Origin of the sequence: Rathayibacter sp. VKM Ac-2928, assembly GCF_022815545.1 — a bacterium.
Classification (GTDB): domain Bacteria; phylum Actinomycetota; class Actinomycetes; order Actinomycetales; family Microbacteriaceae; genus Rathayibacter; species Rathayibacter festucae.
The window spans coordinates 1-113142 of sequence record NZ_JALGRU010000003.1; the positions used below are offsets into that span (position 1 = coordinate 1).

Here is a 113142-nt window from a genome sequence, read left to right on the forward strand (position 1 = left end):
CGAGATGCCCCTTGTGCACGCGACACGCCGTGAAAGGCGTGCACAAGTGGCATCTCGCGGAGGGGGCTAGGCCGGGACGTCCACCCAGGCGCCCGCCGCCGAGGCGTCGAGGACGGCGTCGGTGATGCGGGCGGCGCGCAGGCCGTCCGCGAAGGTCGGCAGACCCTCGACCTCGGCACCCGCGACGGCGGCGTAGGTGTCCCGGGCGAACGCGGTGAACGCGTCCTGGTAGCCCATCGGATGCCCGCTCGGCACGATCGAGAGCCGCGCCGCATCCGGGCGCAGGATCGACCCGTCGCGCGGAACGAGCGTCGCGCTGTCGCGCCGCCCGACCCACAGCGTCTCGGGCAGCTCCTGCTCGAACCGCAGCGACTCCTCGAGCCCCGAGACCTCGAGCACCAGCTCGTTCCGGTGCCCGGCGGTCACCTGCGAGACGAGCAGCGTGCCGACGGCGCCGCCCGCAAGGCGGACGATCACCCCGGCGGCGTCCTCCGTCTCGACCCGACGACCGCCTCGCTCCGCGTGCACCGTGCTCGTGAGCGACGCGAGCGACGCGATCCGCTCGCCGGTCACGAACTCGAGCAGATCGACCAGGTGCGAGCCGATGTCGGCGAAGGCGCGCGAGCGCCCGCCCGCCGCCGGATCGACGCGCCAGTTGTCGTCGGAGGCGCCGAGCAGCCAGTCCTGCAGATAGCTCCCGCGCACCGTCACGAGCCGCCCGGTCTCACCGGCCGCGACCCGCGCCCGCGCCTCGCGCACCATCGGGTGGAACCGGTAGGCGAACGGCACCGTGGCGACCACTCCGGCGGCCGACGCGGCGTCGACGAGCGCAATCGCCTCCGCGGTCGTCGCCGCGAGCGGCTTCTCGCAGACCACGTGCTTGCCCGCCGCGATCGCCGCCAGGGCGAGCTCGGCGTGCGTCCCGTTCGGCGTGCAGACGTGCACCACGTCGATCGAGTCGTCCTCGATCAGCGCGCGCGCATCGTCGTGGGCGACCTCGAAGCCGAGCTCGCCGGCCGCCCGCTCGCCCTTCGCCGGGCTGGAGGAGGCGATGCCCGCGAGCACCGCGCCCGCACTGCGGGCCGCCCGGCTGTGCACGGCGGCCATGAAGCCGCCGCCGAGCACGCCGACCCGCAGGGGTCCGCCCATCAGACGAGCGTCGCTTCGCTCGGGTCCCAGTCCTCGGGCAGAGCGGGGCGCGGCGCGACGGTGCTCTCGACGAGCACCTTCTCGCCGGTCTCGGCGGCCTCGAGCAGCGACAGCATCACGTCGGTCACGTGGTAGGCCAGATCGCCCGAGGCCGCCTCGGGACGGTCGGCGCGGATCGCCCGCGCGAGCTCGAGCACGCCGGTGCCGCGCGAGGCGGTCGAGCCGGTCGCCTGGACGACCTCCGGCTCGGACCCGCCGCGCCGGTACAGCGTCAGCTCGCCGTCGTGCATGTTCGGGTCGGGGAGCACGAGGGTGCCCTCGGAGCCGTTGATCTCGACGAAGCCCATCCGCGGCAGGCTCGACTCGAAGCTCCAGACGCCCTGCGCCGAGGCGCCGGACTCGAAGCGCAGGAGCCCGCCGATGTGCGTCGGGATCGTCACGGGGAACTCGGTGCCCTCGCGTGGGCCGGAGCCGACCGTCCGGGTGGCCCGGGCCTGCGAGGAGACCGCGGTCACGCTCTCGACCGGGCCGAGGTTCTGCACGAGGGTCGTGATGTAGTACGGCCCCATGTCCAGCAGCGGTCCGCCGCCGGTGGTGAAGAAGAACTCGGGGTTCGGGTGCCAGCCCTCGGGGCCGGGGCCCTGGAAGAGCGTGATCGCCGAGAGCGGTGTGCCGATGGCTCCGCCCTCGATGAGGCGCTGCGCGGTTTGCAGGCCGGCGCCGAGGAAGGTGTCGGGCGCCGTCGCGACGCGCAGCCCCTTCTCCTTCGCGAGCGCGAGCAGCTCGACGCCGCTGTCGCGGTCGAGCGAGAACGGCTTCTCGGTCCAGACGTGCTTGCCCGCCTCGACGGCCTGGCGCGCCACCTCGACGTGCGCGGCCGGGATCGTGAGGTTCACCACGATCTCGATGCCGGGGTGCGCGAGCAGCTCGTCCACCGTGCCCGAGGCCGGCACGCCGAACGCCTCCGCCTGCGCCCTCGCGCGGTCGAGGTCGATGTCGGCGACGAAGAGGACCTCGAGGTCGGGGAAGACGGTGAGGTTGGTCAGGTACTGCGTGCTGATGTTGCCGGCGCCGATGACGCCGACGCCGACGCGCCCCGCGCCGCTCATGCGGCGAGCTCCGAGACGTAGCGGAGGCCGGAGGCGAGGCCCTCGAAGACGTCGCCCGCGTAGGCGTCGAACTCGAGGACGGCCAGGGCCTGCGGGGCCGCGGCGAGGATCGCCGGAACGTCCATCGCCCCCTCGCCCGCGGGCAGCTGCTCGGACGTCTCCTTCGAGATCGGCCCGTCCTTCACGTGCAGGAACTGCACACGGTCACCGAGGCGGCCGAGCACCTCGACCGGGTCGTCACCGCCGACCGCGGCCCAGTAGGTGTCCAGCTCGAGGACGATGCGCGGGTCGAGCAGGCCGGCAAGGTGCTGGAAGGCGCTGCGGCCGTCGACGCGGTTCTCGAACTCGAAGGCGTGGTTGTGGTAGCCGAGCACCAGCCCGCGCGAGGCGGCGGAGTCGACGAGCGCGTTGAGCTCGTCGGCGATGGTCTTCACGCCGTCGGCGCTGGTCCAGCGCTCCGGGTCGACCATCGGGTCGATCACGGTCTGCACCCCGAGCGAGGCGGCGATGTCGAGGATCTCCTCGACCGGCGCCCCGGTCTCGAGCAGCCGGGCGTGCGCGCTCGGCGCGGTGAGGCCGGCGGCCGGGAGGGCGGAGCGGTACGCGTCGGCGCGGTTCACCAGGTCGAACAGCTCGACCTTCGCGAAGCCGAGTCCGGCGAGCCGGTCCAGGGCGGCCGGCAGGTCCTCCGCGAGCGCGTCGCGGACCGAGTAGAGCTGGACGGAGAGGTCTGAGGGTGTGGCCACCGGGGGGTGCTCCTGATCGACGTCTAACATTGGTCCCCCGACCCTACGCGGACTTTTGCTTCCCGCCAAGCAAAACCCCGGGCCGCGGCGCGGGAAAGCGTGCTCCCGACGCGCAGAAGCCGAGCCCCCTGTGGTTGACTCCAGCCATGTCCCCGCGCCGCCGCTCCTCGATCAGCGCGGTGGGCGAGCTGCTGCTCCTCCTCGCCGACGGAGCGCCGCGCACCCGGGCCGACGTCGTCGCCGAGACCGGCCTGCCCCGCGCCGCCGTCTCCGCGCAGCTCGACGCGCTGATCGCGACGGGTCTCGTCGCCCGCCGCGACGACGCTCCCTCCTCCGGCGGGCGCCCGGCCGGCCGCGTCGCCTTCGACGCCCGCGCGCGCAGCCTCCTCGTCATCGACTTCGGTGCCGCGCACGCCACCGTCGCCCTGACGGACCTCGACGGCCGCGTCCTGGCCGAGCGACGCGAGGCGATCGCGATCGCCGATGGCCCGCAGGTCGTCCTCGGCCACGCCCTCGACGTCGCCGACGCGCTGCTCGCGCAGACCCCCGGCGCCGGTCCGCTCGCGGGCGTCGGCGTCGGCGTCCCCGGCCCGGTCGAGCACGCGACCGGCCGCCCGGTGAAGCCGCCGATCATGCCCGGCTGGGACCGCTTCGACATCCCCGCCGCGGTCGGCCGCCGCCTCGCCGTCCCCGTCCTCGTCGACAACGACGTGAACCTGCTCGCGCTCGGCGAGCACGCCGCCCACTACGCCGACGTCGACGACCTCCTCTACGTGAAGGTCTCCACCGGCATCGGCGCCGGCATCGTCAGCGGCGGCGCCCTCCAGCGCGGCGCCCTCGGCGCGGCGGGCGATCTCGGCCACGTGCAGGTGCCCGGCGACCGCGGCGAGGCCGACCTCGAGGCGATCGCGAGCGGCTCGGCCATCGCCCGCCGCCTCACCGCCGCAGGCCTGCACACCGCTGCCGGCCTCCCGGTCGCCCGGACCTCCGACGTCGTCGCCCTGCTCACCGCCGGCGAGCCGACCACCGTCGAGCTGACCCGCGCCGCCGGCCGCGACCTCGGCGAGGTGCTCGCGACCTGCGTCAACCTGCTCAACCCCTCCGTCATCGTCATCGGCGGCAGCATCGCGGAGGCGAGCCACGAGGTCCTCGCCGGCGTCCGCGAGGTGGTCTACCGCCGCTCCCTCCCCCTGGCGACCCGCGCCCTCGACATCGTGCAGGCCTCCGGCGACACCGGCGGCGGCGTCCGCGGCGCCGCCCTGATGGTCCGCCGCCACCTGCTCTCCCCCGCCGAGGTCGACGCCTTCCTCAGCGCCTGACCCGGCCTGGGCCCGGGCCGACCTCCCCCCGCCGACGGCGTGCCGGTTGGGCAGGACGGCCCGGGAGGCAGAGAATGAATCGGTGCCCGATCTGCAGCTCTCGTTCCCCTGGGAGACGCAACCCGTCTTCGTGGACGCGAAGCCGCCGCACCTCCGCCGGGTCGTCGCCGACTCCTCCGACCGCGCCGCCTGGCTGCGCGCCCGCTCGCGGGGCATCACCGCGACCGACGTCGCGCGCCTCTCCTCCCCCGCGGCCATCGATCGCGCCGCGCTCGACAAGCTCTACGGCTCGAGCTTCAGCGGCAACGCCTTCACCGACCACGGCCGCGCCCGCGAGCCGGAGATCGCCGCCTGGGTGCTCCGCGAGCACGCGATCGAGCCGAGCAGCACCCTCTTCCACGCGAGTCAGGAGCGCCGCCACCTGGCCACTCCCGACGGCATCGGCCTCCGCGAGGACGGCCGCCTCGAGCTCTGCGAGATCAAGACGACCTCGAAGCAGTGGCGCAGCATCCCGCGCCACTACCTGCGCCAGGTCTTCTGGCAGCAGTACGTCCTCGGCGCCGAGCGCACTCTCGTCGTCTGGGAGCAGCACCGCGACTTCGTCCCGATCGACGCCGTCCCCGAGTTCCGCTGGGTCGACCGCGACGAGGACGAGATCCACGTGCTGGTCCGCCTCGCCGGCATGCTGATGGCCGAGCTGCACGAGAGAACGCGCGCGGGCCGGCGGTGACCGCCCTGCTCCTGCACGGCCTGGGCGGCGACCGCTCCCAGCCGCTCGGCCTCCTGCGCGCGGCGCTGCCGGCCGGCACCGAGGTCATCGCGCCGGACGTCCGCGCCCACGGCGCCTCCGAGCTGATCGGCGGCGCGGCCGACTTCTCGCTCGACGCCCTGGCGGACGAGGTGACCGAGCACGTGATCCGGGCCGGAGCCGCGCACAAGCCGCTCACCGTCCTCGGCATCTCGATGGGCGCCGCGATCGCCCTGCGGCTCGCCAGCCGGAAGGTCCTGCCGATCGACCGCGCCGTGTTCGTGCGCCCCGCCTTCACCGCGGAGCCGCTGCCGGACAACCTCACGGTCTTCCCTGTCATCGCGCAGCTGCTGCACGACCACGGCGCCAAGCGCGGCGAGCGGCTCTTCCGCGCCTCCGGCCTCTTCGAGCGCGCGGCCCAGGTGTCGCCCGCGTCGGCGGAGGCGCTCTGCCTGCAGTTCCGCTCGCCGCAGGCCCAGGAGCGGGCCGTCCGCCTGGCCGAGATCCCACGGAACGCCGCCTACCGCGACTCCGGCGAGCTCGGCGAGGTCATCGCGCGCACGCTCGTGATCGCGGCCGACCGCGACCCGGTGCACCCCGTCGCGGTCGCCGAGCAGTGGGCTAGGGCTCTTCCGGACGCAGACCTCGAGCAGGTCCCGTCGCGGGACGCCGGTCTGGCGCAGCAGCAGGAGCGGATCCGCGGTCACGTCCGGGAGTGGCTCGGCCGCTGAGCTCCTCGTCCGCGCGGCGCCGCTCGCTCGCACGCGCACCCGTGAACTCCTCGCCCGCCAGCCCACCCTTGAACTCCTCGCCAGCGAGGACGAGCCCGACGACGGCCAGCCAGAGCACGGCGATCGCCGTCGCGACGAACTCGAGGGTGCCGCCGACTCCCAGCCACAGCCGCAGCAGCGAGAAGATCGCGCCGGTCCCGGCGACCAGGGCCACCGCGACGCCCGCGACCAGCGAGAGTCGGGCGACGCCGGGCCGCTCCCGCGCCGTGGCGAGCTGCAGCATCGCCAGGCAGGCCGCGGAGAAGCCGAGCACCGCGGCGGAGGTGTGGATCAGGTCCTGCCAGCTGAACCGCGGTCCGACCGGGAGCGGGCAGCCCGCCGAGCAGGTCACCTGCGAGGCGAGCGCGAAGCACAGAGCGGCGAGGAGGATCGCCAGCGCGGGCCGGAAGCCGGGCAGCAGCCGCGTTCGCACCGCTCGCGCCCCGATCGCGATAGCGACGCCGCCCGCCGCGACGAGCAGCAGGGCGATGCGGAACGTCCCGGCGGTCGGCAGGTCCGGCGCGCCCATCTCGCTGACGTAGACCCAGCGGCTGGTGCCGATGCTGAAGCGGGCCGCGAGCAGCAGGGCGAGTCCCGCGAGGACCAGGAGCGCCCCCGCCACGAGAAGGGGGCCGTTCGCTCGTCGTCGCACCCCTTCATGGTGCCAGACGGCACAGGGAGCGCCACCCGGGGACCGGGTCGCCGCCCTCCCCTCCCGTACGGGGGACAGGAAGGCTTTCTTCTCCGAGGGGTGACACCGCCGAAACAGCCCGGACTCATTACCGGGCTTGACTGAACGCGGCGCGCGGAAGCGGGGTCGGTCGGGGCGGACAGCCGCCTCCCGCCTGCTCGAAGGACCACCGGCGCCGGATCAGGAAAGGGCGATGATGCACAACAGCGCGCTCGGCCACGGCCTCGCGATCGGCGACATCCCGGAGGAGGTGGTGCTCCCCGAGACGATGACGGCGGCGGTCATCGACGCCCCGGGCGACTGCTCGGTCCTCCACCTGGCGACGGTGCCCACGCCGACCGCGATCAACGCCGAGTTCGCCGTCAAGGTGATCGCGGCGGGAGTGAACCCGCTCGACGTGAAGACGCGAGCGGGCAAGGGAGTCGCCGCGCAGATCCCCTCCTACCCGGCGGTGCTCGGCCACGACTTCTCCGGCATCGTCGTCTCGAGCCCCTATCCGGCGCACCCGCTGCGCCCCGGTGACGAGGTCTACGGCTTCGTGATGGTGCCGCGCTACTCCGGCTCCTACGCCGAGTACGTCAGCGTCCCGAGCGTCTCCCTGGCCCGCAAGCCGTCGACGCTCTCGCACGTCGAGGCGGCGGGGGTGCCGCTCGCCGCGCTGACCGCCTGGGGCATGGTCGTCGAGCTGGCGAAGGCGCACGAGGGCCAGCGGATCCTGATCCACGCCGGATCGGGCGGCGTCGGGCACTTCGCCGTGCAGTTCGCCGCCTACTTCGGCGCGTCGGTGATCGCGACCGGCTCGACCCGCAACCTGCAGTGGCTGCGCGAGCTCGGCGCCGACCAAGTCATCGACCACACCACCGAGCGCTTCGACGAGCTGCTGTCCCGCGTCGACGTGGTGATCGACCTCGTCGGCAACGTGCACGACAGCACGGGCTCCCGCTCACTGTCGGTGCTGCGCCCCGGTGGGCTGATCGTCAACGCGCCGACCGGCAGCTGGCCGGAGTTCTTCGAGGAGGCGGCGGCCGCGGGAGTCCGCGCCTCCACCTTCCGCGTCGCCCCCGACGGCGCCACGCTCGGCGTCGTCTCCCGCCTGCTGGAGTCCGGCGACGTCCGCGTCTTCATCGACGGCGTCTTCCCGCTCTCCGCAGCCGGCGCCGCGCACGCGCAGCTCGAGACCGGCCACACCCGCGGCAAGCTCGTCCTCACCGTCGCCGAGGGCTGACCCCCCTCCCCTCCCGCGAGATGCCACTTGTGCACGCGACACGCCGTGTCGGGCGTGCACAAGTGGCATCTCGCGAAGGGAAGCAGGACGTCAGGGCAGGGGGCGCTCGAGGACGAAGTCCTCCTCGAGACGGCCGCCGACGAGGAAGTGCCGGATGCCGACGACCTCGAAGCCGTGCTTCGCGTAGAAGCGGCGCGCGCGCTCGTTCTCCTGGTTCACGCCGAGCCAGACGCTGAGGGCGCCGATCGCGCGCGCCTCGTCGAGGGTCGCGGCCATCAGCCGGGCCGCGATCCCCGAGCCGTGCCGGTCGGGCAGCGCGTAGCACTTGCTCAGCTCGATCGTCGGCCGGACCGTGACCGCGACCGCCGCCTCGGGGTCGGACGGCTCGCCCCGCACGAGCATCGTGTAGCCCAGCGCGCCGGAGTCGTCCTCCGCCAGGAACAGCACGCGGCCCGAGTCGGCGAGGTAGCCGCGGAAGCGCTCGACCGACAGCACGGTCCGGATGAAGTCCGCCTTCGCCTCCTCGGTGACGTGCGGCGGGCAGGCGAGCGGGAAGGTCGCGGCGGCGACGGCGGCGAGCTCCTCGGCGTCAGCGGCAGAGGCGCGGCGGACGGTCACGGGGTCGATGCTCGGGGGGAGGGAGTCGGACACGCCGTTCAGTATGCCCGGCGCACGCGGCGCCCCCGGAACGACGAAGGAGGGGACCCGCCGAAGCGGATCCCCTCCCGTCACTGCCTGCGCAGCTCAGTGCTGTGCCGAGGCTCAGGCCAGGACGTTGACGTCCAGCGGGATGCCGGGGCCGAAGGTCGTCGAGACGGCGGCCTTCTGGATGTAGCGGCCCTTCGAGGAGGACGGCTTCAGGCGGACGATCTCGTCGAGAGCCGTCTTGAAGTTCTCCTGGAGCTGCTCCTCCGTGAAGGCGGCCTTGCCGACGACGAGGTGCACGTTGGCGTGCTTGTCGACGCGGAACTCGATCTTTCCGCCCTTGATCTCGGTCACGGCGCGAGCCACGTCCGGGGTCACGGTGCCGGTCTTCGGGTTGGGCATGAGGCCGCGGGGGCCGAGCACCTTTCCGAGACGGCCGACCTGGCCCATGAGCTCCGGGGTCGAGACCGCGGAGTCGAACGAGGTGTAGCCGCCGGCGACCTTCTCGATGAGCTCGGCGCCGCCGACCTCGTCGGCGCCCGCGGCGATCGCGGCCTCAGCGGCCGGACCGGTCGCGAACACGATGACGCGAGCGGTCTTGCCCGTGCCGTGCGGCAGGATGACCGTGCCGCGGACCATCTGGTCGGCCTTGCGCGGGTCGACCCCGAGCTTGAGCGCGACCTCGACGGTGCTGTTGAACTTCGCGGAGCCGGTCTCGCGCGCGAGCGCGACGGCCTCGTCGGCGGTGTAGAACTTGCCCTCTTCGAGCTTGGCGGCGGCGGCCCGGTAGGCCTTCGACTTCTGTGCCATGTTGTTTCTCCTTGAAACGAGAATGTGGTTCTAGAGCCTGGCGGGCTCTCCCACGGTGTGAGTTCTGGAAAGGCGGAGGGACTAGCCCTCGACCGTGATGCCCATCGAGCGAGCCGTGCCGGCGATGATCTTCGAGGCGGCCTCGATGTCGTTCGCGTTGAGGTCGGCCTGCTTCGCCTCGGCGATCTCGCGGACCTGCGCCATGGTGAGCTTCGCGACCTTCACGGTGTGCGGGGTCGACGAGCCCTTGGCGACGCCGGCGGCCTTCTTGATGAGCTCCGCCGCGGGCGGGGTCTTCAGGATGAAGGTGAACGAGCGGTCCTCGTAGACGGTGATCTCGACGGGGATGACGTTGCCGCGCTGCGACTCGGTCTGCGCGTTGTACGCCTTGCAGAACTCCATGATGTTGACGCCGTGCTGACCGAGCGCCGGACCGATCGGGGGGGCCGGGTTCGCGGCGCCCGCCTTGATCTGGAGCTTGATCAGGCCGGTGACCTTCTTCTTGGGGGCCATTCAGGATTCCTTTTCTCAGGGTTCGAGCGGTCGGGGGCTCCCGGCCGCTCTCCCGCGCATCCGACGGAGCCGGATCGCGGTGGAGGAGGGTCGGTCGGCGCGCACGCGGTCGGGCGCCGACACGAAAACCCGTACGAGCTTACACGGCCGACGCCCTCCCCGACAGTGCGGGAAGGGCCTCGGCCGGACGGGGGCCCGTCGTCAGAGCTTGGTGACCTGGTCGAACGACAGCTCGACCGGGGTCTCGCGCTCGAAGAGCGAGACGAGGACCGTGAGCTTGCCGCTCTCGGGCTTGATCTCGCTGATCGAGCCGGGAAGACCCGCGAACGAGCCCTCCTTGATCGTGATGGTCTCGCCGATCTCGAAGTCGACCTCGGCGGGCAGCACGCGCTGCGCCTGCTTCTGTCCCTTGACGCCGGCCGTCTTGGACGGCGCGACCTCCTTGATCTCGACCAGGCTCTTCAGCATCGTGAAGGCCTCCTCGAAGCGCAGCGGCGTCGGGTTGTGGGCGTTGCCCACGAAGCCGGTGACGCCCGGAGTGTGGCGGACGACCGACCACGAGTCCTCGTTGAGGTCCATCCGCACCAGCACGTAGCCGGGGATGCGCACGCGGGTGACCATCTTGCGCTGGCCGTTCTTGATCTCGACCACGTCCTCCATCGGGACCTGGACCTCGAAGATGTAGTCCTCGGCCTCGAGGGAGACCTTGCGGTTCTCGATGTTCGACTTCACGCGCTTCTCGAAGCCCGCGTAGGAGTGGATGACGTACCACTTGCCCATCTTGCCGCGCAGCTCGGCGCGGAACGCCTCGTACGGGTCGATGTCGGCGAGGTCCTCGCCCTCGGCCTCCGCGTCCTCCGCGGCGACCTCGGCCTCGTCCTCGACGGCCTCGAGGGCCGCTTCGGCCTCCTCGACGGTGTCGATGTGCGCGGCCTCGTCGACGGCCGAGTCGGCCTCGGGGTCGTCCACGGAGCCGATCGCGTCGAGCGCGGCCTCGAGGTCCGACGCGAGGTCGTCCTCGGACTCGTTCTCGTCGATGACGCTCAGGGCGCCCTCCTCGGCGGGCTCGACGGCGTCCTCAGCCTGGATCTGGGTGTCGCCCTCCTGAACCTCGTCGACCTCGGACGACTGCTCGGCGGCGGTGGCCCAGTCGACGTCGTCGCGGTTTCTGTCAGACACTCGTAACTCTCTCTCGATCGATCGGCCGCGTCCCGTCGGGATTCGCGTGCCGCTGCCGTCGGCGTCCCCCGCTCGTGCGGACGGGACGCTCCCGGGTCGGGTGGCGGGGGTCAGGACGCCGGTGTGCCGAACACGTAGGTCACGGCGAGCGCGAACACCCAGTCCAGCAGCGACACCAGCGCCATCATGATCACGACGAAGATCAGGACCACGACGACGTAGTTGCCGAGCTCCTTGCGCGTCGGCGTGACGACCTTCTTCAGCTCGGCGATGACCTGCCGGATGAAGAGGGCGATGCGCGCGAACGGACTGCGCCGCGCCTCGCGCTGCTGATTGGCGATCGCGACGACGTCCTCGCTCGGCTCGTCGACTGCTTTCCCGGCCACCTGCACGCACCTTTCCCGCACCGGAACCTCCGGTGTGGCCGACCGCCCGTGGGCGGTCCTGGACCGATGACCGCTGCATCGCGGGGACCGCGAGCGACGGGCATCGATGTGCAGGGCGGACAGGGCTCGAACCTGCAACCTGCGGTTTTGGAGACCGCTGCTCTACCAATTGAGCCACCGCCCTATGGATGCCGTTGCGAGCATCCGAGGAGGAGTCGAACGTCTTCGGGAGCCTCAGCAACCGCCTCGGGCGCTGTGAATCCTGGCAGCGTTCGACTACCGCAGACGAGTGTACGTGGACCCGCTGGACGTGTCCAGCCGGGCGCGACCCGTCGCCTGGAGGCCCCCGCGCGCGCGCGATACGCTGGCCGTCGTGTCCTCCACCACGCGCATCTCCGCCCGCATCGCTGCCATCGCCGAGTCCGCGACCCTCAAGGTCGACGCGAAGGCGAAGGCCCTCCAGGCCCAGGGGCGGCCGGTGATCTCCTACGCCGCGGGCGAGCCCGACTTCACCACGCCGCAGCACATCGTCGAGGCCGCGTCGGCCGCGGTGCTCGACCCGAGGAACTACCGGTACACGCCGGCGGCCGGTCTGCCCGACCTCCGCGAGGCCATCGCCGAGAAGACCGCGCGCGACTCCGGCTGGGCCGTCGAGGCATCGCAGGTCGTCGTCACCAACGGCGGCAAGCAGGCCGTCTACCAGGCGTTCCAGACCCTGCTCGACGACGGCGACGAGGTGCTCGTGCCGACCCCCTACTGGACCACCTACCCCGAGGCGATCAAGCTGGCCGGCGGCGTCCAGGTCGACGTCTTCGCCGGCGCGGACCAGGGCTACCTCGTCACCGTCGAGCAGCTCGAGGCGGCGCGCACCGAGCGCACCAAGGTCCTCCTCTTCGTCTCCCCCTCGAACCCCACCGGCGCGGTCTACTCCGCCGAGCAGACCCGCGAGATCGGCGAGTGGGCCGAGGAGCACGGCCTCTGGGTGATCGCCGACGAGATCTACCAGAACCTGGTCTACGCGGCCGAGGGCCAGGACGACGCGAGCCCGCTCACCCGCGCCACCTCGATCGTCGAGGCCGTCCCCGCCCTTCGCGACCGCACGATCCTCGTCAACGGAGTCGCCAAGACCTACGCGATGACCGGCTGGCGCGTGGGCTGGATGGTCGGCCCCGCCGACGCGATCAAGGGCGCCTCGAACCTGCAGTCCCACCTCTCGAGCAACGTCTCCAACATCTCGCAGCGCGCCGCGATCGCCGCCCTCACCGGCCCGCAGGAGCCGGCCGAGGAGATGCGCCTCGCCTTCGACCGCCGCCGCCGCACCATCGTCGACGCGCTGAACGCCATCGACGGTGTCGACTGCCCGACGCCCGGTGGCGCGTTCTACGTGTACCCGGACGTCCGCGGACTGCTGAACCGCGAGTGGGACGGCGTCACGCCGACCACCTCGCTGGAGCTGGCCGACCTGATCCTCGAGAAGGCCGAGGTCGCGACGGTCCCCGGCGAGGCCTTCGGACCCAGCGGCTACCTCCGCCTCTCCTACGCGCTCGGCGACGACGCCTTGCTTGAAGGCGCGAAGCGCCTTCAAGCGCTGTTCGGTTCCACTAGCTGATCTCCTCCTTCGTCGTCGATCAGCCACGGTCAGGCTTCCTGAGACGGGTGCGTTCCGCAGAGCGTCCTGCGTCCGCGCACGACGATTCGCTGGCACGCGAATCGCCGGTTGCGCTCGACCCTGCTGCCCAGGAGCCTGAATCCGGGGTCGCGAGATGCCAGTTGGGGGCGTGACACGCCGGGTGGGGTGGGCGCAAGTGGCATCTCGTGGGGACGGATGACTGTGCTCGGGAGGTGGGACAGGGCACGCTGGGGGGATGACGCCTGACGACGCCGTTCGTGTCCGTGATCTGCGGAAGGACTACGGCGGTGCTCCCGCCCTCACCGGGGTGTCGTTCGAGATCGCGCGAGGCGAGACGTTCGCACTGCTCGGGCCCAACGGGGCGGGCAAGTCGACGACGATCGAGATCCTCGAGGGCTACCGCGACCGCTCGGGCGGCGAGGCGTCGGTGCTCGGCGTCGACCCGCGGCACGGCGACCTCGCCTGGAAGTCGCGGCTCGGGATCGTGCTGCAGTCCAGCGGCGAATCGGGAAACGCCACGGTCCGCGAGCAGATCGCCCACTTCGCGAGCCTCTACCCGAGCCCGCGCGACGTCGACGAGACGATCGAGGCGGTCGGCCTCACGGCGAAGGCGCGCTCGCGGATCGGCAAGCTCTCCGGCGGGCAGCGCCGCCGCGTCGACGTGGCGCTGGGCATCGTGGGCCGTCCGGAGCTGGTGTTCCTCGACGAGCCGACGACGGGCTTCGACCCGGAGGCGCGGCACGCGTTCTGGGACCTGGTCGCGCTGCTCAAGAGCGAGGGCACGACCATCCTGCTCACCACGCACTACCTCGACGAGGCCGCGCACCTCGCCGACCGGGCCGCGGTCATCGCGGGCGGCCGCCTCCTCGCGATCGGGCGGATGGACGAGATCGGCGGCGAGGAGGCCCGCGTGCCGATCGTCCAGTGGCAGGAGGACGGCGCGCGGCGTCGCCTCCGCACCACGGAGCCGGCCCGCGTGGTCGCCGAGCTGAGCGCTCGCCTCGGCGAGCCGACGGCCCTCGAGGTCCTCCGGCCCAGCCTCGAGGACATCTATCTGGACCTGATCCGCGACGACCGCGCCGGAGACACCGCCCTCGATGTGATCGGAGAGCCGGCATGAGCGCCGTCGCCGCCCCCCGCCCCGCGCTGCGCACCGGTGTCGCCCGCACCCTCCGGCTCGGCGCCGCCCGCGCCCGCTACGAGGTGCGCTCGTACTTCCGCGCGCCGGACCAGGTGTTCTTCACCTTCCTCTTCCCGGTCCTGCTGCTCGCGATCTTCTCGGTCGCGTTCGGGGACGGCGCGGTGATGCAGGCGAACCCGCAGGACCCGGGCATCAGCATGGCCGAGTACTACGTGCCGGGACTCGCGGCGGCGGGCATCCTGCTCTCCGGGGTGCAGAACCTCGGCGTCGACATCGCCATCGAGCGCGGCGACGGCACGCTCAAGCGACTCGCCGGAGCACCGCTGCCCGTCCTGAGCTACTTCCTCGGCAAGTTCGGCCAGGTGCTCGTGACGAGCGTCGCGCAGACGGCGCTGCTGCTCGCTGTCGCCGCGACCGTCTTCTCGGTGCCGCTGCCGGCCGACGGCGGCCGCTGGGCGACCTTCGCCTGGATCTATCTGGCCGGAGTGGCGACCTCGGCGATCCTGGGCATCGCGGTCTCCGCCCTCCCCCGCACCGGGAAGAGCGCGACGGCCGTCATCGTCCCGCCCCTGCTCGTGCTGCAGTTCGTCTCGGGGTCGTACCTCTCCTTCACGACCCTGCCGGACTGGCTGCAGACGATCGCGAGCGTCTTCCCGCTCAAGTGGATCGCGCAGGGCATGCGGGCGGTCTTCCTGCCGGCAAACTTCGAGCAGGCCGAGGTCAACGGCGACTGGGACCTGACCGGGGTCGCGATCGCCCTCGGCATCTGGCTGGTGCTGGGCCTGATCGCGAGCCGCCTCACCTTCCGCTGGATCCGCCGCGACGCCTGACGCCCACATGCTGGTCGAGTAGCCCCGCAGGGGCGTATCGAGACCCGGCGGTGCCAGCAGGGCGGGTCTGCAGACCATCGTCCTGACGCCGGTGGATCTCGATACGCCCACTTCGCGGGCTGCTCGATCAGCATGCAGGAGCCCGCTCCGCCGGCTACTCGATCAGCATGCAGGGGCCCGCTTCGCGGGCTGCTCGATCAGCATGCTCCCCGCGCCGCGCCGCGCGGTCCGTGGCGCGGGGAGTCAGACGGTGGTGCCGACCACCACGGGCTCGGGGTGCAGCAGGATGCCGAACTCGGCGAGCACGCGGCCCTGCACGTAGCGGGCGAGCTCGGCGATCTGCTCGGCGGTCGCTCCGCCGCGGTTCGTGAGCGCGAGGGTGTGCTTGCTCGACACCGCGGCGCGCGAGCCCGGGAGCGAGAAGCCGCGGGCGATCCCGGCGTGCTCGATGAGCCAGGCGGCGCTGAGCTTGACCAGCGCGTCGGGCGAGGTCGGGGCGGGCAGCCGGATCGGCGCCCCCGCCTCGACGTCGGCGAGGGCGGTCACCAGCGGGGCCTCGCTCGCCGGCGTCTCCGGCCAGCGCGGCGCGGTCGGCGGAAGTCCGCTCGCGGCCGCGACGGTGACGATCGGGTTGGTGAAGAAGGAGCCGGCGCTGGCGGTGTCCGGATCCTCCGGATCGAGCACCATCCCCTTCGCGCCGCGCAGCCGCAGCACGCTCGCGCGCACTTCCGCGAGCGGCACGCGGTCGCCCAGCTCGACGCCGAGCGCACTGGCCAGCTGGCCGTAGGCGACGGGAGCACCGAGACCCGCTCCGCCGACGTCCTCGAGGGCGAATTCGACGGCGAGGACGGCGCCGCGTCGACCCTGCTTGACGGCGGAGGTCCGGTAGCCCAACTCGAGCTCGGCGGCGGTCAGTCGCACGGGCTCCTGTGCGCCCTCGTCGAGGAAGTCGACCGCGACGAGGGTGTCGGAGAGCTCCTGGCCGTAGGCGCCGATGTTCTGCACCGGCGACGCGCCGACCGTTCCGGGGATGCCGCTGAGCGCCTCGAGTCCCGCCCAGCCGCGCTCGACGGTCGCGGCGACCAGGCCGTCCCACGACTCGCCCGCCTGCACGCGGAGGTGGACAGCGCCGGGCCGGTCCGTCTCGAGCCGCTCGATCCCGGTCGTGCGCACGCGCACCACGGTCCCCTCGACTCCGTCGTCGCCGACGAGGAGGTTGGAGCCGCCGCCGAGCAGCAGCCAGGGCTCGTCGTCGGCCCACACCTCGCGGAGGGCGGCGACCAGCTCGGCCTCGGTGGCCGGCTCGAGCAGGCGCTCGGGGACTCCCCCGACGCGCAGCGTGGTGAGGGTGGAGAGGGCGGGTGTCGTCATCGGTGCGGGATCAGGCCAGCGAGACGCGCGCCTGCGCCTTGCCGAGCACCGCCTGGCCGCCGTACGTCACGGCGAGGTCGATGCGCGCGATCCCGGCCTCGGCGTCGAGCGCCCCGATCTTCGCGACGACGTCGAGCTCGGCGCCCTCCTTCGGGTCGACGACGACGGGCCGCGTGAAGCGGACCTGGTAGTCGACCACGCGGCCGGGATCGCCGACCCAGTCGACGACGACCTGCACGGCGGTGCCCATCGTCAGCATGCCGTGGGCGAGCACGCCGGGCAGCCCGACCTCGGCCGCGACGTCGTCGCGGTAGTGGATCGGGTTGAAGTCGCCCGACGCACCCGCGTAGCGCACGAGCGAGCCGCGCTCGAGGTGGAAGCTCCGCTCGCCGACGACGTCGCCGACGGTGAGCTCGGACAGGACGGGGCGCTCGGCGCTCATTCGTCTCCCCTGACGACGAGGGTGGACAAGGCGGTCACGACGTGGGCACCGTCTGCGTCGACCATGGTCGACTGCGTGGTGATCATCGAGTGCGCGCCGAGCTGCTTGATGCTCGCGACCGAGAGGGTCGCGGTCAGCTCGTCGCCCGCGACGATGGGGCGCGAGTAGCTGAAGCGCTGGTCGCCGTGGACGACCCGGCTGAAGTCGATGCCGGCGTCCGGAGCGGCGAGCAGCTGGGCGAGTGTGAACTCCTGCACCACCACGGCGAAGGTCGGCGGGGCGACGACGTCGCGGTAGCCGGCGCTGCGCGCGGCCGCGGGGTCGAGGTGGAGAGGGGACTCGGCGGAGACGGCGCGCGCGAACTCGCGCACCTTCTCGCGGCCCACTTGGTAGGGCTCCGTCGGCGCGAACACGCGCTCGGTGAGGTCGGGGTTCACTGGCACCCGGCCATCTTAGGCGCTGGCCTCGGAAGCCTCCGGGGCCCCTGGCGCCCTCCGAGGTCCCTCCCCCTCGACGAGGGTCATGCACGTATGACCATCGACAATTACCCACGCGCGTATGGGTGACCGCGGACGATTCTTCTCCGAAGCTGGCGAGCATGTCCACACCTGACCCCGAACGCGACTGGATGACCTACGCCCGCGAGCTCGGCACGAACCTCCACCGCGCCCGGATGGCCAAGGGCGAGAGCCAGGAGCGCATCGCCCACGCCGCCGGACTGGCGGGCTACACCTACCAGAAGTTCGAGAAGGGCGAGTCGAAGCCGGGCTCGCCCGCGAACCCGCAGCTGAAGACGCTCTTCGCCCTCTGCGAGGCCCTCGACATCGAGCTCTCCGACCTGCTGCCGCCGAACCCGCCCCGCTCATCCGGCTCCGCCGGGACCGAGTAGCCGCAGCGTCGCCTCGACGCCGCGCGCCAGCCGCGCCGCCGCGCTGAGATCGAGGTCCACCGCGCCGAGCCCGTCGGATTCGAGGCGCAGCCGCTCCTCGCCCCGGCCGCCGGGCCGGCACAGCGAGACGTGCACGACGGCGGCGACGGGCTCGCCCGCCGCACCCTCCCCGCACCAGAGCACGAGCGGGAGCGACTGCGCCCGGGAGCGGTGCAGCCGCTCCTCGGGGCACTCGATCTCGTCGTGCTCCCCTGCGCACCAGCGGGGGCACTCGTCGTCGTCTCGCCTGTTCTGTCGTCCGTCCATGTTCCGCACCAATCGTTCGAGGCGCACAGCACACCAGGCGGCACCGACATCGCGGCGGGCCCGCCGACCGGATCCCCCGGGGATGTGGACAGGCACCCGGCACCTCCCCCCTGTGGAGGAATGCTGTCACTGTGCCATACCGGGATGGTGGCCCCGCGGGCCGCGTCAGCGGTGGACGATCAGCCAGGTCGCGACGGCCGTCGTGGCGCCGCGGTTGATCATCCGGTGGCCGCGCTCGCAGGGGAACGTGATCGCGTCCCCCGCTGCGAGGACGACCGTCTCGTCCTCGAACTCGACGGTGAGCTCGCCGAGCGTGACGGTCCCGATCTCGATCCCGTCGTGGCGCAGGAACCGGCGCTGCGCGGTCGAGGTCGCCCCCGGCGGATAGGTCGATTCGAAGAAGTCGACCGCGTCGACGGGCTGCGGCGCCAGCCGGCGGAAGAGCACACCGCCCTCGAGGAGGACGGGAGCGACCTCGCCCGCGCGGACGACGGCCGTCGTCAGCCCCGCGCCCTCTCCGCCGCTCGGCCCGCCCGGCTCACCGACCGCCGCGCCGCCGGCGGCGGTCTCGTCGAAGACGACGGAGAGCGGGACGCCGAGGGCGCCGACCATCGCGATGAGGCGCCCGACCGACGGCTGCATGGCCCCCCGCTCGATCTGCGAGACGGCGCTGGCCGAGATGCCGAGCTCGCGGGCGAGTGCGCGCAGCGACATCCCTGACGCGAGACGCAGCTCGCGCAGGCGCGCGCCGACGCCTTCGCGGACCGCCCCGGGGAGCGCGGCGGCGACGTCCGGAGCCGCGGAGACCGCGGAATCCCGGGCGGTCTCGTCGGTGGGCATGCGGGACGCCGTCCTCTCCTCGGTGATCGTCACACAGCTGTAACGGGGGCGAAACGAACGCGGCCCGGCGGAGCCCTAGGTTCTCCCGTGTGAAGTCATCACTTCACACGATCCGAACGCCCACCGCTCGCGCGGAGGCGGCCGATCGCCACGGCCGACCGCCTCGACCACCCTGACACATCCGCTCCGCGCGCCGACCCGCGCACCCGCCCGAGAGGTGGATCCACCATGACCGACCGCGCCACTGCACCCCGCATCGACCCGTCGACCGCGCCGCCTGCCGAGGGCGCCGGGCTCGCCGGCCCCTCGCTCGTCAAGCCGGGCTACGACGACCGCCTCGCCAACGAGGACCTCGCCCCGCTCGTCAAGCAACGCTGGTCGAGCTACAACATCTTCGCGTTCTGGATGTCGGACGTGCACAGCGTCGGCGGCTACGTCACCGCCGGCTCGCTCTTCGCACTCGGCCTCGCCGGCTGGCAGGTGCTGGTCGCCCTCGTGGTCGGCATCGTGATCGTGCAGATCTTCTGCAACCTCGTCGCGAAGCCCAGCCAGGTCACCGGCGTGCCCTACCCGGTGATCAACCGGGCGATCTTCGGCGTCCGCGGGGCGAACATCCCCGCGATCATCCGCGGGCTGATCGCCATCGCCTGGTACGGCGTGCAGACCTACCTCGCCGCGCAGTCGCTCAACATCGTGTTCCTCAAGTTCTTCCCGGCGATGGCCTCCTGGAACACCCCCGAGGCCTCCTTCCTCGGCCTCTCCGCCCTGGGCTACCTCTCCTACGCGATCCTCTGGGTCGCCCAGGCCGCTCTCTTCTGGCGGGGCATGGAGTCGATCCGCCGCTTCATCGACTGGGCCGGCCCCGCCGTCTACGTGGTGATGCTCGTGCTCGCGATCTACCTCGTCTCGCAGGCCGGCTGGGAGAACATCTCGCTGAACCTCGGCTCGGGCGAGCCCCTCGACCTCGGCGCCTCGATCCCCGTGATGATCTCGGCGGTCGCCCTGGTCGTCTCCTACTTCTCCGGCCCGATGCTGAACTTCGGTGACTTCTCCCGCTACGCCCGCAGCTACCGAGCGGTGAAGAAGGGCAACCTCCTCGGCCTGCCGATCAACTTCCTCTTCTTCTCCCTGCTCACCGTGATCACCGCCTCCGCGACGGTCCCCGTCTTCGGCGAGCTGATCACCGACCCGATCGAGACCGTCGAGCGGATCGACACCTGGTTCGCCGTCCTGCTCGGCGGGCTCACCTTCGTCATCGCGACGATCGGCATCAACATCGTCGCCAACTTCATCTCGCCCGCGTTCGACTTCTCCAACGTCAACCCGAAGAAGATCAGCTGGCGGATGGGCGGCATGATCGCCGCCGTCGGCTCGGTGCTGCTCACCCCGTGGAACTGGTACTCCAACGACACCGCGATCCACTACACGCTCGGCATCCTCGGCGCCCTGATCGGCCCGCTGTTCGGCGTCCTGATCGCCGGCTACTACCTGGTCAGCCGTCAGCGCGTCTGGGTCGACGACCTCTACACGATGAGCGAGAAGGGCCGCTACTGGTTCTCCCGCGGCTTCAACCCCAACGCCGTCTGGGCCACCGTGATCGGCGGCCTCCCCTCCGTCCTCTCCGTACTCGTCCCGCGCTGGATCGAGGAGGCGGGTGGCCCGTCCTTCACCTGGCTCGGCGACTACAGCTGGTTCCTCGGCTGCGGCCTCGGCTTCGTCGCGATGGCCGTCCTCGAGCGCCGCTCCCCGCGGATCGGCCGCCTCGAGGAGGACCTCGCGAACGTCAGCGACGGCAGCACGGTCTGACCCGAGCCCTCCCCCACCCGCCCCTGACCCGGCCTCGCCGTCCACTCCATCCTCCAGAAGTTGCGGTAGTCGCGCATGACTACCGCAACTTTCGAGGACTGGCCGGTGGTGTGGTGGCCGTTCCACCCCCGCAGCATCCCGAGGAGCGCCCGTGCGCATCACCGTCGTCAACCCGAACACCAGCGAGCGCATGACGGAGGCGATCGGCCGCGCCGCGCGGTCCGTCGCCTCGGTCGGCACCGAGATCGTCGCCGTCACCCCGCCGATGGGGCCGGCCTCCATCGAGAGCCACTACGACGAGGCGCTGGCCGTCCCGGGGCTGCTGCACGAGATCGTCCGCGGCGACGCGGCGGGCAGCGACGGCTACGTCGTCGCGTGCTTCGGCGACCCGGGGATCGACGCGGCCCGCGAGCTCGCCCGCGGACCGGTGATCGGCATCGCCGAGGCCGCGATGCACATGGCGTCCCTGGTCGGCCGGCGGTTCAGCGTCGTCACCACGCTCTCGCGCACGAGCGGACGGGCGTGGGACATCGCGCACCGCGCCGGGTTCGACCGGGCCTGCGCGGGAGTGCACGCCTGCGACATCCCGGTGCTCGAGCTCGACGACCCGCACTCCGACGCGCGCCGGGTGATCCTCGAGGAGTGCGCCGCCGCCCTCGCGACGGACGGCTCCGACGTGATCGTGCTCGGCTGCGCCGGGATGGCGGACCTCTGCCGCGACCTCTCCCGCGAGCTCGGGGTCCCGGTGATCGACGGGGTCGCCGCCGCGGTCCGGCTGGTCGAGGGCCTGGTCGCGATGGGAGTCACGACCTCGCGCCGCGACGAGTTCGCGGCACCGCGCCCGAAGGAGATGACGGGGCTGCTCGCCCCGTTCGCGCTGACCTGAGGCGAGCGCACGACGCGGGACGCACGAGAGGGCCCGGGAGCAGATGCTCCCGGGCCCTTCGTGTGCAGCGGCTAGGACTGCTGCGCGCTCCGGCGACGGCGCGTCACGACGAGCGACGCGAGACCGAGCGCCAGCAGCGCGGCCGCACCGGACGCGAGGCCCGCGGTCTCGACGCCGGTCTCGGCGAGCGCCGAGCCACCGCGGGTGCTGCCGCCCGTGGTGGAGACGGTGGTCGTCGTGCCCTCACCGGGCTGCGGGACGTGAGCGCGGTACTGCAGGTACTCGAGACCGCCCTCGAGGACGCCCAGGGTGCCGACGATCGTGACCATGGCGTCGACGTGGCCGGGGGTCACCGGGTAGCTGTAGGTGCCGCCGGCGTAGGAGGAGGAGTCGAGCACGATCTCGTCGAGCTTCACCACGACGAAGGGGTGGTCCTCGGTCGGGCGGTCGTAGTCGGCCGCCCAGATGACGAAGGTGATGCTGTCGAGGCAGTCGACGGTCTCGACCGACGGCAGGACGACGGTCATGACGCCGTTCGTCGTGCTCGCGGTGACGTCGCCGCTCTTGCTCTTCACGATGCGTCCGTCGTTCGGGGCGAGGCACGCGTGGTAGGCGGCCGCGTCGGCCTCGTACTGCTCGGCCGAGACGTCGGGGACGTCGAGGTGGATCTGCTCGCCGATGGTCTCGCGGGTGCTGCCCTGGACGTCGCCGTCGAATCCGTAGATCGCCACGAGGATGTCCTGATCGCCGGCGGGCAGGTCGCCGAGCCCGAGGGTGACGCCGCGGAAGTCGCGGCCCTCGATCGGGATCGTCGTCAGCAGCTCGAGCGAGTAGCCCAGGTCGGTCGGGCGCTCGTAATCGAGGTTCCAGACGCGCAGCTCCGCGCGCTCCCAGCAGGACGTGGTGCGGATCGGCGGGATCGTCACGCTGACCGCGGCGCCGGACAGGGTGGCCGACACGTCGCCCATGACCTCCTCCGCGACCGGCCCGCCGCCGGGGACGTCGCAGATCGGGTCGATGCCGGGGGCCGGCGTCGCGGTGGGGGTCGCAGTGGCCGACGGCTCCGGCGACGGAATCGGCGATGTCGTCGGGACGGCGGTGGGGGTCGCCGTCGGCGTCGCCGTGGGGGTCGGGGTCGCTGTCGGCTCCGTCGTCGCGGTCGGAGTCGCGGTCGGAACAGCCGTCGGCGTCGGGGTGGTCGGAGTCGCGGTCGGGACAGCGGTCGGAGTCGACGTCGCGACGACGGTCGCGGTCGGCTCCGGAGTGCTGGTCGACGCGGCGGCGGCCGGGGCGATCAGGCCGCCGGCGAGGCCGACGACGAGGGTGAGGCACGCGACACGCGAGCGCGAGCGGAGAGAGGTCCCCCGGAGAGACATGGATGTATTCCTTCTCGAGAATGTGGAAGCGGGATCGGCGCCGAAGCTGCCCCCGTGGCGCCTGGCTGATGTCTATCAGCGGCCTGAACATCCGCACATCCCCCGCGAGGTCGCGTTCTGCATCGATCGCGTAACGGCGCTTCCGGCAGGTCTGGACACACCTCTCGGGCGGCTCGACCGACCGACGACCGGACCCTCCCGCGGGCACGCCGAAGGCCTGGAAGCGACGACTCCCGGGCCCCGGCGGTGAAGCGCGCCGGCACCGACAGTGCGATGGTCCCGGGGCCGGTGGCGACCGAGATCTCGCCGTCGAAGGTCACGGTTCCGGGCGCGGCCGTCGGCTCCGGAGTGGGTTCCGGGGACGTCGTCGGGACGGCCGTGGGGGTCGCAGCCGGCGTCGGCGTTGCGGTGCCGGTCGGCTCGGGAGTCGCGGCCGAAGTCGCGGTCGGGACAGCCGTACCTCGCGCCGCGACGAGTTCGCAGCGCCGCGCCCGAAGGAGATGACGGGGCTGCTCGCCCCGTTCGCGCTGACCTGAGGCGAGCGCACGAGACGAGACGCACGAAGGGCCCGGGAGCAGTCGCTCCCGGGCCCTCTCGTGTGCAGCGGCTAGGACTGCTGCGCGCTCCGGCGACGGCGCGTCACGACGAGCGACACGAGGCCGAGCGCCAGCAGCGCGGCCGCACCGGAGGCGAGGCCCGCGGTCTCGACACCGGTCTCGGCGAGCGCCGAGCCACCCGAGGTCGTGGTCACGGCGCCGGACGCGACGGTCAGGTGGATCTGATCGCCGACGTACTCGCGTCCGGTCTCACCGCCGTCCACGAATCCGACGATGGTGACGCGGACGTCGTTGTGACCGGGAGTGGTCGCAAAGGTCCGCGTCGCGCCGGGGAAGTAGCCGCCGTCGAAGGGGATCGTGCCGAGGAGGACTGGCGTGAAGTCATCGAGCTCGTTCGGCCGCTCGTAGTCGAAGGAGAAGATGCGGATCTCGCCGCGCGGGACGCAGGCGATGGTGCCGATCTCGGGCACGGTCACGGTCACGGAGCGGACACCGGCGGTCGCGGTCACCGGGCCCGAGAGCGACTCGACGACGTAGTTGCGGTTCGCGCCGAGGCAGGCTTCGAGGTCGGTGGCGTAGAGCGTCGCGACCTGCGTGTAGGGCTCGAGGATCCACGTCGGGGACCCGTCCACCGACTGGATGACGGTGACGGTGACGGTGTACTCGCGGCTGGTGCGGACCGGGACGGTCAGGGTCCCGCCGGCGTAGCCCTCGTCTCCGACGACGACCTCGGCGCTGGCGATGTCCTCCGTGGTCTCGGTGAGGGTCGGCATGATCGCGAGGATGATCGTCGACCCATCGGTGCAGTCCGCCAGCTCGGAGGGCGGCACGGTCGCCGTCACGGTCCCCGGCTGGGTCAGGTCGACGGTGAGAGCCGCGGCGTCGAAGGGGAGAGCCGGCGGCACGAACGGGTCGCAGCCGGGCGCGGCGGGCTGCGGCTCGGCAGGCGTCGGCTCGGGAGTCGCGGTCGGGGTCGTCGTCGGCTCGGGGGTCGCGGACGGGGTCGTCGTGGGCACGACCGTGGGAGTCACGGTCGGCGTCGCCGACGGCATCGCGGTTCCGGTCGGCTGCGGAGTCGCGGTCGGGACAGCCGTCGGAGTGGGGGTAGCGGTGGGAGTCGACGTCGCGACGGCGGTCGCGGTCGGCTCCGGAGTGCTGGTCGACGCGGCGGCGGCCGGGGCGATCAGGCCGCCGGCGAGGCCGACGACGAGGGTGAGGCACGCGAGACGCGAGCGCGAGCGGAGAGAGGTCCCCCGGAGAGACATGGATGTATTCCTTCTCGAGAATGTGGAAGCGGGATCGGCGCCGAAGCTGCCCCCGTGGCGCCTGGCTGATGTCTATCAGCGGCCTGAACATCCGCACATCCCCCGCGAGGCCGCGCTTTGCATCGATCGCGTAACGGCGCTTCTGGGAGGATCGAGCCATGGCGATCCTCCGCGACCTGGCCCTCGGCGCACGGCTCTTCGGCAGGGGGTTCGGCACCTGGGTCCGCTCGCCCCGGGCGATGCTCCTCGGCGCGATCCCGCCCCTGATCGTCGGCCTCGTCTTCGTCGGCGTCCTGGTGCTCGTGGTCACCCGGATCGACGCCGTAGTGCGCGCGCTGACGCCGTTCGTGGACGGCTGGGACGACGCCTCGGCCGGCACCGTCCGCCTCCTGCTCTCGATCGCCGCGGTCGGGGCGATCGTCGCACTCGGCGTCGTCCTCTTCGCCGCGGTCACCCTGCTCGTCGGCGACCCCTTCTACGAGCGGATCTGGCGCGGCGTCGAGAACGAGCTCGGCGGTGTGCCCGACGAGCACGAGACGGGCTTCTGGCGCGGACTCGGCCGCACACTGCGCGACTCCTCGGTGCTGGTCGGCACCTCGCTGGCGATCGGCGTCGTGCTGGTGCTGCTCGGGATCATCCCGGTCGTCGGGCAGGTGGTCGGGCTGATCGCCGGCGCGCTCGTCGGCGGCCGGGCGCTCGCCCTCGAGCTGACCGGGTTCGCCGGCGATGCCCGCGGACTCGCACTGCGCGATCGCCGCCGGCTCCTCGGCGAGCGCCGCGCGGTGTCGCTCGGCTTCGGCATCGCGGTGTACCTGGCCTTCCTGATCCCGGGCGGCGCGGTGATCGCGACACCCGCGGCGACGGCCGGGGCGACCCTCCTGCTCCGCACTCTCCGCGGCGAGTCGACCGAGCGGATCGACCCGGCGCCCGACGCCGCGACCGCCTGATCGGGTGGCCGCCCGAGCGGCGCCTCCCCTAGACTTCCCCCGTGCTCACGTCGACCCTCCGCCCCTGGTGGCCCGCCTCCTAGGCAGGCCGACGCGCAGACTCCTCTCGCACACGACCGCCTCGACCGGGCGGTCGTTCTGCATGTCGGGGCCCGGGTGAGGGACACCCCGACCCAAGGACCACGATGACCTCGCTCCTCTCCCGCATCCTCGCCTCCGACGGATCGCTGCCGTTCGCGGTCGTCCTCCGGCAGGGCCGGACGGACGTCGACGTCTTCACCGGCGACGTCGTCGACGTCGAGGGCCTCGCCGACATCCCGCTCGACGGCGCCGACGTGCTGACCCTCGTGCCCTACCGCCAGGTGCGCGAGCGCGGCTTCGCGGCGAAGGACGACGGCGCCCCGCTGCGGAACCTCGTCGTCCGGGAGCGCGAGAGCGTGCCGCTCGCCGAGGTGCTGCGGCTGCTGCCCGAGCGCGAGATCCCGGTGGAGGAGCGCGGCTTCGACGTGCCCGACGAGGAGTACGCGGAGATCGTGCGCCGGGTGATCGACGACGAGATCGGCCGCGGCGAGGGCGCGAACTTCGTCATCAACCGCGCCTTCGTGGCTCACACCGACGCCCCCGCGGTCGAGGCGGTGCTGGCCTGGTTCCGGCGGCTGCTGACCGACGAATCGGGCGCCTACTGGACCTTCGCGATGCACACGCCCGGCGCCGACGGCTCGCCGGCCGTCACCGCGGTCGGCGCGACGCCCGAGCGCCACGTCTCCGTGCGCGACGGCGTAGCGATGATGAACCCGATCAGCGGCACCTTCCGCCACCCCGCGGCCGGCCCGACCGGCGCCGAGGTGCTGGCGTTCCTCGCCGACGTCAAGGAGAGCGAGGAGCTCTTCATGGTGGTCGACGAGGAGATGAAGATGATGAGCGCGGTCTGCCCGAACGGCGGCCGGATCCTCGGGCCGTTCCTCAAGCAGATGTCGCGCCTCAGCCACACGGAGTACCTGCTCGAGGGGCGCACCGACCTCGACGTCCGCGAGGTGCTGCGGCTCACAATGTTCGCGCCGACCGTCACCGGCTCGCCGATGGAGAACGCCTGCGCCGTGATCGCGGAGTACGAGAAGGAGCCGCGCGGCTACTACTCCGGTGTCCTCGCCCTGTTCGAGCCGGAGGAGCACGGCTACACGGTCGACGCGCCGATCCTGATCCGCACCGCGTACCTCCGCGAGGACGGCCGGCTCACCGTGCCGGCCGGTGCGACGCTCGTGCGGCACTCGACACCGGAGGGCGAGGTCGCCGAGACCCGCGCGAAGGCGTCCGGGGTGCTCTCCGCACTGGGGCTGCTCCCCCACCGCGACATGCCGCCGGCGATCGACCTCAACGCGCAGCCCGGCGTGCAGGAGGCGCTCGAGGCGCGCAACGAGCGGCTCGCGTCGTTCTGGCTGCGGCCACAGGCGCCGGAGCACATCGAGGGGCTCGCCGGGCACACCGCGCTCATCGTCGACAACGAGGACCAGTTCACGACGATGCTCGCGCACCAGCTGCGCCATCTCGGCATGGACGCCCGGGTCGAGCGCTGGTCGAGCGTCGAGGACGTGCTGAGCGACGACCTCGTGGTGTTCGGCCCCGGCCCCGGCGACCCGCGCGACGACTCCGAGCCGCGGATCGCGCGCCTGCGGGCCCTGATGACGGAGCGGCTCGCCTCGGAGCGGCCGATGCTCGCCGTCTGCCTCAGTCACCAGATGCTCTCGCTGCTCGCGGGGCTGCCGGTCGAGCCGCTGCCCGCGCCCCGGCAGGGCGTGCGGCTCGCGGTCGACGTGTTCGGTGAGGACGCGGCGATCGGCTTCTACAACACCTTCTCCTCGGTCGCCGGCGTGGACGTGTCGAGCACCCCGCTGCTCGACCTCGAGATCTCGCGCGACCCCGCCACCGGGATCGTGGACGCGCTGCGCGGGGAGGGGATCGCCTCCGTGCAGGGGCATCTCGAGTCGGTGCTGTCGTCCGACGGCCTGCGCACGCTCGAGCGACTGGTCCGCACCGCGACCTCGCAGCCGGCGCGCGCGTGAGCGACGTCCGGCTGATCGCGTCGCCGTCCTACTCCGCCGAGCTGCGGGAGGCGGTGGCCGCGAGCGTCCGGGCGGCGGCGGAGGCGGCGCGCGGCTGGTACGGCCGCGGCGACAAGCTCGCCGCCGACGCGGCCTCGGTCGCGGCGATGCGCGCGGTGCTGGCCGAGGCGCCGTTCGCCGGCGTGGTCGTGATAGGCGAGGGCGAGAAGGACGACGCGCCGATGCTCGCGAACGGCGAGCGGCTCGGCCGGGCGGACTCCCCCTCCTGCGACGTCGCGGTCGACCCGCTCGACGGCACGCGGCTGGCGGCGGAGGGGATCCCCGGCTCGGTCTGCGTCATCGCGCTCGCCCCGCGCGGCACGATGCTCGATCCGCGCGACGTCTTCTACATGGACAAGCTGGTCTGCTCCGGCGCGGGGGCAGGGGTCGTCGGGCTGGACCTCCCGCCCGTCGAGAACGCGCGGCGGCTGGCCGACGCCCTTCGCAAGCCGGTCTCCGAGCTGGTGGTCGCCGTGCTGGACAAGCCGCGGCACGCCGGACTGATCGCCGCCCTCCGGGAGGCCGGTGTCGCGCTGTCGCTGCGCGGCGAGGGCGACGTCTCGGTCGCGATCGAGGCGGCGGATCCCTCCGGCAGCGTCGACCTCGTGCTCGGCATCGGCGGCACCCCCGAGGGCGTCGTCGCCGCCTGCGCCGTCCGCGCCCTCGGCGGCGTGATGGAGGGCCGCCTCGCCCCGCAGACCGCCCTCGAGCGCGCGAACGCCCTGGCCGCCGGCCACGACCTGACCCGCCTGCTGACCCTCGACGACCTCGTCTCCTCCCCCGACGTCCTCTTCGCCGGCTGCGAGGTCTGACGCTTCTCCGCGAGATGCCACTTGTGCACGCCTTTCACGGCGTGTCGCTTGCACAAGTGGCATCTCGCGGAGGCGGTGGTCAGGGGGCGGCGACGCCGTGGCGCCAGTAGCCGATGAAGGTGATGGCGCGCTTGTCGACGGCGCGGTCGGCGACGAGGTGGCGGCGGGCGCCGGTGGCGAGGGAGGACTCGCCGACGGCGAAGACGGAGGGGCGGCCCGCAGGCAGGGTCGCGTCGCGGAGGACGGCGAGCGCGTGCTCGCCGGGACGGGCGTGCGCGTCGGCGCGCGGCAGCCAGTGCAGAGTGACGGCGTCGGACGCGACGACGGGCTGGCGGTCCGCCTCGGAGGGCAGCTCGAGGAAGACGTGCGCGGCGCGGTCCTCGGGCAGCGAGGCGAGGATGCCCGCGACCGCCGGCAGACCCGTCTCGTCGGCGACGAGCAGGCACCAGTCGGAGCCGTCGGCCCGGCGGTAGCCGAGCCCCTGGTCGAGGATGCCGACCCGGTCGCCGACCGCGGCGGTGAGGGCGAAGGTCACGGCGGGCCCCGACTCCCCCGGCTCGCCGTGCACGACGAAGTCGACGTCGATCTCGGGTCCGCCGTCGGCGCCCTCGGTCCGGTAGCGGCGGACGGTGTAGTTGCGGACCACCGGCCGCTGCGCCTTCGGCATCGCGAGGTACTGCGCGTACCAGAGCGCGCTCGAGCGAGTCGGCAGCCGCAGCGCCTCCTGCCCGGGCCGCGGCAGGAAGAGGCGGAACCACTGGTCGTGGCCGAGCGGGTGCAGCAGCGCGACCCCGGGCCCGCCGAAGGTGACGCGCTGCATCCCCGGCGTCACGCGCGCGGTGCGGACGACCTCGACGGTGACGACCTGCGGATCGGTGGGGCGGGTCGGGGCGGACGAGCGGGCCATGCGGAGCCTCCGTACTGCGGGCGGACGCACCGCCGGGTTTGGTGAGGCTTACCTTACCCAGCCGCTCCTCGCCTATTGGGGAGCGCGCCGACGATGAGCTCCGCGAGATGCCACTTGTGCACGCCTTTCACGGCGTGTCGCGTGCACAAGTGGCATCTCGCGGGAGGGGGGCAGCGGGGACGACGAAGGCCCCGGCTCGACGTGCGAATCGGGGCCTTCTCGATGTAGCGGGAGCGGGACTTGAACCCGCGACACCACGATTATGAGCCGTGTGCTCTAACCACCTGAGCTACCCCGCCGCACGTTTCCGGAGGCTGGCCTGCCGGGAACGGAGCCCCCTGTGGGAATCGGACCCACTACCTCTTCCTTACCAAGGAAGTGCTCTACCAATGAGCTAAGGGGGCGCACCTGCGGGTCTGACTGCCCCTCTCGGGGCGTGCCCGCGATTTGGCACCGTTAGACGATAGCACCTCCACGGGGCCGTGTTGACCGCGGGGTGGAGGGGGTGGTCCGGGTGGGGTGGATCTCGATACGCCCGCTTCGCGGGCTACTCGATCAACATGAAGGCGCGGGCGGAGCAGCCGCGCAGCGGGGTCTCATGCCGGTCGAGCAGCCGCGTAGCGGCGTATCGAGACCCGCCTACGAGCGGCTCGCCGTGTCGAGCGCGGCCAGCTCCTCCACCGTCAGCTCGAGCGTCGCGGAGGCGAGGAGGGCGGGCAGCTGCTCCATGACGCGGGCGCTCGCGATCGGGGCGGCGACGCCGTCCTGCGAGCGCAGCCAGGCGAGGGCGACGGTCGCGACCTCGGCGTCGTGGGCGGCCGCTGCCGCGTCGAGGGCGGCCAGCACGCGGCGCCCGCGGGCGTCGAGGTACTGCGCGGCGCCCGAGGCGCGCGGGCTGTCCGGCGTCGAGCCGTCGCGGTACTTGCCCGTCAGGAAGCCGGACGCGAGTGCGTAGTACGGGACGACGGCGAGCCCGGCCTCGCGGGCGAGCGGCAGGACGTCCGCCTCGATGCCGCGCTCGACGAGGTTGTAGTGCGGCTGCAGGGCGACCGGCGCGTGCAGGCCCTCCTCCTTCGCGAGGCGCAGCCACTCCGCGATGCGGTCGGCGCTGAAGTTCGAGACTCCGATCGCGCGGACGAGGCCCTCGTCGACGAGCTCGGAGAAGACCCGGACGATGTCCTCGAGCGGGACGGCGTCGTCGTCGAAGTGCGCGTAGTAGAGATCGATCCGGTCGGTGCGCAGGCGCTGGAGCGATGCGCGGGCGGCCCGACGGACGTTGTCGGGCGCGAGGCCGAGGAACTCGGGGTGCCGGCTCACCTTGGTCGCGATCACGACGTCGTCGCGCGAGCCCGAGCGGCGCGAGAGCCACTCGCCGATGATCGTCTCGGACTCGCCGCCGTGGTTGCCGGGGACCCAGGCCGAGTAGGAGTCGGCGGTGTCGATGAAGTCGCCGCCCGCGGCGACGTAGCCGTCGAGGACGTCGAAGGAGGTCTGCTTCCCGGCGGTCCAGCCGAAGACGTTGCCGCCGAGGGAGAGCGGGAAGACCTCGATGCCGGAGTCGCCCAGGGGCGTGCGGGTGAGGGAGTCGTGGGACGGAGCTGCGCTGTCGATCGTCATCCCCCGATTCAACTCGCCGCGGGCCGCGCTGCCGATCCCCCGCCGCGCATGCGGAGCAAGCACTCAGCCACGGAACGGGGGGCGGGCGTCAGCCGCCGAGCGGGTAGTCGGCGTAGGCGAAGCGCGCCCCGTCCGGCGACCAGCCCGCGACGTTGATCGTGCCCTGGCCGCCGAACAGCGACTGCACCACCCGGCCCGGAGAGGTGTCGCCGGCCGGGCGCCCCTCGAGCGCGAGCAGCCGCAGCTCGACCGGCAGGTTCTCCGGGTGCCCGGCCGTCCCAGCGGGGTAGGCGAGGTACAGCAGGTGCGCGCCGTCCGGCGACTCGTGCGGGAACCAGTCGACCGTGTCCGACTCCACGGTCCGCTCGACCCCGGAGCCGTCGGGCCGCATCCGGAACAGCTGGGCGACGCCGCCCTCGCGCTCGGAGTTGAAGTGCAGCCACTCGCCGTCGGCGGAGAAGTCGACGCCGTCGTCCGGGTGCTCGTCGTCGGTCAGCGCGGTGAGCGGGCCGCCCTCGGCCGGCATCGTGTAGACGTTGGTGACCCAGCGGCCGGTGGCGTCCTCGCCGCCGCCGATCAGCGCGAGCAGCCGGCCGTCGGGCGAGACGCCGTGCAGGTAGTGCTTGAAGCGCGGACCGGGCCCGGCGGAGGTGACCCGCCGGGCGGGCGCCGAGCCGTCCAGGGCCACCGCGTAGAGGTGACCGTCGCGCGCGGAGACGTACGCCGTCCCGCCCTCGGGAGCGAGCATGTGGTCGTTGTTCAGCTCGTCCGGCACCCCGTCGAGCGGGATCGCCTGGAGCCCGGCGGGACCGACCGGCGCGTCCCCGAGCGGCAGCCGGAACAGCCCGCCGTCCCCGTTGACCACCAGGAACGACCCGTCCGGCGACCAGTTCGGTGCCTCCACGAGGAGCGAGTCGGAGGAGAACACCGTGGTGACCTCGCCGCTCGCGACGTCGAGCACGCGGATCCGGCAGGTCTGGGCGGGGAGCAGTGAGCGGGCCATGCGCACCACGGTAAGGGAACGGGGGTCGTCAAGCCCGTCCGCACTCAGGTTCCCGCCGCCTGCCCTCCCTTATCCTTGTCTGGACAACTGTGCTGAGTGGAACCGGGGAGGACTGTGTGATGCTCCTCACCCTCGCGATCACGTTCGCCCTCGCGGTGATCACGCCGTGGATCGTCGACCGCTTCGGTCCGAAGGTCTTCTACGCCCTCGCCCTCGTGCCGGCCGCGACCTTCGTCTCGACCGCCGCCTCGCTGCCGACGATCCTCGCCGGCGGAGAGCTGCGCGAGGAGGTCCCGTGGATCCCCTCCCTCGACATCTCGCTCTCGTTCCGGCTGGACGCGCTCTCGATCGTCCTCGCGCTCGTCGTCAGCGGCGTCGGCGCCCTCGTCCTCGCCTACTGCGGCAGCTACTTCAAGCGCGACGAGCCGTCGCTCGGCCGGTTCGCCGCCCTGCTCTTCGCCTTCGCCGGCGTGATGTACGGGCTGGTCACCGCCGACGACGTGATCATCCTCTTCGTCTTCTGGGAGGCGACGAGCGTCCTCTCCTACCTGCTGATCGGGCACTACAGCGGTCGCAAGGAGAGCCGCGGAGCCGGCCTCCAGGCCCTGCTGGTCACCACCCTCGGCGGCCTGGCGATGCTCGTCGGCGTGATCATCCTGATCGTCGAGTCGGGCACCTCGAGCCTCGCGGGCATCGTCGCCGCGGCCCCCTCCGGCCCGATCGTCTCCGTCGCGCTCGTCCTCGTGCTGCTCGGTGCCTTCTCCAAGTCGGCGCTGGTCCCCTTCCACTTCTGGCTGCCGGCCGCCATGGCCGCGCCCACCCCGGTCAGCGCCTACCTGCACGCCGCCGCGATGGTGAAGGCCGGCATCTACCTGGTCGCCCGCCTCGCGCCGGGCTTCGCCGACGACGCCGTGTGGCTCCCCGTGATCGTCAGCGTCGGCGTCTGGACGATGCTCGTCGGCGGCTGGCGCTCGCTCCGCCAGTACGACCTCAAGCTCGTCCTCGCCTACGGCACCGTCAGCCAGCTCGGCTTCCTCACGGTCGCGGTCGGCTTCGGCTCGCGCGACGCGGCCCTCGCCGGCCTCACCCTGCTGATCGGGCACGCGCTGTTCAAGGCGCTGCTGTTCCTCGCCGTCGGCATCGTCGACCACCGGGCCGGCACCCGCGACCTGCGCAAGCTCAGCGGCCTCGGCCGGCAGGCCCCGGTGCTCGCCGGCGCCGCGCTGCTCGGCGTGCTCTCGATGGCGGGCATCCCGCCGCTGCTCGGCTTCGTCGCGAAGGAGGCGGTCTTCACCAGTCTGCTGTCCGCGATCGAGCAGGGCTCGTTCTGGGCCTGGGTCGCACTGATCGGCCTCGTCCTCGGCTCGATCCTCACCGTCGCCTACTCGGCCCGCTTCTTCTGGGGCGCGTTCGCCCGCAAGAAGGGCCTCGAGGACACCCACCTCCACGCGGAGCCGTGGACCTTCACCGCGCCCACCGTCGTCCTGGCGGTCGTGAGCCTCGTCGGCGGCATCGGCGCCTCGCTGCTCGACCCGCTCGTCGCGGTCTACGCCGACACGCTCCCCTACGGCGCCCCCGACGCCGACCCGCAGCTCGCCGCGGCGGCTGAGGAGTCCGACCACGGCGGCTACCACCTCGCGCTCTGGCACGGTTTCGAGCCCGCCCTCGCGCTCAGCGCGATCGTCATCGCGATCGGCCTGCTGCTCTTCGCCAAGCGGATCGCGGTCGCGCGGATCCAGTCCAGGGTCCCGAACACCATCGACTCCGCCGAGGGCTACTGGGCCACCGTCCGCTGGCTCGACCGCGTCGCGAGCACCGTCACCGAGTTCGTCCAGCGCGGCTCGCTCCCCCGCTACCTCACGGTGATCTTCGCGGTCTTCGTGCTGGGAGTCGGCGGCGCCGCCGCGCTCAACCGCACCTGGCCCGGCGACCTCGTCTTCTGGGACTCGCCCGGCCAGCTCGCCGTCGCGGCCGTGATGATCCTCGCCGCGATCCTCTGCGCCGTCGCGCGCAACCGCGTCGCCGCCGTGCTGCTCGCCGGCGCGACCGGCTACGGGATGGTCGCCCTCTTCGCCATCCAGGGCGCCCCGGACCTCGCGCTCACCCAGGCGCTGATCGAGACGATCACCCTGGTCGTCTTCGTCCTCGTGCTGCGCCGCCTCCCCACCCGGATCGCGCAGAAGCACCAGCCGATGCGCAAGCGCCTGCGCGCCGTCATCGGCATCGCGGTCGGCGCCGTGATGGCCCTCGCGGCGACGATCGCCCTCGGCGCCCGCACCGCGACCCCGATCTCCGTCGACCTCCCCCGCCTGGCCTACGAGGAGGGCAAGGGGCGCAACATCGTCAACGTCCTCCTCGTCGACATCCGCGCCTGGGACACCATGGGCGAGATCTCCGTGCTGGTCGTCGTGGCGACCGGTGTCGCGAGCCTGATCTTCCTCTCCAGCCGGGCCGGCGGCGCTCCGCGCCTCGAGCACCAGAGCGCGGCCGACCGCGAGGAGCGCGCGACCGACCTCACCGCCCCCTCGGCCGACGCGGAGAAGACCGGCGACCGCGGCTCCTGGCTGGTCGCCGGCCGCACGCTCCGCCCCGAGAACCGCTCCATCGTCCTCGAGGTGCTGGTGCGCCTGCTCTTCCACCCCGCGATGATCGTCTCCGTCTACCTGCTCTTCACCGGTCACAACACCCCGGGCGGAGGCTTCGCGGGCGGCCTGCTCGCCGGTCTCGCCCTCGTCGCGCGCTACCTGGCCGGCGGCCGGTTCGAGCTCGGCGAGGCCGCGCCGATCGACGCGGGCAAGGTCCTCGGCCTCGGGCTGCTCTTCGCGGTCGGCACGGCCGTCTCCTCGCTCGCCTTCGGCCTCGAGGTGCTCGAGTCCAGCTGGCTCGACCTCTACCTGCCGGTGCTCGGCGAGCTGCACCTCGGCACCTCCACCCTCTTCGACATCGGCGTGTACCTGATCGTGATCGGCCTGACCCTCGACATCCTCCGCAGCCTCGGCGGCGAGGTCGACCGCCACGGCGAGGAGGCCGAGCAGGGCGACCCCTCCGGCGACGGCGTCACCCACTCGACCGACAGCACCCCCGGCCCCGGCGCCGGCACCGTCGACGGCCTCGAGACGAAGCTGCCGACCGGCTCCACCGTCGTCGGCGGACCGGGCAGGGGGGACGACGCATGAGCATCACCCTCGTCCTCGTCGTCGTGATGGCGGTGCTGTACGCCGCGGGCGTCTACCAGATGCTCGAGCGCAGCCTCACCCGGATCCTGATCGGCTTCCTCCTGGTCGGCAACGCGACGAACATCCTGATCCTGCTGATGGCGGGCCGCTCCGGCGTCGCGCCGTTCGTCACCGACGACGGCCGCTCCTACGAGCAGATCGCCGAGGAGATGGCCGACCCGCTGCCGCAGGCGCTGATCCTGACGGCGATCGTGATCACCTTCGGGGTGTCCGCCTTCCTCCTCGCGATGATCTACCGGCGCTGGCGCCTCGCCAACGCCGACCAGGTCGAGGACGACGAGACCGACGCCTCCGTCCGCGCGGACGCGGCGGGCATCTCGGCGCAGACCACCGCGGACGACCGGGCCCTGGACGTCCTGCTCGAATCGAGCGACGAGGGCACCGCTGCGAAGCACGGCGAGAGCGCCATGACCGACGACAGGAAGGAGGACCGATGAACGTGCTGATCCCCCTCGTCGTGACCCTCCCCCTGCTGGGAGCCGCCGTCGCCCTCGTGCTCGGCCGGCACCGCCGCGCGCAGATCACGGTCAACATCGTCACGCTGTCCGCTGTCCTGGTGATCTCCTCCGTGCTGCTCGTCCTGGTCCTCACCGGCCAGGAGGGCGGCAGCGCGGTCTACGTCGGCGGCTGGGAGCCGCCGTGGGGCATCGTGCTGGTCGTCGATCCGCTCGCCGCCCTGATGCTGGTGATCACCTCGGTCACGCTGCTCGGCGTCCTGCTGTTCTCGGTCGGCCAGGGCCTGGTCGACGGCAACCGCGAGACGCCGGTCACGATCTTCCACCCGACCTACCTGATCCTCTCGGCCGGCATCCTCAACGCCTTCGTCGCGGGCGACCTCTTCAACCTCTACGTCGGCTTCGAGATCCTGCTCGCGGCGAGCTACGTGCTGATCACCCTCGGCGGCACGGCGCCGCGGATCCGGGCGGGCACGACCTACGTGGTCGTCAGCCTGGTCTCGAGCGTGTTCTTCCTCTCCGCGATCGGCCTGCTCTACGGCGCCACCGGCACCGTCAACATGGCGCAGCTGTCGATCCGCATCGCGGAGCTGCCCGCCGACGTCCAGCTCGTGCTGCACGTGGTGCTGCTGCTCGGCTTCGGGATCAAGGCCGCGGTCTTCCCGCTGTCGTTCTGGTTGCCGGACTCCTACCCCACCGCTCCGGCGCCGGTCACGGCCGTCTTCGCCGGCCTGCTCACCAAGGTCGGCGTCTACGCGTTGATCCGCACCGAGACGCTGCTCTTCCCGGGCGGCAGGCTCACGGAAGTGCTGATGGTGGTCGCGCTGCTGACGCTGGTGGTCGGCATCCTCGGCGCCGTCGCGCAGGCGGACATCAAGCGGATGCTCTCCTTCACCCTGGTGTCGCACATCGGCTACATGGTCTTCGGCATCGCGATCGGCACGGAGGCGGGCTACGCCGCGACGATCTTCTACGTGATCCACCACATCACCGTGCAGACCACGCTGTTCCTCGCGACCGGGCTGATCGAGCGCGTCGGCGGCACCACCTCGATCCTCCGCCTCGGCGGTCTGCTGAAGGCCTCGCCGCTGCTCGCGCTGCTCTACTTCATCCCCGCGATGAACCTCGGCGGCATCCCGCCCTTCACCGGCTTTCTCGGCAAGGTCGGCCTCTTCGTCGCCGGCACCGAGTCCGCCGCGGAGCAGCCGTCCTGGCTGATCTGGGCGGTCATCGCCGCGGGCGCGGTCACCTCGCTGCTCACCCTCTACGCGGTCGCCCGCGTCTGGAACATGGCGTTCTGGCGCCGCCAGGAGGAGGTGCCCGGCTACGAGTCGCCGCTGATCGACCAGCTGCAGGAGGACCCGCACGACACCGGCACCGTCCGCACCCGGCACTCCCCGCCGATGATGGTCCTCGCGACCGCCGGCATGGTCGTCTTCGGCGTGGGCCTCACGATCGCCGCCGGCCCGCTCTACGACGCCAGCGAGCAGGCCGCCGCCGCGGTCGCCGACCCGTCCACCTACATCGCCACGGTCTACCGCGACTCGTCCTTCGGAGAGGAGGGCCCCCGATGAGCCCCCGCCGCCGCGTCGACTTCTGGAACCGGTTCGCGATGTTCGTGACGCTCGTCGGCATCTGGGTGCTGCTCTGGGACGACGTCTCGGTGCTCTCGATCGTCTCGGGCTTCCTGGTCGCGCTGATCATCACCCGCGTCTTCTACCTGCCGCCGGTGGAGTTCTCCAACCGGGTGAACCTCTGGCACCTGCTGGTCTTCCTGCTGCGCCTCGCGCTGGACATCGCGGTCGCATCCGTCCGCGTCTCGTACCAGATCCTCACCCTGCCGGTCCCGGTGCACAACGCGATCGTGGCCGTGCACCTGCGCAGCCGCTCCGAGGGGATGCTGGTCTGGACGACCGAGGCCGTCTCGCTCGTCCCCGGCTCGCTCGTGATCGACGTCGACCCCCAGTTGAACGTCCTCTACCTGCACGTGCTCGGGGTCACCCACGACGAGGGCCATCGGATCGACGAGGTCCGCCGCACGGTCCTGCGCACCGAGGCGCGCATCGTCCGCGCGATCGGCTCGCGCGAGGACGTCGCCCGGGTCAGCGAGCCGCTGGGCGAGAACGCGGGGGTGCTCCGATGATCGAGTGGCTCGTCTGGATCCTGGTGCCGATCTTCGGAGCGGCCGCCCTGCTCTCGCTCGTGCGCATCCTGATCGGCCCGTCGGTCCTGGACCGCGTGGTCGCCGCCGATGTGCTGGTGGCGACGATCCTCTGCGGCCTCGGCGCCGAGATGGCGATCAACCACCACGCGACGACGCTCCCGGTCGCGCTCGGACTCGCGCTGTTCGCGGTGTTCGGCTCGATCAGCGTCGCCAAGTTCATGGCCAACCGCGAGGAGGACTGACATGGACGTGCTCCTCGACGTCGTCACCGCCGTGCTCGTCACCGTCGGCGCCCTGCTCTCGCTGGTCGCCGCGATCGGCCTGCTCCGCTTCGGCGACCTGCTCTCCCGGATGCACGCGGGCACCAAGCCCCAGGTGCTCGGCATCGTCTGCGTGATGCTCGCCGTCGCGATCCGGAACCCCGGCTTCGCCGCCGCGGGCACCGTCGTCCTGGTGATCGGCTTCCAGCTGCTGACCGTGCCGATCTCGGCGCACATGGTCGGCCGCGCCGCCTACCGGGCCGAGGCCGTCTCCACCGGGTTCCTCGTCTCGGACGAGCTCGCCGACGCCGTGCAGCGCGCGGACGACGCCTCGCGGGCGACCGGTCCGGAGACGGCGCACGCGTCCGAGGAGGCCGCCGAGCGCTCGAGCGCCCCGCAGCCCGAGGACGAGGACGGCCCGGCCGCGACCGCCTAGCCGCCGGTCATCGTCCGCAGCGCGTAGCCGCCGACGGCGAGCGTCACCGCGAACAGCCCGCCGATCAGCAGCACGAGCAGCGGCACCACCCAGAGCAGGGCCCTCCGGCGTCGGGCGCGGGCGGCCACCGGGGTCTCTTCGCTCACCCATCGACCCTAGGCCAGGCGGCGCCTGCGCCGGGCCGGGCGCTTCCGGGGCGCCCGCTACCCTTGATGCCATGACCCTGGACTCCGCTCTCTCCGGCGCGCCCGAGAACTCCCCTGCTCCCGGGAGCTCCCCCGTCTCGTTCCCGGAGGCGGCCGGCCGGCCCGGTGCGGAGTGGTGGCGCACCGCGGTCATCTACCAGATCTACCCGCGCTCGTTCGCGGACGCCGACGGCGACGGCATCGGCGACCTCCCCGGCATCACCTCGCGCCTGGACAGCCTGGCCGAGCTCGGCATCGACGCGATCTGGCTCTCGCCGTTCATGACCTCGCCGCAGAAGGACGCCGGCTACGACGTCGCCGACTACTGCGACGTCGACCCGCTCTTCGGCACGCTGGCCGACTTCGACGCGATGCTCGCCCGCGCCCACGCGCTCGGGATCCGGGTGATCGTCGACCTCGTCCCCAACCACTCCTCGAGCGCGCACCGCTGGTTCCAGGCCGCCCTGGCCGCTCCCGCCGGCAGCGACGAGCGCGGGCGCTACCTCTTCCGCGACGGCCGCGGCCCCTCCGGCGAGCTGCCGCCGAACAACTGGGAGTCGGTCTTCGGCGGACCCGCCTGGACCCGGGTCACCGAGCCCGACGGCACCCCCGGCCAGTGGTACCTGCACCTCTTCGACACCTCGCAGCCCGACTTCGACTGGACGGACGAGTGGGTGCGCGAGCGCTTCCGCGAGGTCCTGCGCTTCTGGCTGGACCGCGGCGTCGACGGCTTCCGCGTCGACGTGGCGCACGGGATGATCAAGGCCGAGGGCCTGCCCGACTACACCCCGCCCGCCGACAGCGGCTCGATGGGAGGCGTGGCGCCGGGCGACGACGCCGAGCCCGTCACCGCTCCCTACTGGGCGCAGGACGGCGTGCACGAGATCTACCGCGACTGGCACGCGCTGCTCGCCGAGTACCCGGCCGACCGCGTGCTCTGCGCGGAGGCGTGGGTGCAGCCGCTCTCGAAGCTCGCCCGCTGGGTGCGTCCCGACGAGATGCACCAGGCCTTCAACTTCGCCTACCTCGAGACGCCGTGGAGCGGACCCGCGCTGCGCGACATCATCGACTCCTCGCTGAGCTCGTTCGCCGCGGTCGGCGCACCCTCGACCTGGGTCCTCTCGAACCACGACGTCGTGCGCCACGCCAGCCGCCTCGCCCTCACCTCCGACAACCCGCAGGGCTACGGCATCGGCCCGCGCACCCCGGGCCTGCCCGACCCGGTGCTCGGCCTCCGCCGCGCGCGGGCCGCGACCGCGCTGATGCTGGCGCTGCCCGGCTCCGCCTACGTCTACCAGGGTGAGGAGCTCGGCCTGCCCGAGGCGATCGACCTGCCCGACGCTGCACGTCAGGACCCGACCTGGTTCCGCACGAACGGCGAGCGCTACGGCCGCGACGGCTGCCGCGTGCCCCTGCCCTGGGAGGCCGACGCGCCCGCCTACGGCTTCAACGACTCCGGCGACTCCTGGCTCCCCCAGCCCGGCGACTGGGCGCCGTTCGCGCGCGACCGCCAGACCGGCGTCGAGGGGTCGACCCTCGAGCTCTACCGGGAGCTCCTCGCGGTGCGCCGCGCGGAGGACCTCGGCTCGGGCACGATCGAGTGGCTCGAGGGCTACCCGGAGGACGTCGTGGCGTTCCGCAACGGCGGCGTCACCGTGATCGCGAACACCGGCTCGTCGCTGGTGGAGCTGCCGGTCGGCACGGTCGTGCTCTCCTCCGAGGAGCTGCACGAGCCGGCGCTGCCGGGTGACACGACGGTCTGGCTACGCCAAGACTGACGTCCCAGAGTTCGATCTGCAGGTGATCCGCCGCCGCGGGCTGCGCTGCCGCGGCGGAACGGGCGCTGCGACGCGGATCGCCTGCAGATCGAACGGGAGCGGGCGGGCCCGCGGCGGCTCAGCGCCCGGCGTTCGCCTTGAGCCAGAGGTAGGAGTCGACCTTGGTCACGCCGTCGAGGCGGATCTCGAAGTGCAGGTGCGGCCCGGTCGACATGCCGGTCGTGCCGACGAGGCCGAGCAGCTGGCCGACCTTGACCGGGTCGCCCTCGTTGACCGCCGCGCTGCCGTGCTGCATGTGCGCGTAGACGCTCGAGACGAGCTGGCCGTCGATCTCGTGGTCGACGATGACGTGCACGCCGAGCGAGCCTTCGCCGTCGATCACGGTGCGGACCACGCCGTCGGCGATCGCCTGGATCGGCGAGCCGTTGCCCGGGTTGAAGTCGGTGCCGCCGTGATTGACCGAGCAGCCCGCGCAGTTGCGGTAGCCGAAGCGGTCGCCCACCGGCACGCCGACCGCGAAGGGCCACTGGATCGAGGCGTTGGGGTCGTTGGTGAAGCCGGCGTCGGAGGTGCGGCCGATGGCGGCGACGTCCGTCTGCGTCTTGCGCTCCTGCACGCCGAAGCCGTCGCGGGCGACGGTCTCGGCGCTGACCTCGCCGGTGGTGAACGACTGCGCTCCGCGGTCGACGGTGCCGCCGGGCGCGACGACGAGGTTCTGCGCCTGCACCTCCTCGGCCGTGAGGAGCGACGTGGCCGGCAGCGAGGTCGCCGCGACCATCGCGGCGACGAACGAGAGCGCGACGAGACCGCCGATCCGGCGGCTGGAGCGCACGGGCCGGAGCGGTGCGACGCGAGGTGCGGAGACGGGCGCCGGTGGCGCGGAGCGGACGGAGGCGACCCGCAGCTCGGCGTCGCGGAGCTCGGCCGGGGCGACCGGCACTCCCTCGTCCTGCGCGTCGGCGGCCAGTGCCTGGGCGCGCTCGCGCTCGCGCAGCTCGCGACGGGTGAGGGGTGGGACGGATTCGCCGGGGGTCGATGCGGAGGCAGCGGGCAAGGGCGAATCGGGGCTCACGAAATCCGGATCTTCCGTCGGGGGCAGGGGACGAGCGGCGCTCCGCCAGGGAGTCGAAGCGCTTCTCGGGGGTCCGCGACCGCATCCTGTGCGAATGTCACGAATTCATAAAGGATAACCACGGACTCCCGATCCGGCCAGAGCGGGTCGCGCAGAGGCCGGATCCTCGTCGCCGGATCCGCGCTCGGCGCTCGGATCCTGCGCGATCATGCGCGCGCATGCACCGACTCCGCGCGGAACCGGTCCCCGATCAGACCTCGTCGGCGCGCAGCCGCCGCAGCAGAGCCTCGAGCTCGCTGAAGACCGGCTCCGGGGCCGCGATCAGCAGCCCGTTGCCCGCCGGGCGGCCGTCGAAGCCGGCGACGATCGCTCCGGCCTCCTCCGCCACGAGGGCGCCCGCCGCGAGGTCCCACGGGTTCAGACCGCGCTCGTAGTACGCGTTCAGCGACCCGGAGGCGACCGCGCAGAGGTCGAGCGCTGCCGAGCCGATGCGGCGGATGTCGCGCACCGAGCCGAGCAGCTCCTGCACGACCGCGCCCTGGCGCATCCGGCGCCCGGCGTCGTAGCCGAAGCCCGTGCCGACCAGCGCCAGCGAGAGCGAGGCGGGCGGAGTGACGTGCAGCGCGACCCCGTCGCGCTCGGCCCCGCCGCCCCGGCTCGCGGTGTAGACCTCGCCGGTCGCGCCGTTCACGACCGCCCCGGCGAGCGCCATCCAGGTCTCCGGCTCCGGCTCGCCCTCGACCACGGCGATGCTGACCGCGTAGGAGGGGATGCCGTAGAGGTAGTTGACCGTGCCGTCGATCGGATCGACGACCCAGGTGAGTCCGCTCGTCCCGCCGCCCGCGCCGGACTCCTCGCCGAGGAAGCCGTCGTCCGGCCGCGCCTCGGCGAGCCGACGGCGGATCAGCTGCTCGACCTCGCGGTCGGCGGCCGTGACCACGTCCTCCGGCGACGACTTCGAGGCGGCGATCTCGACCCCGTCCTGGCGGCGCTGCCGGGCGAGGTGCGCCGCCTCGACGGCGATCGAGCGGGCGATGGCGAGGAGGGAGGCGTGGGCGCTCATGCGTCCAGCCTAGGGACCGGCCGGTCCGGCGGGGACGGACGCAGGCGGGGCAGACGGCGACCGGGCCCGCGGAGGATCATGGGGGCATGAGCGCCGCCGTGACCCCTCAGCCCCCGATCGCCGTGACCGGAGCCACCGGGGCGGTGGGCGGCCGCGTCGCGCGCCTGCTCGCCGACGCCGGCCTCCCCCTCCGCCTCCTCGCCCGCGACCCCTCGCGTGCGCCCGAGCTGCCGGGGGCGACGGCCGTCCGCTCGTCCTTCACCGATCCGGGCGATGCGCTCGACGGCGTCCGGCTCCTGCTGATGGTGTCCGCGGCCGAGAACGAGGACCGGCTCGCCGAGCACCTCTCGATGGTCGCGGCCGCCGCCGCCGCGGGCGTCGAGCACGTCGTCTACACGTCCTTCGCCGGCGCCTCCCCCACCGCCACCTTCACGCTCGCGCGCGACCACGCCGCGACGGAGGAGGCGATCCGCGCCTCCGGGATGTCGTGGACCTTCCTCCGCGACAACCTCTATCTGGACTTCGTGCCCGCGATGCTCGGCGACGACGGCGCGATCCGCGGCCCGGCCGGCACCGGCCGCGCGGCGATCGTCGCCCGCGAGGACGTCGCCCGCGCCGCCGCCGCGATCCTGCGCGCCCCCGAGGAGCACCGCGGCGCGACCTACGAGCTGACCGGCCCCGAGGCCCTCACCTTCGACGAGATCGCGGCCGTCCTCACCGCCGCCGGCCACCCCGCGGTCTTCGTCGACGAGACCCTCGAGGAGGCGCGCGCCTCCCGCCGCCGCTGGAACGCCCCCGACTGGCAGCTCGACGCCTGGATCAGCACCTACACCGCCGTCGCCGCCGGCGAGATGCAGCACGTCTCCGGCGACGTCGAGCGCCTGACGGGCCGCGCCCCGCTCTCCCTCGAGCAGTTCCTCGCGGCGACTCGATCGGCAGCCGGGCAGGGCGCTGCATCGGTCGAGCAGTGATCGGCCGCGCGGCGGACGGTCCTCCCCCTGCTGGTCGAGCAGCGCCACAGGCGCGTATCGAGACCCGCCGTCATGAGCAGGGCGGGTCTGCAGACTCATCCTGCTGACGTGGGTGGATCTCGATACGCCCGCTGCGCGGGCTACTCGATCAGCATGAGCGCACGGCGCCGCGGCGGACGAGCAGCAGTCGACCGCGCGGCGGACGGCCCTCCTCGTGCTGGTCGAGCAGCGCCGCAGGCGCGTATCGAGACCCACGCGCGCGAAGGACCGGGAGACGGAGGAAGCCCCGCTCGCCGCCTCGGGAGGCTGGTGCGGGGCTTCGATCGTGCAGTCGTTCGGTCTCGATGCTGTGGCGAGTGAGGGATTCGAACCCCCGAAGGCTACGCCGTCTGATTTACAGTCAGATCCCTTTGGCCGCTAGGGTAACTCGCCGTCGCGCACCCGACCGGGAGTCAAGCTCTCGACCGAAGGCGCTGGACAAGGATACCCACGTGCTCCCCGGATCGGAAATCGGCCTCAGCCCGCCGCCGCGGCATAGCGTGACGCCGCCTCGGCGACCTTGCCCGCGTAGCTCGTCGCCGGGTTGTACGCCGCGATCGCGTCGCGCCAGCCCGACTGCGTGGTCAGGTCGCCGCCCGCCTGGCAGAGGTAGCGCGCGGCGGTCACCGCCTGCTGATCGACGTTCTGCGGATCCCAGCCGCTCGAGGCCCAGCGCATCCAGGTGGCGGGGATGATCTGCAGCGGGCCCATCGCGCGGTCCGTCTCGGGGTCGCCGTCCAGCGCTCCGCCGTCGTTGTCCTCGACGCGGTCGAACCGCGTGCCGTCCAGCGAGGGCCCGTAGATCGGCTCGGTCGGGCGCCCGTCCTCGCCGAGCTCGCCGCTGAAGATCGTGCCGTGGCGGCTCTCGACGTAGCCGATGCCGGCGAGCGTCGCCCAGTCGAGCCCGCAGCCGGGGTCGACGGAGGAGGTCAGCAGCGCCGCGCCCGCGTAGGCGGTGAGCGCCCGCACCGGGATCCCGCTGCCCTCGGCGGTTCCGGCGAGCCAGTCGCCGCTCGTGAGCTGCCGGACGGGCGTCGCCGCCGTCTCGTCCGGATCCTCGAGCAGTGCCGGGTCGGCTGCGGCGGGCGCGGCGGCGGCCGGCGGCACGGTCACCAGTCCGTCCTCGTACTCCATCGCGGGCTCCGCGGGACGGGTGCAGCCGACGAGCACGAGGCCGAGGAGCGGCAGGATCAGCAGGGCGGGGAGGCGGCGCACGGTCCCTTCGTACCAGGCGCGCCTCCGGATCCGCCCCGCCGGGGCGCGAAAGCTAAGCTCGAAGGCATGGCAGATTCAACGTTCGACGTCGTCAGCAAGGTCGACAAGATGGAGGCGGACAACGCCCTCAACCAGGCCCACAAGGAGGTCGAGCAGCGCTACGACTTCAAGAACGTCGGCGCCTCGATCGCGTGGAGCGGCGAGAAGATCCTGATCAAGGCGAACACCGAGGAGCGGGCGAACGCCATCCTCGACGTCTTCCAGACCAAGCTGATCAAGCGCGGCATCAGCCTCAAGAGCCTCGACTCCGGCGAGCCCTTCGCCTCGGGCAAGGAGTACCGGATCGAGTCGACGCTCAAGGACGGCATCGACCAGGAGCAGGCGAAGAAGATCAACAAGCTGATCCGCGACGAGGCGCCCAAGTCGGTCAAGTCGCAGATCCAGGGCGACGAGCTGCGCGTCTCGTCGAAGAGCCGCGACGACCTCCAGGCGACGATGGCGCTGCTGCGCGGGGCCGACCTCGACCTCGACCTCCAGTTCGTCAACTTCCGCTGAGGGATGTCGCACTCCGAGAGCACGCCGACCCGCCCCGGCATCGACGCCCCCGACGCGCGGGGCCGCACCGGCCTCGACCGCGAGGGCCACGACCTCACCGGCAACCCCGACGTGGTCGTCAAGTCGGTGACCCTCCTCTCCAGCCACTGGTACGTCCTGCGCACCACCGAGTTCGAGTACCGGCACCGCGACGGCCGCTGGACCACCGAGCACCGCGAGACCTACGACCGCGGCAACGGCGCGGCCGTGCTGCTCTACGACCTCGAGGCGCGCTCCGTCGTGCTGGTGCGGCAGTTCCGCTACCCCACCTACGTCAACGGCAACCTCGACGGCATGCTGCTCGAGGTGCCGGCGGGTCTGCTCGACGAGGACGGTCCGGAGGAGGGCGCGCGCCGCGAGGCGTCGGAGGAGACCGGCCTCGAGGTCGGCCGGCTCGAGCACGTCTTCGACGCGTTCATGAGCCCCGGCTCGATCACCGAGACGCTGCACTTCTACGCCGGCCCCTACCGCGCCGGCTCGAGCGACGGCGTCTACGCCGGGCTCGCGGACGAGGGCGAGGACACCGAGCTCGTCGAGCTGTCCTTCGACGAGGCCCTCGCGCAGATCGGCGTCCAGATCATCGACGCGAAGACGATCATGCTGCTGCAGTGGGCGGCCCTGAGCGGCCCCTTCTCGCGCTGACCGAGCAGCCCTCGACGAGCGCGGGTCTCGATACGCCGCTCCGCGGCTACTCGACCACCCTGCGTTTCATGCTGGTCGAGTAGCCCCGCAGGGGCGTATCGAGACCCGCCGTCCTCAGCACGGCAGGTCTGCAGCCTCCTGCTCTGACGCTGGTCGATCTCGAGACGCCCGCTTCGCGGGCTGCTCGATCAGCACAGACGTCCCCTCGCCTCTGGACTACCGTTTCGCGGTCAGGCCGTGTACGCCCGCAGCGCGTCGGCGGTGCGGGTCTGCGCACCGGCGACGAGGTCGGCCGGCGTCCCCTCGAAGACGATCGACCCGCCGTCGTGCCCCGCCCCGGGGCCGACGTCGATGATCCAGTCGGCGTGCGCCATCAGCGCCTGGTGGTGCTCGATCACGATCACCGAGGAGCCGGAGTCGACGAGGCGGTCGAGCAGGCCGAGCAGGTTGTCGACGTCGGCCAGGTGCAGGCCGGTCGTCGGCTCGTCGAGGATGTAGACCGAGCCCTTCGAGGCCATGTTGATCGCGAGCTTCAGCCGCTGCCGCTCGCCGCCGGACAGCGTGTTCAGCGGCTGCCCGAGGGTGAGGTAGCCGAGCCCCACGTCCACGAGCCGGGCCAGGATCGTGTGCGCCGGCCCGGATCCGAAGAACTCGGCCGCCTCGACGATGGGCATCGAGAGCACCTCGTGGATGTTCTTCCCGCGCAGCCGGTAGTCGAGCACCTCCGCGGTGAACCGCTTGCCCTCGCACTCCTCGCAGATCGACGAGACGGTCGCGGCCGGGCCGAGCTCCGTGAAGATCAGCCCCGCGCCCTTGCAGACCGGGCAGGCGCCCGCGGAGTTCGCACTGAACAGGGCCGCCTTGACGCCGTTCTCCTTCGCGAAGGCGGTGCGGATCGCATCGAGCACGCCGGTGTAGGTGGCGGGGTTGCTGCGCCGCGAGCCGCGGATCGGCGACTGGTCGGCGACGATCACCCCCGGCCGCTTCGCCAGAGAGCCGTGGATCAGCGAGGACTTGCCCGACCCGGCGACGCCGGTGACGACGGTGAGCACCCCGAGCGGCACGTCGACGTCGACGCCGCGCAGGTTGTGCGTGGACGCGCCGCGGATCTCGGCGACGCCCGTGGGCCGCCGCACCTCGCTCTTGAGCGGCACCCGGTGGTCGAGGTGGCGCCCGGTGAGGGTGTCGGAGTCGCGCAGCGCCTCGACCGAGCCCTCGAAGCGGATCTCGCCGCCGTGCGAGCCGGCTCGCGGCCCGAGGTCGATGACGTGGTCGGCCACGGCGATGATCTCCGGCTTGTGCTCGACGACGAGCACCGTGTTGCCCTTGTCGCGGAGCCGCCGCAGCAGCTCGATCACCCGCGAGACGTCGTGCGGGTGCAGTCCGGCGGTGGGCTCGTCGAAGACGTAGGTGATGTCGGTGAGGCTCGACCCCAGGTGCCGCACCATCTTCACCCGCTGCGCCTCGCCGCCGGAGAGCGTCCCGGACTCGCGGTCGAGCGAGAGGTAGCCGAGCCCGACCTGCACCAGCGCGTCCAGCGTGCCCAGCAGCGCCTCGACGATCGGGGCGACGGAGGGGTCGCGCACCCCGCGCAGCCACTCCGCGAGATCGGTCGCCTGCATCGACGAGCACTCGGCGATGTTCCGGCCCGCGATCAGCGAACCCAGGGCCGCGCGGGTGAGCCGCGCTCCCCCGCACTCCGAGCAGGGGCCGAAGGCGGCCACCCGCTCGGCGAAGGCCCGGATGTGCGGCTGAGCCGCCTCCTTCGCGAGGTACAGGCGGGTCACCTTGACCACGAGACCCTCGTAGGTCATGTTGATGCCGGCGATCGGCATCTTGACGGCCGGCTTGTACAGGAAGTCGTCGAGCTGCTGAGGAGTGAAATCGGCGATCGGCACGTCGGCGGGATAGAGCCCCGATTCGGCGAGGCTCTTCCAGTACCAGCCGCCGACGACGAAGTTCGGGATCGCGTCGAGCGCTCCGCCCTCGAGCGACTTCGAGCGGTCGAGCAGCGCGTCGAGGTCGATGTCGGAGACGCGGCCAGTGCCCTCGCAGCGCGGGCACATGCCCTCGGGCAGGTTGAACGAGAACGCCCCGCTGGTGCCGACGTGCGGATCGCCGATCCGGCTGAAGAGGATGCGGAGCATCGTGTAGGCGTCGGTCGCGGTGCCGACGGTGGAGCGGCCGTTCGCGCCCATCCGCTCCTGATCGACGACGATCGTCGCCGACAGCCCGTCGAGAGACTCGACGTCCGGCCGGGCCGGCGAGCCCATGAACTGCTGCAGGAACGCCGAGTAGGTCTCGTTGATCAGCCGCTGCGACTCGGCCGCGATCGTCCCGAAGACCAGCGAGGACTTGCCGGAGCCCGAGACGCCGGTGAACACCGTGATCCGGCGCTTCGGGATGTCGACGTCGACGCCGCGCAGGTTGTTCTGCCGGGCGCCGCGCACCCGGATGACGTCGTGCGGACCCGCGTCGCGCGGCCCCGCCTCTCCGAGGGTCGAGGGGGTCATGCGGTCTCCGTCCGTCAGCGGTGCCCGAATCCTAGGGGAGCCCTCCGACATCCGGGAGACGCCGAAGGGCCCCCGGATCGCTCCGAGGGCCCTTCCGACGGACGCGCCTCAGCTCGAGACGGTCTCGCCGCGCGAGATCGAGATCATGTCCTCGCGCGGGACGACCTTCACGCGGACGCGGCCCTGCGGAGCGCCGAGCGCCTGCTCGTGCTCGTCGAGGCGGTGCCAGCCGTCGAGGTCGGTGTAGGCGACGCCGCGCTCCTCGAGCAGGGTGACGACCGCCGACTCCTCGGGGTGCGCCGGGGTCCACCAGGACGCCTGATCGTTGAGCACGTGCCCGACGGTCTCCATCGCGTCCGACTTGGTGTGCCCGATCAGGCCGACCGGTCCGCGCTTGATCCAGCCGGTGGCGTACACGCCGTGCACCGGCTCGTCGTCGTCGTCCAGCACCTGGCCCTCGCGGTTCGGAATGACGCCGCGCATCTCGTCGAACGGCAGGCCGTCCAGCGGGGAGCCGAAGTAGCCGACGGCGCGGTAGACGGCCTGGACCGCGATCTCGCGGATCTCGCCGGTGCCGCGCGTGCCGCCCTCGCCGTCGGGCTCGGTGCGCTCGTAGCGGATGGCCGAGACGCGGCCGGTGCCGTCGTCGACGAGCTCGAGCGGCTTGGCCCAGAAGTGCAGGTGCAGGCGGCGCGAGGCGGAGCCGACCTCACGGGTGCGCCACTGGTTCAGCACCCGGTTGATCACCATGACCTGCTTGTTCGTCTCGATGGCGGCCTGCGAGGCGGCGTCGAGCACGAAGTCCTCGTCGGCGACGACCATGTCGACGTCGCGCAGCTCGCCGAGCTCGCGCAGCTCGAGCGGGGTGAACTTGACCTGCGCCGGTCCGCGGCGGCCGAAGACGTGCACGTCGGTGACGGGCGAGGCGGCCAGCGCGTCGTAGACGTTCGGCGGCACCTCGGTGGGCAGGAGGTCCTCGGCGTGCTTCGCGAGCATCCGCGAGACGTCGAGCGCGACGTTGCCGTTGCCGATCACGGCGACGGACGAGGCCTCGAGCGGCCAGGTGCGCGGCACGTCGGGGTGCCCGTCGAACCAGCTGACGAAGTCGGCGGCGCCGTAGGAGCCCTCCAGCTCGACGCCGGGGACGTCGAGCGGAGCGTCGCGGATCGCGCCGGTCGAGAAGATGACGGCGTTGTAGTGCCGCTTGAGGTCCTCGAGCGTGATGTCGGTGCCGAAGTGCACGTTGCCGAAGATGCGGATGTCGCCGCGGTCGAGCACCTCGCGGAGCGCCGTGATGATGCCCTTGATCCGCGGGTGGTCGGGGGCGACGCCGTAGCGGACGAGTCCGTAGGGCGCCGGCAGGTGCTCGAACAGATCGATCGAGACGTCGTACTTCTTCTCGGCCTTGATCATGAGGTCGGCGGCGTAGATGCCCGCGGGACCCGCGCCGACGATGGCCAGCCTGAGCTTGGTCATTGCATTCCTCCTGCCGGGGCGCCGAGGCGCGTCTCCGGACTCATTCCTGCGGCGCTCGAATGCGCGCCGCGACGATTCGGTCAGCCGTTGCGGTCGACGACCGTGTCGGCGAAGCGCGTGAGCGCCTTGCGGACCGGCCCGTCGGGCAGCGGGGCGAGGGCGTCGACGGCCTCATCGGCCCAGGCGTGGGCCTCGGCGAGGGTCTGCGCCGTCACGGGGTGGTCGCGCAGCTGCGCGATGGCGTCGGAGATGTCGGCGCTCTGCTCGTCGGTGTGCGCGATCGCGTCGTTCGTGCGGCTGACGTAGCTCTCGATCCGGGCGAGCAGCACGGCCGCGTCGCGGTCGGTCGCGGCGCGCTCCCGCAGGCGCAGGATCGGCAGCGTCGAGACGCCGGCGCGGATGTCGGTGCCCGGGTTCTTGCCGGTCTCCTCCGGCTGCGGCGAGAGGTCGATCACGTCGTCGACGATCTGGAAGGCGACGCCGATCTTCTCGCCGAAGACGCGCACCGCCTCCTCGAAGGGCGCGGGCGCCTCCGAGAAGACGACGCCGGTGCGGGCGGCGGCGGCGATCAGCGAGCCGGTCTTGTCGGCCAGGACGCCGAGGTAGTGCTCGACCGGGTCCTCGCCGGCGCTCGGGCCGACGGTCTCGTGCAGCTGGCCGAGCACGAGGCGCTCGAAGGTGTCGGTCTGCAGCCGGATCGCGCGCTCACCGAGCTCGGTCATCAGCTGGTTCGCCCGGGCGAAGAGCAGGTCGCCGGTGAGGATGGCGACGTTGTTGCCCCAGACGGTCTGCGCCGAAGGAACGCCTCGGCGCTTCTCCGCCTCGTCCATGACGTCGTCGTGGTAGAGCGAGCCGAGGTGCGTGATCTCGATGGCCTGCGCGGCGCTGAGCACCTCGGGGGTGTTGCCCCGGCCGAGCTGCGCGGTGAGCAGGGTGAGCATCGGCCGCACCCGTTTGCCGCCGGCCTCGAGCAGGTAGCGCGTCGAGACGTCGGCGACCGCGTCCGCGAAGGACAGCTGCTGGACCATGCCGGCCTCGACCCGCTCGAGCCCGTCGTCGATCGCGCGCGCGAGAGCGCGGTCCGGAGCGGTCGAGAAGATGCGCTCGGAGAGGCCGAGCTGCGCCGTCAGAGACGGACTGCGGCGGGCGACGGGCGCACTGGCGTTCACACTCAAACCCTAACGTCTCGGCCCGGCAGGCCCCTGGGCGCGCATCAGGTCACCGCGATCGGCTTGATCCCGCGGTGCAGGGCCACGATCCCGGCGGTGAGGTCGCGGTAGGCGACGCGCTCGAAGCCGGCGGCACGGAGCCAGCCCGCGACGACCTTCTGCTCGGGCCAGGCGCGGATGGAGTCGCCGAGGTAGTCGTAGGCCGGGTCGTTGGAGGAGGCGAGGCCGACGATCACGGGCATGACCTTCGTCAGGTAGAAGTCGTAGGCGACGGCGAGCGGCTTGAGCGGCGGGGTCGAGAACTCGCAGATCACAACGCGGCCGCCGGGCTTGACGACGCGGAAGAACTCGGCGAGCGCCGTCCGCGGCTCGGAGACGTTGCGCAGGCCGAAGGAGATGGTGACGGCGTCGAAGGAGTCGTCCTCGAAGGGGAGCTTCATCGCGTCGGCGAGGACGAACTCGATGAGCTCGTTCTCGGCGTGCCGGCGGCGGCCGACCGAGATCATCCCGCGGGAGAAGTCCGCGGCGACGACCTGCGCTCCGGAGCGCGCCAGCGAGGCGCTCGAGGTGCCGGTGCCGGCCGCGACGTCGAGGATCCGCTCGCCCGGTGCCGGGTTGACGGCGCGGGTCGTGGCGATCCGCCAGAGGTGGTCGTTGCCGACGGACAGGACGGTGTTCGTCAGGTCGTAGGCGGGCGCCACCGTGTCGAACATGGCAGCGACCTCGTCGGGCCGCTTGGTGAGGTCTGCCTTTGTCACGATCAACGAGTCTAGGGCGAGGAGCGGAGTGGCGGCTGTGCATCCACTGCCCTTGCACATCCGCTCAGGCGACCGGCGCCGGACCGGCGGAGCCGCGCGGAGGGAGCGGGACGGGGCGGAGGTGCCGGGGCCGCCTTGCTCCGCCTAGCTGCGGCGGCCCCGGACGAGGAAACCGTAGCAGCGGACCCCCGGGCGAGGGTGGTCCCGGCGCACAACGTCTCGCTTTCCGACGCGGGCGTACTGTGGAGCAGTGACATCGACCGGGGCCGGAGCTCCTCCCCTCCACGCCGAGACGACACCGCTCGACGGTCCGCACGAGCTGATCACCCGCGTCGATCCGCGGCAGCCGCTGCTCTGGCAGCGCGGCGGCGCAGGACTGGCCGGGCTCGGCGAGGCGCTGCGGCTGGAGTTCTCCGGCCCGGATCGCATCCGCGAGGCCTCCGCCGCGTGGCGCGAACTGTCGGCTGCGGCCGTCGTCGCGAATCCGCTCGGCGCCCCGGGCACGGGACTGGTGGCCTTCGGGGCCTTCGCCTTCTCCAGCCGGTCGAGCGCGACGAGCGTCCTGATCGTCCCTCGCGTGGTCATCGGCTCGCGGGGCGGGCGGTCGTGGGTGACCCGCATCCGGACGGCCGACGAGACGGCCGGCTCGACGGCGGTCCGCGCTCCGCTGCCCTTCGGCGACGAGTTCCGCCTCCCCCTCCTCCCCGGCGCGATGACGCCGGACGCGTATCGAGCCGCGGTCGCGTCGGCCGTCGGCTCGATCCGCTCGGGCGCCCTCGAGAAGGTCGTCCTCGCCCGGGACCTGCAGGGACGGCTCCCCCGGGACGCCGACCGCCGTCGGCTGCTCCGCGATCTCGCGAACGGCTACCCGGACTGCTGGACCTTCGCGGTCGACGGCTTCCTCGGCGCGAGTCCCGAGACGCTCGTGGGGGTCGACCAGGGCGCGGTCACCGCGCGCGTCCTCGCCGGCACCAGCGCGCGCGGCGGCGACGCGGAGGAGGACGCCGCGATCGTGCGCGCCCTCCTCGCGAGCCCGAAGGACCGCTCCGAGCACGCGTTCGCCATCGCCAGCCTGCTGCGCGAGCTCCGGCCGCACACCGGTGCGCTCACGACCACTCCGGAGCCCTTCGCTCTGAAGCTGCCGAACCTGTGGCACCTCGCGACCGACGTCCGCGGGACGCTCGACGACGCCTCGACCGCGCTCGACCTCGTCGACGCCCTGCACCCGACCGCCGCCGTCGCCGGCACGCCGACCGACCGGGCGCTCGCCCTGCTGGAGGAGCTCGAGCCGTTCGACCGCGGCCGCTACGCCGGTCCGGTGGGCTGGATCGACGGCAACGGCGACGGCGAGTGGGCCGTGGGGCTGCGCAGCGCGCAGGTCACCCCCGACGGCGCGGTCACCGCGTGGGCCGGTGCGGGCATCGTCGCGGACAGCGACCCCGCCACCGAGCTCGCGGAGACGGGCATGAAGTTCCGGCCGATCCTCGACGCCCTGAGCTGACGGCCGCGGCCGCCGGGGCGGGAGATCAGCGCTCGAGCACGATCTCGACGATGCCCGGTCCCTCGCCCGGCGAGGTGAGCGCCTGCTCCAGCTCGCCGCGGGTGGCGACGAGGCGGTGCGACCAGCCGTAGGCCGTCGCCAGGGACGCGATGTCGACGGTCTGCGGCGTGAACTGCACGCGGTCGAAGGCGTCGGGCGCCGAGCTGGTGGCGACCTCGAGGCCGTCGAATATGGTGCCGCCGCCGTCGTTCACCACGACCAGCTGCACCCGGGGCCGGCGCTCGCCCGGGGCGAGCAGCAGTCCGCCCGCCTCGTGCAGGAGCGTGAGGTCGCCGAGGACGACGCGGGTGGCGCCGCCCGAGCCCGCATCGGCGGACTGCGAGGCGACGGCGATGCCGAGAGCGGTCGAGACCGTGCCGTCGATGCCGGCGAGCCCGCGGTTGGAGTGCACGGTGATCCGCTTGCCGGGCAGCGAGCCGTCCGCGACGCGGATGAGGCGGGAGGCACCGAAGAGCAGGCGGTCGTGCGGCCAGGTGACGCGCCAGACCGCGGCGACGACGAACTCGCGGGTGAGCGGCGCGCGGATCGCTGTCAGGGCGTTCCGAGCGTAGCCCCGGCGGTCCTCGATCGACATCGAGCCGCCGTCGGGCGCCTCGGGGATCGCGTCGGGGTCGGCGTCGGCCACGAGCGCGCGGCTCGCCGACACCCAGGAGCCGGCCCAGGCGCGCTCCGACCGCTCGGGCCGCGGCGAGTCCTCGGGACGGACGACGGCGAGGGCGCGGACGCTGCGCGCACGGCGGCCGGGGTTGTAGAACTCGCGGCGACCGCGGTCCACGACGATCACCTCGACGTCCTCGCGGCGCAGCAGCTCCGGGACCTCGCGGGAGAGGGTCGGGTGGCCGAGGACGATCGCCCGGCGGACGCGGCCGCCGAACCCGGGCTCGGCGAGGAGGCGTCGCCAGGCGACGACGAGCTGCGGACCGAAGCGGGCCCCGGAGGAGACCTCGGCGAGCAGCGGCCAGTCGCCGGCGCGGGCGAGCGCCTCGGCCTCGGCCCCGGCCTTGTCGCCGGCGATGACGACGGTGAGGGGCTCGAGCGGGCCGGCGGCGATCGTCTCCGGGGCGACCGCGGCCTCGTCCGGGGCCGGTGCGGCGGATCCGGGCTCGGGCACGTCGAAGGCGGGCAGGCGGGAGGACAGCGGGTCGCGGAAGGCCAGGTTGAGGTGCACGGGGCCGCCCGGGCGGGATGCCGCGGCGTGCGCGCGGTCGGCGAGGGCGCAGGCCGACTCCGCCGGCGTCTGCGCGTCGGGGGCCGCGACGTCCTCGAAGAGGCGGACGGCGCGGCCGAACAGCTCGACCTGGTCGGTGGTCTGATTGGAGCGGATGCCGCGCAGCTCGCCGGGGCGGTCGGCCGTGAGCACGATCAACGGCACGTCCGACGCGTCGGCCTCGAGCACGGCGGGGTGCAGGTTGGCGGTCGCGGTACCGGAGGTCGTGATCAGGACGGCGGGCGAACCGGTCTCGAGTGCGAGGCCGAGGGCGAGGAATCCGGCGGAGCGCTCGTCGATCCGGACGTGCAGCCGGATGCGGCCGCGGGTCTCGAGCTCGGCCGCGACGAGCGCGAGTGCCTGGGAGCGGGAGCCGGGTGAGACGACGACGTCGCGGACGCCGAGCGCGACGAAGCGGGTGAGGAGGTCGACCGCGAAACGGGTGGAGGGGGCGACCGGAGCCGCGTCAGGCATCCCGACGGCCGGTGCCGTCCGACTCGCCGGAGTCGTCGAGATCGGCGAGGTCGCGCTCGAGCTGGGCGATGCGCTCGGCCTGCTCGCGCTCCTTCTCCGGATCGCGCTCGCGGCGGAGGGTGCCGAGGAAGTCGGGGTCGTCGTCCGGAGCCGTGAAACGGCGGCCCTCGGAGCGCTGCTTGCGAGGGCGGCCGATCCAGAACCAGAGGCCCGCGCCGATGATCGGCAGCAGGAGGACCACGAGGACCCACGACCACTTGGGGATCGCGCGCACCGAGTGGCGATTGCTCAGGGCGACGTCGATCACGGTGTAGACCGTGAAGACGGCGAGGGCCACGAGCAGGCCGATGAACAGGCGGATCATGCTGTCCAGTGTACGTCCGGGGTCCTCGAAGGATCCGGGCGCACGGATGCTGGACAGGGAGCTCCCGGGGTGCTCACGGACGCGCATGCAGGGGCCGACGTACACTTGCCCGGTGAAACTGAGCCGCGCGGTCGTCGTCTACTCGCTCCTGCGTCTGGCCATGTTCGCCGGCGTCTTCGTGCTGGTGTACCTGCCGGCGCGCTCCTTCGTCGACTCCGAGCTGACGGCGGCGGTGACCGCCGGCTTCGTCGCCGCCATCGCGAGCATGTCGCTCTCCTACATCGTGCTGCGCAAGCCCCGCGAGCGGATCGCCGAGGCCATCTACGAGCGCCGCAAGGACGTCCCGCGCACGCCCACCGACGACGACATCGAGGACGCCGCGGTCGACGCGGCCCGCGACGGCCGCCCGGGCGCCTGACCCCGCCGCGAGATCGGCCTGCTCGCCCCGCCGCTCGGTGACGGTGGGTCTCGATACGCCCCTGCGGGGCTACTCGACCAGCAAGGAAGAGGCGTCCCTCGCGCAGCGGGCGCACCCCACATGCTGATCGAGTAGCGCGCGCGGCGCGCGTATCGAGATCCACCACCGTCGGCACGGTGGTCTGCAGACTCAGCGTCTCGGTGACGGAGGGTCTCGATACGCCCCTGCGGGGCTACTCGACCAGCATGAGGCGCGCGGGACGCGCACCACGCGGTCAGAAGGCGAGGGCCGCGCCGAGGATCGCGGCGTAGGCGAGGCCGCTCAGGCTGGTCAGCTGCAGGGCGAGGATGAGCTCCTTCGCCGTGCGCGCGGTCAGGGTGATGAGGATGGCCGGCAGGACCGCCAGCAGGACGAAGAGCGTCAGCCAGGCGAGCGGGTAGAACAGCGCCAGCACGACCGCGATCCCGAACGGCACCAGCACGAAGGCGCTGTACATCGCCCGCGCGATGGTCGGGCCGACGACGACCGCGAGGGTCCGCTTGCCGGAGAGCCGGTCCGTCGGGATGTCGCGGATGTTGTTGACCATCAGCACGGCGCAGGCGAACAGGCCCGCGGCGACGGCACCGAGCCAGGACTCCTGGTTCGCGCGGCCGATCTGCACGAACGTCGTGCCGACGGTGGCGACGAGTCCGAAGAAGACGAAGACGAAGAGCTCGCCGAGGCCGAGGTAGCCGTAGGGGCGCCGGCCGCCGGTGTAGAACCAGGCAGCGGCGATCGCGGCGGCGCCGATGATCAGGAACCACCAGAAGCCGGACAGGAAGGTCAGCACGAGGCCTGCGACGCCCGCGATCCCGAAGAAGACCAGCGCGACCGTGAGCACCGCGCGCGGCTTGGCGGCACCCGACCCGGTGAGCCGCGAGGGGCCGACGCGGTTCGCGTCCGTGCCGCGGATGCCGTCGGAGTAGTCGTTGGCGTAGTTCACGCCGATCTGCAGGGCGAGCGAGACGACGAGGCAGAGCAGGGCGCGCACCCAGTGCCAGCCCTCGTCCGTGACCTGCGTCGCTCCGGTGCCGATCAGGACGGGGGCGATCGCGAGCGGGAGGGTCCGCAGCCGGGCTCCGGCGATCCACTCGCGCGGGCCGGCGGGCTGCACGACGACGCGGCGGGGGTCGCCGCCGGGGCGACCGCTCCGGGGCTTCGCCGACGGCTTCTTCTTGCGACTCGAACTCGACACGGAGGGAATCCTACCGAGTGGTCCCTGCCCGTCCCGGGCCGTCGGCCGCCGGGCGACGCGTCGTTCTCCGCCCCCGTCCGGGCCTGTCCTCAGACCGCTCCCTCCGCCGCGAGGCTCTCGAGGGTGCGGCGGTCGGGCTTCCCCGAGGCGAGCAGCGGGATCTCCGCGAGGGCCAGGACCGCCGCCGGGCCGGCCGCACGGCCGAGCCGCTCGACCACCTCGGAGCGCACCCGCGCCAGGTCGGCGTCCGACGCGGTCGTCGCGACGACCGGCACCTCGCCCCACTGCGCGTCCGAGCGGCGCACCACGACCGCGTCGGGCAGGAGCCCGTCGCGCAGCACTCGCTCGACCGCGTCCAGCGAGACCTTCTCCCCGCCCGAGACGATCACCCGGTCGAGGCGGCCGGTGACGCTCAGGCGGCCGTCCTCGACGACGCCGGCGTCGCCGGTGCGGTACCAGCGCTCGCCGTCGAGCGAGACGAAGGCGGCGGCGCTGCGCTCCGCGTCGAGGCCGCCGTCCGCGTCCAGGTAGCCCTCCGCGAGGGTCGGGCCGCCGAGGAGGACCTGGCCGTCGACCACGCGCATCCGGACGTCGCGCAGCGGGACGCCGTCGTAGACGCAGCCGCCGGCGGTCTCGCTCGAGCCGTAGGTGAGCCGGATGCGCACGCCGAGCGCGGCGGCCCGGTCGCGCAGCGTCTGCGGGGTCGACTGGCCGCCGATCAGCAGCGCGTCGAAGGAGGCGAGGACCGCGGCCTCGGCGGGCACGCTCTCCGCGAGGTCGAGCAGCCGGGCGAGCTGCACGGGGACCAGCGACGAGTAGCGCCGCTCCCCCGCGGGCATCGTCCGGGCGAGGGCGAGGAAGGCGGCGGCGTCGAAGCCGCCGGCCGGCAGCACGACCGGGTCGGCGTCGGCGGTCAGCGAGCGGACCAGCACCTGCACTCCCGCCACGTAGTGCGTCGGCAGGCAGAGCAGCCAGCGGCCGGGACCGCCGAGCTCGGCGAGGGTGGCGGAGGCGCTGGTCAGCAGCGCCGAGGTGGCGAGCGCGACGCGCTTGGGCGGGCCGGACGAGCCGGAGGTCTCGACGACCACGGCGACGCGCTGCGGGACGGACGCGTCCGCCTCCGGGTCCGACTCCACTCCCGGAGCGGCGATCCGCACCGCGGGACCGCTGCCGTCGAGCGCCGCGCGGAGGGCGATGAGCACCTTCTCCGGCGCCGCGTCGACGGAGGCGAGCGGGCGGGTCATCGCCGCTCCGCCCCGGAACGCGATGACCCGGTCCCAGCCGCCACCGTCAGAACTGCCACGGGAAGGGCGACCAGTCGGGCGCCCGCTTCTCGAGGAAGGAGTCGCGCCCCTCGACGGCCTCATCGGTGCCGTAGGCGAGGCGGGTGGTCTCGCCGGCGAAGAGCTGCTGGCCGACGAGGCCGTCGTCGACCGCGTTGAAGGCGTACTTCAGCATCCGGATCGCGGTGGGCGACTTGGTCAGGATCGTCTCGGCCCACTCGAGGGCGGTCGCCTCGAGCTCGGCGTGCGGGACGACCGCGTTCACGGCACCCATCTCGTAGGCGCGCTGCGCAGAGTACTCGCGGGCGAGGAAGAACACCTCGCGGGCGTTCTTCTGGCCGATCTGGCGGGCGAAGTAGGCGGAGCCGTAGCCGGCGTCGAACGAGCCGACGTCGGCGTCGGTCTGCTTGAAGCGACCGTGCTCCTCGGAGGCGATCGTCAGGTCGCAGACCACGTGCAGCGAGTGCCCGCCGCCGGCCGCCCAGCCGGGGACGGCGGCGATGACGACCTTGGGCATGAAGCGGATCAGCCGCTGCACCTCGAGGATGTGCAGGCGGCCGTTGCGCGCCGAGTCGATGCCCTCGGCGGTCTCGCCGTCCGAGTAGCGGTAGCCGTCGCGGCCGCGGATGCGCTGGTCGCCGCCCGAGCAGAACGCCCAGCCGCCGTCGCGCGGGCTGGGGCCGTTGCCGGTGAGGATGACGACGCCGATGCGCGGGTTCGTCCGCGCGTCCTCGAGTGCGCGGAACAGCTCGTCGACCGTGCGCGGGCGGAAGGCGTTGCGCACCTCCGGCCGGTCGAACGCGACCCGGGCGATGCGGCCGGACCGGTCGTGGTGGTAGGTGATGTCCTCGAGACCGTCGAACCCGTCGACCGGCGCCCAGCGGCGCGCGTCGAACAGCTCGGAAACCTGCGTGCTCATGGCCTCGACCCTACTGTCGGGGGCTGGGGGCGGGATCGGGGCCGCTGCACCGCGCCGGTCGAGGTGCCCGCGGGGTGTATCGAGACCCCCGGAACCAGCACTGCGGACGACGGGTATCTCCCAGGAGAGATCACCTTGTCCGTACCGGGAAAACCATGCTGATCGAGTAGCCCGCGCAACGGGCGTATCGAGATCCACCAGCGCAAGAAGGACGAGTCTGCAGACCGGCCCTGCTGATGACAGCCGGTCTCGATACGCCCCTGCGGGGCTACTCGACCACCATGACGCGGCGCAGCCGGGTCCTTTCCCTCATCAGGGAGACGCGAGGCGGCTTCACCGTTCGAGACGCCCGCTCCGCGGACTGCTCGATCAGCAGGCGATCGATGCGCCCTGCGCGCGGGCTGCTCGATCAGGTCCGCTCCGCGAACGGACCCGCAATGGGCCTCGTGCGCCGAGCAGGGCCCTGCCCGAGACCACTCGACAGCACGGATCTCGACGAATGGACCCGAACCGGGCTGCGTCCGTCCACCAGACCCCGTTGCGCGTCCACTCGCTCGCCTCTGCATGCTGGTCGAGCAGCCCGGAGGGCGTATCGAGACCCATGGCACCAGCACTGCGGATGACGGGGATCCCGACGCGCATGGGGAGGGGAGCCCTGTTCGCGCCGCAGGCGCTGGGAGAACAGGCGGCGCGGCGGAGCCGAGTCGACCACAGGCGACGCCGGCGCAGGCGGCTCGTGGTATGCGAAGAGGGACCCCGCGGTGGCGGGGTCCCTCGACGGGTGGTGCGGTGGTGCTACTTCGCGGCGGAGGTGGTGCGGTTCTCGGCCGACACCATCCAGGCGTACTGCTCGAGGCTCTGGATGATCGCGTGCAGGAGGTCGGCGCTCGTCGGGTCCTCGTCGTCCACCTGGTCGTGCACCTCGCGCATGGTGGCGGCGGTGTTCTCGAGGCGGACGGTGATGAGGTCGACGGTCTCGGCGGTGTCGATCTCGCCGTGCGGGTACTCCGGGAGCGTCGTGGTCGCCGCGACGGTGTCGCTGCGGCCGTCCGGGATGCCGTGCAGGGCGCGCATGCGCTCGGCGATGTCGTCGCTGAACTCGCGCGCGGCCTCGATGATCTCGTCGAGCTGGAGGTGGAGGTCGCGGAAGTTCTTGCCGACGACGTTCCAGTGCGCCTGCTTGCCCTGGACGTGCAGCTCGATCAGGTCGACGAGGACGATCTGGAGGCTGTCGAGCAGCTCCTTGGAGGCCTTGAAGCCCTTCTCGGCGTTCTGGCGGCGGCTGGTCTTCGCTCCGGAGCCCGCGGGGGCTTCGACGTGGCGTTCGAGGGTGGTGGTCATGGACCGTTCCTTTCTCTGACAGTGCCGGGATGCGGAAAACCCGACTTCGATTGTGACTCTTTCGGCTGGACGTCGCCCGGACGCGCGGGGTGCGCGACCTGGACGGCGCCGGGACTGCGGGGGCCGGGGGCCCGGGGCTAGATCGTCGCGACCGAGCCCGAGTCGACCCGGTAGTTCGAGCCGTTCACGAACGAGGCGCGCTCCGAGCAGAGGAACGCGATGACCGCGGCGACCTCCTCGGGCCGGCCCCGTCGCTTCAGCTCCATGTAGGGCCGCTCCTCGTCGAGGAAGGACGAGATCGCCTCCTCCTTCGAGGTGCCGTTCTCGTCGGCGCGCTTGTCCATCATCGCGTCGGTCATCGGCGTGTGGATGAAGGCCGGCGACACCGCGTTCACGAGCAGGCCCTCGAGGGCGTAGGAGCGGGAGAGCCCCTTGGCGAGCGCCAGCACGCCCGCCTTCGCCGCGCAGTAGGGCAGCTCGTCGTCGTAGGGCTGCACCGCGTCCTCGGAGGCGGTGAGCACGAGGCGGCCCCAGCCTCCGGAGCGCAGGTCGGGCAGGAACTCGCGGACGAGGCGGACGGGGCCGAGCAGGTCGGTCTCGAGCGTGCTGGTCCAGCCCTCGTCGTCGATCTCGTGGAAGAGGCCCTGGGCGCCGGTGACGCCCGCGCACTGCACGAGGATGTCGATCTCGCCGACGGCCTCGGCCGTCCGCTCGTGCAGGGCGGCGAGCTCGGAGACGCTGGTGACGTCGGCGGCGAAGGCGTGCAGCGTCCCGTCCGCCGCGCCGAGGCGGGCGGCCGCCTCGTCGAGCTTCCCCTGGTCCTTGTCGCTCAGGACGACGGTGACGCCCTCCGCGAGCAGGAGCTGGGCGGTGTGCCAGCCGATGCCGGAGTCGCCGCCGGTGACGAGGGCGGTGCGCCCGGAGATGCCGAGGTCCATCTGGTCTTCCTTCCTGCCGCTCCCGGGCACGCCGCGCAGGGCGGTCCGGGGTGATGAGTCCGGTCTACGCGCCGCGGCGGGAGCCCCTCAACCGGGTTGCGCGAACCCGTCGCCGGGTCTAGCGGTGCGCCGCGTCGATCGTCGGCGGCTCGAATGCCGCCGTCAGCGCTCGCCGATCTTCTCCGGCGCCAGCTCCTCGATCGTGATGGCGGCGTTGATCAGCGCGAGATGACTGAGGCCCTGCGGCAGGTTGCCCCAGAAGGCGAGGTCGTCGACGGCCACCATCTCGGACATGATGCCGACGTCGTTCGGCACCGTCTCGACCAGCTCGTCCATCAGCGCGATCGCCTCGTCGTGCCGGCCGACGCAGGCGAGCGCGCCGGCGAGCCAGAACGAGCAGGCGACGAACGGGTGCTCCTCCGCCTCCATGCCGGAGTAGCGGAACAGCAGGGCGCCGCGGCCCAGCTCCTTCACCAGCGCGTCGATCGTCGAGACCATCCGCTCGCCGCGCTCGTAGCCGCTCGGTGCGTGCAGCAGGACGGAGGCGTCCAGCTCCTCGGTGCCCGGGTACATCACGTAGGAGCCGAGCTCCTCGGACCAGCAGTTCTCCTCGATCCAGTCGCGGATGCGATCGCGCTCGAAGCGCCAGCGGTCCGGGCTGCCCGCCACCTGCCCGAGCTCGGCGAGGTGCACGGCGGCGTCGAGCGCCTGCCAGCAGCCCATCTTCGAGGAGGTGTAGTGCTGCTCCTCCTCGAGCTCCCACATCCCGGCGTCGCGGTTGCGCCAGAGGTCGCAGGTGGTGTCCGCGATCCGCGCGAGCAGCCGGCCGGTCTCGATGTCGAGGACGTTGCCCTCGTCGACGTAGATGCGGCAGATGTCGAAGAGGTCGCCGAAGACGCCGAGCTGCAGCTGGCTCTGCGCGCCGTTGCCGGCGAGGACCGGGCCGATGCCCGCGTAGCCGGGGACGTCGTACTCGGTCTGCTCGGTCGGCAGCGAGCCGTCGAGGCCGTAGAAGATGTGCAGATCGGGGCCGTGCTCCTTGATCGTGCGCAGGAGCCAGGAGAGCGCCGCATGCGTCTCCTCGCGCAGGCCGAAGCGCACCAGCGCGTGCGCCGTGTACGCGGCGTCGCGCACCCAGGCGAAGCGGTAGTCCCAGTTCTTGCCGCCGTTGGGCGACTCCGGGAGCGAGGTGGTCGCGGCGGCCGCTATCGCGCCGGTGGGCGAGTAGATCAGCAGCTTCAGCGCGAGCGCGCTGCGCTGCACCGCTCCGGCCCAGGGCCCGTCGTAGGAGAACTCGTCGGACCAGGACTGCCAGCTGGCGAGCGTGCGGTCGATCCCGCGGTCGACGTTCACCGCGACCGGGAAGTGCAGGGGCTCGTCGTGCGTCGCCGAGACGACCAGGACGTGCCGCTCGCCGCCCGCGGTCGCGACGAAGCCGCCGGCGAGCTCGTCGCCCGCGCCGGAGGGCGCCGACTCGTCGACCGGTCCGTGGTCCTTCCCGGTGACGCCGATGGTGATGTCGCCGGCCCGGATCAGCGAGCGGCCGTCCGCGTTCTGGATCCACGGGGAGAAGGTCCCGAGGCCGGTCCCGGGGCGGACGACCCAGCGCATCCGGACCTCGCCGTCGGTGCACTCGACCCGGCGCGCCAGCTCGGCCCACGGCAGGCGCCCGGCGATGCCCGTCACCAGCGCGTCGGTCACCGTCACGGTGCCGGACTCGGTGGTGAAGGTGGTCTCGAGCACGTTCGTGTCGCCCAGGTAGCGGCGGGTCGTCTCCGCGGGCTCCTCCGGGGAGAGCTCGATGCAGCCGCCGGTCTTGGCGTCGATCAGCGCGGCGAACGCGGGGGTCGACCCGAGGTCGGGGACGGGCAGCCAGTCGACGCTCCCGTCGCTCGCGATCAGCGCGACGGTGCGACCGTCGCCGATCGCGGCGTAGTCGCGCAGTGGTCTGGTCGCTCGGGGTTGGGCCATGCCCTCACGCTAGGCGGCACGCGGGTCGTCGGCTCGGGCTTGCGAGGTCACCCGGTTGCCGGTACCGGAGGCTCAGGTGGCGGCGACTCCGCCGTAGGCCTGCATCCGCTCGGTGAACTCGGCGCGGTCGCCCTCCTCGAGGATCGCGTTGGCGTAGCCGGCGAGGAACGCGCCGCTGTCCGGCGGCGTCAGCCCGACGTCGTCGAGCATCCGCTCGACGTCTCCCGTGCTGTCGGCGCCGAGATCGACGAGGCCGATCTCGATCGCGGGCACGTCCTCCACCGTGGAGTACGCGGTGACGACCCAGAGCGCGGCGCCCGCCTCCTCGTCGCTCAGATCGCCCTCGTACTCGTAGCCGACCTCGGACCACTCGGCCGGGGTGTCGGCGACGTCGACGGCGTCGAAGCCGAGCGGCGCGACCGCGGCGGTGAACACGTCGACGACCGCCTGCTTGGCGGCGTCGGAGCCGAGGTCGGCGTCGGCGTAGCTCGTGGCCGAGATGTAGTCGTAGAGGAGCGACGGGCCGCCGTAGCCGTTCTCCGAGCGCTCGTAGTACTCGTCGTCGGCCGAGGTCCAGCCGTCGAGGACGGTCGACTCGATCGCCGCGACGGCCGCCTCGGACTGCGCGATCGCGGCCTCGGCCGACGGCTGCGCGAGCACGAAGGCGGCGTCGCCGTCCTGGTAGCCGGGGTAGTCGTAGAGCGGGTCGGCCGGGTCGCCGGCGTCCGGGCCCTCGGTCGCCTCGCCGAACGGCTCGTCGGTGAAGCCGGGCGCCGCGGTCGGCAGGGCGTCGGCGGTCGCGTCGATGGCGGTGCCGATGCCGAGAGCGAGCAGCGTGCCGAGCACGCCGGTGTAGACGACGCCGACGACGATGCTCGCGCCCAGGGCGATCCAGCCGCCGGTGCCGAGCGGCCGGTGCGCTCCGGGGAGGCCGGGCGGGGTGGCGGGGGGCATCGGGGGCGGGCTCACGGGTACCTGGCTCATCGCGTCCCTCCGGGGTCGAGCGTCGTCGACGCCAGTCTCGCACGGGCGCGGTGGCCCGCCCGCGCTCCGAGACCCCCTGGGCAGGCGGCGCTCGGTGTGCCACTCTGGCCCCGCGCGCCGGAGACGACCGACCGCGGTGGGAGGCGTCGTGAACCGGATCGAAGCGGGCTTCGGAGTGGTGGTCGGCGTGATCGCCGTGGGAGCGATGACGGCGCTGGCGTCGGTCGCGGGAGCGGGAGGCGCTCGGGAGGCGGAGGCCACGGTGCAGACGGTCGCCGTCGAGGAGACGACTCCGCAGGCGGGCGCCGCGACCGGGTCAGGTCCGAGTGCCGAGACGTCCGCGGGAGTGCCGATCGCCGAGGGGGTCGAGATCTGGAGCACGCCGGCCGCCGACGCACTGCCCGCTCCGGCGGGCACGCCGATCGACTCCGCGGAGGCCGCCATCGCCGTGGTGCGCCCGCTCGAGGGTCCCGGCGTCGACGCGGGCAGCGAGCGCGCCGTCCGCGTCAGCGCCGACTCCGTCTACGGCGAGAGCGGCTCGCTGCAGGCGTCCGGCCAGCAGGTCGCCGCACCTCCCGGCCTCTCCCCCGACGACGAGCTCTGGCTCGTCGGCTACACCGGCGAGATCCCGGCGCCCTTCGGCGTGATCGAGCTGACGCTCGACCACCTCGTGCTGACCATCGACGCCGCGACCGGCCACGTGCTCAGCAGCGCGGGCGGCGAGGGCGGACTGCCCGCGGTCTTCGACGACGCGGGCTGAGCGCCGCCCGTCCCGGCCCGCTCCCCCGGCGGAGGATGATGGCGGGATGGACGATGTCGTGCCCGCCCCCCTCCCTCTCGCCTCCCTTCCCACCCTCGAGGAGGTCGACGCCGGACTCCGCGTCGTCGCGCTGCCGTTGCGAACGCGCTTCCGCGGAGTCGACCACCGCGAGATCGCCCTGGTCCGCGGCCCGGAGGGCTGGACCGAGTTCTCGCCGTTCCTCGAGTACGGGCCCGCGGAGTCGGCCGCCTGGCTGCGCGCCGCCCTCGACTACGGCTGGAACGAGCAGCCCGCGCCGCTGCGCGACCGCATCCCGGTGAACGCGACCGTGCCCGCGGTGGACGCCGGCGAGGTCGCCGCGATCCTCGCGAGCTACCACGGCTGCCGCACCGCCAAGGTGAAGGTCGCGGAGCGCGGGCAGACCCTGGCCGACGACGTGGCGCGGGTCGCCGAGGTGCGCCGGGTGCTCGGTCCGGAGGGGCGCATTCGCGTGGATGCGAACGGCGGCTGGAACGTCGACGAGGCGGAGCACGCGGTGCACGCGCTCGCCTCCGCCGACCTCGAGTACGTCGAGCAGCCGTGCGCGAGCGTCGACGAGCTCGCCGATCTGCGCCGCCGGGTGAAGTGGATGGGCATCCCCGTCGCCGCCGACGAGAGCGTGCGCAAGGCCGCGGATCCGCTCGCCGTCGCGCGCGCCGGTGCCGCCGACCTGCTCGTGGTCAAGGCCCAGCCGCTCGGCGGGGTACGGCGGGCTCTCGACATCGTCGCCGAGGCGGGGCTGCCCGCGGTGGTCTCCAGCGCCCTCGACAGCTCGGTCGGGCTGGCGATGGGAGCGGCGCTCGCCGCGGCGCTGCCCGAGCTGCCCTACGACTGCGGGCTCGGCACGGCCTCGCTGCTCGCCGCCGACGTGACCGAGCGGCCGCTGCGGCCCGTCGACGGCGCGATCCCGGTCGAGCGGGTCGAGGTGTCGGAGGCGCTGCTGCTGCGCCACGCGGTCTCGCCGGAGCGGCTGGCCTGGTGGCGCGACCGCCTCCGCGAGACGTGGGCGCTGCTCTGAGCCGCTGAGGCTGAGGCGCTCCGGGCCCGATCAGGCGGGCGGCGCGAGCACCGAGATGATCGCCGAGTCGTCCGCCGCCGCGAGTCCCTGAGCCGCACCGAGCAGGAAGAGCTGCTCGGCCGCCGCGGCGACCGGGGTGGCGAGACCCGCGCCGCGCGCGGCCGTGGTGACGATGCCGAGGTCCTTGACGAAGATGTCGAGCCGGCTCAGCACCTCGGCCCCGCCCTCGTCGCCGGCCTGCAGCATCCGCGGCCCGCGGTTGCCGAGCATGAACGAGCCGGCGGCCCCGGCGGAGAGCGTCTTGAGCGTGGCCGCCGGGTCGAGGCCGAGCTTCGCGGCCAGCGCGAGCGCCTCCGCCCCGGCGGCGATGTGCACGCCGCAGAGCAGCTGGTTGACGGTCTTGAAGGCCTGGCCGTCCCCCGGGCGGTCGCCGATGACGCTGAGGGTCGAGGCGAGCAGATCCAGCACGGGGCGCGCCTGCTCGCGCGCGGCAGGGGTCGCGCCGACGACGATCAGGAGGTCGCCCTCCCCCGCGCGCACCGGTCCGCCGCTGAGCGGGGCGTCGACCAGGTCGACCCCGTGCTCGGCGAGTGCTGTCGCGACCTCGGTCACCTCGGTGATGCCGACCGTGCTGGTCATGATCACGACGGAGCCGGCGCGCAGCGCGGTCGCGATCCCCTCGGAGTCGGCGCCGCCGAAGAGCACCTCGCGCAGCTGGGCGCCGTTGCGGACGGCGAGCAGCGTCGCGTCGGCGCCGGCCACCGCCTCGCGGGCCGAGCCGAAGGGGGTGATGCCGGCCTCGCGGGCCAGCGCGAGGCGCGGCTCGGCGACGTCGAAGCCGTGCACGGTCAGCGAGCCGGCCAGGCGGGTCGCCATCGGCAGGCCCATGGCGCCGAGGCCGAGGACGGCGACGGTGTAGTCCGAGGCGGAGGCGGGTGTGGTGTCGGGCGTGGTCACGGGGTCCTCCAGGGGATCGGGCGGATGAGGGTGCGCGGTCAGAGCGCGGGAGCGCGGAGCGTCGCGGCGACCTGCGCCAGCGACTCGTCGTCGCCGACGTTGCCGGCGAAGACGATGTAGGGGATGCCTGCGGCCGGCCCCTCGACCGGCTCCCAGAGCGAGACCAGGCCGGGCAGCATCGGGCCCCGCACGATCGCGCGGCGGATGCCGAGGCCCTTCGAGGCGACGTCGCTCGAGGTGATGCCGCCCTTCGCGATGACGAAGCGCGGGCGGACGCGGGCGAGGACGCCCTGCACCACGGCGACGACCGCGGCCGAGACACGCCGGGAGAGGTCGAGGCTCTCCTGCGGGTCGTCGGTGCGGCGGAGCGAGCGGCTGGTGTGCACGGCGACGTCGCCGTCCGCGAGGGCGGCGACCGCCTGCTCGACGAGCTCGGCGAGGTGCGCGGGCGCCCGCTCGGGGTCGACGGCGCGGTCGACGTCGAGCTCGAGGGTCGCGCGGAGCGATCCGGTCGCCGCGAGACGCTCGAGCTGCCGCGAGGTGAGGCCGACGTGCGAGCCGACGACGACGAGGCCGCCGCGCGTCCGGTCGACCGCGGCGGATCCGCTCGGGAAGACCTCGCCTGCGGTGAGGGGTGGGCGCACCGCCTGGCCGATGCGCGCCCGGACGAACGGCGGGCCGACCCGGTAGAGCACGCGGAGGCCCGACTCCTCCGCCTGCGCGAGCCCGAGGGCCAGCAGCCGCAGGTCGTCCTCGGTGACGGCGTCGACGACCACCGGCACGCCGCCGCGGAGCGGAGCGAGCACGGCCGCGATCGCGTCGGCGCCCGCGCGGATCGTGTCGAGGCCGAGCGCGACGACCCGGTCGGCCGGCCAGCGGCCCTCCGTCTTCTCCGCCACCCACTCGCGCAGGTCGGAGTGCGCGTAGCCGAAGGTCGAGTCGCGGGCGAACTCGGTCTCGGCGACCGGCTGGAGCCCGTCCGTGCCGCGCATGTAGTGGACGCCGCCGATCGTCACCCTGCCGGCATCCGGGAAGGCGGGGACCAGGAGGACGGCGTCGACCGCGCCGTCGAGGGCGTCGGTGATGGTGTCGGTCTCGAGCGGGAAGTGGCCGCGCAGCGTGGAGTCACCGCGACTGACGAAGGCGACCGGGACCTCGAGGGCTCGAGCGGCGGCGAGCGCGCTCGCGACGATCTCCCGGTTGCGCTCGGCGGCGTCCTCGGGCGCGAGGCTCCGGGTGTTGCTGAGGACGTAGACGGCCGGTGCGCCGGTGGCGAGCGCCCAGCGGAGGTCCTCCTCCGCCCAGCTGGTCAGCACCGGCAGATCGGCGACGGACTGCGTGCCGGTCGGGTCGTCGTCCAGCACGACCAGCACCGGCGTGCGCGCCGTCCGCGTGGCGGCGACGGCGGCGGCCTCGACCGGCACCTGCGCGGGGTACTGCTGAAGCAGCGTCGTCTCCGAGATCACCGGTACTCCTTCGTCCTGGGGTATCAGATATCTTACAAGTAGTCCGGCCTGCGGTGGAAGGGGCCGCCCTCCTCCGGAGAAGCCATCCCTCCCTTGCTGATCGAGTAGCCCGCGCAGCGGGCGTGTCGAGATCCACCACCGCCAACAGGCCGGTCCGAAGACCCGCCTCTCAGCGACGACTGGTCTCGATACGCCCCTCCGGGGCTACTCGACCAGCATGATCGGGCGCAGTCTCGCGCTTCGAGCGGCACCGTCTTCGCGGATCGAGCTGCGCGCCCAGCTCCCCCCGCATGCTGATCGAGTAGCCCGCGCAGCGGGCGTATCGAGATCCACCACCGCCAACAGGCCGGTCCGAAGACCCGCCTCTCAGCGACGACTGGTCTCGATACGCCCCTCCGGGGCTACTCGACCAGCATGATCGCCGTGCAGTGGGCGTGCCTGCGCGAGTAGCCTCCGGGCATGACGAGCCCCCTCACCACCCGGCGGCAGCTGCTCGAGGACCTCATCGAGCACGCCGCGCTCGACGACGTCGACCTCGCGACGATGTTCGGCTCCCCCGCGATCCGGCACCGCGGGCGGATCGTCTGCTTCCTCGGCGCGGACGACCGGCTGATCGTGAAGCTGACGCGGCCGGACACGTTCGAGCTGGTCGAGCGCGGCGATGCCGACCCGGTCGTGATGGGCAGGCGGACCCTGCGCGAGTGGGTGAGCGTGCCGCGCGAGTCTCCCGACACCGCGGCGCTGGAGCGCTGGCGGCCGCTCGTCGTCGCCGCACTCGGCTACGCGCGGGCCGCCCTCGCGGAGTCGGCGTCGGGACCGGAGGAGTCGTCGCCGGAGAGCACGTAGCGCCGAAGATCCTCGGCCGTCTGCGCGATGTGGTCGGCCATCGCCGCGCGGGAGGCGTCAGCATCGCCGGCCCGGATCGCCTCGAGCACCGCGCGGTGCCTGACCAGGGCGTTCCGCTGGATCTGCACCAGCGCGGAGGTCTGCTCGCGCTTCGCCCGCATCACCTTGGCGAGCGGCGCGAAGACGGCGGCGACGAAGACGTTGCCGGTCGCGGCGAGGATCACGTCGTGGAAGGCGATGTCGGCGGCGACGAAGCCCGCGAGGTCGCCGCTCTCGTGCGCGGCGGTCATCCGCGCGAGCTCCTCCTCCAGCCGTGCGAGGTCGGCGTCGGAGCGGCGGACCGCGGCGAGCGCCGAGGCGCCGGTCTCGATCATCTCGCGCACCTCGATCAGGTGCAGCGACGCCGCGGCGGAGTCCACGCCCGAGGCGGTCGCCCGCAGGATCGGCTCCAGGTCGCTCCAGCGCGCGACCGGGTTCACCGTGCCGCGCTTGCCCCGGCGCGCGTCGATAACGTTGAGGCCCTGGAGGCGGCCGAGCGCCTCGCGCATGGTCGCCCGGCTCACGTCGTGCGCGAGGGCCAGCTCGCCCTCACTCGGCAGCTCGGAGCCGATCGGGATGCGGCCGGCGACGATCTCGTCGAGCAGCGCGTCGGCGACGGTCGCGACGAGGGACGGACGCGGCACGGGCCCCTCCTCGTCTCGGGCACCGGCCGGACGGCGGGCACCGGTTCAGGCTACCCGCGGTCGGGGCGGCGCCGCCGGAGGGCCAGAATGGATCTGCTCCGGCCGCCGATGCCCGCCGCACCCCTCCCCCTTCGAGCATCGGAGTCCCGTGACCGCACCCACCGTCCCCGTCTTCCTCGACTGCGACACCGGCATCGACGACTCGCTCGCCCTGGCCTACCTGCTGCGCTCGCCGCTCGCCGAGCTGGTCGGCATCAGCACCGTCAGCGGCAACACCGACGCCCGCCAGGCCGCCGTGAACAGCCTCGGCCTGCTCGCCCTCGCCGGCCGGACCGACGTCCCGGTCGCGATCGGCGCGCACGACTTCCTCGAGGAGCCCTACTCCGGCGGGTCCCCGCACGTGCACGGCGAGAACGGCATCGGCGGCGTGCTGCTGCCCGTCGGCGCGGAGCCGGTCGACGAGGACCCCGCGGACCTGCTGCTCCGCCTCGCCCGCGAGCACGGGGGCGAGCTGCGGCTGGTCGCGATCGGCCCGCTGACGAACCTGGCGCTCGCACTGCGCAAGCACCCGGAGCTGCTGTCGCTGCTGCACTCGGTCACCGTGATGGGCGGCGCCGGCCTCGCGCCGGGCAACGTGACCGCCGTCGCCGAGGCGAACATCTGGCACGACCCGGCCGCGGCCGCCGAGGTCGTCGCCGCGGACTGGGACCTCACGCTCGTCCCGCTGGACGTGACGATGAAGCACCTGCTCGACGAGGAGCAGCGCGACGTCCTGATCCGCTCCGCGGATCCGCTGGCGTCCGCGATCGGGCACGCGCTGGACTACTACTTCGACTTCTACGTCGGCCACTTCGGCGACCGGACCGCCGCGCTGCACGACCCGATGGCCGCGGCGATCGCCGTCGGCGCCCTGGAGCTCACCTCCGCTCCGCGCGTCCCCGTCGAGGTCGACACCTCCTTCGGTCCCGGCCGCGGCCAGACCCTCCCGGACCTCCGCGGCCTCTACCGCGACGTCCACCCCGAGGGCGCCCGCACCCGCTTCGTTCTCGCGCTGGCGGAGCCGTTCGCCCCCCACCTCATCGACGTGATCACGGGCGCCTGACCGCCTGCGCACCCCATGCTGATCGAGTAGCGCGCACCGCGCGCGTCTCGAGATCCACCACTGCCAGGACGCGAGTCTGCAGACCCAGCCTCCTGGCAACAGCGGGTCTCGATACGCCCCTGCGGGGCTACTCGACCAGCAAAAGGGTGAGGCCGCCCCGCGATCTTCAAAAGGGTGAGGCCGCCCCGCGGCCCTGCGGACCGCGCCCCTCATGCTGATCGAGTAGCCCGCGCAGCGGGCGTATCGAGATCCACCGACGCCAGCACGCGAGTCGGCAGACCACCCTGCTGAGAACGGTGGGTCTCGATACGCCCCTGCGGGGCTACTCGACCAGCATGATTGCGCCGACCGTTCTGCGAACGGCGCTGCCGTCCCCAGGAGGAGCTCGTCGCGCAGCGACGGCTGTGCTCAGAAGGCTCGTCGCGCAGCGACGGCCGTGCTCGTGGGGCTCGTCGCGCAGCGACGGCCGTGTTCCCAAAGGCTCGTCGCAAAGCGACGGCTGTGCTCCTGTTCAGACGGATCTGCGGGTGCTGGTGGGTGTGATCGCAAGGCGGAGGAGGGGTGCGTAGCGGGAGCTACGGACCCCGACGACAACGCCGCGAGCGCGCCCACCAGCGCCCGCAGATCACATGCCGGTGTCGAGGCCGGAGTAGGCGTGGAGCCCCTTGAAGAAGACGTTGACGACGCCGAAGTTGAACATGACGGCGGAGAAGCCGATGATCGCGAGCCAGGCGGAGGGGGTGCCGCGCCAGCCGCGGGTGGCGCGGGCGTGGATGTAGCCGGCGTAGATGGTCCAGATGATGAAGGTCCAGACCTCCTTGGTGTCCCAGCCCCAGTAGCGGCCCCACGCCTTCTCGGCCCAGACGGCGCCGGCGATGAGGGTGAAGGTCCAGAGGATGAAGCCGATGATCGTGACGCGGTAGGCGAGGTTCTCGAGCGTCAGCGAGCTGGGCAGGGTGCGCAGGAAGCGGAGGACGGAGGGGGCGCTCTCGCCGCTGGTCTCCCTCCGCGACTGGAGCAGCTGGGTGACGGAGAGCGCGAAGCCGAGCGCGAAGAAGGCGGTGCCGAGGATCGCGACGAGCACGTGGATGACGAGCCAGTAGGACTGCAGTGCCGGCGGCAGCGGGACGACGTCGACGTAGTAGTTGACGGTCGCGACGCCGAGGAGGACCAGCACGAGGCCGGTGATGAACGCCCCGAGGAAGCGGAGGTCCCAGCGCAGCTGGACGGCGAGGAAGACGCCGATGATGAGGACGGTCCCGGTGATCGAGAACTCGTACATGTTGGCCCACGGCACCCGGCCGGCGGCGATCCCGCGGAGGACGGTGGCGCCGAGGTGCAGGACGAAGGCGAGGAGCGTGAGCGAGAAGCCGATCCGCATCGCCTTCGAGCGGGACGGCGCGTTGTAGACCTCGTCCTCGACGCGGCTGCCGAGGCGGGAGAGCGTCGCGGTGCGTCCGTTGCCGCCGGCGGAGGCTGCTCCGGTGGCGACGGTGGCCTTGCCGCTCGCCGCGCGGTCGGCGGCGGCGCTGGAGGCGACCCGCTCGGCCTCGCGGACGACCTCGATCGAGTCGCCGTCGGCGACCGACGAGCGCCGGGCCAGGTCGATGGCGAAGAAGATGAAGGCCAGGGCGTAGATGCCCATGGCGGAGTAGAGGCACAGCACGGAGTACTGCGAGAGGGTCTCGATCACCCCTCCAGGGTAAGCGACGGCGCCGTGAGGCGCCCCTGCACACATGCACAGGTTGGATCACTTGACCGCGACCCCTGAGGAGTCCGGTGCCGGCCGCCGTCAGGGCCGGCCGGCGTCGGAGCAGATCGACGTCGGGCCGGCCGTCGTCAGGGCTGGTCGAGCGGAGCGTGCCGGTCCGCGATCGTCCGTACGGCGCGCGTCAGCTGCGGGTCCTCGCCGCGGGCGAGCCCGGCGTACTCGAGCGTCAGCCCGCCGTCCGCCCCGCTCGTCGCCTTCACCCACACCCGGCGCCGCGGCACGAACAGCGAGGTGAGCAGTCCCGCGAGCACGAGGATCGCGAAGAGCAGCACCCAGCCCTGGGTCGCGTCGTGGTGGATGTCGAACGAGGCGAAGCGCTTGACGCTGTCCGTCCCGACGACGGAGGTGTCCGCTCCGACGTTGTCGAAGGTCACCGTGCCGAGGCCGTTCGGCAGCTCGGCGGAGTCGCCCGGCTTGAGCGTGATCGACGGCACGCCGGTCTGCCCGCCGGTGAGGCGGGTGAGCGAGTCGGTGTTCAGCACGTAGACCGAGGTCGGGACGCCGCCGTCGAGGCCGAGGTCGCCCTCGAAGACGTTGAGCGAGAGCACCGGGTACTGCAGGTCCGGGAAGATCGAGGTCGATGCTCCCGAGGGCAGCTCGTCCTGCGTCGGGTAGAAGAAGCCGGTGAGCCCCACCTGCTCGGCGAGACCGTCCGTCACCTTCACGACGCCGACCGAGGTGAGGTTCGCGTCCTGCGGCAGGAACGGCACGGAGTCGGTGAAGATCGCCGTCCCCGAGGGGTCGCGCACCGTGATCGTCGGCGCGTAGCCGTTGCCGAGCAGGTAGACGTTGGTGCCGCCGATCGCGAGCGGGTCGTTGACCTTGATCGTCTCGTCGGAGGAGTCGCCGCCGCGCTCGGTGGTCGTCACGTGCGCGGTGAAGTCGACCGGCTGCCCGAGGGCCTGCTGGTTCCGCTCCTCGTACTGCACGTCGAGCGAGTCGAGGGTCAGCTGGTACGGATCGAGCTGGCCGCTGTCGAAGAAGCGCCCCGGGTTGAACGAGTCGTAGCCGGCCAGGTTGTTCGCGAAGCCCTGCGAGCCCTCGACCAGCACGCGCTGGCCGCTGTAGCCGAAGCCGCCGCCGATGCCCACGGCGACGAGGATGCCGACCAGGGCGGAGTGGAAGACGAGGTTGCCGGTCTCGCGGAGGTAGCCGCGCTCGGCGGAGACACTCGACCAGCGGCCGCGCGGGTCGTCGTGGCGCTCGGTGCGGTAGCCCGCCCGGCGCAGGACGGCCTGCGCGGAGGCGACGGCCTCCTCCTCGCTCGCGCCCTCGACCTCGCGGACGGTGTAGCCGGCCAGGCGCTGCAGGCGGGCGGGGGTGCGCGGCGGCCTCGAGCGCATCGCCTCGAAGTGGTGCTTCGTCCGCGGGATGATGCAGCCGATCAGCGAGACGAACAGCAGCAGGTAGATGCTCGAGAACCACGCCGAGGTGTAGGTGTCGAAGGCCTGGACCTTGTCGAGCAGCGGCGCGAGGTCCGGGTTGTCGACGAAGTACTGGGTGACGCCGTTGGGGTCGGAGGAGCGCTGCGGCACGAGCGAGCCCGGCACCGCCGCGATCGCGAGCAGCAGCAGCAGGAACAGCGCGGTGCGCATGCTGGTGAGCTGGCGCCACATCCAGCGGACCCAGCCGGTGAAGCCGAGGGTCGGCTGCGTGATCGAGCCGTCGGAGTCGAAGTGGTCGGCGGGGCGGAAGGACGCGTCCGCCTTCTGCTGGGTCGCGTCGGCGCCTGCCGAGGCGTCGGTGCCCGAGTCGGACTCGGTGCTCGAGTCGGACTCAGAGCGCGGGCTGGAAGCCATTGATCACCTCGAAGAGTGCTCCGTAGACGAGGGTGTTCCACAGGCCCGTGACCATCAGGACTCCGATCAGGACGAGGGCGACGCCGCCGGCGATGTTGATGACGCGGATGTGACGCTTCACGAACGCGAGGGTGGTGGTCACCCAGCTGAAGCCGAACGCCACCAGGAGGAAGGGGATGCCGAGGCCGAGGCAGTAGACGACCGTCAGCAGCGCGCCGCGCCAGGGCGAGCCGGCGCCGTAGCTCAGGGCGAGGATCGAGGTCAGCGTCGGGCCGAGGCAGGGGGTCCAGCCGACGCCGAAGACGATGCCGAGCAGCGGGGCCCCGATCAGCCCGGTCGCCGGGCGGAAGCCGGGCCGGACGGTGCGCTGCAGGAAGGAGAGCTGGCCGATGAAGACCAGCCCCATCGCGATGACGAAGACGCCGAGCACGCGGGTGATGACGTCGGCGTAGGCGCGCAGCCAGAAGCCGATCGAGCCTGCGGCGACGCCGAAGAGCACGAAGACCAGTGAGAAGCCGAGCACGAACAGCAGCACGCCGAGCACGACCCGGCGGCGGCCCCGGGCGGCGCGCTCGCCGGCGTCGGTGAAGCCGCCGACGTAGGCGAGGTACCCCGGCACGAGCGGGAGCACGCAGGGCGACGCGAAAGAGACCAGCCCGGCCAGCAGCGCGATCGGCACCGCGAGGAGGAGCTGGCCGCTGATGACGACCTCGCTCACCGCGCTACTCCGACTCCGCGAGCGTGTCGCCCACGAGCGTCGAGAGGATCGACGCCTCCTGCAGCTGGCCGAGGATGCGCGAGGCGACCCGGCCCTCCTTGTCGAGGACGATCGTGGTGGGCACCGCGTTCGGCGGCACCTCGCCGGTGAAGGCGAGCTGCACCGAGGAGTCGGTGTCGACGATCGAGGGGTAGGTGAGTCCGTAGTTCGCGGAGAACGCGGCAGCCGTCGGCGCCTGGTCGCGCACGTTCACGCCGACGAACGAGACGTCCTGGTCGGCGAACTCGGTGTTGACCGTCTCGAGATCGGCCGCCTCGGCACGGCAGGGAGCGCAGCTGGCGTACCAGAAGTTGACCACCACGACGCGGCCGGCGAGATCGGCGGAGTCGATGGTCGCGCCGTCCTCGTCGGTGCCGGTGAACTCGATCGCCTCGCCCCGCTGGTCGACGGGGACCTCCTTGATCGTGCCGTCGCCCGAGATGAAGCCGTTGTTCGTGCCCTGCCGGTAGTCCTCGGCGAGCTTGTCGCGGGTGCAGCCGCTCAGCGCGAGGGCGCCGACGAGCACGAGCACGCCGAGCGCGCGGGTGCGGCGCATCAGACGGCTCCGACGTCGGTCGCGAGGCCCTGGAGGCCGGCCGCCGGGTCGGAGTAGCCGACCTCGACGAAGCGGTCGCCCCGGCGCTCGAAGGTGGTGATGCTCGACAGCGCGCAGCGGCGCTTGCGCGGATCGTGGAAGAGCTTCTCCCCCGCGATCGCGCGGTGGGTGGTCCAGATCGGCAGCTGATGGCTGACGAGCGCGGCGTCGCCGGAGGCCGTGCCCTGCCAGGCGGACTCGAGCGCCGCATACATCCGCGCCGAGATGGAGAGGTAGGGCTCGCCCCAGCTGGGCTCGAAGGGGTTGCGGAGCAGCGGCCAGCTGCGCGGGTCCTTGAGCGCCGAGTTGCGGGCGGCGACGCGCTTGCCCTCGAAGCGGTTGGTCGGCTCGATCAGGCGCTCGTCGGTGACGATCTCGAGCTCGAAGGCCTGCGAGATCGGCTGGGCCGACTCCTGCGTGCGCTGCAGCGGCGAGGCGAAGAGCGCCGTGACGGGGCGGCGGCGCTCGAGCAGGTCGTCGGCGGCGGCGCGCGCCATCCGGTTGCCCAGGTCCGAGAGCCGGAAGTGCGGGAGTCGCCCGTAGAGGACCCGGTCGGGGTTGAAGACCTCGCCGTGCCGCACGAGATGGATCTGATCGGCAACCACGAGCGTCAAGTGTACGGAACGCCGCGTGGAGGAACGCCGGGAATAGGGACGGCCGATCCGCACCTCTGCCGTGCCCGGCTGCGGCGGGCGGTCAGCGCCGCGCGCTCACCGCCGCGGAGAGCCGGCGGACCAGGGAGCCGGGCAGGTGGCGCACCACGCTGATCGGCACGCCGAACCGCCAGGAGGGGATCGAGACGACCGAGCCGCGCGCCACGTCGCGCAGGAACTCCTCGACCACCGCGTCCGCGTCCAGCCAGAGGAAGGAGGGGATCGAGGCGGTGTCCATCGCCGCGCGCTCGTGGAACTCGGTGCGCACCCAGCCCGGGCAGAGCGCCGCGGCCCGCACGCCCGTACCGCGCAGCTCCACCGCCAGCGACTGGGTGAAGGCCGTCGCCCAGGCCTTGATCGCCGAGTACGGCCCGAGGTGCACGAAGCCGGCGACGCTCGACACGGTGAGGATCGCCCCGCGCCCCCGGCCGACCATCGCCTGCGCGGCGGCGCCCGAGAGCACGGACACGGAGCGGACCATCACCTCGAACGCCTCGTCCTGCGCCGCGACGTCGGGCTCGGCGAAGCTGCCGTCGATCCCGAAGCCGGCGTTGTTGACCAGCACCCGGACGGGCCGCTCGGGGTCGACGAGCCGGACGCGCACCCGCTCGACGTCGTCGCGGTCGGAGAGGTCGGCGGGCAGCACCTCGACGCGCGGGGCGCCGAGCGCGCGGAAGGCGGCGGCCGCCTCCTCGAGCCGGCCCCGGTCGCGCGCGACGAGGACGAGGTCGAAGCCCCGGCGGGCGAAGGCGCGCGCGAACGCGGCGCCGATGCCCGTGGACGCTCCGGTGATCAGTGCGGTGCTCATGCGGGCGACGCTACCGCGCCGCGGACCGCCGACCGGCCGGCACCGCGACGCTCGGCTCGCCGGCCGACAGCCGGCCGTCCCGCATCGTCGCCACGCGGTCGAGCCGCGGGAGGTGCGCCTCCTCGTGCGTCACCAGGAGCGTCGCCGTGCCGCGCTCCCGGGTGAGGCGGACGATCAAGTCGATGATCGCCGCGCCGCGCTCGGTGTCCAGCGCGCTCGTCGGCTCGTCGACCAGCAGGACCGACGGCGCGTTCATCAGCGCGCGGGCGATGTTCACCCGCTGCCGCTGACCGCCCGAGAGCTGCGCCGGGCGGGCGTGGGCGCGGTCCGCGAGGCCGACCACCGCGAGCAGCTCGTCCGCCCGCGCCGACGCCGAGGAGCGCCGCCGGTCGCCGAGCCGGTCCATCACCAGCAGCTGCTCGCGGGCCGTCAGCGCGGGCAGCAGGTTGGCCTGCTGGAAGACGATGCCGATCCGGGAGCGGCGCAGCCGCGCCGCCCCCGCCCGGGACAGGCGCGACACGTCGTCACCGTCGATCAGCACGCGGCCGGAGTCCGGGCGGATCAGCGTCGCCGCCAGGGCGAGCAGGCTGGACTTGCCGGAGCCGCTCGGGCCGGTCAGCCCGGTCGTGGTCCCGGGCCGGCAGTCGAGGCTCGCCCGGTCGACGGCGGTGAGGCGCGAGCCGCCGTCGTCGAAGGTGAGGGTGGCGTCGTGCAGTTCGATCATCGTGCGCTCCCGAGTGCGGTGAGGGGGTCGGTGGAGACGACGGCGCGCAGGGCCGCGGCGGCGCCGAGCAGTCCCAGCGCGATCATCAGCGCGGCCGGGGCCAGCGTGGTCACGGGACTGAGCAGGAAGGGCAGGGCGGAGCCGGCCAGGCTCCCGAGCCCGACCACGGCGAGCAGCCCCGCCCCCGTCCCGGCGACCAGCACGACGAGGGCCTGGCCGAGGGCGTCCCGGAGCAGCGAGCGCGTCGACGCCCCGAGGGCCTTCAGCACGGCGATGTCGCCGGAGCGCTGCATCGTCCAGACCGTGAAGAACGCGCCGACGACCAGCGCGGCGATCCCGAAGAGCATCGCGACCATCAGCAGCAGCGAGCCGATCTCGGACCGGAACGACCCGATCGCGGTGAGCGCGGCGAGCGGAGCGCGCGAGACCGTGCCGATCGCCGCCTCCCCCGCTGCCCAGTCCGGCGAGCCGCGCACCGCGAGGACGGTCGCGTCGGCCGGTGTGCCGAGCGAGGCCGCGAGCGCCTGCCAGGCGGCCAGCGGGAGGCGGACGACGGGGGTGTGGCTGTACCAGTCGTCGCCGCCGATCGAGGAGACGACGGCGGAGGCGCCCGCGAGGCTCACGGTGTCGCCGACTCCGACGCCGAGCGCTCTCGCCGCCGGGGCCGAGAGGGCGATGCCGCCCGGGTCGGCGGGAGCCCCGAGCGCCGCGTCGACGCCGAGGACAGCGACCGCGACGCGCGCTCCGCCCGCCTCCGCCCGGGCCTGCAGCACGCCGAGCGGCTCGACGGACGCGACGCCCGGCAGCGCCGCCCACTCCGCCTCCTGCTGCGCGGTGACCGAGGAGTCGGCGAACGAGGGTGCGTCGTCGCCGGCCGAGAAGACGAGGCGGTCGGCGGGGACGCCGAGCACCGCCGAGACGTTCTGCAGGGCCAGACCGCCGGTCAGGCCGGAGAGGAACCCGACCAGGAGGGTGAGCAGCGCGACCACTGCGCCGATGAGCAGGAATCGGCCGCGTGCGGAACGCAGCTCGCGCCAGGCGACGAACACGGGGACCTCCAGGGAGTCGATGCCGCGGGGATCGGCGGCCCCTCCAGCCTGGAAGCGGCGCGGATCCAGCGCATCGTGCGGTCGACCTGGGGCGCCGCCCGCTCTTCGAGGGACGGCCGCCTCCTCCTTTCGCACGATGACAGGCAGCCCCGCGGTGCGTAGCGTTCCCCCGTGCCGCACACTCCGCTCGCCCCCGTCCTGACGGGACTGCGCGCGGGACTGCACCTCCTGGTCGGCGGCCTGCTCGCCCTCGTCGCCGTGCGCACGCTCGTCGAGCCCGGCCCGCGCACTCCGGCGGTGCTCCTGCTCTGCCTCCTCCTGCTCGGCGCGTACCTCGCCGGGCCGCGCTGGACGGCCCGCTCGCGGCGCCGCGGGATGCTGTGGCTCGCGGGAGTGACCCTCGCCTGGGCCGCCCTCGTCCTGCTCGAGTCCGACGCCGCCTACCTCGCGTTCCCGCTCTTCTTCCTGGCGATGCACGTGCTGCCCCCGCGGGCGGCGATCGCCGCGGTGCTCGGCCTCACCGCCATCGCCGTCGCCGCGCTCGGCTGGAACGACCGGTGGAGCATCGGCGGGGTCGTCGGCCCGGTGATCGCCGCCGGGATCGCGATCCTGATCGGCCTCGCCGCGCGCGCCCTCGCCCGGGAGGCGCGCGAGCGGGAGGAGCTGCTCGCCGAGCTGCTCGCCACCCGCGACCGGCTCGGCGCGAGCGAGCGCGCAGCCGCCGTCGCCGAGGAGCGCTCGCGGCTGGCCCGCGAGATCCACGACACCGTCGCGCAGGGCCTCTCCAGCATCCAGATGCTGCTGCACGCGGCCGAGCGCGCGGACCCGGGGCGGCCGGGGATCGAGCACGTCCGCCTCGCCCGGGAGACGGCGGCGGCCGATCTGGACGAGACCCGGCGCTTCATCCGCGAGCTCGCCCCGCCCGCCCTCGACAGCGAGAGCATCGACGGAGCGCTGCGGCGACTGGCCGCCACGCACTGGGAGCGCTCGGGAGTCGTCGTGACGGTCGACGCCGAGGACGGCCGCGCGCTGCCGATGCAGACGCAGACGGCGCTGCTCCGGCTCGCGCAGGGCGCGGTCGCGAACGCGCTGCAGCACTCGGGAGCGAGCACGGTCGCGCTGACGCTCCGCAGCGACGGTCGCACCGCCCGCCTCGAGATCGCGGACGACGGGGCCGGCTTCGATCCCGAGGCGGACACCCCCTCGACGCGGCAGGACTCCTTCGGCCTGCGGGCGATGCGCGAGCGGGCCGAGCAGCTCGGCGGGCGGCTGGACGTCGACTCCTCGCCGGCCGGGACGACGGTCCGCGCCGAGCTCCCCGCGGGAGGCGCCGCGTGATCCGCGTCCTCCTCGTCGACGACCACCCCATCGTCCGCGCGGGGCTGCGCGCGCTGATCGGCGCGGAGGACGGGCTGACCGTGGTCGGCGAGGCCGGCTCCCCCGCGGAGGCGATCAGCGCCGCCGCCCGCCTGCACCCGGACGTGGTGCTGATGGACCTGCGCTTCGGCGCCGACCGCGAGACCGGCGTCGACGCGACGCGGGCGCTGCGCTCCTCCGCCGAGCCGCCCTCCGTCCTCGTCCTGACGACCTACGACACCGACGCGGACATCCTGGGCGCGGTGGAGGCCGGCGCGAGCGGCTACCTGCTCAAGGACGCGCCGCCGGAGGAGCTGCTCGCGGCGATCCGCGCGGCCGCCGCCGGCGAGAGCGCGCTCGCCCCCGCCGTCGCCGCGCGGCTGTTCGAGCGGCTCCGCTCCCCCGCGCCGCGGCTCAGCGCCCGCGAGACCGAGGTGCTCGCCCTCGTCGCCCAGGGCCTCAGCAACACCGAGGTCGCCGCCCGGCTGTTCGTGACCGAGACCACCGTCAAGTCGCACCTCGCGCACGTGTTCGCGAAGCTCGGCGTCGCCTCCCGCACCGCCGCCGTCTCGGCGGCCCGCCGCCTGGGCGTGCTGCGCTGACCCCTCAGCGGACCCCGCGGGTAGACTCCCCTACCGTGACCGACGAGACCCGCCTCCCCCGAACCACCGTCAGCAAGCTCGCCGCGCTCGAGGACGGGCCGGTGCGCGTCGCCGGCTGGGTCGAGACCGTGCGCGATCAGAAGAAGGTGCAGTTCGTCGTCCTCCGCGACGAGTCCGGCGCCGTGCAGCTGGTGAACCCGGCCGTGCGCGAGGCCGTCGAGGGCGACGACGCCTCCGCCGCGAAGCTCGCGATCACCGAGGCGATCTCCGGGCTCGCGCAGGGCTCGTTCGTGAGCGTGACCGGTCAGCTCAAGCACGACGAGCGCGTCAAGCTCGGCGGCCTCGAGGTCAAGCTCGAGTCGCTCGAGATCGTCAGCGCGTCGATCCCCGAGGCGCCGATCGCGGCGGACTCCGGCATCGACAAGCGGATGGACTGGCGCTTCCTCGACCTGCGCCGCCCCGAGCAGAACCTCATCGCCCGGGTGCAGACCACGTTCGAGCACGCGCTGCGCACGTACTGGATCGAGCACGACTTCATCGAGATCCACACCCCGAAGCTGATGGCGAGCGCCTCCGAGTCGCGCGCCGAGCTCTTCGAGGTCGAGTACTTCGAGACCAAGGCGTACCTCGCCCAGAGCCCGCAGTTCTTCAAGCAGATGGCACAGCCGGCCGGCTTCGGCAAGGTCTTCGAGGTCGGGCCCGCGTTCCGCGCCGACCCGAGCTTCACCTCGCGGCACGCGACCGAGTTCACCAGCGTCGACGCCGAGGTCTCCTGGATCGACTCGCACGAGGACGTGATGGAGCTGCACGAGCAGCTCATCGTCGCCGGCCTCACCGCGGTCGTCGAGAAGCACGGCGAGGCGATCAAGGCGCTCTTCGACATCGACCTGCGCGTGCCGACCACGCCGTTCCCGCGCATCCCGCTCGCCGAGGCCAAGCGGATCGTCGCCGAGCGCGGCTACGAGGTGCCCCGCGCCGACGACGACATGGACCCCGAGGGCGAGCGCCGCATCGCGGCCTACGTGCAGGAGGAGTTCGGCCACGACTTCGTCTTCCTGACCGATTACGCCTCGAGCATCCGGCCGTTCTACCACATGCGCCGCGAGGGCGACGGAACGATCACCAACAGCTACGACCTCATCTACAACGGCGTCGAGATCTCCACCGGTGCGCAGCGCGAGCACCGCGTCGACGTCCTCGTCGAGCAGGCGCGCGAGAAGGGCCTGGAGCCGGAGGAGCTCGAGTTCTACCTCGACTTCTTCCGCTACGGCGTCCCGCCGCACGGCGGCTTCGGCATGGGCCTCTCCCGCGTGATCATGCTGATGCTCGGCCAGGCCAACCTGCGCGAGGTCACCTACCTCTTCCGCGGCCCGACGCGCCTGCTGCCGTAGGCGCCGGCGCCTCGCCCCATGCTGATCGAGTAGCCCTCGCAGAGGGCGTATCGAGATCCACCCGCTTACACGACGGCGGGTCTCGATACGCCGCTGCGCGGCTACTCGACCAGCAAAAAGGTGCGCATGCGTCCGTTTCATGCTGATCGAGTAGCCCGCGAAGCGGGCGTATCGAGATCCGCTCGTCAGCGGGGCAGGCGCTCGTACGGGACGCGGCGGCTCAGCCAGGCGAGCAGCCCGGCGACGAGCGCCGCGACCGCCGCGGGGACGAGCAGCAGCCAGAGCGCCGACGTGACCGCGACGAGCGCGAGCGCCACCGCGGCGACGCCGGCGCCGATCGCGAAGTTCCAGCGCACGTCGGTCGCCACCCCGGCCTCCGGTCGCGCCCAGAGCACGACGAGCGCCGTCGCGATCGGGCCGAGCAGCAGCCCGAGCACGAACCAGCGCCAGCGCGAGCGGCCCTTCTGCTCGGCGAGACCGGCCGTGACGATCGCGAGAGCGAACCAGAGCCAGCCGGAGCCTTGGGTGAGAGTCATGCCCGGAGCCTACGGCGCGGGCAGGATCATCAGGTCGAGGTAGTCGGTCAGGCAGGCCACCATGTCGACCGCGTCGTTCTCCAGCAGCCACTGCAGCTGGATGCCGTCCCAGAGCGCGATGATCGAGGCGGCCACCCGGTCCGGATCCGCGCCCTCGCGCAGCCGGCCCGCGGCGCGCAGCTCCCGGAGCTGGCCGGCGTAGTCCGCGCGCAGCCGCTGGAAGCGCGACGCGAAGAAGTCGCGCCCCGGGTGCTCGTCGGTCGTCGACTCGCCGCAGAGCACCGCGTAGAGCTCGATCACCCCGGGCGCCGTCTCGTTGTAGCGGGTCTGGCGGACGATGCCCTCGACGAGCCCCTCCTCGGGATCGACGGGCGTCGAGCCGTCGCCGGTGATCCGGTCGCGGTGCTGCAGCACGGCCAGGAGCAGATCGGTCTTCGACGGGAAGTAGTGCAGCAGGCTCGTCTGGCTGAGCCCGACCCGGTCGGCGACGTCCTGCAGCGAGCCGCGGGCGTAGCCGCGGGCGGCGAAGACCGCGTGCGCCGCCTCGATGATCGCGCGCCGCCGCTCGGCCGACTTCGCGTAGGGGCCGCGGCGCGCGCTCCGGGTGGTGCCCGCCTCCGCCATCAGCCGCTCCTCGCCCTCGAAGTGCCGGCTGCGCAGCCGGTCGATCGCCCAGCGTAGCGCGCACTCGGAGCGACCGAGCGGTGCCGTCCGCCAATTTCGAGTACGCACTCGAAATTGTGATAGCGTCCGGATCAGCCGGGCGGACTGGTCCCGGACTCCACCACGATGAAGTGAGGGACACATGCATCCGTTCACCCGGCGACAGCTGCTCGCCGCGGGCCTCGGCACCGCGGCACTCGGCGGCCTCACCGCCTGCTCCACGCCCGGCACCGTCTCGGTCAACGCCGGCGCGGCGATCCCGGCGGCCGACGGGCCGATCCGGCTCCAGTACTGGGCCTGGCTCAAGGACCTGCAGAAGGTCTGCGACGTCTGGAACGCCTCGCACCCCGAGGTCCAGGTCGACGCGGTCTGGATCCCCGGCGGCAACGCCGGCGGCTATCAGAAGCTCTACTCGGCCCTCGCGGCCGGCGGCGGGCCCGACCTCGGCCAGGTCGAGATGCGCTCGCTCCCCGAGTTCCTGCTCGTGAACGGCCTCGTCGACCTCAACCGCTACGGCGCCGAGGACTACGCCGACCGCTACGACCCGACCCTCTGGGGACAGGTCAGCTACACCGGCGGCGTCTACGGGATCCCGCAGGACAGCGGCCCGATGGCGCTGTTCTACCAGCCGGAGATCTTCGACAGCGTCGGCGCCGAGACGCCCACCACCTGGGACGACTGGGCCGCGGTCGCGACCGAGCTGCGCGGCGTCGACTCCTACATCGACTGCTTCCCGCTCGCCGACGCCTCCGTCTTCGCCGCCTTCGCGACGCAGGCCGGCGCGCAGTGGCTGAAGGCGAAGGAGGACGGCTGGGTCATCGACATGACCGACGAGGCCACCACGAAGGTCGCCTCCTTCTTCGACTCCGCGATCGACCAGGACCTGGTCGAGGTCGGCTACGGCGCCTACTCCCCCGCCTGGTTCGCGGCCGCCGCGAACGGCGGGATCGCCTCCTGCACGACCGCGAGCTGGGGCGACGCCCTGATCGAGGGCGTCAGCGGCGGGGCGGGCAAGTGGCGCGCGGCGCCGATGCCGGTCTGGGAGGGCACGGGCTACGGCTCGAGCTTCCTCGGCGGCTCGACGGCCGCGGTCTTCGCGAACAGCAAGCACCCGAAGGAGGCGCTCGAGTTCGCCGTCTGGATGACCACCACGCAGGAGGGCATCGACGCGATGATCGCCAACAGCGGCATCGGCTGGTCCCCGGCGGTCGGCGAGATCGGCTCGGTCCGGAAGGGCCCGAGCGAGTTCTTCAGCGGTCAGAACTACAACGAGGACGTCTTCGTCCCCGCCGCGACGGAGCAGAACCCGGACTGGTCCTGGTGGCCGGTCACGCAGCAGTCGTTCAACATCCTCAGCGACGGCTTCCGCAAGAAGGCGTCCGGGCTCTCCCTCGTCGACGCCGTCGCGCAGGCGGAGCAGCAGATCATCACGGTCTTCCAGAACAAGGGCCTCAGCATCAGGAAGGCCTCCGCATGACCACCACGACCTCCCCCGCCGCCGCCGCGGTCGCCGCCACCTCGAAGGCGCCCGGCGCCTCGAAGCGGAGCCGCTCCGTCACCCGCGCCCCGTGGATCCTGCTGGCGCCGTTCCTGGCGCTCTTCGTCCTCACCTTCATCATCCCGATCGTCGTCGCCATCGGCTCGAGCTTCACGAAGGTGACCCGCTCGGGCCTCTTCGGCGAGGCGGGCGTGACCAGCGGCTTCGCCGGCTTCGACAACTACGCGCAGGCCCTCGCCGACGGCAACTTCATCGCCTCGATCGGCCGGATGTTCCTCTTCGGCATCGTGCAGGTGCCGATCATGATCGCGCTGTGCACGGTGCTCGCGCTGATGCTCGAGTCCGCGTCCGCGCGCTTCCCCGGCTTCTTCCGCGCCGCGTACTTCCTGCCCTACGGCGTCCCGGGCGTCATCGCGACGATCCTGTGGTCCTTCCTCTACGTGCCCGGGCTCAGCCCGATCATCGACGCGGCGAACGTGGTCGGCCTCGACCCCGACTTCCTCGGCGCGAACTCGGTGCTCTGGTCGATCGCGAACATCTCGCTCTGGAGCTACACCGGCTACAACATGCTGATCATCGTCGCTCAGCTGAAGTCGATCCCGGTCGAGCTCTACGAGGCCGCGAAGGTCGACGGGGCCTCCACCTGGCGGGTCGCGCGGAGCATCCAGCTGCCGCTGATCCGCCCGGCCCTCGTGCTCACGACGATCTTCTCGATCATCGGCACGCTCCAGCTGTTCGCCGAGGCGCAGGTGCTGAAGACGGTCGCACCTGCGATCGACAGCCAGTACACGCCGAACCTCAGCGCGTACACCACCGCCTTCGCCTACAACGACTACAACGTCGCCGCCGCGCAGGCCGTGCTGATCGCGCTCGTCGCGTTCGCCCTCTCCTTCACGTTCCTCTCGATCTCGAACAGGAAGTCCTCATGAGCACGACGGAGCGCGCCACCGCCGATGCGCCCACGACCACCGGCATCGTCACCGCAGAACGACCCGCAAAGGCCGGCCGCGGCCCCGACCGCTCGGCCGGACGCAACCGCGCCTCGACGATCATCGTCACCGCGATCCTCGTCGTCGTCGCGATCTACTTCCTGATCCCGGTCTACTGGGTCGTCGTCGCCGCGACGAAGACCACCGGCGACCTCTTCGCCACCTACGGCTTCTGGTTCGCGCCGACCTTCGCGCTCTGGGACAACCTGGGCCAGGTGCTGACCTACGACGGCGGCATCTTCGTCCGCTGGTTCCTCAACTCCGTGCTCTACGCCGGCGTCGGTGCGCTGCTCGCGACCTACCTCGCGGCCGCGGGCGGCTACGCGCTGGCGAAGTACGAGTTCAAGGGCAGCAAGCTCGTCTTCGGCACGATCCTCGCGGGCGTCCTCGTCCCCGGGACCGCCACCGCGCTCCCGCTGTTCCTGCTCTTCAGCCAGATGGGCATCGCGAACACCTACTGGAGCGTGCTGATCCCCTCGCTGGTCTCGCCGTTCGGCCTGTTCCTCTGCCGGATCTACGCGCAGGCGACGGTCGACACGGCCATCATCGAGGCCGCCAGGATCGACGGCGCGAGCGAGCTGCGGATCTTCCACACCCTCGGGCTGCGGATCCTCACCCCGGCACTGGTCACCGTGTTCCTCTTCCAGCTGGTCGGGATCTGGAACAACTACTTCCTGCCGCTCGTGATGCTCTCGGACACCGAGCTCTTCCCGATCACCCTCGGCCTGAACAACTGGCTCAGCCAGGTGGACCGGCTGCCCGAGTTCTACGAGCTCACGACCGGCGGCGTCCTGCTGTCGATCATCCCGCTCGCCATCGCCATGATCGTGCTGCAGCGCTTCTGGCGCGGCGGCCTGACCGAAGGATCCGTCAAGTGACCCTCGCCCCGACGTCCCTCCACTACCTCGCCGACACCGGCCCCGGCTCCGGCCGGCGCCGCGCCGCCCGCTCGTGGCTGCACACCGACGCACCGACGCTCTCGCTCGACGGGGACTGGCGCTTCCGCCTGCTCCCCGCCGCACCGGGCACGCCCGGCGGCGCCGATGCGCTGCCCGAGGGCGAGGGGGTGGACGACGTCGGGGCGGAGTCCTTCGACGACTCCGGCTGGGACGTGCTGCCCGTCCCGTCGCACTGGGTCCTCCAGGGCGACGGGCGCTACGGACTCCCCGCCTACACGAACGTGCAGTTCCCGTTCCCGACCGAGCCGCCGTTCGTCCCGGACGAGAACCCGACCGGCGACCACCGCCGCAGCTTCGAGCTGCCGGAGTCCTTCGCCGGCGCCGAGGCGGTCGTGCTCCGCTTCGACGGCGTCGAGTCGCGCTACCGCGTCTGGGTCAACGGCGTCGAGATCGGCATCGGCTCGGGCAGCCGGCTCGCGCAGGAGTTCGACGTCACCGAGGCGGTGCGGCCCGGCGAGAACCTCGTCGTCGTCCGCGTGCACCAGTGGTCCGCCGCGAGCTACGTCGAGGACCAGGACCAGTGGTGGCTGCCGGGGATCTTCCGCTCGGTCCACCTGATCGCCCGCCCGGTCGGCGGCGTCGAGGACGTCTTCGTGCGCGCCTCCTTCGCCGCCGGCGCGGGCCGGATCGAGACCGAGCTGACGGCGGACGACGCGGCCTTCCCGGTCACCCTCCGCGTCCCCGAGCTCGGCATCGAGACGGTCTGGGCGAGCGCCGTGGAGGTCGCTCCGATCGAGGTGCCGGCCGTCGAGCCGTGGTCGGCGGAGGCACCCCGCCTCTACGACGCCGAGGTCGCCTCCTCGGGCGAGACGGTCTCGCTCCGCCTGGGCTTCCGCACCGTCGAGATCCGCGGCGACCGCTTCCTGGTCAACGGCGAGCGCGTCGTCTTCCACGGCGTCAACCGCCACGAGACGCACCCCGACCGCGGCCGCGCCTTCGACGAGGACTTCGCCCGCGCGGACCTCGCGATGATGAAGCGGTTCAACGTCAACGCGATCCGCACCAGCCACTACCCGCCGCACCCGCGCCTGCTCGACCTCGCCGACGAGCTCGGCTTCTGGGTGATCCTCGAGTGCGACCTCGAGACCCACGGCTTCGAGCGCTACGGCTGGAAGGGCAACCCCAGCGACGACCCGGCCTGGCGCGAGGCGTACCTCGACCGGATCGAGCGCACCGTCGAGCGCGACAAGAACCACCCGAGCATCGTCATCTGGTCGCTCGGCAACGAGGCCGGCACCGGTGCGAACCTCGCCGCCATGTCGTCCTGGGTGCACGGCCGCGACCCCGAGCGCCCCGTGCACTACGAGGGCGACTACACCGGCGCCTACACCGACGTGTACTCGCGGATGTACTCGTCGATCCCCGAGACCGAGCAGATCGGCCGCGACGACTCGCGGACGCCGCTGCTCGGCTGCTCCGCGGGCGAGTCGGCGCGCCAGCGCTCGAAGCCGTTCCTGCTCTGCGAGTACGTGCACGCGATGGGCAACGGCCCCGGAGCGATCGACCAGTACGAGGACCTCGTCGACCGCTACCCGCGGCTGCACGGCGGCTTCGTCTGGGAGTGGCGCGACCACGGTCTGCGCGCCCGCACTCCCGAGGGCGTCGAGTACTACGCCTACGGCGGCGACTTCGGCGAGGTCGTGCACGACGGCAACTTCGTGATGGACGGCATGGTCCTCTCCGACGGCACGCCGAGTCCGGGGCTGTTCGAGTGGAAGCAGATCGTGGCGCCGGTGCGCGTCACGGTCGAGGCGGACGCCGTGCTGGTCGAGAACCGCCGGCACGACGCGTCGACCGCCGACCTGCGCTTCGCGTGGCGGGTGGAGCTCGACGGCAGGGTGAGTGCGGAGGGAGTGCTCGACGCTCCCTCGATCGCGGCGGGCGACTCCGCTCGGCTCGCGCTGCCCTCCTTCGACGTGCCGACCGGCGGCGAGGCGTGGCTGACCGTCGACGCGGCGCTCGCGTCGCGCACCGTCTGGGCCGAGGAGGGGCACGTGATCTCCACCGGTCAGCGCCGTCTCTCCGCGCTCGCACCGATCCCCGCTTGGGCGCGCTCGCCCCGCGGCGGCGCTTCCGTCGAGGGTGCTCTGGGCCTCGCGAGCTTCCGGAACGGCCGGCTCACCGCGCTGGCCGGCCTGGCGGTCGACGGGCCGCGCGCCGAGCTCTGGCGTGCGCCGACCGACAACGACGAGGGCGACGGCTTCCCCGGGTACACGGAGGGCGACCCGCGCGCCGGCAACGGCAACGGCGTGCCCGCGCCGTCCTCCGCGTCGCGCTGGCGCGAGGTGGGACTGGACCGGCTGGTCGGCCGGGTCGAGTCGGTCGACACCTCGTCGGGGGTCCGCCGGCGCACCCGCTGGTCCGCCGCCGACCTCGACGCGGCGCTCCTCGTGGAGGAGCACTGGAGCCTCGACGGCGACGCGGTCGTCCTCCGGGTCGACCTGGTGCCGACCCGCGGCTGGGGCTCGGTCTGGCCGCGGCTGGGCATCCGGCTCGACCTCCCGGCGTCGGTCGACGGCGCGGAGTGGTTCGGCACCGGACCGCGGGAGTCGTACCCCGACAGCATGCGCGCGACCAGGGTCGGCCGCTTCTCGGCCGGCATCGACGAGCTCAAGACGGAGTACGCGCGCCCGCAGGAGAACGGTCACCGCAGCGCCGTGCGGGAGCTGATCCTCAGCGAGGGCGGGTCCGCTCGCCTGCGCATCGAGGCGGCAGCCGACCTGCACGGCCGGCTGCCCGGATTCACGCTCGCGCGCCACACCGCGCACGAGCTGACGGCGGCAGGCCACCCGCACGAGCTGCCCGCGTCCACCCGCTCGGTGCTCACGATCGACGCCGCCCAGCACGGCCTCGGCTCGCGCGCCTGCGGCCCGGACGTCTGGCCCGACTTCCAGCTGCGCCCGGAGGCCCGCACCATCCTGCTGCGCTTCACCGCCGCCGGCTGACGTCCCCTGCTGATCGAGTAGCCCGCGGAGCGGGCGCATCGAGATCCACCCACCGGACGACGGTGGGTCTCGATACGCCCTCCGGGCTACTCGACCAGCAAGAAGGGTGCCGGCTCGTCGAGCTCAGCCGACGCCCTCTTCCGGACATGTCCGCAAGCGGCGCTTGCGGCGCGCGGGCCCGACTCCGGACACTGGGGACTGCCTGGTCGGCGCAGACGACCACTCGGGGCGACCCGAACCCTCCCCGAGTGGTCGGGACCCTTCTCGGCACCTGGGCCGGGAAGCCCGGACCGGAGCCGCGCCGCTACACCTCGGCCGGTCCCTCCGGGGCCGCCCGGCCCTCCTCCGCCGACCAGGCCGCTCCCAGGGCGAAGAGAGTCGGAGCGCCGTAGTGCTCCATCGCGGCGGAGATGCGGCGCCGCCCCGTGCGGGGGTTGATCCCCAGCCGGTGCGACGCCGTCTCGAGAGTGAGGCCCGTCCGCATCAGCCGGAGCAGCGACGTCCAGCTCTGCTCGGCCGCATCGACCGGCAGCGCCTGCCGCCACAGCTGCTCGAAGTAGGCGCTGACGAGTCCGGCGAGCGCCTCGTGCCGCACGCCCAGCACGCTCGTCGGCCGGGTCTCGCCCCACTCGAACGGCACGGCCAGGTACTCGCCGTCGACCCAGAACCAGCTCGGCATCGCCTCGAGCAGGCGGTACTCCACCCCGGCCTTCTGGTACGCCTCGATCCGCGCGAGCACCCGCGGGTCCCGGACGCCCTCGGCGGGGATGATGACCCGTACCCGGTCCTTCGCCGCCAGCGCCTCGCCGAAGCGCAGCGCCCGCTCGGTCGGCGGATCGAGGAAGCGCTGCACGTCCGGGAGCACCGCGATCAGCGTCCCGGAGTCGCTGCGGACGAGGTCGAACCAGAGGTCCTCCGAGGCGTGCGGCCCGTGGCGCAGCAGCGTGGGGACGAGATCGTCCGCGGCGGCGCCGACCGACCACGCTCCGAGCAGCGAGGGCAGGTCGCCGACGAGGCGCTCGATGCCGTCCAGCGCCTCGAGCGTGGCACGGCGAGCCGCCACGGTGTGCCGGAGGACCGCGTCCGCCGCCCAGTCGGCGGGCGGGACGTAGGCGATCTCCTCGCCCTCGCCGCCGAGGAGCCCGAGGGCGCGGAACCGGTCGACGGCGATCCGCACGTCGGCCGGCGCCAGGTGGACCAGCTCCGCCGCCGCCGCGATCGTCCGGGGACGACCGCGATGCAGCGCCGCGATCAGACTGTCGTCACGCACCGGGCGCGGCGCCTCACTGCTCCGTCGGGTGCGGGAGCGGTCCGCCGATGAGCAGGTCGTCGTTCTCGCGGCGACGGCGCAGGACGACGGCCGTCACGAGTCCGGCGATCAGCAGCGCGACGAGCACGCCGGCGCCGATGGTGAGGCCGACCCCGGCCGAGAGGCCGCCGGTGCTGGCGGCCGCGGGTGGCACGGCGCCGGCCTTGGCGGAGGTGATCGCGATGCCGCAGACCTGCGCGGCGTCGGGAGCCGTCGCGGTGGAGCCCTCCGCCGGATAGGCGACCGTGACCGCGGCGGTGCGCTTGCTGACCGACCCGACCGCGACGATGCAGTAGACCTCGGCCGTGGGCTCCGCGACGACGGCCTCGCCGAGGTCGAGGTCGGACCACCCGAGCGCGTCGACGCGGACCGCGAGGTCGCCCGCCGCGAGGTCCGCCTGGACGCCGGCGGTCGTGTACGCGCCGACGGTGACGCTCTCGACCGGGCCGAAGCCCCAGACCGCGCCGCGCGGCATGGCCGCCTCGGAGCTGGAGGCCTCGCGCGGCTCGACGAGGATCCCGGGAGCGGAGGAGGCGATCAGAGCGAACGTCGTGGTCGCCGACGAGCCGCGGTCACCCGAGATCGTCACCGTGTAGGTGCCGATGGAGAGGAGCGCGGCGGTCGGCACGGTGGCCGATCCGGTGCTGGTCGTCTCGCCGTCCTGGCGGTTCTCGACGGTCAGCGGAGTCTCGGTGCCGGCCGGCGCCTTGAGCGTCGCGGTGGCGTTCTCCTCGCGCTGGAATCCGGCGTAGGCGACCCCGACTCCGTAGAAGCGGGCCAGATCGACGGTGAGCGCACCGGGGTCGACGCCGGCGTCACGGGTGAGGAACACCGAGACGGCGGGACCGCCGGCGGTCTCGGTCCCAGGCGTGGGAGCCGCGGCGGGGTCGCCAGCGGAGGTCGAGAGCAGGGTCTGGCCGGGCGCGGAGGCGCGGGGCGGCGTCGCGCCGGCCTCGGTGGTCGCGGTGCCGCCGGTGCTGCCGCCGCCACTGCCCGAGCCGCCGGCGGGCGACTGCTGCGTCTGCCCACCGCCACCGGTGGTCGGCTGCTGCTGCGGTTGGGAAGGCTGCTGGGGCTGGGAGGGCTGCTGGGGCTGGGACGGCTGCTCCGGCTGCGACGGCTGCTCGGGCTGGGACGGCTGCTGCGGCTGCGACGGCTGCTCGGGCTCGGACGGCTGCGACGGCTGCTCGGGCTGCGACGGCTGCTCCGGCACGCTCGGCACCTCCGGCTGCGACGGCTGCTCCGGCAGACTCGGCACCTCCGGCTCCGAGGGCTGCGCCGGCTCCGACGGCTGCTCCGGCTCGGAAGGCTGCTCCGGCTCCGCCGGCTCCGAGGGCTCCTCGGGCAGGCTCGGCACGTCCGTCGACTCGGCCGCGGTGGTCGCAGTACCGCCCGGAAGCGTCTCCGCGTGGGCCGACGCCGGCAGCGCGAGCCCCGCGACGAGCAGGGCGAGCGCGAGCGCGGAGGCCGTGGAGCGGCGACGCTGCTTCAGCAGACGCTGTCGAGTCATGGAAGTTCCTCCCCCGCGAGACGCCGAACGCACCCCGAACGCGGGGAGCGAGCCTCCCCGTGAAGAGACTATGCGCGAACCGCGAGCACTCGCAGGCACTCCGGTCCCCCATCCGAGGGGCCTTCTACAACATTCGCATCACGGCGGAGTCCCGCCGTCGCGCTGCCGTCAGGCGCGCTCGAGCAGGGCTCGACGCAGGCGGTCCGGCTCGACCCGCCAGTAGGTGTGCACGCGTCCGTCGATCAGGACGACCGGGATCTCCTCGACGAAACGCTCGTGCAGCTCCGCGTCGTCGAGGATCGAGGCCTCGGCGAGCGAGACGCTCGGAGCGCCGTGCACGTCCGCGAGCTCGGCGAGGACCTGCTGGACGATGGCGCGGGCGTCGTCGCAGAGGTGGCAGCCGGGCTTGCCCACGAGAGTCAGTGCCACATCCACGTGACCACTGTAGCCGCGGCCATCGCGCGGGACCCGGGACGGAGCGACCCCATAGACGCAGACGAGCGCCCGACCCCAGAGGGGCGGACGCTCGAAGGGTGAAGAGGCGCGAGCCTACTTCTTGTTGCGACGCTGGTGACGAGTCTTGCGAAGCAGCTTGCGGTGCTTCTTCTTCGCCATACGCTTGCGACGCTTCTTGATGACAGAACCCACGAAGACCTCACAACGTTCAGGGGGTCGACCGCCCGACGGACGGCCGCTTACGAAAAACTGGCTCCCGCGAGCTTACACGACGCGGACACCGACGAGGATCCGCGCCGTCGCGCCACCCCTGGCGGCGACCGACGTGGCCTCACTTCCGGATGCGCAGCGCCCCCGCGACCTTCGTCGCTCCCTCGCTCACGCCGCGCTGGATGTCCTGCACGACCGCGGTGACCTGGTGGGTGCGCTCCGCGAGCGCCCGCCCGAGCGACTCGGCCCGGGCGGCGGCGGCCGCGTCGAGCACGGCGGCGCCCTCGTCGGCCTCGTCCGCCGCGCCGAACGGCAGCAGCCAGTCCTCGACGGCGACCAGCGGCCCGTACTGCAGTGCGTAGATGCGGTGCTGCCCGCTCTCACGGACGGTGACGAGCCCCGCCTCGCGCAGCACCTTGAGGTGCTTGGACACCGTCGGCTGGCTGAGCTCGAGCTTCGCCACGATGCGCGAGACGCTCATGCCGCCGGCGCCCCCGGAACCCTCGACCCGCTGCTCCAGGAGGAGCGAGAGGATGTCGCGGCGGGTGCCGTCCGCGATCACCGCGAAGATGTCAGCCATCCCCCCAGGGTAGTCAGCGCCCTCCGCCGCGGGCAGGGTGTCGCCCGTGCGTATGCCCCGCGGCGCATGGCGTCCCGGCGCCCCGGGCGACGACCGGCGAGCGGGTAGCATGGCCGCGATCGAGTGGAGGGCCCGCCGTGGTGGTTCGGCAGCAGTTCCGCAGCCCCGTGGGCGTCTCGCCGGCCTCGCCGTGGTCGAGCTTCGCCCGGGCCCGCGACCTCGTCGACGACTTCGCCGGCCGCTCGCCGTCGCGCTTCGCGATCATGATCTTCTCGGGCCTGATCCTCGTCTTCACCCTGCTCTTCTCGCTGCCGGTGTCGAGCACGACCGGCACCGTCACTCCGCTGCACGACGCCTTCTTCACCGCGATGTCGGTCATCTGCGTCACCGGCCTCGCCACGGTCGACATGGCGACGCACTGGTCCGCGTTCGGCCACTCGATCGTCTTCATCGGCGTGAACATCGGCGCCCTCGGCGTGCTGACGCTCGCGTCGATCATGGGTCTCGCCATCTCGCGCCGCCTCGGGCTCCGCGCGAAGCTGATGGCCGCGAGCGACTCGAACCCGCTCCGCATCCACTCCGGTCCCGTCGCCGAGGGCCAGGCCGTGCGGCTCGGCGAGATCGGCGGTCTGCTCGCGACAGTCGCCATCAGCGCGGCGGTGATCGAGATCGTGGTCGCCCTGCTCCTCTTCCCGCGGATGCTGATCGACGGGATCCCGATCGGCGAGGCGATCTGGCACTCCTTCTACTACTCCGCGATGGCGTTCACGAACACCGGCTTCGCGCCCAACGCTGCCGGCCTCACGCCGTTCGAGGACGACTACTGGTTCCTCGGCATCCTGATGATCGGCGTCTTCCTCGGCTCGATCGGCTTCCCGGTGATCTACGCCTTCTCGCGCGGCTGGCGGCGCCCGCGCAAGTGGTCGGTGCACGTGAAGCTCACGCTGGTCACCTCGCTGATCCTGCTCGTCGCGGGAGCGGTGCTCTACATCGTGCTCGAGTTCGACAATCCGACGACCTTCGGCACCCTCGACGCCGGCGACACCGTCTTCCAGTCCTTCTTCCTGTCGACGATGACGCGCTCGGGCGGCTTCTCGACCATCTCGATCCCCGATCTCAACGGCTCCAGCCTGCTCGTCACGGACATGCTGATGTTCATCGGCGGGGGCTCGGCCTCGACCGCGGGCGGCATCAAGGTGACGACGCTCGCGATCCTCTTCCTCGCGGCGTTCGCCGAGGCGCGCGGCAACAACGACATGGAGGCGTTCGGCCGCCGGATCCCCAACGACGTGCTGCGCCTCGCGGTCTCCGTCGTGCTCTGGGGAGCCACCACCGTCGCCGTCTCCTCGGTCCTGATCCTGCACATCACCAAGGCGTCGCTGGACCACGTCCTCTTCGACGTGATCTCGGCGTTCGCCACCTCCGGCCTGTCGACCGGGCTCACCGCCGAGCTGCCGACGTCGGGTGTCTACGTGATGGCGCTGACGATGTTCATGGGCCGCGTTGGTACCGTGACTCTCGCTGCCGCGCTCGCCGCGAGCCAGCGCAGGCAGTTGTTCAGACGACCGGAAGAGAGGCCCATCGTTGGTTGACCGCATCAGGTACGACGCCCCGGTGCTGGTGATCGGCCTCGGTCGCTTCGGTGCCGCCACGGCCGGCCAGCTCGACCGCCTCGACCGCGAGGTGCTCGCGATCGACGCCGACGCCGGACTCGTGCAGAAGTGGTCGGAGCGGGTCACCCACGCGGTCCAGGCCGACGCCCGCTCGCTCGACGCCCTCGCCCAGATCGGCGCGCAGGACTTCCAGGTCGCCGTCGTCGCCGTCGGCTCCTCGATCGAGGCGTCCGTGCTGATCACCGCGAACCTCGTCGACCTCAAGATCCCGCAGATCTGGGCCAAGGCGATCTCGCGCTCGCACGGCAAGATCCTGGAGCGGATCGGCGCCAACCACGTGATCTACCCCGAGGCCGAGGCGGGCGAGCGCGTCGCGCACCTGGTCTCGGGCCGCATGCTCGACTTCATCGAGTTCGACGACGACTTCGTGCTGGCCAAGATGTACCCGCCCAAGCCGATCCGCGGCCTGACCCTCACCGAGTCGGGCGTGCGCCGCAAGCACCGCGTCACCGTCGTCGGCGTGAAGAGCCCGGGCAAGCCCTTCACCTACGCGACCGAGCAGACCGTCGTCTCGAACCACGACCTCATCGTCGTCAGCGGCACCCCCACCGACATCGAGCGCTTCGCAGCCCTCGGCTCCTGACCCCTCCCGCGAGATGCCACTTATGAGCTCCCGTCACGGCGTGTCGGGCTCATAAGTGGCATCTCGCGGAGGAGCGGCAGGGGTCAGGAGGCGGCGAGCTCGCGGGCACGGGCCAGGGCCGCGTCCGTCGCGCGGGTGAAGAGGGCGGCGAGGTCGGCCTCCTGCAGCACGGCGATCGCGCGCTCGGTCGTGCCGTTCGGGCTGGTGACGCGGCGGCGCAGCTCGGCCGGCTCCTCGCCGGAGTGCACGAGCAGCTCGGCGGCGCCCCGGAAGGTGCCGGTGACCATCGTCGCCGCCTGCTCGGGCGTGAAGCCCTTCGCGAGAGCCGCGGCGGTCAGCTCCTCGACCAGGAGGAAGACGTAGGCCGGCCCCGATCCCGAGATCGTCGACAGCGCGTCGAGCTGCGCTTCCGGCACCTCCACCACCTCGCCGACGGTCTCGAACAGCCGGCGGACCAGCGCCAGGTCGTCCTCGCTCGAGCGGGTGCCGGCGCTCAGGCCGGTGACCGCGCGGCCCACGACGGCCGGGGTGTTCGGCATCGAGCGCAGCACGGACACCGACGCGGGCAGGTGCGCCTCGAACGTCGCGACGGTCACTCCCGCCGCGACGCTGACCACGATCGTCCCGGGGGCGACGGCGTCGGCGATCTCGTCGAGCAGCGCGGGAACCATGTGCGGCTTCACGGCCACCAGCACCACGGCGGCGCCGTCGACCGCGCGCCGGTTCGCCTCCGGATCGTCGGCGGTCGCGAACGCGGTCACCACGGGGTGGCCGCTCCAGCGCGACGCCTTCTCCGCGTCGCGGTTGGTCACGCGGACACCGCCCTGCACCTCCACGCCGGGAGCGAGCAGTCCGCTGAGGATCGCGCCCCCCATCGAGCCGAGCCCGAGGACGGCGATGGACGGGAGCTGCACGGGTGCGTCGGTCATCCGCCCATCGTACGAAGGCGATCTCCGCGCAAGGGGCACGACTCGGTCGACGGCGGGAGCCTGCTGCCCGGCGCCCGCCTCCTAGGATGGGCCGACCACCCCCGAGCACCAGCACCCCGACGAGTCACCCCGAGGAGACCCCGTGAGCGCATCCGGAGGCGGTTCCGCCATCATCGCGGCGCTGGCCGCGAACCTCGGCATCGCGCTGACCAAGCTCGTCGCCTGGTTCTTCTCCGGCTCGGCCTCGATGCTGGCCGAGGGCGTGCACTCGCTCGCCGACTCCGGCAACCAGCTGCTGCTGCTGCTCGGCGGCCGCAAGTCGCGGAAGGCCGCCGACGAGGAGCACCCGTTCGGCTACGGCCGCGAGCGCTACGTCTACGCCTTCGTCGTCGCGATCATCCTCTTCTCGGTCGGCGGTGTCTTCTCGATCTACGAGGGTGTCGAGAAGATCGCCGAGCCGCACGAGCTCGAGAACGCCTGGCTGCCGATCCTGGTCCTCGTCGTCTCGATCTGCCTCGAGGGCTACTCGCTGCGCACCGGGGTCAAGGAGTCGAACAAGGTCCGCGGGCAGCAGTCCTGGCTGCAGTTCATCCGCCGGGCGAAGGCGCCGGAACTGCCGGTCGTGCTGCTCGAGGACGTCGCCGCGCTCACCGGTCTCGTCTTCGCGCTGCTCGGCGTCGGCCTCTCGGTGATCACCGGGAACACGGTCTTCGACGCGATCGGCACCATCATGATCGGCACCCTGCTGGTCGTCGTCGCGATCGTCCTCGGCGTCGAGACCAAGAGCCTGCTGGTCGGCGAGGGCGCGACCCCGGCCGACGCCGCGGCGATCCGCGCGGCCATCGAGGCCGGTCCGGACGTCGAGCGCGTCATCCACATGAAGACCCTCTACCTCGGTCCGGACGAGATCCTCGTCGCCGCCAAGCTCGCCTTCCCCGCCGCCGAGACCATGGCCGAGCTGGCCGAGGGGATCGACGCGACGGAGAAGCGGATCCGCGACGCGGTCCCGGCCGCCCGCGTCATCTACCTCGAACCCGACGTCGACCGCGGGGCGCAGCCGCCCTCGGCGGAGCCGACCGCCACCAGCGGGAGCGCCGGCTGATGCGCCGCGTCCTCGCGATCGTCAACGAGCGCGGCGCCGGACTCGGCGCCCTCGAGCCGATGCTGCGCGACCGGGGCTTCGCGGTCGACGCGGTCGCCGGCACCGACCTCGACTCGGTCGACATCCTCGCGCCCGATCTCGTCGTCACCCTCGGCTCGAGCGCCGGCGTCTACGAGACCGCCCGGCACCCCTTCATCTCGCCCGAGATCGCCCTGCTGCAGGACCGGCTGCACCACCGCCGGCCGACCCTCGGCGTCTGCTTCGGCGCGCAGCTGATCGCCGCCGCGCTCGGCGAGGAGGTCCGGCCGGGCCCGACCCGCGAGGTCGGCTTCCGCGGCATCGTCGCGACCGAGGCGGGGACCCGCTCGCCGCTGCGCCACCTCGCCGAGGTCCCGGTGATGCAGTGGCACAGTGACACCTTCGACCTGCCGGCGGGGACGACCCTGCTCGCCTCCTCGCCCTCCTACGCCGTCGAGGCGTTCGCGATCGACGACTGGCTGCTCGGCGTGCAGTTCCACCCGGAGCTCACCGGCGAGCTGGCCGCGCGCTGGCTCGAGGGCGACGCCGAGTACGCCGCGGGAGCGGGCTACGGGCACGAGCAGCTCGAGGACGACGTGCGCGAGGGCCGCTTCGAGCGGATGCGGACGGCGACGGAGGCGGCGCTGACCGAGTGGGTCGGCGCGCAGGGCTGACCGCGCTCCGGCCCGCTCAGCGCTTCGCCGCGAAGAAGTCGAGCAGCAGCCGGGCGCCCTCGTCGGCGCGCAGCCCCGGGTACACCTCGACCACGTGGTGCAGCCGTCGGTCGCGGAGCAGGTCGTGCACCGAGCCGGCCGCGCCCGCCTTCTCGTCCCACGCTCCGAAGACGACGCGCTCGAGCCGGGAGGCGAGGATCGCCCCCGCGCACATCGCGCACGGCTCGAGCGTGACCACGAGGGTGCAGCCCGCGAGCTGCCAGTCACCGCGGGCCGCCGCGGCCTCCCGCAGTGCGACCACCTCGGCGTGCGCCGTCGGATCCGTGCGCAGCTCGCGCTCGTTCCGGCCGCGCCCGATCACCGCGCCCTCGGCGTCCACGACCACCGCGCCGACCGGCACGTCGCCCCACCCGGCGGCCCGGCGGGCCTCGTCGAGCGCGAGCCGCATCCAGGCGTCCGCCTCGGGAGGGAGGGGGAGGTCGCTCTCGCGCATCGCGCCCCCTCGTCCGGCTCCGGCCGACTCCGACCGGCAAGTAGATTGAGCTTATGCGCGTCCATGTAGCCGACCACCCGCTGATCACGCACAAGCTCACCGTGCTGCGCGACAAGCGCACCCCCTCCCCCACCTTCCGGCAGCTCGCCGAGGAGCTGATGACCCTGCTCGCCTACGAGGCGACCCGCGGCGTCCGCACCCGCACCGTCACCATCGAGACGCCGGTCACCACGACCACCGGTCTCGCGCTGAGCGACCCGCAGCCGCTGGTCGTGCCGATCCTGCGCGCGGGCCTCGGGATGCTCGAGGGCATGGTCAAGCTCATCCCCACCGCCGAGGTGGGCTTCCTGGGCATGGCACGCAACGAGGAGACCCTCGAGCCGACCACCTACGCCGAGCGCCTGCCCGACGACCTGTCCAACCGCCAGTGCTTCGTGCTCGACCCGATGCTCGCCACCGGCGGCTCGCTGATCGCCGCCATCCAGTTCCTCTTCGACCGCGGCGCCGAGGACGTCACCGCCGTCTGCCTGCTCGCCGCCCCCGAGGGCCTCGCGGCCGTGGAGAAGGCGTTCGTCGGCAAGGACGTGACCATCGTCCTCGGCTCGCTCGACGAGAAGCTCAACGAGCTGGGCTACATCGTCCCCGGCCTCGGCGACGCGGGCGACCGCCTCTACGGGCTCGCCGGCTGAGCCGCTCCGGGCGCCCGCCGCGGCGCCCGGACCGCGCCAGTGTGCGCGGATCTGTTGACGGGGTCCGCCACCATCCGCTTTACTTTCGACCATGACTGACAACGCGCACGCCCTGACCTCCCTTGAGGCCATCGGGGATGCCGGCATGATGATGGCCGGCGGCCTCGTCCTGCGCTGTCGAATGTGCGCCTGAGGAATCACCCTCGCCGGTTCTCCGCACAGCCTCCGCCCCCGATCGCACTGATCGTCACGATCCTCCGATCGGCCGGGCGTCGCAGGCGCGGTGAACCCCTGGATGCCCCGCATCCGCCCCTGCCGGCCCGCACCTCGTGCACCGGCTCTCGCGCGCACACCCGGATCCGCTCCCCGGACACTCGTCCCGGATCCGACCAGCCCAAGGATTCGTCATGTCCCTCCTCCACGCCCGTCCCGTCTCCGCTCCCGCCGAGGCCCCCCGCCTCCAGGCCGCCCCCGAGCCCGCACCCGCCGCTCCCCGGCTCCGCGCCGTGCCGCAGGGCACCGAGGCCCGCGGCTTCGCCCTCTACGTCGGCATCGACGAGGCCAAGGCCCGCGCCGCCGGCATCGACCTCGGCCGCCTGGTCGAGGAGCTCAAGCGCGTCACCGCCGAGTTCGCTCCCGACGCCGAGACCTACGCCTCCGTCGCACTCGCCCCCCAGGGCGCCGGCGGCCGCGACGTCGACGTCGTCCGCCTCGCCCTCCAGGATCCGGCCGCTGTCGCCCGCCGCCGCTCCGAGACCGAGCCCGACCTCGACCGGGCCCCCGGCGGCGTCGTCATCGACATCTCGCGCAAGCGCGTCATCCTCGACGACGAGACCACGGCCCTCACCTACAAGGAGTTCGAGCTGCTGCAGTACCTCGTCCTCCGCGAGGGCCGCACCATCGAGCGCGCCGAGCTGATCTCCTCACTCTGGGGAGCCGCCGACGACGACGCCCCCAACGAGCGCACCATCGACGTGCACGTCCGCCGCCTCCGCGCCAAGCTCGGCCGCTACGAGGACATCGTCCGCACCGTCCGCGGCGTCGGCTACCGCTTCGACCGCCACGCGGACGTCGCCATCCGCTACGCGTCCACCCCTAGCCCCGACCTGTTTTGAGGAGTGGGCGCTCGCGCCCACTCCTCACGTGCTCGATGTGCTGCGCGAGCGCGAGCGCTCGCTCCGCCGCGGTCGGCTCCGCGGGAGGTCGCGTCTCAGAGAGCGTCCTCCCTACGGCTCGTGAGAAACGCTGGCACGCGTTTCTCACCGAACGCCTCGCAGAGGGCGGCTGGTCGTTCGGCACGAGTCGGACGGGGGCGGCACCACGACATGCTGGTCGAGTAGCCGCGGAGCGGCGTATCGAGACCCATGCTCAGACGGAGGGTGGATCTCGATACGCCCGCGGAGCGGGCTACTCGATCAGCATGAAAGGGACAGCGGAGCTTCGCGCGTCTGCAAGCGGCAGCGCTCCGCGTGCCTGCGGGTCCCGCGCTCGGTTGACGGAGGCCGCGCAACCATGCTGGTCGAGGAGCCGCGGGACGCGGCGTATCGAGACCCCGCCTCCGGGCGACGCGGGGTCACAGGGAAACCTCAGGAAATCGGTCCTTGCGGCGTTATCGATCCGTTATATAGTTCAAGTGCGTCGACCGTTTGCTGTGGCGGGAAGCGCAAGAAGTGATTGCAGGACACTCTTGGTGCAAGGGAATGAAGGCCGGCCGCTCGCCTCAGCGGCCGGCCTTCTGTCGTTCCCGGACTGAGCACCGCCTCCGCGCGACACCCTCCGGACGACCCCCCGCCCCGGGCGCCGCGGGGCCGTCGAGACGCCGTATCCTGAACGGAACACAAGGAGGATGCGTGAGCTCGAGACGTGCGGTCGCCGCGTGGGAGTCGCTGTTCCGAGCGCAGGTGCACGTGATGCGGGCGCTGAGCACCGACTTCCCGTCGAAGGAGATCTCGCTCAACGAGTACGACGTCCTCTTCAACCTCACGCTGCAGCCCGAGCGCCGGGCCCGGCTCCGGGACCTGAACAAGCACGTCCTCCTGACGCAGCCGAGCGTCAGCCGCCTGATCGACCGCCTGGTCGCCCGCGGCTGCGTGACCAAGAGCGAGGACCCGACCGACGCCCGCGGCACGGTCATCCAGATCACCGACGAGGGCTACGCGCTCTTCCGGCGGGTGGCGATGACGCACATGCAGACGATCTCGGACCACGTCGGAGCGGCCCTCGACGACGACGAGCTGGAGCAGCTGACCGCCCTCTGCGACAAGCTGCGCGAGCGCGTCGCCTCGGCTTGAGCGCCCCCGCCCTCCGCTAGCACGCCCCGCCGCCGTGCGGCCAGCACTTCGCAGGGGCGCCGCGCTCGCGGATCATGGAGGGACCATGAGCAGCTCCTCCCCCACCCTCGTCTGGCTCCGCGACGACCTGCGTCTCGCCGACAATCCGGCACTCCGGGCCGCGATCGACCGCGGCGGCCCCGTCGCCGTCTGCTACGTGCTCGACGAGGAGTCCGACGGCATCCGACCGCTCGGCGGCGCGGCCCGCTGGTGGCTGCACGGGAGCCTGCTCGCGCTCGCGGGCGACCTCGAGGAGGCCGGAGCGTCCCTGATCCTGCGCCGCGGACCGGCCGAGGCCGTCGTCCTGCAGCTCGCCGAGGAGCTGGGCGCGGGCGCGGTGCACTGGAACCGCCGCTACGGCAAGGCGGAGCGGACCGTCGACGCCGCGATCAAGGAGGCGCTGCGCGACCGGGACGTCGAGGCGGAGAGCCACCAGGGCTCGCTGCTCTTCGAGCCGTGGACCGTGCAGACCGGCGGCGGCACCCCCTACTCCGTCTACACGCCGTTCGCGCGCGCCTGCCGCAACCGGGACACCCCGCGCGCTCCGCTGCCGCGACCGCGCGAGATCGACGGGATCGAGACGGAGGCGGCCTCCGACGACCTCGACGACTGGCAGCTGCTGCCGACCAGCCCCGACTGGGCGGGCGGGCTCCGCGAGCGCTGGGTGCCGGGCGAGAAGGCGGCGGCGAAGCGGCTGCGTGCGTTCCTCGCCGAGCAGCTCGACGACTACGCCGACGACCGGAACCTGCCGGCGCGCGATGCCACCTCGAATCTGTCTCCGCACCTGCGCTGGGGCGAGATCAGCCCGTTCCAGGTCTGGCACGCTCTCGAGGAGGCGCACGCGAAGGGGCAGCACCGCGGTGAGGGCAGCGACCGCTTCCTCGCCGAGGTGCTCTGGCGCGAGTTCTGCTACCACCTGCTCTTCCACTGGCCCGACCTCGCGACCGCCAACTTCGACTCCCGCTTCGACTCCTTCCCCTGGGGCCACCCGGGCGAGGACAAGATCGATGCCTGGCACCAGGGCCGCACCGGCTTCCCGCTCGTCGACGCGGGGATGCGCGAGCTCTGGAAGACCGGCTACATGCACAACCGGGTCCGGATGGTCACCGCGTCGTTCCTGATCAAGAACCTGCTGGTCGACTGGCGGGTGGGCGAGGACTGGTTCTGGGACACGCTCGTGGACGCGGACCCGGCGAGCAACGCCGCCAACTGGCAGTGGGTCGCGGGGTCCGGCGCCGACGCGTCGCCGTTCTTCCGCGTGTTCAACCCCGTCACGCAGTCGAAGAAGTTCGACCCGGAGGGCGGCTATCTGCGCGAGTACGTCCCGGAGCTGGCCGAGCTCGACCGCACCGTGATCCACGAGCCGTGGACGCTCGGCGACACGCTGACGCCGGAGGCGGACGGCTACCCCGCACCGATCCTCGACCTCAAGGAGACGCGGGTGCACGCCCTGGACGCGTTCGCGGTGATCAAGAGCGCGAAGCGCGACATCTCGCGCCGCGACGACGACGACTGAGACCCCGCCTCGGCCGTGGACGGGCCGGCCTTCGACGGCTCGGCCCTAGATGTACATCGCGGGGTCGATCCAGAATGCCGGATCCGCGAGCGCGTCCTCGGCACGGCCCAGCGCGCGCAGGTCACGGGCGGGGATCCCGACCAGCACCGCGTGGTCCGGGGCGTCCTTCACCACGACCGCGTTCGCGCCGACGCTCACGTCCGAGCCGAGCACGATCGGCCCGAGGATCACGGCCCCCGCGCCGACGACCACGCGGTCGCCGAGCGTCGGGTGGCGCCGCTCGCGCTTCGCCGACTTCCCGCCCAGTGTGACGGAGTGGTAGAGCATGCAGTCGTCGCCGATCAGCGCCGTCTCGCCGATCACGACACCCATGCCGTGGTCGATGAAGAGCCGGCGGCCGATCGTCGCGCCGGGATGGATCTCCACTCCGGTCGCCGCGCGGGCCGCCTGCGCGAGCAGCCGGGCCGGCAGGCGCGCGCCGCGCCGCCACCACCGGTGGGCGAGGCGGTGCACCCAGACCGCGTGCAGCCCCGGGTAGGCGAGCACCACCTCCGCCGCGCTGCGGGCCGCAGGGTCGCGCAGGCGCGCGGCCGCCACGTCCTCGCGGAGGCGTGCGAGGGCGGTGGGACGTCCGGCCACGCCCTGACGGGGTCCGGCGGCGCTCAGCTGCGGAGGTCCTCGTAGAGGACCGTCGAGATGTACCGCTCGCCGAAGTCGCAGACGATCGCGACGATCGTCCTGCCCGCGTTCTCGGGGCGCTTCGCGACCTCGAGGGCCGCCCACATGATCGAGCCGGAGGAGATGCCGCCGAGGATGCCCTCCTGCGCCGCCATCGCGCGTGCCACGCGCACCGAGTCGTCGAGGGTGACGTCGATGATCTCGTCGTAGACGTCGCGGTCGAGGTTGGCGGGCACGAAGTTGGCGCCGATCCCCTGGATCTTGTGCGGGCCGGCCGTGCCCTGCGTGAGGAGCGGCGAGTCGATCGGCTCGACGCCGATGATCTGCACGCCGGGCTTGCGCTCCTTCAGGACCTGGCCGACGCCGGTGATGGTGCCGCCCGTGCCGATGCCGGCGACGAAGACGTCGACCTCGCCGTCGGTGTCCTCCCAGATCTCCTCGGCCGTCGTGCGGCGGTGCACCTCCGGGTTGGCGGCGTTCTCGAACTGACGGGCGAGCACGGCGCCCGGGGTCTCGGCGACGATGGCCTGCGCCCTCTCGACCGCGCCGCGCATGCCCTCGGAGCCGGGGGTCAGCACGATCTCGGCGCCGTAGGCGCGCAGCAGGACCCGGCGCTCGGTCGACATCGTCTCGGGCATCGTCAGGATCACCTTGTAGCCGCGGGCCGCGCCGACCATGGCCAGCGCGATGCCGGTGTTGCCGCTCGTGCCCTCGACGATCGTGCCACCCGGCGGCAGCTCCCCCGACGCCTCGGCGGCGTCGACGATCGCGACGCCGATGCGGTCCTTCACGCTGTTCGCGGGGTTGTAGAACTCGAGCTTGGCCAGGACGACGGCGCTGTCCGCTCCGTCGAGGCGGTTGATGCGGACGAGCGGGGTCCTGCCGACGAGCTGCGTCACGTCGTCGTGGATGCGTGCCATGGTGTGTGCTTTCTGCCGGGGCCGACCGCCCCGGGGCCCCGGGGCGACTGGTGGTGCGGTGATGCCGACGCTCCCCTCGCGGGGACGCACCCTCCACGATACGGAAGCGGCGTCGCCGGGGGCGCCTTCCGCCGGTCATGCGCGCCGGATTCCCACCTCCGGGTCGCCGTCCGATTCCGAGGTCGCGGACGCCTCGTCACAGGTGCATCTCGTCCTCTCGGAGGACCCCCTCCTCCCGGGCGCGTCGCGTACCATGACCGAGGGGATTCGCACGACCGGCGCGACGACCCGCCACCCTGCATTCGCGCGGCACCACCGCGCCGGAAGGACCTCCCGCTCCATGGCTCTCCCCACCGCATCCCGCAGCTCCGCTCGACCGCTCGGGATGTCGTTGCGGGCAGTGCTGGGCTTCATCGGGATGAGTGCCGTGGCCGGCGTGCTGATCACCGTCGGCGTCACTCCGGCGCTCGCGCTGACGGGCCTCGCGACCAGCAACACCATCGGCATGTTCCAGAACCTGCCCGGCTACCTCGACGCCGGCCAGCTGATGCAGCGCACCAACATCTACGCGGGCGACGGCACCACCCTCCTCGCCTCCGTCTACAACCAGAACCGCGTCGAGGTCGGCTGGGACGAGGTCGCGCAGACCGCCAAGGACGCCGCGGTCGCCGGCGAGGACCCGCGCTTCTACGAGCACGGCGGCATCGACCTGCAGGGCACGCTCCGCGCGCTCGCGGTCACGCTGACCGGCGACGACCTGCAGGGCGGCTCGTCGATCACGCAGCAGTACGTCAAGAACGTCCTCGTGCAGAAGGCCGAGTCGATCACCGACGAGGCCGAGCGCGACGCCGCCTACAAGCTCGCCACCGACCCGACCCCCGAGCGCAAGCTCAAGGAGATGCGCCTCGCGATCGGCCTCGAGAAGGAGACGTCGAAGGACGACATCCTGCTCGGCTACCTCAACATCGCGCTCTTCGGCGGGACGGTCTACGGCATCGAGGCCGCGGCCAACTACTACTACGGCATCCCCGCCAGCCAGCTCTCGACCTCGCAGGCGGCGTCACTGCTGGCGATCGTCAACAACCCGTCGAAGTTCCGCTTCGACGACCCGACGGACGAGGCGAACGGCGCCGCGAACGGCTACGCCGCGACGAAGGAGCGTCGCGACTACATCCTGGCCGAGGAGCTGAAGTACTCGAAGATCAGCCAGGAGGTCTACGACGCGGCGATCGCCGAGCCGATCACGCCGAACATCACCGAGCCCTCCACCGGCTGCGCCACCGCGGGCAACGCGGCGTACTTCTGCGAGTACGTGCTGAACGTGCTGCGCAACGACGAGGCGTTCGGCGCCGACGACGACGAGCGCTACCAGCGGATCCGCCAGGGCGGCTTCGACATCGTCACGACCCTCGACCTCGACATCCAGCAGGTCTCGCAGGCGGCGATCAACGCCTACATCCCGTCGTACGACCCCCGCTTCCAGGTCGGCGCGACCGCCGCGTCGGTCGAGGCCGGCACCGGCCGCGTGCTGTCCATGGTGCAGAACACGAAGTACAGCCAGGACGAGGAGTTCCTCGCCGCGAACCCCGGCTTCAGCGCGATCAACCTCAACGTCGACGTCGACATGGGCGGCACGGCCGGCGTCCAGACCGGCTCGACCTACAAGGTCTTCACCCTCGCGCAGTGGCTGCAGGCGGGTCACACTCTCAACGAGTCGTTCCCGTCGCCGACCTCGGGCTTCCGCTCCTATCCGCAGAAGTGCGACACCGCGAACGACGGCTACTACGCGGGTGCGCGGTTCGCACCGCGGAACGACGTCGCGTCCGAGGACGCCTCATCGATGACCGCGGTCCAGGCGACGGCCAACTCGATCAACACCGGCTTCATGGGCATGGCCAACCAGCTCGACCTCTGCGACATCCGCACGACGGCGGAGTCCTTCGGCATCCACCGCGCCGACGCCAAGGAGCTGCAGAGCGGACCGGCAGCCGTTCTCGGGACCAACGAGATCGCACCGCTCACCGTCGCCAACGCGTACGCCGGCATCGCGAACGACGGGACGACCTGCGCCGCGATCGTCATCGACCGGATCACGGACAGCGCCGGCGCGGCCGTGGCGCCGCCCGCTCCGTCCTGCACGCAGTCCGTCACCCCGGAGGTGGCTCGAGGAATGCAGTACGCCATGCAGCGGGTCATCACCTCCGGTACCGCCACCGCCTCGGACCCGCGCGACGGCATCGAGCACATCGGCAAGACGGGCACGACCGACGAGGCGGCGGACGTCTGGACCGCCGGCGCCAGCCGCTCCGCGTCGCTCGCCGTCTGGGTCGGCAGCATCAAGGGCTTCGACGACGGATCGAAGCAGAACCTCCGCACCACGCGCCTCACCGGCGAGGAGGGGACCATCCGGGCCGCCGACGCGCGTCACGCGATCTGGAAGCCGATCATGACGGCGCTCGACCAGAAGTACGGCGGCGACGACTTCATCGACCCGCCCGCCTCCATGCTCGCGTCGTCCCCGCGCACCGCCACGCTGACCGAGGTGCCGGACGTGACCGGGCTGACGGTCGCCGCGGCCACGGCCACCCTCACCGCCGCCGGCTTCTCCGTCGGCAGGAGTGAGCCTGTCGGCTCGACGTCGGTCCCCGAGGGCTCCGTCGTCTCGACGACGCCCAGTGCGGACGAGACCGTCCTGCGGGGTGCCGTCATCCCGCTGCAGGTGAGCATCGGCGAGGCGTCGAAGAATCCGGGCGACAACGCCGACATCAACGGCACGCTGCTCACCGCCGATTCCGAGTGACGTCGCCGGGCCGCCGCACCTGACGGCGTGCGCCACCCCGTCGCACGACGCCGACCGTGCAGGACATCGGCGATCCGGTCCTCACCCTGAACAGCGCGGGTCACTCAGCGTGCCCGCACGGCTGAAGGGTCACGTGGTCACGTGGTCGTCGCGCGGAGGATGTGCCCGCGGCTCGCTCCCGTCAGCGGGCGGACGTGTTCCGTGCCGGGCGCTGGAGCCGCGGGCGCGCCTGGGCGGGGATGTCGGGAGCGTCGCCTAGGGTGCTGGTGCACCGAGAGGATCCATCCTGAAGCGTCCGAACGTTCCCGTCTTCCAGCCCCGTCGCACCGTCCACGGGGCCCTCGGCGCGCTGTTCGGATTCGTGATCGTCAGCGTGCTGGCCGGGCTGCTCGCGACGATCGTCGTGGCGCCGGCGGTCGCGCTCACCGGGGCCGCCACCTCGGGCACGATCTCGGCGTTCCAGTCGCTGCCGAGCTACCTCGAGGTCGGCGAGCTGATGCAGAAGACGGACGTCTACGCGGGCGACCCCGAGGACCCGACGCTCCTCGCCTCCTTCTACGACCAGAACCGCATCGAGGTGGCCGCCGACCAGATCGCGGCGCCGGTCTTCGACGCCCTCGTCTCGAGCGAGGACCCGCGCTACTACGAGCACGGCGGCATCGACCTGCAGGGCACCCTGCGCGCCGTCGCGAGCACCTACCTCCTCGACGCGGCGCCGCAGGGCGGCTCGTCGATCACGCAGCAGTACGTCAAGAACGTCCTCGTGCAGAAGGCCGAGTCGATCAGCGACGAGACCGAGCGCGCCGCGGCCTACGCGGAGGCGACCGCGACCACTCCCGAGCGCAAGCTCAAGGAGATGCGTCTCGCGATCGGGGTGGAGAAGGAGTACTCGAAGGACGAGATCCTCCTCGGCTACCTCAACATCGCCCTCTTCGGCGGCACCGTCTACGGCATCGAGGCCGCGGCCGAGTACTACTACGGCATCGATGCGGCCGACCTCTCGGTCGGGCAGTCGGCCGCGCTGCTGGCGATCGTCAACAACCCGGAGAAGTTCCGCTTCGACCGCCCCGACGACCCCGACAACGGCGAGGCGAACGGCTACGCGCTGACCACGAGCCGGCGCGACTACATCCTCGACCGGATGCTCGAGTACGGGAAGATCGACGCCGCGACCCGCGACGCCGCGAAGGCCGCGCCGATCGAGCCGGTCATCACTCCCCCGTCGACCGGCTGCCAGACCGCGGGCAGCGCCGCCTACTTCTGCGACTACGTCTCGCACGTGCTGCGCAACGACCCGGCCCTCGGCGCCACCGCCGACGAGCGCTACGCGGCGCTCAAGCGCGGCGGGCTCAAGGTCTATACGACGATCGACCTCGCCATGCAGGACACCTCGGCGCAGGTCATGACCGACCAGGTGCCCGCGACCGACCCGCGCTTCGACGTCGGGGCCGCGGCCGTCGGCGTGGAGACCGGGACCGGGCGGATCCTGAGCATGGTGCAGAACAAGAAGTACAGCCAGGACCCGGAGCAGATCGCCTCGGCCGACGGCGCCGAGTACTCCGCGATCAACCTCTCGGTCGACGCGGCCTACGGGGGCGGCAACGGCTTCCAGCCGGGCTCCACCTACAAGGTCTTCACGCTGATGGAGTGGCTGCAGGACGGGCACACCCTGCTCGAGCAGTTCGACGCCAAGAACAAGAACTGGACCGGCTTCCAGGACAGCTGCGAGGGCCCGCAGGACTACGGGGTGTTCAATCCGAACAACAACGGCGGGCAGATCTTCCCTGCCTCGCTGAACGCACTGGAGTCCACGATCGACTCCATCAACACCGGCTTCATCGGCATGGCACACCTGCTCGACCTCTGCGACATCCGCAAGACCGCGGAGGCGTTCGGCGTGCATCGCGCGGATGCGACCCCGCTGCTCGAATCCCCGGCGACGGTGCTCGGCACGAACGAGATCGCCCCGCTGACCATGGCGGTCGCCTACGCGGGCGTCGCGAACGACGGCCGGACCTGCAGCGCGGTGGCCATCGACTCGATCATCGGGCCCGAGGGGCAGGACATCGAGGCGCCCGCCTCGACCTGCACGCAGTCGACGACGACGGCCGTCGCCCGCGCCACGCAGTACGCGCTGCTCGAGGTCACCTCGCAGGGCACCGGTCAGGCGGCGAGCCCCGGCGACGGCATCGAGCACATCACCAAGACCGGCACCACCGACGGTGCGGCCGACGGCTGGACGCTCGGCGCCTCCTCCGAGGTCGCCCTCGCGGTCTGGGTCGGCAGCATCTCCGCACTGAACGACGCCGGCAAGCGGATGGCGCTCGACTCGATCGACTTCGACAGCGGCTCGGCGATCCTCGCGCGGCACCGGATCTGGAACCCGGTGATGACCGCCTTCGACCGCGAGTACGGCGGCTCCGCCTTCGCGAAGCCCGACCAGTCGCTGGTGAAGGCGCCGATGGTGACGATCCCGGACGTGACCGGGAAGAGCGTCGACGCGGCCGTCAGCGCGCTCAAGGCCGCGGGGTTCGTGGTCGGCGGGATGAGCCAGGTCGACTCGTCGGTGCCCGAGGGCCAGGTCGCCGGGACGGATCCCTCGGCGGGGACCTCGGTGATCCGCGGCACGGAGATCGGCGTGCGGATCAGCACCGGCTCGGCTGCGACGAGCCCGCCGCAGCCGTCGGTCTGAGCCCAGCGCGTTCCGCCGTCAGTGGTGGAAGCGGTGCACGACCGCGTGGCCCCTGCCGCGGCCGATCAGCCAGCGGTTGACCGGGGTGGTGACCACGAAGGCCAGGGCGAGCGAGCCGGCGAGGGAGCCCCAGAAGAGCCCCGTCGCGAGACCCGCGTCCATCGCGCCGGGGATCGCCAGCATCGCCGTGTTGTCGATGACCTCCATCACCGCTATCGAGACGGTGTCCGCCGCGAGGGCGATGCCGACGGCGGCGCGCCAGGAGACCCCCGCGCGGAGCACGCCGCGCATCGTCAGGGCGTAGCCGAAGGCGAAGGCGAGCACGATCGAGAGCACGACGGTACCGAGGGTGTGCAGCCCGAGTGCGGTGCCGAGCACCATGCCGAGGACCTCGCCGATGGCGCAGCCGGTGAGACAGTGCAGGGTGGCCGTCGCGGCGGTCCGCCAGGACGTCGTGGCGGAGGACGTGTGCGTGCTGTGGTCGTGCGCGGCGTCGGTCATCGGTGCTCCCTCGTGGTCGGTCACCGTGGTGCAACATACCCCCGGGGGGTATATTCCCGAGTCGAGTGATTCCGCGCGACCGGGAAGGGTCAGAGCTGGACGGCGGCGGCAGGCAGGAGGCCGAACTCGACCAGCTCGGCGTCGGTGAGGAGGCGGCTGCGGATCATGAAGCGCTTGCCCTCGGGCGCCTCGACGCTGAAGCCGCTCCCCCGCCCGTCGACCAGGTCGACGGTGAGGTGGGTGTGCTTCCAGTACTCGAACTGCGTCCGGGACATGTAGAACTCGATCGGGGCGAGCCCGTCGACGTGCAGTGTCTCGACGAGCACGTCGGACGCTCCCGTGCGGAACATCCCGACCGGGAAGCACATCGGCGAGCTGCCGTCGCAGCACCCGCCGGACTGGTGGAACATCAGCGGGCCGTGCAGCTCGCTCATCCTCCGCAGCATGCCGGCTGCCGCCTCGGTCACGTCGACGCGCGTGCTGTCCATGGGCGGTGTCCTCTCGGTGGTGCGGTGTCTGGCGGGGTGGGTCTCGATACGCCCGCTGCGCGGGCTACTCGACCAGCATGGAAGGGCCCGCAACCGCGGGAAGCGCGACGCGGATCCTGGGTGCGAAGCGGAGCGAGGAGGCCGAGCTCCCGCACCTGCTGGTCACGTGGGTCTCGATACGCCCGCTGCGCGGGCTACTCGACCAGCATGCTTGCGGGAAGTGCGAAGCGGAGCGAGCCCCACCACCGCGCCCGCGCGGCGCGGCAGCAGGGGAGAGCGCGGAGCGCGAAT

The 113142-nt window shown here is 72.6% G+C and carries 106 protein-coding genes and 4 tRNA genes; 46 read left to right on the plus strand and 64 right to left on the minus strand.

Going from position 1 to position 113142, the window contains the following annotated elements; all coding sequences use genetic code 11:
• Positions 1–66: 66 nt before the first annotated feature.
• Genes MT350_RS11505 through MT350_RS11515 form a run of 3 tightly spaced genes read right to left on the minus strand, consistent with a single transcriptional unit; the run spans position 67 to position 3004 of the window.
• Positions 67–1149: a Gfo/Idh/MocA family protein gene (locus tag MT350_RS11505; RefSeq protein WP_243598354.1), complete on the minus strand. Its 1083-nt coding sequence runs from the start codon at positions 1147–1149 to the stop codon at positions 67–69.
• Entirely contained in the window at positions 1149–2258 is a 1110-nt protein-coding gene (locus MT350_RS11510; protein ID WP_243598353.1) for a Gfo/Idh/MocA family protein, read from the minus strand. The genes MT350_RS11505 and MT350_RS11510 overlap by 1 nt, the downstream gene beginning before the upstream one ends.
• Complete coding sequence (locus MT350_RS11515; protein ID WP_243615947.1) at positions 2255–3004, minus strand: sugar phosphate isomerase/epimerase; 750 nt, start codon at positions 3002–3004, stop codon at positions 2255–2257. Before MT350_RS11515 ends, MT350_RS11510 begins: the two co-directional genes overlap by 4 nt.
• 146 nt (positions 3005–3150) lie before the next feature.
• Between MT350_RS11515 and MT350_RS11520 the strand changes: the two genes are divergently transcribed.
• From MT350_RS11520 to MT350_RS11530, 3 genes are all read left to right on the plus strand, one after another.
• Positions 3151–4323 (plus strand): ROK family protein, encoded by a 1173-nt coding sequence (locus MT350_RS11520; protein ID WP_243581335.1) that lies wholly within the window; start codon positions 3151–3153, stop codon positions 4321–4323.
• Between the two features lie 82 nt (positions 4324–4405).
• Complete coding sequence (locus MT350_RS11525; protein ID WP_374206640.1) at positions 4406–5053, plus strand: YqaJ viral recombinase family protein; 648 nt, start codon at positions 4406–4408, stop codon at positions 5051–5053.
• Positions 5050–5802, plus strand: a complete 753-nt coding sequence (locus MT350_RS11530; protein WP_243615948.1) for an alpha/beta fold hydrolase — start codon at positions 5050–5052, stop codon at positions 5800–5802. The genes MT350_RS11525 and MT350_RS11530 overlap by 4 nt, the downstream gene beginning before the upstream one ends.
• Here MT350_RS11530 and MT350_RS11535 read toward each other — a convergent pair.
• A complete protein-coding gene (locus MT350_RS11535) occupies positions 5693–6493 on the minus strand; it encodes a DUF998 domain-containing protein (protein ID WP_243615949.1) in 801 nt (266 codons plus the stop codon). The genes MT350_RS11530 and MT350_RS11535 overlap by 110 nt on opposite strands.
• A gap of 235 nt (positions 6494–6728) precedes the next feature.
• Here MT350_RS11535 and MT350_RS11540 point away from each other — a divergent pair, with 235 nt between their 5' ends.
• Positions 6729–7757 (plus strand): NADP-dependent oxidoreductase, encoded by a 1029-nt coding sequence (locus MT350_RS11540; protein WP_374206645.1) that lies wholly within the window; start codon positions 6729–6731, stop codon positions 7755–7757.
• A 90-nt stretch (positions 7758–7847) separates the two neighbouring features.
• On the opposite strand, the gene MT350_RS11545 is transcribed toward MT350_RS11540, so the two are convergent.
• The 6 genes from MT350_RS11545 to MT350_RS11570 form a co-directional block, all read right to left on the minus strand.
• Complete coding sequence (locus tag MT350_RS11545; protein WP_243615950.1) at positions 7848–8408, minus strand: GNAT family N-acetyltransferase; 561 nt, start codon at positions 8406–8408, stop codon at positions 7848–7850.
• 111 nt (positions 8409–8519) lie between these two features.
• A complete protein-coding gene (rplA, locus tag MT350_RS11550) occupies positions 8520–9212 on the minus strand; it encodes a 50S ribosomal protein L1 (RefSeq protein WP_123447821.1) in 693 nt (230 codons plus the stop codon).
• Positions 9213–9293: 81 nt separating this feature from the next.
• Entirely contained in the window at positions 9294–9725 is a 432-nt protein-coding gene (gene rplK / locus MT350_RS11555) for a 50S ribosomal protein L11 (RefSeq protein ID WP_123737387.1), read from the minus strand.
• A gap of 201 nt (positions 9726–9926) precedes the next feature.
• Entirely contained in the window at positions 9927–10904 is a 978-nt protein-coding gene (gene nusG, locus MT350_RS20475; RefSeq protein WP_123447823.1) for a transcription termination/antitermination protein NusG, read from the minus strand.
• A 110-nt stretch (positions 10905–11014) separates the two neighbouring features.
• The gene (gene secE, locus MT350_RS11565; RefSeq protein WP_123447877.1) at positions 11015–11290 is read right to left on the minus strand and encodes a preprotein translocase subunit SecE; all 276 of its coding nucleotides are present in this window, start codon (positions 11288–11290) and stop codon (positions 11015–11017) included.
• Between the two features lie 111 nt (positions 11291–11401).
• Positions 11402–11474: transfer RNA gene (locus MT350_RS11570), tRNA-Trp, on the minus strand.
• A 180-nt stretch (positions 11475–11654) separates the two neighbouring features.
• On the opposite strand from MT350_RS11570, the gene MT350_RS11575 reads away from it, so the two are divergent.
• The 3 genes from MT350_RS11575 to MT350_RS11585 all read left to right on the plus strand — a co-directional run bounded on the left by MT350_RS11575 (position 11655) and on the right by MT350_RS11585 (position 14891).
• The gene (locus MT350_RS11575) at positions 11655–12899 is read left to right on the plus strand and encodes a pyridoxal phosphate-dependent aminotransferase (RefSeq protein WP_374204634.1); all 1245 of its coding nucleotides are present in this window, start codon (positions 11655–11657) and stop codon (positions 12897–12899) included.
• Between the two features lie 256 nt (positions 12900–13155).
• Positions 13156–14040: an ABC transporter ATP-binding protein gene (locus MT350_RS11580; protein WP_127887378.1), complete on the plus strand. Its 885-nt coding sequence runs from the start codon at positions 13156–13158 to the stop codon at positions 14038–14040.
• A complete protein-coding gene (locus MT350_RS11585) occupies positions 14037–14891 on the plus strand; it encodes an ABC transporter permease (RefSeq protein ID WP_243598346.1) in 855 nt (284 codons plus the stop codon). Before MT350_RS11580 ends, MT350_RS11585 begins: the two co-directional genes overlap by 4 nt.
• A 243-nt stretch (positions 14892–15134) precedes the next feature.
• Here the strand turns inward: MT350_RS11585 and MT350_RS11590 are convergent, their stop codons facing one another.
• Genes MT350_RS11590 through MT350_RS11600 form a run of 3 tightly spaced genes read right to left on the minus strand, consistent with a single transcriptional unit; the run spans position 15135 to position 17147 of the window.
• Positions 15135–16262 (minus strand): UDP-N-acetylmuramate dehydrogenase, encoded by a 1128-nt coding sequence (locus MT350_RS11590; protein WP_132437570.1) that lies wholly within the window; start codon positions 16260–16262, stop codon positions 15135–15137.
• Between the two features lie 10 nt (positions 16263–16272).
• Positions 16273–16704, minus strand: a complete 432-nt coding sequence (locus tag MT350_RS11595; RefSeq protein WP_243598345.1) for a MaoC family dehydratase — start codon at positions 16702–16704, stop codon at positions 16273–16275.
• On the minus strand, positions 16701–17147 hold the full coding sequence (locus tag MT350_RS11600) for a MaoC family dehydratase N-terminal domain-containing protein (protein WP_243598344.1): 447 nt from the start codon (positions 17145–17147) through the stop codon (positions 16701–16703). The genes MT350_RS11595 and MT350_RS11600 overlap by 4 nt, the downstream gene beginning before the upstream one ends.
• Positions 17148–17302: 155 nt before the next feature.
• Between MT350_RS11600 and MT350_RS11605 the strand changes: the two genes are divergently transcribed.
• The gene (locus tag MT350_RS11605; RefSeq protein ID WP_243598343.1) at positions 17303–17593 is read left to right on the plus strand and encodes a helix-turn-helix domain-containing protein; all 291 of its coding nucleotides are present in this window, start codon (positions 17303–17305) and stop codon (positions 17591–17593) included.
• On the opposite strand, the gene MT350_RS11610 is transcribed toward MT350_RS11605, so the two are convergent.
• Together MT350_RS11610 and MT350_RS11615 are read right to left on the minus strand one after the other, a co-directional pair.
• The gene (locus tag MT350_RS11610; protein WP_123737396.1) at positions 17567–17899 is read right to left on the minus strand and encodes a hypothetical protein; all 333 of its coding nucleotides are present in this window, start codon (positions 17897–17899) and stop codon (positions 17567–17569) included. The genes MT350_RS11605 and MT350_RS11610 overlap by 27 nt on opposite strands.
• Before the next feature lie 165 nt (positions 17900–18064).
• Positions 18065–18739, minus strand: coding sequence for a helix-turn-helix domain-containing protein (locus tag MT350_RS11615; protein WP_243598342.1), 675 nt, complete (start codon positions 18737–18739; stop codon positions 18065–18067).
• A 228-nt stretch (positions 18740–18967) separates the two neighbouring features.
• Between MT350_RS11615 and MT350_RS11620 the strand changes: the two genes are divergently transcribed.
• Positions 18968–20545 carry an NCS1 family nucleobase:cation symporter-1 gene (locus MT350_RS11620; RefSeq protein ID WP_243598341.1) on the plus strand — a complete coding sequence of 526 codons (1578 nt, stop codon included), beginning with the start codon at positions 18968–18970 and terminating at the stop codon, positions 20543–20545.
• Positions 20546–20696: 151 nt separating this feature from the next.
• Positions 20697–21431, plus strand: coding sequence for an aspartate/glutamate racemase family protein (locus MT350_RS11625; protein ID WP_243598340.1), 735 nt, complete (start codon positions 20697–20699; stop codon positions 21429–21431).
• A 71-nt stretch (positions 21432–21502) separates the two neighbouring features.
• Here MT350_RS11625 and MT350_RS11630 read toward each other — a convergent pair whose 3' ends face one another.
• Both MT350_RS11630 and MT350_RS11635 read right to left on the minus strand, forming a co-directional pair.
• Positions 21503–22807: an LPXTG cell wall anchor domain-containing protein gene (locus tag MT350_RS11630; protein ID WP_243598339.1), complete on the minus strand. Its 1305-nt coding sequence runs from the start codon at positions 22805–22807 to the stop codon at positions 21503–21505.
• A 607-nt stretch (positions 22808–23414) separates the two neighbouring features.
• The gene (locus MT350_RS11635; protein WP_243598338.1) at positions 23415–24629 is read right to left on the minus strand and encodes a hypothetical protein; all 1215 of its coding nucleotides are present in this window, start codon (positions 24627–24629) and stop codon (positions 23415–23417) included.
• 158 nt (positions 24630–24787) lie between these two features.
• Here MT350_RS11635 and MT350_RS11640 point away from each other — a divergent pair, with 158 nt between their 5' ends.
• The 3 genes from MT350_RS11640 (at position 24788) to MT350_RS11650 (ending at position 28487) form a co-directional block, all read left to right on the plus strand.
• Positions 24788–25576 (plus strand): EI24 domain-containing protein, encoded by a 789-nt coding sequence (locus MT350_RS11640; protein WP_243598337.1) that lies wholly within the window; start codon positions 24788–24790, stop codon positions 25574–25576.
• A 185-nt stretch (positions 25577–25761) separates the two neighbouring features.
• Entirely contained in the window at positions 25762–27636 is a 1875-nt protein-coding gene (locus tag MT350_RS11645; RefSeq protein WP_243598336.1) for an anthranilate synthase family protein, read from the plus strand.
• Positions 27633–28487, plus strand: coding sequence for a fructose-bisphosphatase class II family protein (locus MT350_RS11650; protein ID WP_243598335.1), 855 nt, complete (start codon positions 27633–27635; stop codon positions 28485–28487). The genes MT350_RS11645 and MT350_RS11650 overlap by 4 nt, the downstream gene beginning before the upstream one ends.
• Positions 28488–28566: 79 nt before the next feature.
• Here MT350_RS11650 and MT350_RS11655 read toward each other — a convergent pair whose 3' ends face one another.
• The 5 genes from MT350_RS11655 to MT350_RS11675 all read right to left on the minus strand — a co-directional run bounded on the left by MT350_RS11655 (position 28567) and on the right by MT350_RS11675 (position 32014).
• Positions 28567–29394 (minus strand): siderophore-interacting protein, encoded by an 828-nt coding sequence (locus MT350_RS11655; protein WP_243598334.1) that lies wholly within the window; start codon positions 29392–29394, stop codon positions 28567–28569.
• 225 nt (positions 29395–29619) lie between these two features.
• A tRNA-Met gene (locus MT350_RS11660) sits at positions 29620–29693 on the minus strand.
• A 33-nt stretch (positions 29694–29726) separates the two neighbouring features.
• A tRNA-Thr gene (locus MT350_RS11665) sits at positions 29727–29798 on the minus strand.
• Between the two features lie 235 nt (positions 29799–30033).
• A complete protein-coding gene (locus MT350_RS11670; RefSeq protein ID WP_243598333.1) occupies positions 30034–31011 on the minus strand; it encodes an aldo/keto reductase in 978 nt (325 codons plus the stop codon).
• An 88-nt stretch (positions 31012–31099) separates the two neighbouring features.
• Entirely contained in the window at positions 31100–32014 is a 915-nt protein-coding gene (locus tag MT350_RS11675) for a biopolymer transporter Tol (RefSeq protein ID WP_243598332.1), read from the minus strand.
• Between the two features lie 119 nt (positions 32015–32133).
• On the opposite strand from MT350_RS11675, the gene MT350_RS11680 reads away from it, so the two are divergent.
• Genes MT350_RS11680 through mnhG form a run of 6 tightly spaced genes read left to right on the plus strand, consistent with a single transcriptional unit; the run spans position 32134 to position 38565 of the window.
• Positions 32134–35190 (plus strand): Na+/H+ antiporter subunit A, encoded by a 3057-nt coding sequence (locus tag MT350_RS11680; RefSeq protein ID WP_243598331.1) that lies wholly within the window; start codon positions 32134–32136, stop codon positions 35188–35190.
• On the plus strand, positions 35187–35687 hold the full coding sequence (locus tag MT350_RS11685; RefSeq protein ID WP_243598330.1) for a Na(+)/H(+) antiporter subunit C: 501 nt from the start codon (positions 35187–35189) through the stop codon (positions 35685–35687). The genes MT350_RS11680 and MT350_RS11685 overlap by 4 nt, the downstream gene beginning before the upstream one ends.
• Positions 35684–37279, plus strand: coding sequence for a Na+/H+ antiporter subunit D (locus tag MT350_RS11690; protein WP_243587622.1), 1596 nt, complete (start codon positions 35684–35686; stop codon positions 37277–37279). The genes MT350_RS11685 and MT350_RS11690 overlap by 4 nt, the downstream gene beginning before the upstream one ends.
• Positions 37276–37848 (plus strand): Na+/H+ antiporter subunit E, encoded by a 573-nt coding sequence (locus MT350_RS11695; RefSeq protein WP_243598329.1) that lies wholly within the window; start codon positions 37276–37278, stop codon positions 37846–37848. The genes MT350_RS11690 and MT350_RS11695 overlap by 4 nt, the downstream gene beginning before the upstream one ends.
• Positions 37845–38111, plus strand: coding sequence for a monovalent cation/H+ antiporter complex subunit F (locus MT350_RS11700; protein ID WP_123447850.1), 267 nt, complete (start codon positions 37845–37847; stop codon positions 38109–38111). Before MT350_RS11695 ends, MT350_RS11700 begins: the two co-directional genes overlap by 4 nt.
• 1 nt (position 38112) lies before the next feature.
• On the plus strand, positions 38113–38565 hold the full coding sequence (gene mnhG / locus MT350_RS11705) for a monovalent cation/H(+) antiporter subunit G (RefSeq protein WP_243615951.1): 453 nt from the start codon (positions 38113–38115) through the stop codon (positions 38563–38565).
• On the opposite strand, the gene MT350_RS11710 is transcribed toward mnhG, so the two are convergent.
• A complete protein-coding gene (locus tag MT350_RS11710) occupies positions 38562–38711 on the minus strand; it encodes a hypothetical protein (RefSeq protein ID WP_243615952.1) in 150 nt (49 codons plus the stop codon). The genes mnhG and MT350_RS11710 overlap by 4 nt on opposite strands.
• A gap of 71 nt (positions 38712–38782) precedes the next feature.
• Between MT350_RS11710 and MT350_RS11715 the strand changes: the two genes are divergently transcribed.
• Positions 38783–40528: an alpha-amylase family glycosyl hydrolase gene (locus tag MT350_RS11715; RefSeq protein WP_243598327.1), complete on the plus strand. Its 1746-nt coding sequence runs from the start codon at positions 38783–38785 to the stop codon at positions 40526–40528.
• A 118-nt stretch (positions 40529–40646) separates the two neighbouring features.
• Here MT350_RS11715 and MT350_RS11720 read toward each other — a convergent pair whose 3' ends face one another.
• Together MT350_RS11720 and MT350_RS11725 are read right to left on the minus strand one after the other, a co-directional pair.
• A complete protein-coding gene (locus MT350_RS11720) occupies positions 40647–41582 on the minus strand; it encodes a M23 family metallopeptidase (protein ID WP_279391991.1) in 936 nt (311 codons plus the stop codon).
• A 268-nt stretch (positions 41583–41850) separates the two neighbouring features.
• The gene (locus tag MT350_RS11725; protein ID WP_243598326.1) at positions 41851–42663 is read right to left on the minus strand and encodes an inositol monophosphatase family protein; all 813 of its coding nucleotides are present in this window, start codon (positions 42661–42663) and stop codon (positions 41851–41853) included.
• An 86-nt stretch (positions 42664–42749) separates the two neighbouring features.
• On the opposite strand from MT350_RS11725, the gene MT350_RS11730 reads away from it, so the two are divergent.
• On the plus strand, positions 42750–43634 hold the full coding sequence (locus MT350_RS11730; protein WP_123737417.1) for an SDR family oxidoreductase: 885 nt from the start codon (positions 42750–42752) through the stop codon (positions 43632–43634).
• Between the two features lie 350 nt (positions 43635–43984).
• Here MT350_RS11730 and MT350_RS11735 read toward each other — a convergent pair.
• Positions 43985–44066: transfer RNA gene (locus MT350_RS11735), tRNA-Tyr, on the minus strand.
• 84 nt (positions 44067–44150) lie between these two features.
• Positions 44151–44888 (minus strand): hypothetical protein, encoded by a 738-nt coding sequence (locus MT350_RS11740; RefSeq protein WP_243615953.1) that lies wholly within the window; start codon positions 44886–44888, stop codon positions 44151–44153.
• A gap of 66 nt (positions 44889–44954) precedes the next feature.
• On the opposite strand from MT350_RS11740, the gene MT350_RS11745 reads away from it, so the two are divergent.
• Positions 44955–45443: a YajQ family cyclic di-GMP-binding protein gene (locus tag MT350_RS11745; protein WP_123447856.1), complete on the plus strand. Its 489-nt coding sequence runs from the start codon at positions 44955–44957 to the stop codon at positions 45441–45443.
• A gap of 3 nt (positions 45444–45446) precedes the next feature.
• Complete coding sequence (locus MT350_RS11750; protein WP_243615954.1) at positions 45447–46124, plus strand: NUDIX domain-containing protein; 678 nt, start codon at positions 45447–45449, stop codon at positions 46122–46124.
• Between the two features lie 230 nt (positions 46125–46354).
• Here MT350_RS11750 and MT350_RS11755 read toward each other — a convergent pair whose 3' ends face one another.
• The 4 genes from MT350_RS11755 to ubiE form a co-directional block, all read right to left on the minus strand.
• Positions 46355–48637, minus strand: coding sequence for an excinuclease ABC subunit UvrA (locus tag MT350_RS11755; protein WP_243615955.1), 2283 nt, complete (start codon positions 48635–48637; stop codon positions 46355–46357).
• A gap of 108 nt (positions 48638–48745) precedes the next feature.
• Positions 48746–50113 carry an FAD-dependent oxidoreductase gene (locus MT350_RS11760; protein ID WP_243615956.1) on the minus strand — a complete coding sequence of 456 codons (1368 nt, stop codon included), beginning with the start codon at positions 50111–50113 and terminating at the stop codon, positions 48746–48748.
• 80 nt (positions 50114–50193) lie between these two features.
• Positions 50194–51282, minus strand: coding sequence for a polyprenyl synthetase family protein (locus tag MT350_RS11765; RefSeq protein WP_243598321.1), 1089 nt, complete (start codon positions 51280–51282; stop codon positions 50194–50196).
• A gap of 44 nt (positions 51283–51326) precedes the next feature.
• Positions 51327–52040, minus strand: a complete 714-nt coding sequence (ubiE, locus tag MT350_RS11770; protein WP_243598320.1) for a bifunctional demethylmenaquinone methyltransferase/2-methoxy-6-polyprenyl-1,4-benzoquinol methylase UbiE — start codon at positions 52038–52040, stop codon at positions 51327–51329.
• Between the two features lie 250 nt (positions 52041–52290).
• Here ubiE and MT350_RS11775 point away from each other — a divergent pair, with 250 nt between their 5' ends.
• On the plus strand, positions 52291–53541 hold the full coding sequence (locus MT350_RS11775) for an isochorismate synthase MenF (RefSeq protein ID WP_243598319.1): 1251 nt from the start codon (positions 52291–52293) through the stop codon (positions 53539–53541).
• 25 nt (positions 53542–53566) lie between these two features.
• On the opposite strand, the gene menD is transcribed toward MT350_RS11775, so the two are convergent.
• Together menD and MT350_RS11785 are read right to left on the minus strand one after the other, a co-directional pair.
• Complete coding sequence (menD, locus tag MT350_RS11780; protein WP_243598318.1) at positions 53567–55282, minus strand: 2-succinyl-5-enolpyruvyl-6-hydroxy-3-cyclohexene-1-carboxylic-acid synthase; 1716 nt, start codon at positions 55280–55282, stop codon at positions 53567–53569.
• Positions 55275–55646: a PLD nuclease N-terminal domain-containing protein gene (locus MT350_RS11785; protein ID WP_123447864.1), complete on the minus strand. Its 372-nt coding sequence runs from the start codon at positions 55644–55646 to the stop codon at positions 55275–55277. Before MT350_RS11785 ends, menD begins: the two co-directional genes overlap by 8 nt.
• A gap of 112 nt (positions 55647–55758) precedes the next feature.
• Here MT350_RS11785 and MT350_RS11790 point away from each other — a divergent pair, with 112 nt between their 5' ends.
• Positions 55759–56064 (plus strand): DUF4229 domain-containing protein, encoded by a 306-nt coding sequence (locus tag MT350_RS11790; RefSeq protein ID WP_159422135.1) that lies wholly within the window; start codon positions 55759–55761, stop codon positions 56062–56064.
• A 274-nt stretch (positions 56065–56338) separates the two neighbouring features.
• On the opposite strand, the gene MT350_RS11795 is transcribed toward MT350_RS11790, so the two are convergent.
• From MT350_RS11795 to MT350_RS11825, 7 genes are all read right to left on the minus strand, one after another.
• Positions 56339–57298 carry a 1,4-dihydroxy-2-naphthoate polyprenyltransferase gene (locus tag MT350_RS11795; RefSeq protein ID WP_372487876.1) on the minus strand — a complete coding sequence of 320 codons (960 nt, stop codon included), beginning with the start codon at positions 57296–57298 and terminating at the stop codon, positions 56339–56341.
• 89 nt (positions 57299–57387) lie between these two features.
• Positions 57388–58542 (minus strand): AMP-binding protein, encoded by a 1155-nt coding sequence (locus MT350_RS11800; RefSeq protein WP_243615957.1) that lies wholly within the window; start codon positions 58540–58542, stop codon positions 57388–57390.
• Between the two features lie 46 nt (positions 58543–58588).
• On the minus strand, positions 58589–59500 hold the full coding sequence (locus MT350_RS11805; RefSeq protein WP_123447867.1) for a 1,4-dihydroxy-2-naphthoyl-CoA synthase: 912 nt from the start codon (positions 59498–59500) through the stop codon (positions 58589–58591).
• 795 nt (positions 59501–60295) lie between these two features.
• The gene (locus MT350_RS11810; RefSeq protein WP_123732843.1) at positions 60296–60841 is read right to left on the minus strand and encodes a Dps family protein; all 546 of its coding nucleotides are present in this window, start codon (positions 60839–60841) and stop codon (positions 60296–60298) included.
• Positions 60842–60978: 137 nt separating this feature from the next.
• Positions 60979–61779, minus strand: coding sequence for an SDR family NAD(P)-dependent oxidoreductase (locus MT350_RS11815; protein ID WP_123736791.1), 801 nt, complete (start codon positions 61777–61779; stop codon positions 60979–60981).
• 162 nt (positions 61780–61941) lie between these two features.
• Positions 61942–63750 carry a glycoside hydrolase family 15 protein gene (locus MT350_RS11820; RefSeq protein ID WP_243615958.1) on the minus strand — a complete coding sequence of 603 codons (1809 nt, stop codon included), beginning with the start codon at positions 63748–63750 and terminating at the stop codon, positions 61942–61944.
• A 72-nt stretch (positions 63751–63822) separates the two neighbouring features.
• A complete protein-coding gene (locus tag MT350_RS11825) occupies positions 63823–64704 on the minus strand; it encodes a hypothetical protein (RefSeq protein WP_243615959.1) in 882 nt (293 codons plus the stop codon).
• Positions 64705–64882: 178 nt separating this feature from the next.
• Here MT350_RS11825 and MT350_RS11830 point away from each other — a divergent pair, with 178 nt between their 5' ends.
• Together MT350_RS11830 and MT350_RS11835 are read left to right on the plus strand one after the other, a co-directional pair.
• The gene (locus tag MT350_RS11830; protein WP_243615960.1) at positions 64883–65494 is read left to right on the plus strand and encodes a hypothetical protein; all 612 of its coding nucleotides are present in this window, start codon (positions 64883–64885) and stop codon (positions 65492–65494) included.
• A 46-nt stretch (positions 65495–65540) separates the two neighbouring features.
• On the plus strand, positions 65541–66551 hold the full coding sequence (locus MT350_RS11835; RefSeq protein WP_243598310.1) for an o-succinylbenzoate synthase: 1011 nt from the start codon (positions 65541–65543) through the stop codon (positions 66549–66551).
• A gap of 30 nt (positions 66552–66581) precedes the next feature.
• On the opposite strand, the gene MT350_RS11840 is transcribed toward MT350_RS11835, so the two are convergent.
• Together MT350_RS11840 and MT350_RS11845 are read right to left on the minus strand one after the other, a co-directional pair.
• Complete coding sequence (locus tag MT350_RS11840; RefSeq protein WP_308197474.1) at positions 66582–67508, minus strand: NAD(P)-dependent oxidoreductase; 927 nt, start codon at positions 67506–67508, stop codon at positions 66582–66584.
• Between the two features lie 38 nt (positions 67509–67546).
• Positions 67547–68974: a four-carbon acid sugar kinase family protein gene (locus tag MT350_RS11845; RefSeq protein ID WP_243615961.1), complete on the minus strand. Its 1428-nt coding sequence runs from the start codon at positions 68972–68974 to the stop codon at positions 67547–67549.
• Between the two features lie 459 nt (positions 68975–69433).
• On the opposite strand from MT350_RS11845, the gene MT350_RS11850 reads away from it, so the two are divergent.
• Complete coding sequence (locus MT350_RS11850; protein WP_243615962.1) at positions 69434–69820, plus strand: hypothetical protein; 387 nt, start codon at positions 69434–69436, stop codon at positions 69818–69820.
• Here MT350_RS11850 and MT350_RS11855 read toward each other — a convergent pair.
• Complete coding sequence (locus tag MT350_RS11855; protein WP_243615963.1) at positions 69754–70503, minus strand: FadR/GntR family transcriptional regulator; 750 nt, start codon at positions 70501–70503, stop codon at positions 69754–69756. The two genes, MT350_RS11850 and MT350_RS11855, sit on opposite strands and share 67 nt — an antisense overlap.
• Before the next feature lie 148 nt (positions 70504–70651).
• On the opposite strand from MT350_RS11855, the gene MT350_RS11860 reads away from it, so the two are divergent.
• Positions 70652–71605, plus strand: a complete 954-nt coding sequence (locus MT350_RS11860) for a nucleoside hydrolase (protein ID WP_243615964.1) — start codon at positions 70652–70654, stop codon at positions 71603–71605.
• 625 nt (positions 71606–72230) lie between these two features.
• Here MT350_RS11860 and ccsB read toward each other — a convergent pair.
• From ccsB to MT350_RS11900, 8 genes are all read right to left on the minus strand, one after another.
• The gene (gene ccsB / locus MT350_RS11865; RefSeq protein WP_374204627.1) at positions 72231–73298 is read right to left on the minus strand and encodes a c-type cytochrome biogenesis protein CcsB; all 1068 of its coding nucleotides are present in this window, start codon (positions 73296–73298) and stop codon (positions 72231–72233) included.
• Positions 73299–73444: 146 nt separating this feature from the next.
• The gene (locus MT350_RS11870) at positions 73445–75175 is read right to left on the minus strand and encodes a cytochrome c biogenesis protein ResB (RefSeq protein WP_243598305.1); all 1731 of its coding nucleotides are present in this window, start codon (positions 75173–75175) and stop codon (positions 73445–73447) included.
• A complete protein-coding gene (locus MT350_RS11875) occupies positions 75153–75893 on the minus strand; it encodes a cytochrome c biogenesis CcdA family protein (RefSeq protein WP_132437525.1) in 741 nt (246 codons plus the stop codon). Before MT350_RS11875 ends, MT350_RS11870 begins: the two co-directional genes overlap by 23 nt.
• Before the next feature lie 4 nt (positions 75894–75897).
• Positions 75898–76488: a TlpA family protein disulfide reductase gene (locus MT350_RS11880; protein WP_123736780.1), complete on the minus strand. Its 591-nt coding sequence runs from the start codon at positions 76486–76488 to the stop codon at positions 75898–75900.
• Positions 76488–77132 carry a histidine phosphatase family protein gene (locus tag MT350_RS11885; protein WP_123446605.1) on the minus strand — a complete coding sequence of 215 codons (645 nt, stop codon included), beginning with the start codon at positions 77130–77132 and terminating at the stop codon, positions 76488–76490. Before MT350_RS11885 ends, MT350_RS11880 begins: the two co-directional genes overlap by 1 nt.
• Positions 77133–77223: 91 nt before the next feature.
• Complete coding sequence (locus tag MT350_RS11890; protein ID WP_243598303.1) at positions 77224–77988, minus strand: SDR family oxidoreductase; 765 nt, start codon at positions 77986–77988, stop codon at positions 77224–77226.
• Positions 77989–77998: 10 nt separating this feature from the next.
• Positions 77999–78712, minus strand: coding sequence for an ABC transporter ATP-binding protein (locus MT350_RS11895; protein ID WP_243598302.1), 714 nt, complete (start codon positions 78710–78712; stop codon positions 77999–78001).
• Positions 78709–79761, minus strand: coding sequence for an ABC transporter permease (locus MT350_RS11900; RefSeq protein WP_243598301.1), 1053 nt, complete (start codon positions 79759–79761; stop codon positions 78709–78711). The genes MT350_RS11895 and MT350_RS11900 overlap by 4 nt, the downstream gene beginning before the upstream one ends.
• A gap of 171 nt (positions 79762–79932) precedes the next feature.
• On the opposite strand from MT350_RS11900, the gene MT350_RS11905 reads away from it, so the two are divergent.
• From MT350_RS11905 to aspS, 3 genes are read left to right on the plus strand one after another with little or no spacing between them, the layout of a single operon-like run.
• Positions 79933–81099 (plus strand): sensor histidine kinase, encoded by a 1167-nt coding sequence (locus tag MT350_RS11905; protein WP_243598300.1) that lies wholly within the window; start codon positions 79933–79935, stop codon positions 81097–81099.
• Entirely contained in the window at positions 81096–81719 is a 624-nt protein-coding gene (locus MT350_RS11910; protein WP_243598299.1) for a response regulator transcription factor, read from the plus strand. Before MT350_RS11905 ends, MT350_RS11910 begins: the two co-directional genes overlap by 4 nt.
• Positions 81720–81754: 35 nt before the next feature.
• Complete coding sequence (gene aspS / locus MT350_RS11915; protein WP_243615965.1) at positions 81755–83110, plus strand: aspartate--tRNA(Asn) ligase; 1356 nt, start codon at positions 81755–81757, stop codon at positions 83108–83110.
• Positions 83111–83295: 185 nt separating this feature from the next.
• Here aspS and MT350_RS11920 read toward each other — a convergent pair whose 3' ends face one another.
• Both MT350_RS11920 and MT350_RS11925 read right to left on the minus strand, forming a co-directional pair.
• Positions 83296–83646, minus strand: coding sequence for a hypothetical protein (locus tag MT350_RS11920; RefSeq protein ID WP_123446611.1), 351 nt, complete (start codon positions 83644–83646; stop codon positions 83296–83298).
• A gap of 9 nt (positions 83647–83655) precedes the next feature.
• Positions 83656–84378 (minus strand): TetR/AcrR family transcriptional regulator, encoded by a 723-nt coding sequence (locus tag MT350_RS11925; protein WP_243598297.1) that lies wholly within the window; start codon positions 84376–84378, stop codon positions 83656–83658.
• 73 nt (positions 84379–84451) lie between these two features.
• Between MT350_RS11925 and MT350_RS11930 the strand changes: the two genes are divergently transcribed.
• From MT350_RS11930 to MT350_RS11945, 4 genes are read left to right on the plus strand one after another with little or no spacing between them, the layout of a single operon-like run.
• On the plus strand, positions 84452–85786 hold the full coding sequence (locus MT350_RS11930) for an ABC transporter substrate-binding protein (protein WP_243615966.1): 1335 nt from the start codon (positions 84452–84454) through the stop codon (positions 85784–85786).
• Positions 85783–86736 (plus strand): carbohydrate ABC transporter permease, encoded by a 954-nt coding sequence (locus MT350_RS11935; RefSeq protein WP_123732826.1) that lies wholly within the window; start codon positions 85783–85785, stop codon positions 86734–86736. The genes MT350_RS11930 and MT350_RS11935 overlap by 4 nt, the downstream gene beginning before the upstream one ends.
• A complete protein-coding gene (locus MT350_RS11940; RefSeq protein WP_123705362.1) occupies positions 86733–87674 on the plus strand; it encodes a carbohydrate ABC transporter permease in 942 nt (313 codons plus the stop codon). The genes MT350_RS11935 and MT350_RS11940 overlap by 4 nt, the downstream gene beginning before the upstream one ends.
• Entirely contained in the window at positions 87671–90700 is a 3030-nt protein-coding gene (locus MT350_RS11945; protein WP_243598295.1) for a glycoside hydrolase family 2 TIM barrel-domain containing protein, read from the plus strand. The genes MT350_RS11940 and MT350_RS11945 overlap by 4 nt, the downstream gene beginning before the upstream one ends.
• Before the next feature lie 304 nt (positions 90701–91004).
• Here the strand turns inward: MT350_RS11945 and MT350_RS11950 are convergent, their stop codons facing one another.
• The 5 genes from MT350_RS11950 to MT350_RS11970 form a co-directional block, all read right to left on the minus strand.
• On the minus strand, positions 91005–91970 hold the full coding sequence (locus tag MT350_RS11950) for a hypothetical protein (RefSeq protein ID WP_243615967.1): 966 nt from the start codon (positions 91968–91970) through the stop codon (positions 91005–91007).
• 13 nt (positions 91971–91983) lie between these two features.
• Positions 91984–93519, minus strand: a complete 1536-nt coding sequence (locus tag MT350_RS11955) for a hypothetical protein (protein ID WP_243615968.1) — start codon at positions 93517–93519, stop codon at positions 91984–91986.
• A gap of 168 nt (positions 93520–93687) precedes the next feature.
• Positions 93688–93954: a glutaredoxin family protein gene (locus MT350_RS11960; RefSeq protein WP_243615969.1), complete on the minus strand. Its 267-nt coding sequence runs from the start codon at positions 93952–93954 to the stop codon at positions 93688–93690.
• A 114-nt stretch (positions 93955–94068) separates the two neighbouring features.
• Complete coding sequence (locus MT350_RS11965; RefSeq protein WP_003792170.1) at positions 94069–94167, minus strand: 30S ribosomal protein bS22; 99 nt, start codon at positions 94165–94167, stop codon at positions 94069–94071.
• Positions 94168–94306: 139 nt separating this feature from the next.
• On the minus strand, positions 94307–94765 hold the full coding sequence (locus tag MT350_RS11970; protein ID WP_123736765.1) for a helix-turn-helix transcriptional regulator: 459 nt from the start codon (positions 94763–94765) through the stop codon (positions 94307–94309).
• 167 nt (positions 94766–94932) lie between these two features.
• On the opposite strand from MT350_RS11970, the gene MT350_RS11975 reads away from it, so the two are divergent.
• On the plus strand, positions 94933–96357 hold the full coding sequence (locus MT350_RS11975) for a TrkH family potassium uptake protein (protein WP_374204633.1): 1425 nt from the start codon (positions 94933–94935) through the stop codon (positions 96355–96357).
• A complete protein-coding gene (locus MT350_RS11980) occupies positions 96350–97021 on the plus strand; it encodes a TrkA family potassium uptake protein (protein ID WP_123446620.1) in 672 nt (223 codons plus the stop codon). Before MT350_RS11975 ends, MT350_RS11980 begins: the two co-directional genes overlap by 8 nt.
• An 83-nt stretch (positions 97022–97104) precedes the next feature.
• On the opposite strand, the gene proC is transcribed toward MT350_RS11980, so the two are convergent.
• Positions 97105–97950 carry a pyrroline-5-carboxylate reductase gene (gene proC, locus MT350_RS11985; protein WP_243615970.1) on the minus strand — a complete coding sequence of 282 codons (846 nt, stop codon included), beginning with the start codon at positions 97948–97950 and terminating at the stop codon, positions 97105–97107.
• A gap of 142 nt (positions 97951–98092) precedes the next feature.
• On the opposite strand from proC, the gene MT350_RS11990 reads away from it, so the two are divergent.
• Together MT350_RS11990 and MT350_RS11995 are read left to right on the plus strand one after the other, a co-directional pair.
• Positions 98093–99052 (plus strand): cation diffusion facilitator family transporter, encoded by a 960-nt coding sequence (locus tag MT350_RS11990; protein ID WP_243598290.1) that lies wholly within the window; start codon positions 98093–98095, stop codon positions 99050–99052.
• Positions 99052–99744 (plus strand): gamma-glutamyl-gamma-aminobutyrate hydrolase family protein, encoded by a 693-nt coding sequence (locus MT350_RS11995; protein ID WP_123736762.1) that lies wholly within the window; start codon positions 99052–99054, stop codon positions 99742–99744. The genes MT350_RS11990 and MT350_RS11995 overlap by 1 nt, the downstream gene beginning before the upstream one ends.
• Positions 99745–99760: 16 nt before the next feature.
• Here the strand turns inward: MT350_RS11995 and tadA are convergent, their stop codons facing one another.
• Positions 99761–100237: a tRNA adenosine(34) deaminase TadA gene (gene tadA / locus MT350_RS12000; protein ID WP_243598289.1), complete on the minus strand. Its 477-nt coding sequence runs from the start codon at positions 100235–100237 to the stop codon at positions 99761–99763.
• A gap of 53 nt (positions 100238–100290) precedes the next feature.
• On the opposite strand from tadA, the gene upp reads away from it, so the two are divergent.
• The 4 genes from upp (at position 100291) to MT350_RS12020 (ending at position 104772) form a co-directional block, all read left to right on the plus strand.
• Positions 100291–100926, plus strand: coding sequence for a uracil phosphoribosyltransferase (upp, locus tag MT350_RS12005; protein ID WP_123446624.1), 636 nt, complete (start codon positions 100291–100293; stop codon positions 100924–100926).
• Between the two features lie 407 nt (positions 100927–101333).
• Positions 101334–102041, plus strand: coding sequence for a winged helix-turn-helix domain-containing protein (locus MT350_RS12010; protein WP_123736761.1), 708 nt, complete (start codon positions 101334–101336; stop codon positions 102039–102041).
• 795 nt (positions 102042–102836) lie between these two features.
• Positions 102837–103217 carry a MarR family winged helix-turn-helix transcriptional regulator gene (locus MT350_RS12015; RefSeq protein ID WP_243598696.1) on the plus strand — a complete coding sequence of 127 codons (381 nt, stop codon included), beginning with the start codon at positions 102837–102839 and terminating at the stop codon, positions 103215–103217.
• Between the two features lie 85 nt (positions 103218–103302).
• Positions 103303–104772, plus strand: a complete 1470-nt coding sequence (locus MT350_RS12020; RefSeq protein WP_243598288.1) for a deoxyribodipyrimidine photo-lyase — start codon at positions 103303–103305, stop codon at positions 104770–104772.
• Positions 104773–104817: 45 nt separating this feature from the next.
• On the opposite strand, the gene epsC is transcribed toward MT350_RS12020, so the two are convergent.
• Complete coding sequence (epsC, locus tag MT350_RS12025; RefSeq protein WP_243598287.1) at positions 104818–105411, minus strand: serine O-acetyltransferase EpsC; 594 nt, start codon at positions 105409–105411, stop codon at positions 104818–104820.
• 23 nt (positions 105412–105434) lie between these two features.
• A complete protein-coding gene (gene cysK / locus MT350_RS12030; protein ID WP_123736823.1) occupies positions 105435–106370 on the minus strand; it encodes a cysteine synthase A in 936 nt (311 codons plus the stop codon).
• 418 nt (positions 106371–106788) lie between these two features.
• On the opposite strand from cysK, the gene MT350_RS12035 reads away from it, so the two are divergent.
• Positions 106789–109170, plus strand: coding sequence for a penicillin-binding protein (locus tag MT350_RS12035; protein WP_243615971.1), 2382 nt, complete (start codon positions 106789–106791; stop codon positions 109168–109170).
• 361 nt (positions 109171–109531) lie between these two features.
• Positions 109532–111862, plus strand: coding sequence for a penicillin-binding protein (locus MT350_RS12040; protein WP_243615972.1), 2331 nt, complete (start codon positions 109532–109534; stop codon positions 111860–111862).
• Between the two features lie 18 nt (positions 111863–111880).
• Here the strand turns inward: MT350_RS12040 and MT350_RS12045 are convergent, their stop codons facing one another.
• Positions 111881–112363 (minus strand): DUF4396 domain-containing protein, encoded by a 483-nt coding sequence (locus MT350_RS12045; RefSeq protein WP_243615973.1) that lies wholly within the window; start codon positions 112361–112363, stop codon positions 111881–111883.
• An 89-nt stretch (positions 112364–112452) separates the two neighbouring features.
• Positions 112453–112851, minus strand: a complete 399-nt coding sequence (locus MT350_RS12050) for a DUF779 domain-containing protein (RefSeq protein ID WP_123736755.1) — start codon at positions 112849–112851, stop codon at positions 112453–112455.
• Between the last annotated feature and the right edge of the window lie 291 nt (positions 112852–113142).

Excerpts from the sequence above, each read along its gene's own strand:
- MT350_RS11760 (WP_243615956.1), bottom strand. The coding sequence starts at position 50,113 with ATGACCAAGCTCAGGCTGGCCATCGTCGGCGCGGGTCCCGCGGGCATC.
- MT350_RS11630 (WP_243598339.1), bottom strand. The coding sequence starts at position 22,807 with ATGTCTCTCCGGGGGACCTCTCTCCGCTCGCGCTCGCGTGTCGCGTGC.
- MT350_RS11585 (WP_243598346.1), top strand. The coding sequence starts at position 14,037 with ATGAGCGCCGTCGCCGCCCCCCGCCCCGCGCTGCGCACCGGTGTCGCC.
- MT350_RS11520 (WP_243581335.1), top strand. The coding sequence starts at position 3,151 with ATGTCCCCGCGCCGCCGCTCCTCGATCAGCGCGGTGGGCGAGCTGCTG.
- MT350_RS11670 (WP_243598333.1), bottom strand. The coding sequence starts at position 31,011 with ATGACGATCGACAGCGCAGCTCCGTCCCACGACTCCCTCACCCGCACG.
- upp (WP_123446624.1), top strand. The coding sequence starts at position 100,291 with ATGCGCGTCCATGTAGCCGACCACCCGCTGATCACGCACAAGCTCACC.
- MT350_RS11940 (WP_123705362.1), top strand. The coding sequence starts at position 86,733 with ATGAGCACGACGGAGCGCGCCACCGCCGATGCGCCCACGACCACCGGC.
- mnhG (WP_243615951.1), top strand. The coding sequence starts at position 38,113 with ATGGACGTGCTCCTCGACGTCGTCACCGCCGTGCTCGTCACCGTCGGC.
- MT350_RS12050 (WP_123736755.1), bottom strand. The coding sequence starts at position 112,851 with ATGGACAGCACGCGCGTCGACGTGACCGAGGCGGCAGCCGGCATGCTG.
- MT350_RS11825 (WP_243615959.1), bottom strand. The coding sequence starts at position 64,704 with ATGCCCCCCGCCACCCCGCCCGGCCTCCCCGGAGCGCACCGGCCGCTC.
- MT350_RS12015 (WP_243598696.1), top strand. The coding sequence starts at position 102,837 with ATGCGGGCGCTGAGCACCGACTTCCCGTCGAAGGAGATCTCGCTCAAC.
- MT350_RS11895 (WP_243598302.1), bottom strand. The coding sequence starts at position 78,712 with ATGATCGAACTGCACGACGCCACCCTCACCTTCGACGACGGCGGCTCG.
- MT350_RS11505 (WP_243598354.1), bottom strand. The coding sequence starts at position 1,149 with ATGGGCGGACCCCTGCGGGTCGGCGTGCTCGGCGGCGGCTTCATGGCC.
- MT350_RS11645 (WP_243598336.1), top strand. The coding sequence starts at position 25,762 with ATGACCTCGCTCCTCTCCCGCATCCTCGCCTCCGACGGATCGCTGCCG.
- MT350_RS11800 (WP_243615957.1), bottom strand. The coding sequence starts at position 58,542 with ATGACCCGCCCGCTCGCCTCCGTCGACGCGGCGCCGGAGAAGGTGCTC.
- MT350_RS12020 (WP_243598288.1), top strand. The coding sequence starts at position 103,303 with ATGAGCAGCTCCTCCCCCACCCTCGTCTGGCTCCGCGACGACCTGCGT.
- MT350_RS11890 (WP_243598303.1), bottom strand. The coding sequence starts at position 77,988 with ATGAGCACCGCACTGATCACCGGAGCGTCCACGGGCATCGGCGCCGCG.
- MT350_RS11745 (WP_123447856.1), top strand. The coding sequence starts at position 44,955 with ATGGCAGATTCAACGTTCGACGTCGTCAGCAAGGTCGACAAGATGGAG.
- MT350_RS11930 (WP_243615966.1), top strand. The coding sequence starts at position 84,452 with ATGCATCCGTTCACCCGGCGACAGCTGCTCGCCGCGGGCCTCGGCACC.
- MT350_RS11700 (WP_123447850.1), top strand. The coding sequence starts at position 37,845 with ATGATCGAGTGGCTCGTCTGGATCCTGGTGCCGATCTTCGGAGCGGCC.
- MT350_RS11805 (WP_123447867.1), bottom strand. The coding sequence starts at position 59,500 with ATGAGCACGCAGGTTTCCGAGCTGTTCGACGCGCGCCGCTGGGCGCCG.
- MT350_RS11995 (WP_123736762.1), top strand. The coding sequence starts at position 99,052 with ATGCGCCGCGTCCTCGCGATCGTCAACGAGCGCGGCGCCGGACTCGGC.
- MT350_RS11655 (WP_243598334.1), bottom strand. The coding sequence starts at position 29,394 with ATGGCCCGCTCGTCCGCCCCGACCCGCCCCACCGATCCGCAGGTCGTC.
- MT350_RS11955 (WP_243615968.1), bottom strand. The coding sequence starts at position 93,519 with ATGACTCGACAGCGTCTGCTGAAGCAGCGTCGCCGCTCCACGGCCTCC.
- MT350_RS11755 (WP_243615955.1), bottom strand. The coding sequence starts at position 48,637 with ATGACCCCCTCGACCCTCGGAGAGGCGGGGCCGCGCGACGCGGGTCCG.
- MT350_RS11880 (WP_123736780.1), bottom strand. The coding sequence starts at position 76,488 with ATGCGCCGCACCCGCGCGCTCGGCGTGCTCGTGCTCGTCGGCGCCCTC.
- MT350_RS11725 (WP_243598326.1), bottom strand. The coding sequence starts at position 42,663 with ATGAGCGCCCACGCCTCCCTCCTCGCCATCGCCCGCTCGATCGCCGTC.
- MT350_RS11820 (WP_243615958.1), bottom strand. The coding sequence starts at position 63,750 with ATGGCCCAACCCCGAGCGACCAGACCACTGCGCGACTACGCCGCGATC.
- MT350_RS11730 (WP_123737417.1), top strand. The coding sequence starts at position 42,750 with ATGAGCGCCGCCGTGACCCCTCAGCCCCCGATCGCCGTGACCGGAGCC.
- cysK (WP_123736823.1), bottom strand. The coding sequence starts at position 106,370 with ATGGCACGCATCCACGACGACGTGACGCAGCTCGTCGGCAGGACCCCG.
- MT350_RS11640 (WP_243598337.1), top strand. The coding sequence starts at position 24,788 with ATGGCGATCCTCCGCGACCTGGCCCTCGGCGCACGGCTCTTCGGCAGG.
- menD (WP_243598318.1), bottom strand. The coding sequence starts at position 55,282 with ATGCCTGACGCGGCTCCGGTCGCCCCCTCCACCCGTTTCGCGGTCGAC.
- MT350_RS11540 (WP_374206645.1), top strand. The coding sequence starts at position 6,729 with ATGCACAACAGCGCGCTCGGCCACGGCCTCGCGATCGGCGACATCCCG.
- MT350_RS11810 (WP_123732843.1), bottom strand. The coding sequence starts at position 60,841 with ATGACCACCACCCTCGAACGCCACGTCGAAGCCCCCGCGGGCTCCGGA.
- MT350_RS11785 (WP_123447864.1), bottom strand. The coding sequence starts at position 55,646 with ATGATCCGCCTGTTCATCGGCCTGCTCGTGGCCCTCGCCGTCTTCACG.
- MT350_RS11935 (WP_123732826.1), top strand. The coding sequence starts at position 85,783 with ATGACCACCACGACCTCCCCCGCCGCCGCCGCGGTCGCCGCCACCTCG.
- rplA (WP_123447821.1), bottom strand. The coding sequence starts at position 9,212 with ATGGCACAGAAGTCGAAGGCCTACCGGGCCGCCGCCGCCAAGCTCGAA.
- MT350_RS11870 (WP_243598305.1), bottom strand. The coding sequence starts at position 75,175 with ATGGCTTCCAGCCCGCGCTCTGAGTCCGACTCGAGCACCGAGTCCGAC.
- MT350_RS11635 (WP_243598338.1), bottom strand. The coding sequence starts at position 24,629 with ATGTCTCTCCGGGGGACCTCTCTCCGCTCGCGCTCGCGTCTCGCGTGC.
- proC (WP_243615970.1), bottom strand. The coding sequence starts at position 97,950 with ATGACCGACGCACCCGTGCAGCTCCCGTCCATCGCCGTCCTCGGGCTC.
- MT350_RS11920 (WP_123446611.1), bottom strand. The coding sequence starts at position 83,646 with ATGACTCTCACCCAAGGCTCCGGCTGGCTCTGGTTCGCTCTCGCGATC.
- MT350_RS11680 (WP_243598331.1), top strand. The coding sequence starts at position 32,134 with ATGCTCCTCACCCTCGCGATCACGTTCGCCCTCGCGGTGATCACGCCG.
- MT350_RS12010 (WP_123736761.1), top strand. The coding sequence starts at position 101,334 with ATGTCCCTCCTCCACGCCCGTCCCGTCTCCGCTCCCGCCGAGGCCCCC.
- MT350_RS12035 (WP_243615971.1), top strand. The coding sequence starts at position 106,789 with ATGAGTGCCGTGGCCGGCGTGCTGATCACCGTCGGCGTCACTCCGGCG.
- MT350_RS11750 (WP_243615954.1), top strand. The coding sequence starts at position 45,447 with ATGTCGCACTCCGAGAGCACGCCGACCCGCCCCGGCATCGACGCCCCC.
- MT350_RS11595 (WP_243598345.1), bottom strand. The coding sequence starts at position 16,704 with ATGAGCGCCGAGCGCCCCGTCCTGTCCGAGCTCACCGTCGGCGACGTC.
- MT350_RS11605 (WP_243598343.1), top strand. The coding sequence starts at position 17,303 with ATGTCCACACCTGACCCCGAACGCGACTGGATGACCTACGCCCGCGAG.
- MT350_RS11695 (WP_243598329.1), top strand. The coding sequence starts at position 37,276 with ATGAGCCCCCGCCGCCGCGTCGACTTCTGGAACCGGTTCGCGATGTTC.
- rplK (WP_123737387.1), bottom strand. The coding sequence starts at position 9,725 with ATGGCCCCCAAGAAGAAGGTCACCGGCCTGATCAAGCTCCAGATCAAG.
- MT350_RS12045 (WP_243615973.1), bottom strand. The coding sequence starts at position 112,363 with ATGACCGACGCCGCGCACGACCACAGCACGCACACGTCCTCCGCCACG.
- MT350_RS11610 (WP_123737396.1), bottom strand. The coding sequence starts at position 17,899 with ATGGACGGACGACAGAACAGGCGAGACGACGACGAGTGCCCCCGCTGG.
- MT350_RS11690 (WP_243587622.1), top strand. The coding sequence starts at position 35,684 with ATGAACGTGCTGATCCCCCTCGTCGTGACCCTCCCCCTGCTGGGAGCC.
- MT350_RS11850 (WP_243615962.1), top strand. The coding sequence starts at position 69,434 with ATGACGAGCCCCCTCACCACCCGGCGGCAGCTGCTCGAGGACCTCATC.
- MT350_RS11675 (WP_243598332.1), bottom strand. The coding sequence starts at position 32,014 with ATGGCCCGCTCACTGCTCCCCGCCCAGACCTGCCGGATCCGCGTGCTC.
- MT350_RS11835 (WP_243598310.1), top strand. The coding sequence starts at position 65,541 with ATGGACGATGTCGTGCCCGCCCCCCTCCCTCTCGCCTCCCTTCCCACC.
- tadA (WP_243598289.1), bottom strand. The coding sequence starts at position 100,237 with ATGCGCGAGAGCGACCTCCCCCTCCCTCCCGAGGCGGACGCCTGGATG.
- MT350_RS11970 (WP_123736765.1), bottom strand. The coding sequence starts at position 94,765 with ATGGCTGACATCTTCGCGGTGATCGCGGACGGCACCCGCCGCGACATC.
- MT350_RS11620 (WP_243598341.1), top strand. The coding sequence starts at position 18,968 with ATGACCGACCGCGCCACTGCACCCCGCATCGACCCGTCGACCGCGCCG.
- MT350_RS11685 (WP_243598330.1), top strand. The coding sequence starts at position 35,187 with ATGAGCATCACCCTCGTCCTCGTCGTCGTGATGGCGGTGCTGTACGCC.
- MT350_RS11715 (WP_243598327.1), top strand. The coding sequence starts at position 38,783 with ATGACCCTGGACTCCGCTCTCTCCGGCGCGCCCGAGAACTCCCCTGCT.
- MT350_RS11615 (WP_243598342.1), bottom strand. The coding sequence starts at position 18,739 with ATGCCCACCGACGAGACCGCCCGGGATTCCGCGGTCTCCGCGGCTCCG.
- MT350_RS11580 (WP_127887378.1), top strand. The coding sequence starts at position 13,156 with ATGACGCCTGACGACGCCGTTCGTGTCCGTGATCTGCGGAAGGACTAC.
- MT350_RS11815 (WP_123736791.1), bottom strand. The coding sequence starts at position 61,779 with ATGGACCTCGGCATCTCCGGGCGCACCGCCCTCGTCACCGGCGGCGAC.
- MT350_RS11590 (WP_132437570.1), bottom strand. The coding sequence starts at position 16,262 with ATGACGACACCCGCCCTCTCCACCCTCACCACGCTGCGCGTCGGGGGA.
- MT350_RS11510 (WP_243598353.1), bottom strand. The coding sequence starts at position 2,258 with ATGAGCGGCGCGGGGCGCGTCGGCGTCGGCGTCATCGGCGCCGGCAAC.